Annotated in this window: 97 protein-coding genes and 1 tRNA gene (2 of these 98 only partly in view); 48 read left to right on the plus strand and 50 right to left on the minus strand. The window is 40.3% G+C overall.

All coding sequences use genetic code 11. The features are described 5' to 3' along the window. On the plus strand, positions 1–988 hold the 3' portion of the coding sequence (locus tag CMT41_RS02965; protein ID WP_058026306.1) for a DNA alkylation repair protein. Its footprint begins 137 nt before the window's first position; the window shows 988 of its 1125 coding nt (coding positions 138–1125); the start codon falls outside the window, past its left edge; it ends in the stop codon at positions 986–988. A gap of 319 nt (positions 989–1307) precedes the next feature. Then, positions 1308–1392: transfer RNA gene (locus CMT41_RS02970), tRNA-Leu, on the plus strand. A gap of 595 nt (positions 1393–1987) precedes the next feature. Here CMT41_RS02970 and CMT41_RS02975 read toward each other — a convergent pair. After that, on the minus strand, positions 1988–2908 hold the full coding sequence (locus CMT41_RS02975; protein WP_058026307.1) for a hypothetical protein: 921 nt from the start codon (positions 2906–2908) through the stop codon (positions 1988–1990). A gap of 214 nt (positions 2909–3122) precedes the next feature. On the opposite strand from CMT41_RS02975, the gene tnpA reads away from it, so the two are divergent. From tnpA to CMT41_RS02985, 3 genes are all read left to right on the plus strand, one after another. Next, a complete protein-coding gene (tnpA, locus tag CMT41_RS19865) occupies positions 3123–3224 on the plus strand; it encodes an IS66 family insertion sequence element accessory protein TnpA (RefSeq protein WP_442855065.1) in 102 nt (33 codons plus the stop codon). Between the two features lie 123 nt (positions 3225–3347). Further along, on the plus strand, positions 3348–4322 hold the full coding sequence (locus tag CMT41_RS02980) for a transposase (protein ID WP_058026308.1): 975 nt from the start codon (positions 3348–3350) through the stop codon (positions 4320–4322). 437 nt (positions 4323–4759) lie between these two features. Then, complete coding sequence (locus CMT41_RS02985) at positions 4760–5734, plus strand: transposase (protein WP_058026309.1); 975 nt, start codon at positions 4760–4762, stop codon at positions 5732–5734. A 542-nt stretch (positions 5735–6276) separates the two neighbouring features. On the opposite strand, the gene CMT41_RS02990 is transcribed toward CMT41_RS02985, so the two are convergent. Both CMT41_RS02990 and CMT41_RS02995 read right to left on the minus strand, forming a co-directional pair. Continuing rightward, entirely contained in the window at positions 6277–7218 is a 942-nt protein-coding gene (locus CMT41_RS02990; RefSeq protein ID WP_058026310.1) for a 2-hydroxyacid dehydrogenase, read from the minus strand. Positions 7219–7271: 53 nt separating this feature from the next. Further along, positions 7272–7853 (minus strand): TetR/AcrR family transcriptional regulator, encoded by a 582-nt coding sequence (locus CMT41_RS02995; protein WP_058026311.1) that lies wholly within the window; start codon positions 7851–7853, stop codon positions 7272–7274. A gap of 126 nt (positions 7854–7979) precedes the next feature. Here CMT41_RS02995 and CMT41_RS03000 point away from each other — a divergent pair, with 126 nt between their 5' ends. Beyond that, the gene (locus tag CMT41_RS03000) at positions 7980–9035 is read left to right on the plus strand and encodes an alkene reductase (RefSeq protein ID WP_058026312.1); all 1056 of its coding nucleotides are present in this window, start codon (positions 7980–7982) and stop codon (positions 9033–9035) included. Positions 9036–9201: 166 nt separating this feature from the next. Here CMT41_RS03000 and CMT41_RS03005 read toward each other — a convergent pair whose 3' ends face one another. After that, positions 9202–10479, minus strand: coding sequence for a bifunctional O-acetylhomoserine aminocarboxypropyltransferase/cysteine synthase (locus CMT41_RS03005; protein WP_057179710.1), 1278 nt, complete (start codon positions 10477–10479; stop codon positions 9202–9204). 282 nt (positions 10480–10761) lie between these two features. Here CMT41_RS03005 and selD point away from each other — a divergent pair, with 282 nt between their 5' ends. Further along, the gene (selD, locus tag CMT41_RS03010) at positions 10762–11796 is read left to right on the plus strand and encodes a selenide, water dikinase SelD (protein WP_157466262.1); all 1035 of its coding nucleotides are present in this window, start codon (positions 10762–10764) and stop codon (positions 11794–11796) included. Beyond that, the gene (mnmH, locus tag CMT41_RS03015) at positions 11796–12917 is read left to right on the plus strand and encodes a tRNA 2-selenouridine(34) synthase MnmH (protein WP_058026314.1); all 1122 of its coding nucleotides are present in this window, start codon (positions 11796–11798) and stop codon (positions 12915–12917) included. The genes selD and mnmH overlap by 1 nt, the downstream gene beginning before the upstream one ends. A 34-nt stretch (positions 12918–12951) precedes the next feature. On the opposite strand, the gene CMT41_RS03020 is transcribed toward mnmH, so the two are convergent. Further along, positions 12952–13236 carry a hypothetical protein gene (locus CMT41_RS03020; RefSeq protein ID WP_058026315.1) on the minus strand — a complete coding sequence of 95 codons (285 nt, stop codon included), beginning with the start codon at positions 13234–13236 and terminating at the stop codon, positions 12952–12954. 67 nt (positions 13237–13303) lie between these two features. On the opposite strand from CMT41_RS03020, the gene CMT41_RS19450 reads away from it, so the two are divergent. Continuing rightward, positions 13304–13540: a hypothetical protein gene (locus CMT41_RS19450; RefSeq protein WP_232300004.1), complete on the plus strand. Its 237-nt coding sequence runs from the start codon at positions 13304–13306 to the stop codon at positions 13538–13540. Between the two features lie 245 nt (positions 13541–13785). Here the strand turns inward: CMT41_RS19450 and CMT41_RS03025 are convergent, their stop codons facing one another. The 3 genes from CMT41_RS03025 to CMT41_RS03035 form a co-directional block, all read right to left on the minus strand. After that, positions 13786–15129: a D-serine ammonia-lyase gene (locus tag CMT41_RS03025; RefSeq protein WP_058026316.1), complete on the minus strand. Its 1344-nt coding sequence runs from the start codon at positions 15127–15129 to the stop codon at positions 13786–13788. A 312-nt stretch (positions 15130–15441) separates the two neighbouring features. Continuing rightward, the gene (locus tag CMT41_RS03030) at positions 15442–16527 is read right to left on the minus strand and encodes a cysteine synthase A (protein ID WP_058026317.1); all 1086 of its coding nucleotides are present in this window, start codon (positions 16525–16527) and stop codon (positions 15442–15444) included. Positions 16528–16769: 242 nt separating this feature from the next. Beyond that, positions 16770–17414 (minus strand): cupin domain-containing protein, encoded by a 645-nt coding sequence (locus CMT41_RS03035; protein ID WP_058026318.1) that lies wholly within the window; start codon positions 17412–17414, stop codon positions 16770–16772. A gap of 114 nt (positions 17415–17528) precedes the next feature. Here CMT41_RS03035 and CMT41_RS03040 point away from each other — a divergent pair, with 114 nt between their 5' ends. The 3 genes from CMT41_RS03040 (at position 17529) to CMT41_RS03050 (ending at position 20180) form a co-directional block, all read left to right on the plus strand. Beyond that, positions 17529–17873 (plus strand): winged helix-turn-helix transcriptional regulator, encoded by a 345-nt coding sequence (locus tag CMT41_RS03040; protein ID WP_057179717.1) that lies wholly within the window; start codon positions 17529–17531, stop codon positions 17871–17873. 145 nt (positions 17874–18018) lie between these two features. Continuing rightward, positions 18019–18630, plus strand: a complete 612-nt coding sequence (locus CMT41_RS03045) for a 3'-5' exonuclease (protein ID WP_058026319.1) — start codon at positions 18019–18021, stop codon at positions 18628–18630. Positions 18631–18983: 353 nt separating this feature from the next. Next, positions 18984–20180 carry an IS4 family transposase gene (locus CMT41_RS03050; RefSeq protein WP_083494194.1) on the plus strand — a complete coding sequence of 399 codons (1197 nt, stop codon included), beginning with the start codon at positions 18984–18986 and terminating at the stop codon, positions 20178–20180. 211 nt (positions 20181–20391) lie between these two features. Here CMT41_RS03050 and CMT41_RS03055 read toward each other — a convergent pair whose 3' ends face one another. After that, positions 20392–21306 carry a LysR family transcriptional regulator gene (locus CMT41_RS03055; RefSeq protein ID WP_058026320.1) on the minus strand — a complete coding sequence of 305 codons (915 nt, stop codon included), beginning with the start codon at positions 21304–21306 and terminating at the stop codon, positions 20392–20394. 212 nt (positions 21307–21518) lie between these two features. Between CMT41_RS03055 and CMT41_RS03060 the strand changes: the two genes are divergently transcribed. The 7 genes from CMT41_RS03060 to CMT41_RS03090 all read left to right on the plus strand — a co-directional run bounded on the left by CMT41_RS03060 (position 21519) and on the right by CMT41_RS03090 (position 36088). After that, positions 21519–22205, plus strand: a complete 687-nt coding sequence (locus CMT41_RS03060) for a type 1 glutamine amidotransferase domain-containing protein (protein ID WP_057179720.1) — start codon at positions 21519–21521, stop codon at positions 22203–22205. A 96-nt stretch (positions 22206–22301) separates the two neighbouring features. After that, a complete protein-coding gene (locus tag CMT41_RS03065) occupies positions 22302–23531 on the plus strand; it encodes an iron-containing alcohol dehydrogenase (RefSeq protein ID WP_058026321.1) in 1230 nt (409 codons plus the stop codon). 15 nt (positions 23532–23546) lie between these two features. Beyond that, entirely contained in the window at positions 23547–24590 is a 1044-nt protein-coding gene (locus CMT41_RS03070; protein ID WP_058026322.1) for an NADP-dependent oxidoreductase, read from the plus strand. Positions 24591–24699: 109 nt separating this feature from the next. Beyond that, positions 24700–25797, plus strand: coding sequence for a site-2 protease family protein (locus tag CMT41_RS03075; protein ID WP_057179723.1), 1098 nt, complete (start codon positions 24700–24702; stop codon positions 25795–25797). A gap of 328 nt (positions 25798–26125) precedes the next feature. Beyond that, entirely contained in the window at positions 26126–29152 is a 3027-nt protein-coding gene (locus tag CMT41_RS03080; RefSeq protein WP_058026323.1) for an ATP-binding protein, read from the plus strand. A gap of 817 nt (positions 29153–29969) precedes the next feature. Then, entirely contained in the window at positions 29970–34577 is a 4608-nt protein-coding gene (gene gltB / locus CMT41_RS03085) for a glutamate synthase large subunit (RefSeq protein WP_058026324.1), read from the plus strand. Between the two features lie 20 nt (positions 34578–34597). Then, on the plus strand, positions 34598–36088 hold the full coding sequence (locus CMT41_RS03090; RefSeq protein ID WP_058026325.1) for a glutamate synthase subunit beta: 1491 nt from the start codon (positions 34598–34600) through the stop codon (positions 36086–36088). A 273-nt stretch (positions 36089–36361) separates the two neighbouring features. Here CMT41_RS03090 and CMT41_RS03095 read toward each other — a convergent pair whose 3' ends face one another. From CMT41_RS03095 to CMT41_RS03105, 3 genes are all read right to left on the minus strand, one after another. Beyond that, a complete protein-coding gene (locus CMT41_RS03095) occupies positions 36362–39535 on the minus strand; it encodes a ligand-binding sensor domain-containing protein (RefSeq protein ID WP_058026326.1) in 3174 nt (1057 codons plus the stop codon). 98 nt (positions 39536–39633) lie between these two features. After that, positions 39634–41349 (minus strand): S8 family peptidase, encoded by a 1716-nt coding sequence (locus CMT41_RS03100; RefSeq protein WP_058026327.1) that lies wholly within the window; start codon positions 41347–41349, stop codon positions 39634–39636. 288 nt (positions 41350–41637) lie between these two features. Next, a complete protein-coding gene (locus CMT41_RS03105; RefSeq protein ID WP_057179729.1) occupies positions 41638–43470 on the minus strand; it encodes a S8 family serine peptidase in 1833 nt (610 codons plus the stop codon). 810 nt (positions 43471–44280) lie between these two features. On the opposite strand from CMT41_RS03105, the gene CMT41_RS03110 reads away from it, so the two are divergent. Next, positions 44281–46317 (plus strand): S8 family serine peptidase, encoded by a 2037-nt coding sequence (locus CMT41_RS03110; protein WP_232300005.1) that lies wholly within the window; start codon positions 44281–44283, stop codon positions 46315–46317. Between the two features lie 185 nt (positions 46318–46502). On the opposite strand, the gene CMT41_RS03115 is transcribed toward CMT41_RS03110, so the two are convergent. Together CMT41_RS03115 and CMT41_RS03120 are read right to left on the minus strand one after the other, a co-directional pair. Further along, positions 46503–49073, minus strand: coding sequence for an LruC domain-containing protein (locus CMT41_RS03115; protein WP_058026329.1), 2571 nt, complete (start codon positions 49071–49073; stop codon positions 46503–46505). Positions 49074–49078: 5 nt separating this feature from the next. Further along, positions 49079–49564, minus strand: a complete 486-nt coding sequence (locus CMT41_RS03120; RefSeq protein ID WP_057179732.1) for a hypothetical protein — start codon at positions 49562–49564, stop codon at positions 49079–49081. Between the two features lie 502 nt (positions 49565–50066). Here CMT41_RS03120 and CMT41_RS03125 point away from each other — a divergent pair. Both CMT41_RS03125 and CMT41_RS03130 read left to right on the plus strand, forming a co-directional pair. Further along, a complete protein-coding gene (locus CMT41_RS03125; RefSeq protein ID WP_058026330.1) occupies positions 50067–51119 on the plus strand; it encodes a hypothetical protein in 1053 nt (350 codons plus the stop codon). A gap of 77 nt (positions 51120–51196) precedes the next feature. Then, positions 51197–52249: a hypothetical protein gene (locus tag CMT41_RS03130; protein WP_058026331.1), complete on the plus strand. Its 1053-nt coding sequence runs from the start codon at positions 51197–51199 to the stop codon at positions 52247–52249. Between the two features lie 180 nt (positions 52250–52429). On the opposite strand, the gene CMT41_RS03135 is transcribed toward CMT41_RS03130, so the two are convergent. Then, positions 52430–54754, minus strand: a complete 2325-nt coding sequence (locus CMT41_RS03135; RefSeq protein WP_058026332.1) for an aminotransferase class V-fold PLP-dependent enzyme — start codon at positions 54752–54754, stop codon at positions 52430–52432. A 407-nt stretch (positions 54755–55161) separates the two neighbouring features. On the opposite strand from CMT41_RS03135, the gene CMT41_RS03140 reads away from it, so the two are divergent. Further along, positions 55162–55728: a YSC84-related protein gene (locus CMT41_RS03140; protein WP_058026333.1), complete on the plus strand. Its 567-nt coding sequence runs from the start codon at positions 55162–55164 to the stop codon at positions 55726–55728. Positions 55729–56080: 352 nt separating this feature from the next. On the opposite strand, the gene CMT41_RS03145 is transcribed toward CMT41_RS03140, so the two are convergent. From CMT41_RS03145 to CMT41_RS03160, 4 genes are all read right to left on the minus strand, one after another. Continuing rightward, positions 56081–56470: an adenylyltransferase/cytidyltransferase family protein gene (locus CMT41_RS03145; RefSeq protein ID WP_057179737.1), complete on the minus strand. Its 390-nt coding sequence runs from the start codon at positions 56468–56470 to the stop codon at positions 56081–56083. A 269-nt stretch (positions 56471–56739) separates the two neighbouring features. Next, entirely contained in the window at positions 56740–57393 is a 654-nt protein-coding gene (locus CMT41_RS03150) for a CDP-alcohol phosphatidyltransferase family protein (protein WP_057179738.1), read from the minus strand. A gap of 547 nt (positions 57394–57940) precedes the next feature. Then, positions 57941–58636 (minus strand): LrgB family protein, encoded by a 696-nt coding sequence (locus CMT41_RS03155; protein WP_058026334.1) that lies wholly within the window; start codon positions 58634–58636, stop codon positions 57941–57943. Then, positions 58636–59061, minus strand: coding sequence for a CidA/LrgA family protein (locus CMT41_RS03160; protein WP_057179740.1), 426 nt, complete (start codon positions 59059–59061; stop codon positions 58636–58638). Before CMT41_RS03160 ends, CMT41_RS03155 begins: the two co-directional genes overlap by 1 nt. A 184-nt stretch (positions 59062–59245) precedes the next feature. Here CMT41_RS03160 and CMT41_RS18485 point away from each other — a divergent pair, with 184 nt between their 5' ends. From CMT41_RS18485 to CMT41_RS03170, 4 genes are all read left to right on the plus strand, one after another. Beyond that, complete coding sequence (locus CMT41_RS18485; RefSeq protein ID WP_157466264.1) at positions 59246–59362, plus strand: CHASE3 domain-containing protein; 117 nt, start codon at positions 59246–59248, stop codon at positions 59360–59362. A gap of 266 nt (positions 59363–59628) precedes the next feature. After that, positions 59629–59748 (plus strand): CHASE3 domain-containing protein, encoded by a 120-nt coding sequence (locus CMT41_RS19870; protein ID WP_442855078.1) that lies wholly within the window; start codon positions 59629–59631, stop codon positions 59746–59748. Positions 59749–60013: 265 nt separating this feature from the next. After that, the gene (locus CMT41_RS03165) at positions 60014–60238 is read left to right on the plus strand and encodes a hypothetical protein (protein WP_057179742.1); all 225 of its coding nucleotides are present in this window, start codon (positions 60014–60016) and stop codon (positions 60236–60238) included. Between the two features lie 13 nt (positions 60239–60251). Beyond that, a complete protein-coding gene (locus tag CMT41_RS03170) occupies positions 60252–60644 on the plus strand; it encodes a VOC family protein (protein ID WP_057179743.1) in 393 nt (130 codons plus the stop codon). Positions 60645–61282: 638 nt separating this feature from the next. Here the strand turns inward: CMT41_RS03170 and CMT41_RS03175 are convergent. Then, on the minus strand, positions 61283–61501 hold the full coding sequence (locus CMT41_RS03175; protein WP_057179744.1) for a hypothetical protein: 219 nt from the start codon (positions 61499–61501) through the stop codon (positions 61283–61285). 138 nt (positions 61502–61639) lie between these two features. On the opposite strand from CMT41_RS03175, the gene CMT41_RS03180 reads away from it, so the two are divergent. After that, a complete protein-coding gene (locus tag CMT41_RS03180) occupies positions 61640–61852 on the plus strand; it encodes a hypothetical protein (RefSeq protein ID WP_057179745.1) in 213 nt (70 codons plus the stop codon). Between the two features lie 107 nt (positions 61853–61959). Here the strand turns inward: CMT41_RS03180 and ppa are convergent, their stop codons facing one another. The 4 genes from ppa to CMT41_RS03200 all read right to left on the minus strand — a co-directional run bounded on the left by ppa (position 61960) and on the right by CMT41_RS03200 (position 65742). Further along, positions 61960–62490 carry an inorganic diphosphatase gene (ppa, locus tag CMT41_RS03185; protein ID WP_057179746.1) on the minus strand — a complete coding sequence of 177 codons (531 nt, stop codon included), beginning with the start codon at positions 62488–62490 and terminating at the stop codon, positions 61960–61962. A gap of 366 nt (positions 62491–62856) precedes the next feature. Next, the gene (gene hmpA / locus CMT41_RS03190) at positions 62857–64110 is read right to left on the minus strand and encodes an NO-inducible flavohemoprotein (protein ID WP_335338156.1); all 1254 of its coding nucleotides are present in this window, start codon (positions 64108–64110) and stop codon (positions 62857–62859) included. Between the two features lie 56 nt (positions 64111–64166). Continuing rightward, complete coding sequence (locus CMT41_RS03195; RefSeq protein ID WP_058026336.1) at positions 64167–65468, minus strand: NnrS family protein; 1302 nt, start codon at positions 65466–65468, stop codon at positions 64167–64169. Between the two features lies 1 nt (position 65469). Then, on the minus strand, positions 65470–65742 hold the full coding sequence (locus CMT41_RS03200; RefSeq protein ID WP_058026337.1) for a hypothetical protein: 273 nt from the start codon (positions 65740–65742) through the stop codon (positions 65470–65472). A gap of 222 nt (positions 65743–65964) precedes the next feature. On the opposite strand from CMT41_RS03200, the gene norR reads away from it, so the two are divergent. Beyond that, a complete protein-coding gene (gene norR / locus CMT41_RS03205; protein WP_058026338.1) occupies positions 65965–67548 on the plus strand; it encodes a nitric oxide reductase transcriptional regulator NorR in 1584 nt (527 codons plus the stop codon). A 70-nt stretch (positions 67549–67618) separates the two neighbouring features. Here the strand turns inward: norR and CMT41_RS03210 are convergent, their stop codons facing one another. From CMT41_RS03210 to CMT41_RS03275, 14 genes are all read right to left on the minus strand, one after another. Then, entirely contained in the window at positions 67619–68947 is a 1329-nt protein-coding gene (locus CMT41_RS03210) for an amidohydrolase (RefSeq protein WP_058026339.1), read from the minus strand. 481 nt (positions 68948–69428) lie between these two features. Continuing rightward, entirely contained in the window at positions 69429–69680 is a 252-nt protein-coding gene (gene rpsQ, locus CMT41_RS03215) for a 30S ribosomal protein S17 (RefSeq protein WP_057179752.1), read from the minus strand. Next, complete coding sequence (gene rpmC / locus CMT41_RS03220; protein WP_057179753.1) at positions 69680–69871, minus strand: 50S ribosomal protein L29; 192 nt, start codon at positions 69869–69871, stop codon at positions 69680–69682. Before rpmC ends, rpsQ begins: the two co-directional genes overlap by 1 nt. Beyond that, a complete protein-coding gene (rplP, locus tag CMT41_RS03225; RefSeq protein ID WP_057179754.1) occupies positions 69871–70284 on the minus strand; it encodes a 50S ribosomal protein L16 in 414 nt (137 codons plus the stop codon). The genes rpmC and rplP overlap by 1 nt, the downstream gene beginning before the upstream one ends. A gap of 12 nt (positions 70285–70296) precedes the next feature. Beyond that, positions 70297–70992 (minus strand): 30S ribosomal protein S3, encoded by a 696-nt coding sequence (rpsC, locus tag CMT41_RS03230; protein WP_057179755.1) that lies wholly within the window; start codon positions 70990–70992, stop codon positions 70297–70299. 11 nt (positions 70993–71003) lie between these two features. Then, positions 71004–71336: a 50S ribosomal protein L22 gene (gene rplV, locus CMT41_RS03235; protein ID WP_057179756.1), complete on the minus strand. Its 333-nt coding sequence runs from the start codon at positions 71334–71336 to the stop codon at positions 71004–71006. A gap of 10 nt (positions 71337–71346) precedes the next feature. Next, on the minus strand, positions 71347–71622 hold the full coding sequence (rpsS, locus tag CMT41_RS03240) for a 30S ribosomal protein S19 (RefSeq protein WP_057179757.1): 276 nt from the start codon (positions 71620–71622) through the stop codon (positions 71347–71349). 82 nt (positions 71623–71704) lie between these two features. After that, positions 71705–72529, minus strand: coding sequence for a 50S ribosomal protein L2 (gene rplB / locus CMT41_RS03245; protein WP_057179758.1), 825 nt, complete (start codon positions 72527–72529; stop codon positions 71705–71707). 12 nt (positions 72530–72541) lie between these two features. Continuing rightward, positions 72542–72844, minus strand: coding sequence for a 50S ribosomal protein L23 (gene rplW, locus CMT41_RS03250; protein ID WP_057179759.1), 303 nt, complete (start codon positions 72842–72844; stop codon positions 72542–72544). Further along, entirely contained in the window at positions 72841–73446 is a 606-nt protein-coding gene (rplD, locus tag CMT41_RS03255) for a 50S ribosomal protein L4 (protein WP_057179760.1), read from the minus strand. Before rplD ends, rplW begins: the two co-directional genes overlap by 4 nt. Positions 73447–73462: 16 nt before the next feature. Next, a complete protein-coding gene (gene rplC, locus CMT41_RS03260; protein ID WP_057179761.1) occupies positions 73463–74101 on the minus strand; it encodes a 50S ribosomal protein L3 in 639 nt (212 codons plus the stop codon). A 13-nt stretch (positions 74102–74114) separates the two neighbouring features. Next, a complete protein-coding gene (gene rpsJ, locus CMT41_RS03265; protein WP_057179762.1) occupies positions 74115–74426 on the minus strand; it encodes a 30S ribosomal protein S10 in 312 nt (103 codons plus the stop codon). A 431-nt stretch (positions 74427–74857) separates the two neighbouring features. Beyond that, positions 74858–76333, minus strand: a complete 1476-nt coding sequence (locus CMT41_RS03270; protein WP_058026340.1) for a carbon starvation CstA family protein — start codon at positions 76331–76333, stop codon at positions 74858–74860. Between the two features lie 170 nt (positions 76334–76503). Continuing rightward, positions 76504–76800 carry a hypothetical protein gene (locus CMT41_RS03275; RefSeq protein WP_058026341.1) on the minus strand — a complete coding sequence of 99 codons (297 nt, stop codon included), beginning with the start codon at positions 76798–76800 and terminating at the stop codon, positions 76504–76506. A gap of 397 nt (positions 76801–77197) precedes the next feature. Between CMT41_RS03275 and fusA the strand changes: the two genes are divergently transcribed. Then, positions 77198–79300 carry an elongation factor G gene (gene fusA, locus CMT41_RS03280; RefSeq protein WP_057179764.1) on the plus strand — a complete coding sequence of 701 codons (2103 nt, stop codon included), beginning with the start codon at positions 77198–77200 and terminating at the stop codon, positions 79298–79300. A 101-nt stretch (positions 79301–79401) separates the two neighbouring features. Here fusA and CMT41_RS03285 read toward each other — a convergent pair whose 3' ends face one another. Then, a complete protein-coding gene (locus tag CMT41_RS03285) occupies positions 79402–80163 on the minus strand; it encodes a hypothetical protein (RefSeq protein ID WP_058026342.1) in 762 nt (253 codons plus the stop codon). 40 nt (positions 80164–80203) lie between these two features. Between CMT41_RS03285 and CMT41_RS03290 the strand changes: the two genes are divergently transcribed. The 5 genes from CMT41_RS03290 to dusC all read left to right on the plus strand — a co-directional run bounded on the left by CMT41_RS03290 (position 80204) and on the right by dusC (position 84013). Next, positions 80204–81166 (plus strand): bifunctional GNAT family N-acetyltransferase/hotdog fold thioesterase, encoded by a 963-nt coding sequence (locus CMT41_RS03290; protein ID WP_083494200.1) that lies wholly within the window; start codon positions 80204–80206, stop codon positions 81164–81166. A 14-nt stretch (positions 81167–81180) separates the two neighbouring features. After that, on the plus strand, positions 81181–81678 hold the full coding sequence (locus CMT41_RS03295) for a nuclear transport factor 2 family protein (protein WP_058026343.1): 498 nt from the start codon (positions 81181–81183) through the stop codon (positions 81676–81678). Between the two features lie 32 nt (positions 81679–81710). Beyond that, on the plus strand, positions 81711–82646 hold the full coding sequence (locus CMT41_RS03300) for an SDR family oxidoreductase (RefSeq protein WP_232300006.1): 936 nt from the start codon (positions 81711–81713) through the stop codon (positions 82644–82646). A 156-nt stretch (positions 82647–82802) separates the two neighbouring features. Continuing rightward, on the plus strand, positions 82803–83081 hold the full coding sequence (locus CMT41_RS03305) for a hypothetical protein (protein WP_058026344.1): 279 nt from the start codon (positions 82803–82805) through the stop codon (positions 83079–83081). Further along, on the plus strand, positions 83081–84013 hold the full coding sequence (dusC, locus tag CMT41_RS03310; protein WP_058026345.1) for a tRNA dihydrouridine(16) synthase DusC: 933 nt from the start codon (positions 83081–83083) through the stop codon (positions 84011–84013). The genes CMT41_RS03305 and dusC overlap by 1 nt, the downstream gene beginning before the upstream one ends. Here the strand turns inward: dusC and CMT41_RS03315 are convergent. Further along, positions 84010–84909, minus strand: a complete 900-nt coding sequence (locus CMT41_RS03315) for a LysR family transcriptional regulator (protein WP_057179769.1) — start codon at positions 84907–84909, stop codon at positions 84010–84012. The two genes, dusC and CMT41_RS03315, sit on opposite strands and share 4 nt — an antisense overlap. A 407-nt stretch (positions 84910–85316) precedes the next feature. On the opposite strand from CMT41_RS03315, the gene hutH reads away from it, so the two are divergent. Further along, positions 85317–86834: a histidine ammonia-lyase gene (gene hutH / locus CMT41_RS03320; RefSeq protein WP_058026346.1), complete on the plus strand. Its 1518-nt coding sequence runs from the start codon at positions 85317–85319 to the stop codon at positions 86832–86834. Between the two features lie 16 nt (positions 86835–86850). Further along, complete coding sequence (locus tag CMT41_RS03325; protein ID WP_057179771.1) at positions 86851–88881, plus strand: urocanate hydratase; 2031 nt, start codon at positions 86851–86853, stop codon at positions 88879–88881. 77 nt (positions 88882–88958) lie between these two features. Here the strand turns inward: CMT41_RS03325 and hutC are convergent, their stop codons facing one another. Then, the gene (hutC, locus tag CMT41_RS03330; RefSeq protein WP_083494201.1) at positions 88959–89732 is read right to left on the minus strand and encodes a histidine utilization repressor; all 774 of its coding nucleotides are present in this window, start codon (positions 89730–89732) and stop codon (positions 88959–88961) included. A 158-nt stretch (positions 89733–89890) separates the two neighbouring features. On the opposite strand from hutC, the gene hutI reads away from it, so the two are divergent. Then, positions 89891–91150, plus strand: a complete 1260-nt coding sequence (gene hutI, locus CMT41_RS03335) for an imidazolonepropionase (RefSeq protein ID WP_057179772.1) — start codon at positions 89891–89893, stop codon at positions 91148–91150. Positions 91151–91384: 234 nt separating this feature from the next. Here the strand turns inward: hutI and CMT41_RS03340 are convergent, their stop codons facing one another. Next, the gene (locus CMT41_RS03340; RefSeq protein WP_058026347.1) at positions 91385–92095 is read right to left on the minus strand and encodes a glycerophosphodiester phosphodiesterase; all 711 of its coding nucleotides are present in this window, start codon (positions 92093–92095) and stop codon (positions 91385–91387) included. Between the two features lie 170 nt (positions 92096–92265). Between CMT41_RS03340 and CMT41_RS03345 the strand changes: the two genes are divergently transcribed. Further along, entirely contained in the window at positions 92266–93153 is an 888-nt protein-coding gene (locus CMT41_RS03345) for a pseudouridine synthase (protein WP_058028125.1), read from the plus strand. Positions 93154–93643: 490 nt separating this feature from the next. After that, positions 93644–95299: a methyl-accepting chemotaxis protein gene (locus tag CMT41_RS03350; RefSeq protein WP_058026348.1), complete on the plus strand. Its 1656-nt coding sequence runs from the start codon at positions 93644–93646 to the stop codon at positions 95297–95299. Positions 95300–95359: 60 nt separating this feature from the next. Here CMT41_RS03350 and CMT41_RS03355 read toward each other — a convergent pair whose 3' ends face one another. Together CMT41_RS03355 and uvrA are read right to left on the minus strand one after the other, a co-directional pair. Then, positions 95360–95902, minus strand: a complete 543-nt coding sequence (locus tag CMT41_RS03355) for a GNAT family N-acetyltransferase (RefSeq protein ID WP_058026349.1) — start codon at positions 95900–95902, stop codon at positions 95360–95362. A gap of 67 nt (positions 95903–95969) precedes the next feature. Further along, the gene (gene uvrA / locus CMT41_RS03360; protein WP_058026350.1) at positions 95970–98801 is read right to left on the minus strand and encodes an excinuclease ABC subunit UvrA; all 2832 of its coding nucleotides are present in this window, start codon (positions 98799–98801) and stop codon (positions 95970–95972) included. Between the two features lie 185 nt (positions 98802–98986). Here uvrA and CMT41_RS03365 point away from each other — a divergent pair, with 185 nt between their 5' ends. Next, on the plus strand, positions 98987–100351 hold the full coding sequence (locus tag CMT41_RS03365) for an MFS transporter (protein ID WP_058028126.1): 1365 nt from the start codon (positions 98987–98989) through the stop codon (positions 100349–100351). 158 nt (positions 100352–100509) lie between these two features. Then, on the plus strand, positions 100510–100725 hold the full coding sequence (locus CMT41_RS03370) for a dodecin (protein ID WP_057179777.1): 216 nt from the start codon (positions 100510–100512) through the stop codon (positions 100723–100725). 62 nt (positions 100726–100787) lie between these two features. On the opposite strand, the gene CMT41_RS03375 is transcribed toward CMT41_RS03370, so the two are convergent. Next, positions 100788–101273, minus strand: a complete 486-nt coding sequence (locus CMT41_RS03375; RefSeq protein ID WP_058026351.1) for a GreA/GreB family elongation factor — start codon at positions 101271–101273, stop codon at positions 100788–100790. 388 nt (positions 101274–101661) lie between these two features. Here CMT41_RS03375 and CMT41_RS03380 point away from each other — a divergent pair, with 388 nt between their 5' ends. Then, the gene (locus tag CMT41_RS03380) at positions 101662–103704 is read left to right on the plus strand and encodes an oxidoreductase (RefSeq protein WP_058026352.1); all 2043 of its coding nucleotides are present in this window, start codon (positions 101662–101664) and stop codon (positions 103702–103704) included. Between the two features lie 116 nt (positions 103705–103820). Continuing rightward, positions 103821–105149, plus strand: coding sequence for a CDP-diacylglycerol--serine O-phosphatidyltransferase (gene pssA / locus CMT41_RS03385; protein ID WP_058026353.1), 1329 nt, complete (start codon positions 103821–103823; stop codon positions 105147–105149). 77 nt (positions 105150–105226) lie between these two features. On the opposite strand, the gene CMT41_RS03390 is transcribed toward pssA, so the two are convergent. Both CMT41_RS03390 and CMT41_RS03395 read right to left on the minus strand, forming a co-directional pair. Then, complete coding sequence (locus CMT41_RS03390; RefSeq protein ID WP_058026354.1) at positions 105227–107077, minus strand: hypothetical protein; 1851 nt, start codon at positions 107075–107077, stop codon at positions 105227–105229. Positions 107078–107171: 94 nt separating this feature from the next. Then, on the minus strand, positions 107172–108788 hold the full coding sequence (locus CMT41_RS03395; RefSeq protein ID WP_058026355.1) for an amidohydrolase family protein: 1617 nt from the start codon (positions 108786–108788) through the stop codon (positions 107172–107174). 140 nt (positions 108789–108928) lie between these two features. Between CMT41_RS03395 and CMT41_RS03400 the strand changes: the two genes are divergently transcribed. The 3 genes from CMT41_RS03400 (at position 108929) to CMT41_RS03410 (ending at position 111817) form a co-directional block, all read left to right on the plus strand. Continuing rightward, positions 108929–109333: an acyl-CoA thioesterase gene (locus tag CMT41_RS03400; RefSeq protein ID WP_058026356.1), complete on the plus strand. Its 405-nt coding sequence runs from the start codon at positions 108929–108931 to the stop codon at positions 109331–109333. Between the two features lie 309 nt (positions 109334–109642). After that, the gene (gene ssb, locus CMT41_RS03405; protein WP_058026357.1) at positions 109643–110326 is read left to right on the plus strand and encodes a single-stranded DNA-binding protein; all 684 of its coding nucleotides are present in this window, start codon (positions 109643–109645) and stop codon (positions 110324–110326) included. A gap of 483 nt (positions 110327–110809) precedes the next feature. Further along, a complete protein-coding gene (locus CMT41_RS03410) occupies positions 110810–111817 on the plus strand; it encodes an adenosine deaminase (RefSeq protein WP_058026358.1) in 1008 nt (335 codons plus the stop codon). 166 nt (positions 111818–111983) lie between these two features. On the opposite strand, the gene CMT41_RS03415 is transcribed toward CMT41_RS03410, so the two are convergent. Next, entirely contained in the window at positions 111984–112709 is a 726-nt protein-coding gene (locus CMT41_RS03415) for a transporter substrate-binding domain-containing protein (protein ID WP_058026359.1), read from the minus strand. Positions 112710–112962: 253 nt separating this feature from the next. Continuing rightward, complete coding sequence (locus CMT41_RS03420; RefSeq protein WP_058026360.1) at positions 112963–113946, minus strand: DUF4382 domain-containing protein; 984 nt, start codon at positions 113944–113946, stop codon at positions 112963–112965. Between the two features lie 258 nt (positions 113947–114204). Here CMT41_RS03420 and CMT41_RS03425 point away from each other — a divergent pair, with 258 nt between their 5' ends. Further along, positions 114205–114816: a hypothetical protein gene (locus tag CMT41_RS03425; protein WP_058026361.1), complete on the plus strand. Its 612-nt coding sequence runs from the start codon at positions 114205–114207 to the stop codon at positions 114814–114816. Positions 114817–114940: 124 nt separating this feature from the next. Here CMT41_RS03425 and CMT41_RS03430 read toward each other — a convergent pair whose 3' ends face one another. Then, on the minus strand, positions 114941–115343 hold the 3' portion of the coding sequence (locus CMT41_RS03430) for a DNA-J related domain-containing protein (protein WP_058026362.1). The gene runs 173 nt beyond the window's last position; the window shows 403 of its 576 coding nt (coding positions 174–576); the start codon falls outside the window, past its right edge; its stop codon occupies positions 114941–114943.

Here is a 115343-nt window from a genome sequence, read left to right on the forward strand (position 1 = left end):
AGAATTAAAGCAGCGGGTAAACCATTTTATTGCGGTATTAGCCAAGCACTTGCCGCAAGACTTTATCGCCTGCCATAAAATTTTAACTCAACTTAAACCCCATTGGGATCACGGCGACCCTGATGATGCCCTACGTTCATTTGCCGCTTGGCCAGTAACCGACTTTGTCGCCAAATATGGCCTAGACTTTCCCGAGCTGGCATTTGACTGTTTACATTATCTAACCAGCTTATTTTCGGCTGAATTTGCCATAAGGCCGCTGATTGAAAAGTACCCTGATTTATCGGCTAAATATTTACGCCAGTGGGTAACAGATGATGATTACCATGTCAGGCGCTTAGCCTCTGAAGGAACACGACCTCGTTTACCTTGGGGCATAAGGTTACAGCGTTTTTGTCAGGATCCCAGCCCCAATTTATGGTTATTAGAGCAATTAAAAGATGATGACAGTGAATATGTGCGCCGCTCGGTCGCCAACCACTTAAACGATATTGCCAAAGATAACCCTGATATTGTTATTGATATGTGTAAACGTTGGCAACAAGACGCCTCCACTAAGACCCAATGGGTAATTAAACACGCTTGTCGCAGCTTAATTAAATCAGGCAACCCCGAGGTATTTCCATTGCTTGGCTTTACTGAGTTTCCTAACGTTATTCTAGAAAAGTTTTCTCTAATAAATACAGAGCTAACACTGGGTGATGTTTTATCTTTTAGTGTACAGCTAACTTCAAGCTCAAACAGTAGCCAAAAACTGGCCATTGATTTTGTTATTTACCATATGAAAGCGAATGGTAAATTATCAGCCAAAGTATTTAAATTGAAAGAAATAACACTAAATAGCAAAGAGAGCATTAGCTTAACCAAACATCACACCATTAAGGCCATCACCACACGCAAGTATTATTCGGGTGCTCATAAAATTGCCATTCAGGTCAATGGTCGAGAAGAAGTCATAAAAGACTTTAAACTTACTGTTCCTGACTAGTCATGGCCGAACAATGGCTAGTAACATCCGCATTGATGTTACGCCAGGCAATCGGTGCAATTGGCTTTATGTTAGGGCATAACCTCATGAATTGCTGAGCTGTTGAGCTAAGTAAATGTCTAAATAGCATAAATAAACAACAGTCAGTGATAATGCTGAGAAAACTAGTTGCTTACTGAACTCATTTTCGTATAATGCCAGCCTCTTTAGCCGCAATGTTAAAGTTACTGTGTCGCCGGAGTTATAGAATGGGTAGATACGGAGGGAATTCAAAATCCTTTGCTTGCAAGCATCAATTTTGAAGTTATAGAAAAGAAATGCCAGCGTGATGAAATTGGTATACATGGGGGATTCAAAATCCCCTGTCGCAAGACGTGTCGGTTCGAGTCCGACCGCTGGTACCACTCTCCCTTGTTCTCCAAGGGCTATAACGAAACAAGCCGACTTCTAACGTCGGTTTTTTTGTGCCTGTATTTTTATTACCTATTTACCACCTCAATTATAGTTAAATTCTGCCTAATGTTAGTCAATAGCGTTGGTTATCTTTATGGTAATATTTGTTAGTAATTATGAGTGGGTGTCTGGTCTTTTTGTTGCCTGCATGGAAATTGAGGTGATCATAAAAGTCCTTTTAAATTTTTATTTGACTGTTTTTTGCATATTTAATTAACTATATCGAATATAGGGCCTATTGAGTGTCCTATATAAATTTATATTTACGGATCCAAAGCCAAGTTATACTATTGACTAAAGAATATCATATGATACTTTAATCACTGAGTAGCCTAATTTTACTTAAATGATTCAAGTTGTTTTGTGACATCTCAGCCTATAATATTGACTTTGATACCCACACTTGCTTTTAGTTAATGGTACAAACTAATTGTTAAGTGCTATAATTAGTTTGTACGAGGATTATCTTTTTGATAAGATAGTTGTCAATTAATCATCGCTTTTACTTTGGAGGATTTATGAGACCTGGCGTTATTGGTGAATAAATTAACCGTAAATATGATCGTAATCAGTCTTTAATTCAGCCTTTCTTTCATCACTGAAGAAGGCTGATGCTTCATCTAAATATCCTTTTATAATAGTTGGTCTTCTTAACTCAAATCTATCTAGAGCCAAGCATAAACAATCTACCTTCTCAGCCCATTTTTCATCTCTTTTATTTTCAGGTGTTCCAATTAGTTCTTTTTCTACGTATTCGAATACATCTTTCACTATAGGTTTTCTGTCATTCAAAAGACCTTTGTCTTTAGTATCCGCTAAATAAAACAATGAGTTGATTAAAAATTGACTTAAATATTTATGTTTTGGATGACTTTTAGGTACTTCCTTGACAATTTTTAAGGTCATCTCTGAAATTGTTGTTATAGATCTTTGAAATATATCGCCATCTTTATTTGGTTGTTGGTAGTATAGCCACCAGTGATGCATAGACTGTCCCGATACTGCTGCCAATAATGCAATATGTTCTTGATTCATTTCTTGTGCATGTTTTTTTAATATCTCTTTAGAGTTATTTTTAATATGTAAAACTAAAAGGCCTTTTAATGAATACCACATACCAAAACCAGAAATAAATAATGTGCCAAATAAGTAGAGTAATGCATCCTTTACTGAGCCATTCCAGATAGCACTAATTTTTTCTGTAATTAATATATCTGAACTATTTTTGTACTCTTTAATATCGTCCAAATGGTGTTGATTGTTTTTAGTGAGATTTGTACTGTTTTCAGTAGTTTTCTTTTTTTCTTCGTTAAGTTCTTTGCGAAGGGCGGCAACTTCTTTGGCTAACTTTTCAACTATTTCGGTAATATTTGTTTTTTTATTTTGGCTCTCAGCCCCTTTAGCACTGTTCGAAAATGAAAATATTAAGAAAATACTAAGCGTGATTAAAAAGGACGTAGGTTTCATAGAAGTCTGGCTCTATTCGCATTAAAAACAATATAATAGAACATATATTGTCTAATTGATATTTCGTATCTTTATATGCATCCACGTTTTTTATATTCTGCATTCCACTCATTCATCCATTTAACCGTATCTTTGTAAGCGTATAGCTAACGGCACCTGCCTCTAGCGCTTGATCTCATCTAAATTATATCCTCACTTAATTTAGGAGATAAGCATGAGAATTTCACGTAGCCAAGAACAATGGCAAACCATCATTGAAGATCAACAAACCAGCGGCTTAACCATTATTGATTATTGCCAACAGCAGCAATTATGATTATATAACTATATAACAGACACCCACTCAAATAACTATATAACAGACACCCACTCAAATGGAAATAATGAGTGACTCGACTATGCTTAAATAATAATCAATAAATTTCCATTGAGAGTTATTATGGCCACGGCAAGAAAACAACAAATAAGCTTAGTTGACACGCCTTATTATCATTGTGTATCTCGTTGTGTTCGGCGGGCATATCTGTGTGGTGAAGATAAGCATACAGGACAAAGCTATGAACATAGACGTGCTTGGGTCGCCGATAAACTACAGACATTAAGTGAGGTGTTTGCGATTGATGTCTGTGCTTATGCGGTCATGAGTAATCATACCCATTTGGTATTATTTATTGATGAGCAGCAAGCGAAGTCATGGTCAATGCATGAAGTGATTAGCCGTTGGCATCGGTTATTTAAAGGTACCTTGCTAACCCAGCAATATTTACGTGGTGAGCAACTTATTGACACCTTACAACAGGTTGTAGACGAAACCGCCAAGGTTTATCGTCAGCGCCTGATGGATATCAGTTGGTTTATGCGTATTTTAAATGAAACCATTGCTAAACAAGCCAATCTTGAAGATGGGTGTACTGGCAGGTTTTGGGAAGGACGTTTTAAATCTCAAGCCTTGCTTGATGAAGCCGCGTTAATAGCTTGTATGGCTTATGTTGATTTAAACCCAATTAGAGCTTATGTAGCTAAAACCCCAGAAACATCAAACTACACCAGCATTCAACGACGGATAAAAGCAGCGGTTAAAGGAAAGCAAGCCCAACAACTACTGCCTTTTATCGGTAACCCAAGAAAGAACATGCCAACAGGTTTACCGTTTGAATTAAGTGACTATATACAATTACTTGATGTAACAGGTCGCTGTATTCGAGCCGATAAACGCGGTTATATTGACAAAGCCCAACCTGAAATATTAACCCGCTTAGGTATAAGTCACGAAAACTGGTTGGTGTTAACTACACAATTTAGGCAGTGCTTCCATGGTGCAGTGGGTAGAGCGCAAGCGCTCACGGATTTTTGTGAACATCAGCACTTAAAAAAACGAGCAACAGTGTCAATTTGCCAAAAGTTGCTTGCTTAATAATCCATATAACTCATCTAGATACATTACTCATTTAGGGCTAGTTGTGCCTTGAATTCCTGTTTTGTACATATCTGATTCATATTCTATTCGACACCATAAAAATCAAAGTAAAATTCGGCCCAATGTAAATCAGTAACGCAGATTTATTGAACTTATGTATTAATTATTTTGAGTGGGTGTCTGGTCTTTTTGTTTATAAAAATAAAAGTAAAACTCTGCACAATGTAAATCAGTAACTCAGATTTATTGAACTTAGGTATTAATTATTTTGAGTGGGTGTCTGGTCTTTTTTCTTAAGTAAATATGCCAGCTACTGTTCCATGACATAAAAGATATAGACCAAAAGTATATAGCAGACACCCACCTAAATAGAAATAATGAGCGCCATCAACTATGCTTGAATAATCATCAATAAATTCCCATTGAGAGTTATTATGGCCACGGCAAGAAAACAACAAATAAGCTTAGTTGACACGCCTTATTATCATTGTGTATCTCGTTGTGTTCGGCGGGCATATCTGTGTGGTGAAGATAAGCATACAGGACAAAGCTATGAGCATAGACGAGCCTGGGTCGCCGATAAACTGCAGGCATTAAGTGAGGTGTTTGCGATTGATGTCTGTGCGTATGCGGTCATGAGTAATCATACCCATTTGGTATTATTTATTGATGAGCAGCAAGCTAAGTCATGGTCAATGCATGAAGTGATTAGCCGTTGGCATCGGTTATTTAAAGGGACCTTGCTAACGCAACAATATTTACGCGGTGAGCCACTTATTGAGACCTTACAACAGGTTGTAAACGAAACCGCCAAGGTTTATCGTCAGCGCCTGATGGATATCAGTTGGTTTATGCGTATTTTAAATGAAACTATCGCTAAACAAGCCAATCTTGAAGATGGGTGTACTGGCAGGTTTTGGGAAGGACGTTTTAAATCTCAAGCCTTGCTTGATGAAGCCGCGTTAATAGCCTGTATGGCTTATGTTGATTTAAATCCAATTAGAGCTAAGAGTGCTAAAACCCCAGAAACATCGAACTACACCAGTATTCAGCGACGGATACAAGCAGCGGTTAAAGGAAAGCAAGCCCAACAACTACTGCCCTTTATTGGCAATCCAAGAAAGAACATGCCTACAGGTTTACCGTTTGAATTAAGTGACTATATACAATTGCTTGATTTAACCGGCCGCTGTATTCGAGCCGATAAACGCGGTTATATTGAAAAATCCCAACCTGAAATATTAACCCGCTTAGGTATAAGTCACGAAAACTGGTTGGTGTTAACTACACAATTTAGGCAGTGTTTCCATGGTGCAGTGGGTAGAGCGCAAGCACTCACGGATTTTTGTGAACATCAGCACTTAAAAAAACGAGCAACGGTGTCAATTTGCCAAAAGTTGCTTGCTTAATAATCCATATAACTCATCTAGATACATTACTCACTTAAGGCTAGTTGTGCCTTAAAATGGATGAAAACTCTGTTTTTGTGCATTTGTTTGCATACCCTCTTCGACACAATAAAAATCAAAGAAAACTCTGCTCAATGTAAATCAGAAACGTTGATTTTTGATATTATGTATTAATTATTTTGAGTGGGTGTCTGGTGTTTTAGGTGTCTGGTGTTTTAGTCGCTTAAAAAAACGAGCAACGGTGTCAATTTGCCAAAAGTTGCTTGCTAAATTAATTTGAATTCCCTCTTCGTTACCATAATACTCAAAGTTAAATTCGGCCTAATGTAAATCAGAAACGTTGATTTATTGAACTTATGTATTAATTATTTTGAGTGGGTGTCTGGTGTTTTAACTAATGTTCGGTATCTCGTTGAATATGGCAAAAAGAATAAAGGCCAGACAGCTAGAATAGAATTATTGCTGCACTCATGCAGACGTAGAGTCAAAGCTGGCTTACCTTTGTCCTGCATATGTAGGGCATTTAGCCATACTGGCCTTGACTAATATCCTCGCTGAACATCTACAGCATGGGGCATGATGTTGTTTTCACGATAGCTTATTATATTCTTAGCAATAACCTTTGCTGCCGAGTGCATATTGGTTGGTGCTGAAATATGGGGTAAGACAGTGATATTTGGGTTACTCCACATGGCATCGTTTGGTGTTAAAGGTTCATGTTCAAAGACATCGAGCACGGCATGAGCTATATGGCCAATTTCTAATAGTTTCAACAATGCTTCGCTATCAATAACCGCGCCTCGAGAGAAGTTTATCAGCTTTGCTCCTTGAGGAAGTTTACTTAATAATGCCTTATCAAGCAGGTGATAAGTCTCTGGAGTCAGCGGTAATAGATTTATTAAAATATCAGTTTTACTCAGCATTTTTTGTAAACCAGCATAGCCTAGGTAATTTTTAATACCCTTAAGCTGCTTTGGCGTTCTGCTCCAACAACTCAGGTGGTAATCTAAGTTTTTAAGGCTAGCTAAAGCGGCAATGCCAAGTGCGCCGGCCCCTAAGACACTAACTCTCAGTTCTGCGGAGGTTATACAAGGCAACTGCTGCCACTGTTTACTCACTTGCTGTTGAGCATAGTCGGCCATGTTTTTTTGCAAATATAAGGTCCAGGCCAGTACAGATTCAGCCATTGTTTTTGCCAATTGTGGGTCGTCTAACTTTACCAGCTTTATTGGCTTGTCAATGACGGCAGCGATTAACTTTTCTACCCCAGCCCATAAGCTTTGTATCCAAACTAGATTTGGGTATCTGGCCAAGTCTTTTGTATCTGGGTTGGCCACAATGGCAATGTCTATATCTTTAGCTTGAGAGTCACTGAGCTGTTCAGGTAAAAGTATGCTTTCATTGACTAATTCTTGTTTGAGTATTGCTAGCCATTGAGACTGAATATCGGCTGTAGCATCGCTGATAAAGACGATATTTTTCATAAGTTTAAAATCTCATTAAGGGCTAGGATTATCAAAATAAGGTATGACTAAAACTACTGAGAAACATCATGATAAAGCTGCTCAGCCAGTTGTTCTAATATTTTCGGCTCAGGATGAGTATGGGCAAACGTTCTTAAACCATAGATACCCATTAAAAAGTACCGTGCTAGATGATCGCAATCTTTGTCCGTGCTAATACTCTTTTCGGCTTTCGCTTGGGCAAACTTTTCCGCCAGCGCTTGTTGTAACCTAGCTAAATTAGCCGTAATTACCTGTTGAATTTCACTGTCTTGTTCTGCTATCTCATTCAAAGCCTTGGTTAATAAACAAGCCTGAGCACTATCACAGCTAATACATTCAATAACGACATTATCAAGGTATGATTTTAAATTAAGCAGAGTTAAGTTTGAGTTAGCAAAGAACTGCTCAAATTCTGTCGCTCGGTCGACACGGTATTGTTCAAGTGAAGCCAGCAATAAACCACGCTTATTTTCAAAAGCACAGTAAATAGAGCCAGGGTGTAAACCGGTGGCTTTTTTAAGCTCTTGCATACTGGTATTGGCATAACCTTTATGCATAAAAGCTTTCATGGCTGCTCTTAGTACTTTTTCTCTATCAAACTCAGCATTGCGCATTAATTTATTGTCTTCATTTTGTCGATGCCATGATTATACCTAATTTTGAACAAGCATTCAAAATAGTAGTTGAATGTTCGTTCAAATAAAGATATCTTGAATGCACATTCAAGATAGAGAAAAATCATGACCGAAAATTTATTCCAACCCTACGCGTTAAATAACAGCATTAGTTTAAACAATAAAATATTAATGGCGCCATTAACACGCTGTATGGCTGATGATAATTTAGTACCTACGCAAGCAATGGCTGACTATTACGGCCGTAGAGCCGAGGCTGGATTAATTATTTCAGAAGCGGTAATTATTCGCCCCGACGGTCAAGGTTATCCCAATACGCCAGGTTTATTTACCCAAGCGCAAATTGACGGCTGGCAAACAGTCACCACCGCAGTGCACAAAAACGGCGGTAAAATATTTGCCCAGCTTTGGCATACCGGTCGTGTGGCCCATCCGTATTTTTATGGCAAAGGCAACGATGATGCGCCAGTATTAGCGCCATCTGCCATTGGTGTCGAAGGTAGCGTACCGAGAATGCGCGAACTAAACTATAAAACGCCAAAAGCAGTGAGCCTTGATGAGATAAAATCACTGGTGCATGATTATGCGCAAGCCGCAGAAAATGCGATTAAAGCCGGATTTGATGGTGTTGAAATTCATGGTGCTAATGGCTATCTAATCGATCAATTTTTACATCATGATAGTAATCAACGCAATGATGAATACGGCGGCAGCAGTGAAAACATGATACGTTTTGCCCTAGAAGTTGTTGATGGTATTATCGCAAAAATAGGTAATGACAGAACCGCTTTAAGAGTATCACCCGGCGCCTACTTTAATATGGCGGGCGATAGTCGCGATCGTCAAGTCTTTGATCAACTGCTACCAGAGCTTGAAAAACGTGATTTGGCCTTTTTACATATTGGTATCTTTGACGATAGTATGGAGTTTGATTATTTAGGCGGCAAAGCCTCAAGTTATGTTCGAGCAAACTACAGTAAAACCTTAGTTGGTGTGGGTAGTTACACCGCAGAAACGGCGAGTGAGGCAATCAATGCTAATAAGTTTGATCTTATTGCCATTGGCAGACCCTTCATCGCCAATCCTGATTATGTTGCTAAAATCCGTAATAAGCAGCCATTAGTCAGTTATTCGGAGGAGATGTTAACCAGTTTAGTTTGATTGAATTGAACTGACTTCAATCCCGTTGAGGCTAACTTGGCCTAACTTAACTTAACCTAACTTAACTTAACTTAGCTTAAATACATTGAAAACTCGCCACTAGTGGCGAGTTTTATTGTTTAAGCTAAAAGCTATCTCAGCGCTTAGTTACGACAAGAATTAAAGACTACTTTTGGCTTAGAGTTAATGCCTGTTCAACGTCTGCAAGAATATCTTCAATATGTTCAATACCAATAGACAAGCGCACCATTTCCTTACTTACGCCGGCCTTAGCCAATTCTTCTGCGTTCAATTGTCTATGGGTTGTTGAGGCTGGGTGACAAGCTAGCGACTTAGCATCACCAATGTTAACCAGACGCACAATAAGCTGTAGAGCATCAATAAATTTAGCGCCTGCTTGTTCGCCACCTTTAATGCCAAAGCTTAAAATTCCGCTGCTGCCTTCTGGCATATATTTTTGCGCCAATTGATAATCAGGTGAGGTCTCTAAGCCAGCATAATTTACCCAGTTAACTGCACTATGCGCTGATAAATATTGTGCAACACGAAGGCAGTTAAAACAATGACGCTCCATACGCAGAGGTAAAGTTTCTAAACCTTGTAAAATAAAAAAGACATTCATCGGAGAAATGGCTGCGCCCATGCTTCTCAGCGGTACCACACGCGCTCTAGCAATAAAGGCGGCATTGCCAAAGGTTTCTGTGTAACTAACACCATGGTAAGAAGGATCTGGCTGATTCAATAGGGCAAAACGTTGCTTATGCTCATGCCAAGGAAAATTCCCTGAGTCGACAATAATACCGCCGATAGAAGTACCATGGCCACCAATGTATTTCGTTAAAGAATGCACCACAATATCGGCGCCATGTTCAAACGGGCGACACAATGCGGGGCTGGCGACGGTATTATCGACCACCAGCGGCACGCCATGTTTATGAGCGATAGCGGCCATTTTTTCTATATCGGCAATATTGCCGGAAGGGTTGCCTATGGTTTCACAAAAGACGGCTTTAGTATTTTCATCAATTAAACTTTCTAAGGCGACAAAGTCATCATGACTGGCAAAGCGCACTTCAATGCCCTGTTGTGGCAAAGTATGGGCAAACAAATTATAGGTGCCACCATATAATTTATTGATGCTGACAATATTGTCGCCTACTTTTGCCAAGGTTTGAATAGTCGCGGTAATTGCTGCCATACCTGACGCTAAAGCTAAGCTGGCAATGCCGCCTTCAAGTTCAGCAACTCTTTTCTCTAAGACCGCTTGAGTAGGATTACCAATGCGAGTATAAATATTGCCTTCAACTTTTAAATCAAATAAATCTGCACCGTGTTGGGTGTTATCAAAGGCATAACTTGTCGTTTGATAGATAGGCACAGCAACGGCCTTACTGCTTTGCTCTGGAGTATATCCAGCGTGAATAGCTATAGTTTCTTTACGCATATTTATTCCTAAGTTACTAGTTAATATAATGATTTTATTCATCATATCGAATAGCGTGTAACGAAGATAAGACCGTAATGTGATTAAGATAGTTTTTTTAGTTATAAAACTATCAATATTAGTTAAACAATATCCTATGCTTTTGAGTGGCTTGATTTAACGCTTATGCACTTGCCACTGAAGTCCGCACTTTGCATAGTAACGAAGATAAATATTAATCCACAGGTGTAACCGCGCAGTTATTACTGTAAATTAGTCTCCTGTTTCTTCATTATACCAACTATCATGACAAAAATTCGTTTGACCCAATACTCACACGGCGCAGGCTGTGGCTGTAAAATTTCACCGTCGGTACTTGATGTGATGCTAAAGTCATCACTGGTTTTGCCCGAGAATAAAGCACTTTTAGTGGGCAATAGCACCAAAGATGACGCGGCTGTTTTTGATATTGGTAATGATCAAGCAGTGATCTCAACCACTGATTTTTTTATGCCCATTGTTGATGATCCTACTGACTTTGGTAAAATTGCCGCCTGTAATGCCATTAGCGATATTTATGCTATGGGTGGAAAGCCGCTAATGGCGATAGCTATTTTGGGCTGGCCGGTAAAACTTTTAGCACCAGAAATAGCCCAACAAGTGCTTGATGGAGCACGAATTATCTGTGCTGAGGCAGGGATCCCGTTAGCGGGTGGGCATTCCATTGATGCGCCTGAGCCTATTTTTGGCTTAGCAGTTACGGGTCTGATCAATAATGCGCACATTAAGCGCAACAATACCGCAGGGGTTGGCGATCTTTTGTATTTAACTAAGCCGTTAGGTATTGGCATTATGACCACGGCTGAAAAACAAGGGAAATTGTTACCTGAGCACACACAACTAGCACCGAAACTGATGAAAACCTTAAATACTATTGGGCAAAAGTTTGCAGAACTGGATGTTGTTACGGCTATGACTGATGTCACTGGCTTTGCACTTTTAGGACACCTATTGGAAATGTGTCAAGGCAGTGATGTTGCTGCTGTTATTGATTTTGAGCAAGTACCCTGTATGGATTTCGTCAATGATTACATTGATCAAGGCTGCATACCTGGTGGCTGTGAGCGAAATTTTGACAGTTATGGCGAGCACGTTGGGCCGTTAAGCGCCAAGCAAAGAACAATTTTGTGCGATCCTCAAACCAGTGGCGGTTTACTTGTGGCAGTACAACCTCACGGCAAGGAAGAATTTGAAGCGCTATGTCGAGATAATGGCCTTAATCTACAACCTATTGGTGAGCTAGTGGCGGCAACTTCACCCACCGTGAGCTTGTTGTAATGACCATCAATATTTCAACAATAGCGCGAGCCAACAGCGCAGACTTTCGCGCTATTATCCGTAATAAAATTCCTTTAATGGATGTACGGGCGCCAATTGAATTTGAAAAGGGCGCTTTTAATCAGTCGATTAATTACCCTCTGATGACTGATGATGAACGAGCGGAAGTGGGCCTTTGTTATAAGAATAATGGCCAAGCGGCTGCTATCATTTTAGGCCATAGCTTAGTTTCAGGACAGACTAAAGCGAGTCGGCTGGCACAATGGCAAGACTTTGCTCGGGAAAACCCACAGGGCTATTTATATTGTTTTCGCGGCGGTTTACGTTCACAAACGGTACAGCGCTGGTTAAAGGAATCAGGTGTTAACTATCCACTGCTTATCGGTGGCTATAAAGCCCTGCGTCAGTTTTTACTGGACGAACTGGACAAATTAGCATTACAGCCATTGATGATTTTAGCCGGTAATACCGGCTGTGGCAAAACGCCTTTCCTAAGCCATTGTGTTAACAGTTTAGATTTGGAAGGTGCAGCGGGTCATCGAGGTTCGAGTTTTGGCGGCTTCGCTACCAGACAATCAAATCAAATAAATTTTGAAAATAAGCTAGTTGAACAATACATCACGGGTAACCATAACTCAGGGCAAACCTTGCTCTTAGAAGATGAGGGCAGGGCAATTGGCAGCATTCATTTACCGGATAGCTTAAGAAAAGCCATGGTATTAGCGCCAATAGTGGTGCTTGAAGAAAGCTTAGATTATCGACTTGAGCATATTTATCAAGAATACATCATAAAAATGACAGCCCAATACCAAGCTAAATATGGTGTTGAACAAGGCTTTGTCGCCTTTAGTCAGTATTTAGAGCAAGGCCTGTTCAAAGTACGAAAGCGCCTTGGTACCGAGCGTTACGGCCAATTAAAGGCAATACAGAGTACAGCCTTAACGCAACAGAACAATGGTCAACTGCACTATCATCTTGATTGGTTAAAACCTTTGCTCAGCGAATATTATGATCCCATGTATCAATACCAATTAGGACTCAAGGCCGAAAGAATAATTTTTCGTGGCAATAATGCCCAATGTTTATCTTTTTTGCAAAATGAACTCGTTTCGGCTCGTTAGTGCTATTTATTTTACTTCGCTTCGCTCACTGTAATCAGCGCACTGTAATCACTGCACTACTCGGCTCTGCTTGATAACGTTCAAACATGCTGGCGAGGTTTTCATATTCAGTACTAAGCTGCTTTTCTTTTAAAAATTCGGCATTATAAAGTTTACTATAAGAGCGCTCGGCCAAGTCACAGCAAAAGGTGACAATAGTTTTCCCCTGACCCATTTTTGCGGCGGCGTATAAGGCACCAGCAACATTGAGGGCGGAACTACTGCCGAGTAAGATACCGTCACGTTGGCTGAGCTCTCGGGCAACTATTAGGCCACCCATAATAACTTGAGCATATTTTCATCAATTAAGTAGACTTAATTTACCTTGATTAAGTCTAAAGATTGATGTGCCTAAGCCTCGTTCGCAACAAATTAGTTTATTGGATACGCCCTTTTACCACATTTGCAGTCGCACGGTACGAAAGGCATTTTTGTGTGGGGTAGATAAAGAGTCAGGTGTTAGTTTTGAGCATAGGCGCGTTTGGATTGAGAAACGACTATTCCAGTTATCTCAAGTGTTTGCTATCGATATCTGTGCGCATGCCGTGATGATAAACGTGGTGAAATTAACCATAAAACGGTAAATATTCTGACAAGGTTACCCATCAGTGAAGAAAATTGGTTAAAGCTCACTACAGAGTTTGAAAGTATATTTACAGGAGCCGTAGGCACAGCAGAGCATTTATGTGAATTTAGTGAACATATTGGTTTACAGCGCACACATGGTATATGCCAATGCTCAGGCTTGTTTGAATAGCGCATAGCCTTTTATGAACTATCAGCAGCGTGATGTTACAATGGGTGGCATAGTTAATGTGGTTAATGTGATTTACGACTTCACTCCTTTCTGATAATACTGCTGATATTCCTCATCAGGCACCATGCGTCCACCCGTTGCCCACGCAATATGATTAGAATTGGCCATAGCCTGGAGAGAAATTTTTTGCTGTTTAACATACTCTAAAAATTCTTGAGAGTTCTGCAAGGCAACTATACCCGCATTCGACGCCAATGCCGACGGTTCTAATTTAAGGCCTTCACTATCTTGTAACACTGTTAATAGATCATAAAGCCGCTGGTCGGCTACTGTATAGATGCCACTTAACAGCGGCTCAATAAATTTACCTACAAAACCAGATGCTCGGCCAACCGCTAAACCATCTGCACAGGTTAAACCATCGAGACCAATATCTTGAACACATACCTCATCGTGCAAGCCAGTGTGCATACCTAACAACATACAAGGTGCTGCCGTCGGCTCGGCAAAAAAGCAATGCACGTGATTACCAAACAACTGCTTTATGCCGAAGGTAATCCCACCCGGTGCACCGCCCACACCGCAAGGTAAATACACAAACAAAGGGTGTTCGGCATCCACTAAAATATTATTTTCAATCAGTTGCTTTTGCAAATGTAAGGCCGCTATGCTGTAACCCAAAAATAATTGTTGAGAATTTTCATCATCAACAAAATGACATTTTTCAGTAGCCAGTGCTTGCTTTCGGCCATGCTCAACCGCCTTACCGTAATCGCCTTCATGCTCGATCACATTGACCCCATTGCTGCGTAGAACGTCTTTTTTCCACTGTCGCGCATCCGCCGACATATGCACGCTGACCTTAAACCCTAACTTGGCGCTCATAATGCCAATACTTAAACCAAGATTCCCAGTCGAGCCGACAACAATACTGTGCTGTGCAAAAAAATCCTGAAAATCTTCGTTGGCCAAAATATTATAATCATCTTCGATTTTTAGTTTACCAGCTGCCAAGGCGATTTTTTCAGCATGAAATAAAATTTCATAAATCCCGCCGCGGGCTTTAATAGAGCCTGCAATCGGTAAATGGCTATCGCATTTTTGCCAAAGACTGCCTTGTAGCATTGCATCACTATTTTTCTGGACTGCATTTTTGAAGTCAGCTATTGCTACCAATGGGGATTCAATGATGCCACCTTGCTCGGCTGTTTCTGGAAACACCTGAGCGATGTACGGCGCAAACCTTTGTAAACGCGCAGCAGCTTGTTCGATATCGGCACGCTGTAAAGTTAATTTTTCATTACCAGACGGAGACAACAAAGGATTAATCCAAGTTAGTTCTCGCTGCCGATTTAGTTTTTCCAATAATGGGAAATTTTTAATTAATTCGGTTTTCGAAAACGCGGGACTATTCATAAACTACCTTTAAAAATTCAATTATCAATTTAGCCAATTTAGCCAATTTAGCAGATAGCTACTAAAATGGAAATAATCACAGTCTCTTTTTTATTGATGATTATGAGTGGCTGTTTGCTATTTTGTGCTTGATGCTTAAGTGAAAATAACGGCTTATGGTTATCAAGAACAAAATTCACCAGATTAAGTAGCTATATACCCTATTAATGTTTCAATTTATCCGATTATCCGTGTTTAAACGCGGATAATCGGATAAAGGGGAATAGTGAGTAAGTGCTACTTATCCAGAGTTCAGGTTATATTACTAAGCTGTCATTTATTGATATCAACCACTGCGCTAGCTGGCTCTGCTTGATAACGTTCAAACATGCTGGCGAGGTTTTCATGATTGGTACTAATCTGCTTTTCTTTTAAAAAATCGGCATTATAAAGTTTACTATAAGAGCGCTCGGCCAAGTCACAGCAAAAGGTGACAATAGTTTTCCCCTGACCCATTTTTGCGGCGGCGTATAAGGCACCAGCAACATTGAGGGCTGAGCTACTGCCGAGTAAGATACCGTCAAGTTGGCTGATCTCTCGGGAAATGGTCACCAAGTCTTGATCCGGTAACCGTATGGCCTTAGTTATCTTGGCCTGACGGAAATTTTCGACAGTACGCATAATGCCAATGCCTTCGGTAAAGGAACTACCGCTGGCTTGATACTGGCCGGTTTTTAAATAGTGGTAGATGCCTGAGCCGTGGGGATCAACCAGCCATGTTTGTAATTGCGGGTTCTGCTCTGATAAATACCTTGAGTTACCCGCTATGGTGCCGCCAGTACCAACTACCGAAACCAGGGCATCAATATGGCCTTGGGTTTGTTGCCAAATTTCTGGCCCGGTATTGAGATAATGGGCTTTACAATTACTGGTATTCTCAAACTGATCGGCCCACCAATAATCACCATGCTGTTCACCAAGGCGTTTGGCAGTATGATAAAAATGTTTTGGATCGGCAAAGGGGCAGGCATCAACGAGTAATAATGTTGCGTTATATAGCGCGATCATTTGTTCTTTTTCTTTAGCTTGTCCTCTAGGCATTACCGCTAACATGTTAAAACCATAGGCATTGGCCACGAGTGCTAAGCCAATACCGGTATTGCCGGCGGTGCCCTCGACTATGGTCATACCGTTTTTCAATTGACCACTTTCTATGGCGTCTTTTACTAACTGCAAGGCAGCTCGGTCTTTAATAGAGCCTCCTGGGTTTTGCTGCTCACACTTTAATAAAATCTCACAACCAGTTAACTCGCTCAGGCTATTGATGCGTAATAAATCGGTATTACCGATCAATTCAGTGATGTTATGGGCAATATTTTTAGTCCTATTAGCGGCAGCGGTACGGGAAAATATAGTCATAGTCGCTACAAAGTTACTCGGTGGTTATAAAAGCGTAGACCTAGCTAAGGCTAAGTCAAGCTGCTGTTATTTATAAATTTGCTCTAATATTTTAATAGTCACGACTAAAGTGTCAACAAAACTTTAAATTGATGTAAATCTATAATTGTCACTTAAAACTCGAGTACGCACGTCTCAAGAATGTACATGTTTTACTTTGAAACTACCTGCACTCAATACTATGTCCTAGTTGCACCTTAAGTTTACAGGTGACCCACCTTAACCAATATAATTGTCTCTTGTTCTACATAAGGAAAATGCTCACTTAAATGCGGACTACGAATCCAAGTGCCTGCGGGATAGCGGCCATACTCATCCATGAACTCGCCACTAATAACAAATATCTCTTCGCCGCCGAAGTGTTTGTGTGGTTGAAATCGCTCACCTTTGGGCCACTTAACCAGCGCGGTAGATTCACCTTGGAAGTTGTGCAGTGGCATAACCATTAAATTACCCATACCCGGTGACCAGCTTGTTTTAGTGGTATCAATGATTAGATGTTCATTATCACCTGATTGAAATTGGTGCAGCTTCACCAATAAGATACAACCGTCTTTACTAAATGGCGCATGACGAAAGCCATCAGGATTTCTAAAATAACTTCCCGCATGATAGTCACCGGTGTGATCAGAAAAACTGCCTGATAACACAAAGATTTCCTCACCTAGCGGATGATCATGTTCATTAAAGCTAGCGCCAGGCTCAAACTTAACTAAGCTGGTGGCATGACCTCTTTCTGCATCTTCTCTGGCTAAAGGTTTACGCCATACACCGGCGTGCGGACTAGCTAGCCAAGGTTGCTCTTGAGTATTAATAACGACTTTTTCAGTGAAGTTCATATTGAGCATGATTTTTCCTCTAATACCCATTAATTAAATAATCTACTTGGTATAATATCCTCTACTCAATACTATACCAAGTACGCACAATAGGGTTTGCTAAGCACTTTTAGGTACATCTTTATGAATAGTGAGACAATTAAATTTTCAAGAAAATCAGCACCTGAAAAGACTGCGCGTATGGTTGAAAGTATTGTTGGCTGTAAATGGTCGCTCACCGTTTATAATTTACTGAAGAATGATATTCGTCGGCCAGGCGAAATGGTAAAAAGCGTCGAAGGCTTAACCACTAAAGTGTTAAATGCTTGTTTAAAGCGCAATATAGAGTTTGCTATTGTTGAACGGGAAAGTTTTAATGAAATTCCACCTAGGGTAGAATATAGAGTAACGGCGTTAGGCGATAAATTTATCCATATACTGACTGAATTAGAAAAGCTGCAAACAGAAATAGATGACGGTAATTTGTAAGCTTTTTGATGTGCTCTTTAACTAAATAAGCTGAATTATGGTTAATAAATTTTTATCTAACTAATGATATTATTGCGCTTAGAAGAAATAAGCCGCAAAATGAAGCTCTGCACCGAACAGCCACCCTAAGTAGAAACTAATTTATATGAATGCTAATTCGCTAATAATTCTCGATTTTGAAACAACGGGTCTTTCACCCAATAATGGTGATAGAGCCATTGAAATAGGTGCGGTAAAACTTGAGAATGGTGTGGTCACCGAGCGCTTTCAAGAGCTGATGAATCCAGGACGACCAGTGAGTTATTTTATCGAAGACTATACCGGCATCACCAATGAAATGTTGAGTGATGCTGCGCCCTGTCATGAGGTAATGGCACGCTTTGCTGATTTTATTCAAGGGCAAAACCTTGTCGCCCATAATGCCTCTTTTGATAAACGTTTTTTAGACAGTGAGCTAAAACGTATATCGTCAAACTATGATGGTCAGTTCGGCTGTTCGTTATTGGTCTCGCGCCGATTATATCAAACCGCGCCTAATCATAAGTTAGGTACCTTGATTAATTATAAAGGCATAGCCTCAAAGGGCAGTTTTCATAGGGCATTATACGACGCTGAAATGACGGCCAAACTGTGGTTAGCCATGCTTGATGACATTCAACAGCAAACGAATGTTGATGAGGTACCGTTTTCTTTAGTGCAAAAATTGGCAAAAACCACTAAAGCCAATGTGGCTAAGTTATTCGCTAACTATAAATAATCGGCTGTGTTGTAGTTTAGTACTGCTGAGTAAACAAACGAGACGCGTACACGCTCTTTGACATCCTGTCACCGCGATATACCGTTCGTCCTGAACATAATCCCATCCATGGCTGACGAATCCCCATAACTTTTTAATCTTAGTTGGGTTTAATTCCCCAGCGCTGACGGTGAAAAAAGATGAGATAAACTAACTAAAGATACCCTCTCTTTTCGCAGAAAATTTCGCCTAAGCGAAACCCTTGGGCCGGGAGACTCATTAAAAAAAGCATAAAAATAGTTAAATAAGGTTAGGTGTACCCATGAATATCGGCGATTATTAAATTCTCTAAAACCCAATTGACGTCAATATTCATGAATACATCCACTATGTTACACACCTTTTTCAAAATGTCTTCTTTTAATGCTATTAATGATAAACGGAGGATCAAAGCTGTTTTAGATTGTACTGACTCACTTGCAATGGATGAAACGCTTACCCTTACAGGTTTAGGCAGAGGTATCATCAATACTAAAGCAAAAGTTAAAAACTCCATTAAACGTGTCTGTCGGCTATTAGGCAATGAAAATTTACACCAAGAGCGGATAGGTGTTTATGCTGCGATTGCTAAAGTCAGCCTCAAGAATATCAAATATCCTTTGATTATTATTGATTGGTCACCTGTAAATAGGCTAGATAAACAAATATTGCGCGCGGTGATCCCTATAGGGGGCAGAGCATTTACTCTTTATGAAGAAGTTTATCCAGAAAAACAACTTGGCACGGTTACCGCTCATAAAGATTTTTTGAATAAATTAGCGTTAGTTCTTCCTAAAAATATAACCCCAATAATTTCAACCGATGCTGGTTATAGGGTTCCGTGGTTTAAAGAAGTAGAAGCACAAGGATGGTTTTGGCTTGGCCGTTTACGAGGTAGAGTGAGTCTTCAAGTTGAAGAGCAATGGCAGAGTGTTTATGAATTATTTTCACAAGTAAAAGTCAATGAAAAAAAGCACTTAGGGACATGTTTGTTGGGAAAGACGCAAAAGCACACTTGCACAGCCGTCCTTTATAAAAAAGCCTCCAAAGGAAGGAGTACGAAAACATTAGACGGTAAAAAAAGTAGAAGAAGCGTAAGCTTAGAGTATGCTAAAGGCGGTAGAGAGCCTTGGTTGTTAGTGAGCAACATGCCTGAATTAGAGTGGCCTGCAGAGCGGATTGTCAACTTATACAATCAACGAATGCAGATAGAAGAAGGCTTTAGAGATACAAAAAATGAACGTTACGGCCTAGCACTAAATTTTTGCCGAAGTTCAAGTTTAGAACGAGTAAATATTTTACTCATGATAGCAATGCTTACCCAATTTTCATTGATATTGGTAGGAAAAATGGCTTACATAAAAGGCTACTATAAAGACTTCCAAGCTAACACGGTTAAATCTAGACGAGTACTATCTTATTTTCGATTGGGAAAGGAGTTAATCAGACGAGAACAATATCAGTTTAATGTTGCTGACATTGCTCTAGCACTAGGAGGGTTAAAGGCATGCGCGGATGCACAATTCAGATAAAGAAATGGGGATCCCTCAGCATCCATGGGGCTCTACACAAGCATCAGGACAATGTGCATCCTGCATTGTCTAATAAGGTATATCCATATACCGTCTTGCTTGTGTAGCTCGCTTTTATTACTTCTGCAATACTCTCCATAAAATCATATAGTTACAATGTAGGTACCAGTGCTATGGAAGATAGGCAATTCCCCCAGAATAGCCTATAGCTTTAGTAAGGCTTTTTGGTAGTTATTTGGCTGGTAAAATACTCTTTTAAAAAATTAAGCAATAACCTCAGTTTTTTAGAGTTAGCCGTGCCTGGCGGGAAAACCCCATAAACATTGATATCGCTTAAACTGTAATCATCAAGCACCGTTTCTAAGGTACCAGCCTTGATTTTTGGCCAAGCATCATAAGTTGGAATACGAGCTAAACCATGTCCCGCTTCAACAAATGCGGTACGCGCCGCGGCATTATTGGTACTAATAGTTCCTTTGGTGTTTACGCTGAACGAACGACTGCCTTTAGTTAGGGTTATTACCCCTGAGGTTAATTTGTAGATCACCCATTGATGATTAGTTAAATCTGCTGGCTTCGTTGGCCGCCCATATTGAAGAAAGTACTCAGGTGCAGCACAAAGACACGTTTTTAGGGTGGCGAGTTTACTTGCTTGTAAACCTGAGTCAGGCAAAGGCGCACCACGAATGGCCAAGTCGATGCCTTCTTTCATGATATTAACCACTTCATCAGTCAACATGACATCAAGCTCAATTTTTGGATAAATCTTCTTAAATTCATTGAGTGCTGGCACCACAGTCTGCAAGCCAATATTTACCGGGCAGGTAATTTTAAGTAAACCGATGGGCTCATTTTTGAAATTTTCAATTTGCTGATTGGCGGCACTGGCTTGCTCGGCAATAATGCGACAGCGTTCATAGTAGGCTTGGCCGGCTTCAGTAAGCTTGATTGAACGTGTTGAACGATTAAGCAGTTTTACTTCCAGCTGTGCTTCAAGCTTTTTTAAATGATAACTAACTACGGCTCGAGATAGCCCTAAATGTTTAGCGGCGGCGCTTAAGCTGCCTTGATCAATGACTTGAGCAAAAACGACCATACTCTTCAGTCGTTCAAATGAAACATCCATAACACTACCTAGCACTCATAAAATAACGGACAATACGATTAATTAGCTATTGTATCAATTATTAATACAATGTTGTCAGTTTTATCTGCATTGTTCATCTATGGCGGTAGTTCTATACTAGCTGCATCTCAACGAAGAAATATTCCTTATGGTTAGCTAAATAGCTAACTTAAATAGCTAACTTATATAATTAAATAGATGGATGAATGAACATGACTAAAAAAATATTGATGGTACTTACTTCACATGATGAGCTTGGTAACACGGGCAAAAAAACTGGTTTTTGGGTGGAGGAGTTTGCCGCCCCTTATTACGCTTTTATCGATGCAGGTGTTGAAGTAACACTGGCGACACCAAAAGGCGGGCAAGCACCTATTGACCCAACAAGTACCTTAGCAGATTTCCAAACATCAGCCACTGAACGTTATGATGGCGATGAGGTAGCACAAGCTAAAATTGCTAACACAGTGCAGTTATCTTCCCTTAGTGAAAGTGATTTTGATGGCGTATTTTATCCAGGTGGTCATGGTCCATTATGGGATCTTACCGATAATAAAGACTCAATCGCCTTGATTGAAAGCTTTCTTAACGCAGGTAAAGCTGTTGCGGCAGTTTGTCATGCCAGTGCCGCCTTATTAAATGTAAAACAAGCGTCGGGTGAATTTGCCATTAAAGGCAAAGCAGTAACCGGTTTTACCAACAGCGAAGAAGAAGCCGTGCAATTAACCGAAGTTGTGCCTTTTTTACTTGAGGATGAACTGATTAAGCGTGGCGGCGAATACCAAAAAGCGCAAGATTGGCATGCCTTTGTCGTACAAGATGGCCTTATTATTACCGGTCAAAATCCAGCGAGTTCGGCCTTAGCGGCAGAAAAATTACTGACTCAGCTTTCAGCTTAACTTACTTGTTTAGGTAATCAGCTAGGTAATCAGTTTAGCTACCTAGCTAAGGTAAGCCGTTTTGCTAATAGCTTAGCGATACATATAGGAATATAGATGTTAAATTTTAATTTTCAAAACCCAACGCATATTCATTTTGGCGAAGGGACAATTTCAGTCATTGCAACAGAAATCCCTCTAAACGCTAGAGTATTAGTGGTTTATGGCGGCGGATCTATTAAAACCAATGGTGTTTATCAACAAGTGATTGATGCCCTTGCTAAACATACTTGGTTTGAATTTTCGGGTATAGAGCCCAATCCAACTTATGATACCTTGATGAAAGCGCAAGAAATCATTAAACGCGAGAATATTGATTACTTACTGGCCGTTGGTGGAGGCTCTGTCATTGATGGCGCTAAATTCATTGCCGCTGCGGCCTTCTTTGAAGGTAATGCTGAAGGTAATAGTGAAGGTAATGCTGAAGGAAATAGTGAAGGTAATAGCGAAGGGGATAGTGAGGTTAACGACCCTTGGGATATTCTGGCTAAACAGCAAGCGGTAACAAAAGCATTACCTATTGGCGCGGTATTAACCTTACCGGCAACAGGCTCTGAAAGTAATGGTAACTCTGTAGTTACACGCGACGGTAATAAATTACCTTTCTCTAGTCCTTTGGTTAGACCACTCTTTGCTGTATTAGACCCAAGTGTGACCTTGTCATTATCGGATCGTCAAATCAGCAATGGTGTCGTGGATGCCTTTGTACATACCATTGAGCAGTACCTAACTTACAGTGTCAATGGCAAAGTGCAAGACCGCTTCAGTGAAGGATTATTGCAAACCTTGATTGAAGAAGGACCAAAAGCTTTATTACCAGCCACTAAAGAAAACTTGGAGGTTAGAGCTAATATCATGTGGTCGGCAACCATGGCGTTAAATGGCCTTATTGGTGCGGGTGTACCACAAGATTGGTCAACACATATGATAGGTCATGAATTAACAGGTGCTTTTGGTATTGACCATGCACGTACTTTATCGATTATATTACCTGCGGTAATGAAAGTGCGCCGTGAGCAAAAGCGTGAAAAATTACTACAATATGCATCACGCGTTTGGCAGATAAATGAAGGTGATGATGATGCACGTATCGACCAAGCTATTCTTTTAACCGAACAGTTTTTCCAACAGATGCAAGTACCAATACGTTTATCTGAGGTAGATCTTGGCAGCAAGGACATTGATCTGTTGATTAATAGACTAGAGCAACACGGTATGACCGCATTGGGTGAACATGATGATATCACTTTAGCAATAAGCCGTGAAATCTTAACAAAAGCATTGTAAGCACAAGGAAATAACATGACTCAAACAACTAAGATAAATCGCCAAATGGTTTTGGCTTCACGTCCCTTTGGTGCGCCAACAGCGGACAACTTTAATCTTGTACAAAGCGAAAAACCGACGCCTAAAGCGGGTGAGGTATTACTTCGCACTGTCTTCCTGTCACTCGACCCTTATATGCGCGGGCGCATGAATGATGCTAAATCGTATGCCGACCCTGTTGCCTTAAATGAGGTAATGGTTGGTGGCAGCGTCTGTCGAGTAGAACAGTCAAATCATGATGACTATAAGATAGGTGACTGGGTCGTTGCTTTTGGTGGTTGGCAAGATTATAGCGTTATCAATGGCAGTGAATTACTTAAATTAGATAGCAACATGGTCAAGCCATCACATGCCCTAGGTGTCTTAGGTATGCCAGGGCTAACGGCTTACATGGGTTTACTTGATATTGGTCAACCAAAAGCAGGGGATACGGTAGTTGTTGCTGCGGCAACGGGTGCTGTTGGTAGCCTAGTGGGCCAAATAGCCAAATTAAAAGGCTGTAAAGTGGTGGGTATTGCCGGTGGCGAGACCAAGTGTAAATACGCGGTGGAAACACTAGGTTTTGATCATTGCCTTGATCATAAAAGTGAAAATTTAGCCGAGCAATTAGCGGAAGTTTGTTCATCAGGCATAGATGTTTATTTTGAAAATGTTGGTGGTAAAGTTTTTGACGCCGTTATGCCATTACTTAATAGCTGTGCCCGTATTCCTTTATGTGGCCTTATTTCTCAATATAACGCGACTGAATTACCCAGTGGGCCGGACAGATTGTCGTTATTAATGGGCACACTATTGGTTAAGCGCATCAAAATGCAGGGCTTTATCGTCTTTGATGATTATGGTCATCGTTATAACGAATTTAGTGAGCAAATGGTGAAATGGTTAATGGCTGGCGAAATCAAGTACAAAGAGCACATGATTGATGGGCTTGAGAACTCGGTAAGTGCTTTTATTGGTTTATTAAAAGGCGAAAACTTCGGTAAGTTAGTGGTACGTGTTGGGCCAGATGACCTAGCATAACTACCATCAACAGAACTTAATTAATAATTATCTTCAATAAACCTTGCCGCATCGCTAAATATAGTGATAATCGGGCAAGGTTTTTTTGTTGAGCTAGTGAGTTAATTAAGTGCAGTTATTAGAAATAGAGTGTTTGGGTAAAACACTAAGATTAGAAGGTTCAATGGCCGGGTGGCAACAGCTTTTTTGGGACGGAAAATGTGTCTCACAAATTAATGCCAATGCCGACAATGAGTCATTTACCCATCAATTTTCTTTAAAAACCGATGGTGGTGAAGAAAGTGAGCCGGGCGAGTTGCATGTCGAATTGAAGGGTTCATTGAAGTGGCAGCCCTTTGGCTTGCAGTTTAAGCTATTAGTCAATGATGAGTTGTTGCACGAAAATAGTCTTAATGAAAAAGATATCGAGCAAAGAAAAATAGGCGAACACAAAAAACAGCCGATGAAATTCAGCTTCATTGGTATGGCGGGTCTTGGCTTAAAGTTATTGAAAAGCGCCAAGGTTATAAAAGTTTTGTTTGCTGCTGGTAGTTTAGCGGCTTATAGCTGGTTATTTTCTATTGAGTTTGCCATTGCGCTGATCCTTTGTTTAGTTTTCCATGAGTATGGTCATATTAAGGCGATGAAGTATTTTGGCTTAAAAACCAAAGGTATTTATCTTATTCCCTTTGTTGGCGGCTTAGCCCTTAGCGACGATAAAATTAATACCCGCTGGCAAGATATTGTTATCTCCATTATGGGCCCTTTCTTTGGCTTGATATTATCCATAGTCTGTTTAATTGGCTATTGGCTTACCGATATAGAAATATTGGCCGGACTTGCGGTATTTAATGCGCTGCTCAATTTATTTAACTTGTTACCGGTATTGCCGTTAGATGGCGGCCACATCATTAAAAGTATCGCTTTCTCCATAAACTCTAAAATTGGTTTAGTGGCTTGTGTGTTAGGGGCCGTGCTTGGTGTCTACATTAGTTATCATTTTGGTTTAGCGCTGTTAGGTTTTTTACTGGCCATTGGCAGTATTGAAATAGTCTTTGAATATAAACGCCGACATTTAAGTGAGTTACTACCGCTGAATCGTTATGCGCAAATTGTTTCAGTCTTGTGGTATATCCTTACCCTTGGTGGCTTAAGTGCCATTATTTGGTTTGTTGGCCAAACGGGCAATGGCGCCTTGTCATTACCCCTTAAAATATTAGCTAGCTAGGCTAATAGGTAATAACTCGAGATGACAGGGTTCAATAAATATTTTCTCTAGCATCCTTACCATGGATAATGACTAGTTTATTCAAAAGCTTACAATTGATGTTGTAAGCTTTTTTTATTTTATCTTTAAAAAATAATTTGTCTCTGTATGGTAAAGGCTACGTATAAGCCAAAAGCAAGGCGCTTTAATAGGCTCTAGATAGACATAGCAACTTGATGTTAATAGAGTGTTATTATAGATTATGTTAAGCGGTTATTTAAAAGGATAGGATAGCTTAAGAGTTAAATTAGCATAAGAATAAAGCATGAACACTAAGTAGGAATAACCATTGCCCAGACCTATTAGACTATTAATATTAGCCCTCGCTGGCTTGGTTAGCTTTTTTCCTTATCATTTTATAGCTAACTGGCTAGCAATTATCCCTGAAAGCAGTTCAAGCTTTGCCTTAACCATGTTGCAAATTTTCAGCGGCATATTTTTATATTTTTGTGTTAAAAAAAACAGCTCACGTTCATTTAAACTGTTTTGGCAATACTTACTGCTAGCGATACTCGCGGTTATCGCTAGTAAATTTTTAAATGGCACACCAACAAGTATTAGCCAGCAGTTATATCAAGACTTTGCTTCACTGTTTATTTATTTCTTTATTTTATTGGCTATAGAGACCAACCCACATTTAAGTGATGTACCACTTAATAAATATATCAGTGGCCGAGTGCCAGCTATATTTTTTACCCTGATTTGTTTTTGCTATTTTATTCTTTTACCGGCTGAATTTTCAACTCTAATATACCAAACAGCCAAGCCCTCACTGTTATTTCATCTGCTCATAAATATTCTGATCATTGCTAGATTAATACAGTGTTTAGTGAATGCTAAAGATAACTTCTGGCGTTACACCTTTACCTTACTCTCTTGCAGTGCTGTATTTTTATTTATAGGCAATCTAAGCGCTTTTCTTCCTCACGGTTTCCCGTTAATTAGCACCAACAGCTACACTGTTCAGCTTATTGCTTTACTGCCTTATTTTTTCTTGATAGTTACGGCAAATATCAGCTTAAAAGCCACCAAGCTACCTGCGGCTATAGCAAAAGAAGGTAGTCCAGAATTCTATATTTTACTGCTTATGCTCATACCCACAGCAATGCATTTATATGGCTATGAGCAAAAGCTATTTTATAGTGTCGATTCCAATCTTCAATCGATTACTCTGCTTTTTTGGTTAGTTGTTGCGGCGCTATTGCTAGCAAATATCGCCAACAGTCGCCGTAGTCAAACTAAAAAGCTAAAACAAACTCTATTCGCACAGCAAGCTCAGCATCAACAACTCACCAGCCTAAATAATGACTTAACCGATGCGCTGATTAATAGTGAAGATAAAGCGATAGTTAACGCGTCAAATAATGCCATCTTAACTACCTCTACTACCGGTGAGATATTATCCGCTAACCCTGCTGCCGTGCAGATGTTTCAACGTCTTGAGCAAGAATTAAAAGGCATCTCAGTTAGTCGCTTATTTGCAGAAAAAGACGAAATGCACTTCTTTTTTGACTTCCAAAGTAATATCTATTCATTACAGCGCAAAGGTGAGGGTATTTCGGTGGAGTGTGTGTCGCTGCGTTCAGATGGCACTGAATTTCCGGCACAAGCAGAGTTACAGTGGGCTGAGCGGGCTAAACAACCTCTTATTGTTATTACTTTTATTAATTTATCAGCAAGAAAACATGCGGAAAAACAAGCCTTAGAATTAAAAGATAAATTCATCGCCAATATTTCTCATGAATTTAGAACACCACTAACCATAATTAACGGCATCATAGATAGATATATAGAAAAAACCACAGATGAACTAGAAAGTGAAGATCTAATAACGGCTAAGCGTAATGGTTTACGCTTAGTACGTATGGTAGAACAACTGTTAGAGCTTTCACGTTTAAGTGACAACCCACAACTGTCGCTGAGTACATACCGCTTAAAAACCCTTATGCTGATGCCTGTTGATTCCTTTTCTCGCTTGGCATCACAAAGTCATTTAAATTTTACTAGTAATATCCCGGACAATTTGTGGCTTGATTGTGATGGCCAAGCCTTTGAAAAAATCATCTTCAATTTACTTGCTAACGCGATAAAATACACCCCCAAAGGTGGTAGTGTGCAAGTGAATGCCTATGCAGAACAAGACACCATTATTATAGATATTATCGATTCAGGCATAGGTATCAGTAAAGACTGCCAAGAGAAAGTTTTTGAACGCTTTCAACGAGCGGATGATGTGAAAAACCAAGCAACCTTTGGTGTTGGCATTGGCTTATCATTAGTCAATGAACTGGTTAAAGCGCACGATTGGCGCATAAGTTTAGTGAGTGAACATGGTCATGGTAGTAAATTTAGCCTGTCAATACCGCTAGCTTCAGCCAATGATGTTGAGCCTGAAATATCGCTGAGTGTCTCAGAAAGTGAGGTTGCCTCATTACTAATAGAACAGCGCAGCGTAATAAGTCATCAAAGTAATCATTCACAGCAAGTGGTTTTAGTTATTGAAGATAACCTTGATATGCAAAGTCATATAAAGCAAGTTATTGAGCAAGAACATCATTGCATTCTTGCCGGTAGTGGCGAACTTGGCCTGCAATTAGCGCAAGAATACCTGCCTGATCTTATTGTTTGTGATCTCATGTTAACGGGTATTGATGGTTTTGAAGTCTTAACACAGTTGAAACAAGACGACATGACCGCACATATTCCGGTGATATTACTGACAGCAAGATCTGATCTTGAAAGTAGATTACAAGGCCTTAAGTTAAATGCGGATGAATACTTAAGTAAACCTTTCAACCAACATGAGCTATTAACTCGAATTCAAAACTTAATCGCCAACAGACAGCGGTTACAGCAGCGCTATTTACAAAAATTTAACGACCAACAAAAAGCCGAGCAAAGAGCGGAAAGAAAAATTATTAGCCAGAATAATGCGGTAAAACTCACTGAAGAGATAGTGACAGAAGGCAGTCTAGAGGATAAGTTTTTACATAAACTCGAAAAGTTAATCGCTAAACATTACACCGAACCTGAGTTAGATATCTCATTACTGGCAAAAGAACTCGCCATGAGTGATAGGCAATTGCAGCGAAAAATTAAAGTTATACTCGGCACTACGCCTAATAACTTTATCAAAGACTTTCGTTTGAAAAAAGCACAAACATTACTTATCAGTGGTGCACAAATAGGGCGTATTGCTTTAGATGTTGGCTTTTCATCACAAACCTACTTTGGCCGTTGCTTTAAGGAAAGCTTTAACTGCACACCAAAACAATACCAACAACAAATGGCACAACAAGATTCAACTAATGATTAATTAGGTACAGAAAGTACCACAATATAGTCTTTTACACCTGATTCAGACCATACTATCTAACGGCAACTGTTCGAGCAAACAGGCCTAGAGTAGATAATAAAGTTGCCTCAAGTTTCCATCGTCAAACTTGAAAAATCAATATGCAAACTTGATTAAAAGCACCGAAAGCGGACATTCGTTTTGCATGACTTCTGTGTAGTAAATCTTTAATGGCTCTATGGCTCTAAGGTGCTTTCGGGCACAAAGCACCATAGGTTTTATCTAGTATATCTGTCTTAATATAAATTATTTGCTTTGGATCTAGAGCCCTACTTTAATTTTCTCTTTGCTAAGCTGCTGAACTTAAAAGTTACACAACTAGCATAAATAAATTGCGAGCTGTTACCCGGTGATATATTTATACGGAATAATGAATATTCCGTATGAAAATGTAATTATTATTATGTAGTGTTATGTGCTTAAAATAGAGTTAAAAGTGTCGCTAATGTATTTTTTAGGGTAAATATTAATGTTTTAAGAATAATTTGTTGCTGTATATATTCAAGTGGTATGCATATATATTCATAAAAAGATTGACTCAGTCCCCTTTTACGGGTAATTTTTCCGACCGCTTTACATAATAATTTTCATTAATGGCAGTTCGTCTCATAAAGACTCAGTAGAAGTCTGGCGTGCAATGCTCAAGAAATTCTAAATATTATTCTGAAGGATCAATAGCGCACATTTTGAGTATTAACAATATAGGTCTTAATTAGCAAGCAGCTTAATGAGCCAGAAAAACAGCGAATAGAAATAGTTAGATGAATAGGAATAAGCAATGAATGATATGAGCAAAAAAAACCAAGGCCTTTATCGTGCCGAGTTTGAGCATGACAGCTGCGGTATTGGTTTTGTCGCCAACCTAAAGGGTAAAAAATCGCACGATATTATCGAAAATGCACTCACCATGTTGAGTTGTATGGAACATCGTGGTGGTACTGGTTTCGACGTCAAAAGTGGTGACGGTGCCGGTATTCTTATTCAAATTCCCCACGATTTTTTCAGTCAAGAAACTGCAAAATTAGGCTTTAGCTTACCCGATGCCGGAAACTACGGCGTTGGCATGATTTTCTTTCCCCGCGAGCAAGAACAACGCGAAGCGTGCCGAGATATTTTAAACCAAAACATTACTCAATTGGATTTAACCTTAATCGGTTATCGTAATGTGCCAGGTGATAATTCTATGTTAGGTGCGGCTTCACTTGAAACCGAACCGAATATTGAACAGGTATTTATTGCTAAACCAGCAGCATTAACGGCCCAAGAATTTGAACGCAAGTTATTTGTTTTGCGTAAATACACCTCGCATAAAATAAATGCCAGCATTGCCAAAGAACGTGACGAGTTTTATGTCACTTCGATGTCATCAACCAAAATTGTCTATAAAGGTCAATTTACTACTGCGCAAGTTCGTCAATATTATCTTGATCTTCAAGACGAGCGTACCATCTCTGGGTTGGCGATGTTCCATTCTCGTTTTTCAACCAATACTTTTCCTGCTTGGCGACGCGCACAACCCTTTCGTTATATCGCCCACAACGGTGAAATCAACACCGTTCGCGGGAATATTAACTGGATGAATGCCCGTGAAGCATTGTTCAGTTCAGTGAATTTTACTGATGCTGAATTGAAAATGTTGAATCCGGTTTGTAATAATGACAACTCTGATTCTGCCAACCTTGATATGGCCATTGAATTATTGGTGCTAAGTGGCCGTTCGCTCGCCCAAGTCATGATGATGATGGTGCCTGAAGCTTGGCAAACTCAAGATGATATGGATCCAAGCAAACGGGCATTCTATGAGTATTACGCTTGTATAATGGAGCCGTGGGATGGCCCTGCGTCGTTATCCTTTACCGATGGTAATATTATCGGCGCGACCCTGGATCGTAACGGTTTACGTCCTTCTCGTTACTTGTTAACCGAAGATGGTACCTTGATTATGGGCTCTGAAACAGGTGCCTTGTGTGTTGATCAGTCAACTGTTGTTGAGAAAGGTCGTCTTCAGCCCGGTAAAATATTCATTGCTGATTTAAAGCAAGGTCGCATTATCAGTGATGACGAAGTAAAAGAAACCGTTAGTTCGGCGCAGCCTTATGGTCAGTGGTTAGCAAAAAACAAAATTGAGTTAAACCAGTTACCGGTATCAACGGCTTCTATTGCCCAACCGCCATTGGCGGAACTGCGAAAAATGCAAAAAGCCTTTGGTTATACTAGCGAAGATCTTAACTTAGTGCTTGCTGGCATGGTTGGTACGTCGAAAGAGCCATTAGGTGCTATGGGCACAGATACACCATTAGCCGTGCTTTCAGATCGTCCACAACATCTATCACATTATTTTAAGCAGTTGTTTGCTCAGGTGACCAACCCACCAATCGATCCCATTCGTGAAGAGTTGGTGATGTCATTGCGTGGTTACATTGGTAAGTCACTTAACTTACTTGAGGAAACAGCAGCGCATTGTCATAAAGTTGAAATTGAACAACCGGTGTTAACCAACGAGCAATTACGTAAGTTACAGCATATTGATAACGACCACTTACAAGCAAAAACCATTAGCATCACCTTTAAAGCCAATGGTGAAGCTGGCGCACTTAAAACAGCACTCGATCGTGTTTGTTTGTACGCAAAAAATGCGATTGAAGATGGTTATGCCATTTTAATATTAAGTGATCGGACCGTTGACAGCGACCATGTTGCTATTCCATCGGTATTAGCAACCGCAGCGGTTCATCATTATTTAATTCGTGAGAAATGTCGTTCTTACGCCGATATTATTCTGGAATCTGCTGATATTCGTGAAACTCACCATTTTGCTACCGTTATTGGTTATGGCGCAGCCGCGGTAAATCCATACTTAGCACTAGAAAGTATCTATGGTTTGCGTGATGAAGGAGTACTGGATAGCAAATTATCAAATGAGCAAATCACGGCGAAATACACCGCAGCGGTAGGCAGTGGTTTATTGAAAATATTCTCTAAGATGGGTATTTGTACCTTACAGTCTTATTTAGGTGCGCAAATTTTTGAAGCTTTGGGTATTAACTCAGAGGTGGTCGAGCAGTACTTTACCGGTACTGTCAGTAGAATCGAGGGTTTGAGTTTAGACCAAATTGCTCAAGAAGCACTATTACGCCATCGTGAAGGTTTCCCTGAAGCAAGCCGCATTGCCATTGAAAACTTATTACCAACGGGTGGTGAGTACTCATGGCGTCATGATGGTGAACGTCATCTATTTAGCCCAACGGTTATTCGTTTACTGCAGCATTCAACCGCAAGTAACGATACTGAGCAATTTAAGCAGTACACAAAAACAGTTGATGATCAAAGTAAAGAGGCCTTTACCCTACGTGGTTTACTGGAGCTAAGTAGCGATCGTCCTGCTATTCCATTGAGTGAAGTTGAGCCGATTGAAAATATTTTCAAACGCTTTGCTTCCGGTGCCATGTCATTTGGTTCAATCTCGTGGGAAGCACACACCACGTTAGCGATTGCCATGAACCGTATTGGCGGTAAGAGTAACAGCGGTGAGGGTGGTGAAGATCCTATTCGTTTCACCCCACTAGAAAATGGCGATTCAATGAACTCGCGTATTAAGCAAGTTGCTTCTGGTCGTTTTGGTGTTACCAGTCATTACTTGACCAATGCCGACGAACTACAAATTAAGATGGCACAGGGGGCAAAACCGGGCGAGGGTGGTCAATTACCCGGCGACAAAGTGGATGCTTGGATTGGCAAAACTCGTGGTTCTACGCCAGGTGTAGGTTTGATTTCACCGCCACCACATCATGATATTTATTCGATTGAAGATTTATCTCAGCTTATTTTTGATCTTAAAAACGCCAACCGCGATGCCCGTATTAACGTTAAGTTAGTCTCAGAAGCCGGTGTTGGTACTATCGCCTCGGGTGTCTGTAAAGCGTATGCTGATGTGGTGCTGATTGCTGGACATGATGGTGGTACTGGTGCTTCACCCTTAAGTTCAATTAAACACACGGGTTTACCGTGGGAACTTGGTTTGGCTGAAACTCATCAAACATTGGTCCGTAATAAACTGCGTAGCCGAATTACCGTACAAACCGATGGACAACTTAAAACACCACGCGATCTAGCCATTGCCACCTTACTTGGCGCGGAAGAATATGGCATGGCAACCACGGCTTTAGTGGTTGAGGGTTGTATCATGATGCGTAAGTGTCATTTAAATACTTGTCCTGTTGGCATTGCTACACAAGATAAAGGTTTACGCGAACGCTTTACCGGTCGTGCTGATATTTTAGTGAACTTCTTTACCATGATGGCTGAAGGTTTACGTGAAATCATGGCTGAACTAGGTTTTAAATGCATCGAAGAGATGGTTGGTCAGACTCAATGTCTTAAACAACGTACCGACGTTGAGCATTGGAAATATAAGGGTGTTGATTTAACCCCGCTACTTTACAAAGAAGAGTGCGGTGAGAACGAGACGCTTTATAAGTCAATTGATCAGAAACACCTGATTGACGATATCATCGACCGTAAGATGATCAAAGATGCGCAAGTGGCGCTAGATACTCAGCAAAGTGTTGCCCTGGAATACGATGTGAGCAATACCGATAGAACCATTGGTGCGATGATTTCCAATGAAATCTCGAAGAAGTACCAAGCCGAAGGCTTACCAGAAAATACTATCAGGGTTAAGTTTAACGGCTCCGCTGGTCAAAGTTTTGGTTGTTTCTCCGCCAAAGGCCTGCGCTTTGAACTTGAAGGTGATGCCAATGATTACTTTGGTAAAGGGCTTTCAGGTGCAAACCTGGTGGTATACCCAAGTAAACAAGCTAAGTTCGTCGCCAGTGAAAATATTATCATTGGTAATGTTGCCTTATTTGGCGCAACGTCAGGCAGCGCCTTTATCGGTGGTGTTGCCGGCGAGCGTTTCTGTGTTCGTAACTCAGGTGCTACAGCGGTTGTTGAAGGCATTGGTGATCACGGTTGTGAATATATGACCGGTGGTATAACGGTTATCTTAGGCGCTACGGGTCGTAACTTTGCGGCGGGTATGTCTGGTGGTGTCGCTTATGTACTTGATAACAACAATGACTTCGCCCCTAAATGCAATATGGAAATGGTGTCACTGGAAACAGTGGATACCGATGCTGAAAGTCTTGAACTAAAAGCATTAATTACCCAGCATTTAAACGCTACTGGCTCAGCTGTCGCTAGTGATTTACTCAATGATTGGGACAACAGCGTGAAGCGCTTCGTTAAAGTTATGCCAGTTGATTACAAACGCATGCAAGGTTACATGACTGACGTGCGCAATAGCGGAAAATTTGACTCAGAATATGACATTGCCGTTGAAGCTTTCGATATCCATTTAAACAACATAGCTAGCGCTAAAGCTTAAGCTGACAAGGAGAATATATTATGGGAAATCCAACCGGATTTATCAACCTAGGTCGTGCCTTGCCAACTGAACGCCATGCAGGTGAGCGCTTAATTGACTGGCTTGAAGTCTATGATGACATGCCAAAAGCACAGGTCGAGCAACAAGCTTCTCGATGTATGGATTGTGGTGTACCATTTTGTCAATCGGCGAAATCAGAGTTTGCTCCGGTCGTTGCCGGTTGTCCGGTGAACAATGTTATTCCTGAATGGAATGACTTGATTTACCGAGGTCGTTGGCAAGACGCAGTAGAGTTACTGCATAAAACCAATAACTTCCCGGAATTTACTGGCCGTGTATGTCCAGCACCTTGTGAAGGCGCTTGTGTACTAGGTATCAATGCAGATCCCGTAGCCATTAAGCTTCATGAAAAAGAAATTATTGACCATGCCTTTGCTGAGGGTTGGGTCACTGCTCAAGTTCCATCTGCTCGTACCGGTAAAAACGTCGCGGTAATTGGTTCGGGTCCGGCAGGGCTTGCTACTGCTGCACAGCTCAATAAAGCCGGTCATATGGTTACTGTCTATGAACGCGCCGATCGTATCGGTGGTTTGTTGATGTACGGCATTCCCAACATGAAATTACAAAAAGAACTAGTGCAACGCCGCGTGGATATTTTAGCGGAAGAGGGCATTGTTTTTGTCACCAATACTGAAGTGGGTAAAGACATTAGTGCTGAACAGCTTGAAAGCGATTTTGATGCGGTAGTGTTATGTATTGGCGCAACTGTACCACGCGACCTACAGGTTGAAGGCCGTGAACTTAATGGCGTTCATTTTGCCATGGAATTCCTTAGTGCAAATACCAAAAGCTTACTTGATAGCGAGCATAAAGATGGTAAGTTCATTAATGCCCAAGGCAAAAATGTTGTGGTCATCGGTGGTGGTGATACCGGTACCGATTGTATTGGTACCTCATTACGTCACCAGTGTAAAAGTACGGTGCAACTAGAAATCATGCCGCGTCCGCCAGAGAAACGTGAAGAGAAAAATAACCCTTGGCCACAATGGCCAAAACGTTTGTTGGTTGATTACGGTCAAAAGGAAGCAATTGAAATCCAAGGCCAAGATCCACGTCAATATTTAGTGATGACTAAGAAAATTGAAAGTGATGAGCACGGTAATGTGAAGGCGGTTCATACCGTTGATATTACTTGGCAGCGTAACGACAAAGGTCAAATGATGCCACAAGAAGTTGCCGGTAGTGAAAAAGTACTTGCTGCTGATATTGTCCTTATCGCCATGGGCTTTATCGGGCCTGAAGGTGGCTTAATTGAGCAGTTTGGTCTTGAGCAAGATAATCGCTCTAACATAGTGGCAGAATACGATAAGTTTACTACCAGCAAAGAAGGCGTGTTCGCTGCGGGTGATGGTCGTCGTGGTCAAAGCTTAATTGTTTGGGCCATTGATGAAGGTCGACGCTGCGCGCGTGAAGTAGACAGTTATTTAATGGGTAGCAGTTACCTGCCATAAGCAATTTTTTTGTAAATCACTCTATATTTAAACAATAAGCCTCTCCATGTTGCTGATGGAGGGCTTAATTGATAAAAATTGCCAACTCCCGCCGACCAAAAAATACCGAAGTGGCAGCTATTAATTCTTGATAAGGGTTATAAAATACTTGGCTACAAGTTTGATGAGCAAAAATAGTGAGGTATCATTGCTTTGCTCTTAAGACTCATCATTATTAAAATAATATATTGTCTTTCTAATGCTCGGTACGTTATTTTATAGTTTCCACCTCGCTTAGTGGGTGCTATCGCCCTGCTTTAATTTAACTAACTTGCTTAGCTCGCCAATATCTTGTTGTTGAATGACATCCAAGTAGTTGAAGGGTTGCACCTTAGGCGCATAAAACCCTAACCAGCTTAATTTGTTATTGTGAGCAACTTTTAGGGCATGTTCGGTAAGAACACTGACTTGATCCCACGACAGTGCCATAGGTTGTTCAAAGTTAAAAGGGTAAAAGGCATACGCCATGCCTGCTTTGATATTGTTACCTAATACTTGTTCAAATTGACTGGTTAAGCGAGTTACTAGGTCACGGGTGTTATTATCTTTCTCATAACCAATAATCATAAAGGTATCATCAGCCCATCGAATAACTAAATCATCACTATTGCGGCTATAAAGTAAGATGTCAGTAAGATTAACCAATTGGCTATTACTTACTTGTTTTATGTTTTCTAACTTTATCATCACCAGAGATAAACGTGGCAATAGGCTGCGTTGCACGGGCAGAATATTTTCATGAATTTGAGACATCAAGCGGCTGGCTTGCTCGATATAAATATCTAAATAACGACGGCTTTTAACACCCGTCACTTTATCCACAGTTGCGGCATCTTCTAACTGCTGATTAGCCTGCTCAAGTTCAATGTTTTTCAAATGAAACTCTTGTGTTTTCTCTTGAATTTGTTGTTCTAAATATTCTTTTTGTTGCTGTTCTACTAGTAGTTTTCGGTTTAAAAAACGCGAATAAGCCAGTAATAACAGCGCAATCAATGCCGCATAAAGTACATACGCCCACCAAGTATGCCATGGCGCGGGTTGTACAACTATATTAAGTGACAGACCAGGCTCACTCCAAATGTTATCGCTATTACTGGCAATGATTTGCAGCTGATAACTACCTGAAGGTAAGTTGGTATAAGTGGCGCGTCGTGACTTACCGGCATCAATCCACTCTTCATCAAAGCCTTTTAAGCGATATTTATAACGCGTTGACTCAGGAGCGGTATAGTTTAAACCGACATATTCGAATGAAATTATTTGATCGGTATATGCCAGCGTCAACTCAGTTAAATCTGATAACGTTGTGCCTAAAGCCATAGGTTCGTTAAGCTTTAAAATATTGGTCAAACGGACCTGTGGTGCATTGAAGTGACTATTTACTTTTTCAGGAGCTATACTGTTAAAACCTTTGCCAGCACCAAAATATAGGGTGTTATTCATTGAGCGAAACACAGACGAATGGGTGTATTCTAAATCTACTAGGCCATGGCTAAGATTGAAATGCTTAAAGGTTTTTTCACTCATAGAATAACGAGAGATTCCTTTATTAGTACTAAACCAAATATCTCCATAAGCATCTTGAGTAATACCATAGATGGTCATGCTTTTCATCCCCTCTTTAGCACCAAGATGAGTAAATGAAAAGTTGTTACTATGACGATTTTCTCGGCTTAATATACTTAATCCGGCATCTTGAGTACCAAACCACAGGTTTTTTTCATTGTCTAGAAACATGATCCAGGAAAAGTCATCGGAAATACCGTTAGGGTTATTTTCTTCATGACGAAGATGAGTGAATTTTTCTTGCTCAGGGTCAAAACGACTAAGACCACCACCAAAAGTCGCCAACCAAATAAAACCTTGATCGTCCTCCAGCAACTGTAAAATATTATTACTGCTGGGGCCTTTGTCACTGTTTGACTTATTCTTGATAAAACGTTTAAAAGTGCCATTTTTATTAAGGCGGTTTAGTCCTTGATGGAAAGTAGCAACCCAAATATTACCGTGGCGATCTTTAATTATATCGGTAACACTATTGGCTGAAAGAGAGTTGTTATTTTCAGTGTCATGTCTATATTCAGTAACGTTATTCGTTGTTAAATTTACTGAATATAAGCCTGAACCTCGCGTTCCTACCCATAAAGTGTTGCCATCAGCAAACAGAGTCATAATTCTATACTCTGAAAATGAATGATTAAAATCAACAGGTGAAATTGAATTGTCATCTTCTGACAACTGATAAATTTCACCACTATAGGTGCTAAAAAACAAACTTCCTTGCTCAAATTGGGCAAAACTAGTGATATTACTACTTTTTAAGGCCGGATTTGTTTGGGTACTATATTGTCTAAATATTGCCATATTGGCATCCCAACGATTTACCCCCGAAAAAGTACCTATCCACATCATGTTATTATTGTCTTCAAAAAAGGTAAGAACATAATCATGACTGATACTATAAGGGTTATTAGGAGAGTATTTGTAGCGATTAAAATCGTTGCTTTTATAATTATAAATAGATAAACCATTGTCCGTAGCAATCCAAATATTTTCTTCAGAATCTTGATAAATATTTTTTATGGCATTACTGCTAATCGTTGATTGATCATCAACATTAAACTGATGGTGAATAAACTGTTCCGTGCTAGGGGAATACTTTAATAAACCACTATCAACGGTTCCTATCCAAACATCGCCATTGATATCTATATATAAGCTACTGACAAACTTATTAATGTAGGTCGCACTATTATCATCTCCGTATTTTATCGATTTAATAAAGTTTCCTTGTAGATCAAATACCGAAATACCACCGCCATTTGTTCCTACCCAAACTTGTTGATTATCGGTTTCAATAATTGCGAGTACAGCATTGTGGGTAAGACTATTCGGGTTACCTAACTCTTGAAAAATTTGTTGGGTTGACCATTTTTTTTCATGGTAACTGATAACGTTTAAGCCATTTTCAGTACCTACCCAAATCTTGCCTTCACTGTCTTCAAATAAGGCATTAACGGTATCATTACTTAGCGCTGTATTTTTTGTTTTAGTAGTAAAGTGCAAGAAGTCCTGACTAACTGCTTTATATAGATTCAAGCCACCACCGAAAGTTCCTACCCAGAATCTTTGTTGGTTATCAATAAGAATACGACTGATTACATTAGAGCTGAGTGAGTTAGGTTGAGAGCTATCATGGTGAAAGTTTAGCGTCTTGTGACCATCAAAACGGTCTAAACCTTCCGACGAACCAAACCATATAAAGCCTTCTTTGTCTTGAGCAATAGTTCTAACAAAGTTGTATGACATTGGGTTATCAATGCCGAAGTTTTTAAACAGTTTAACTTCTTGCGCAAGAGCACTGAAATTTAGGGTAATTAATAATAAAAAGAGAAGTATATTTTTCACAAAACAGCTCTGATAAAGTGTTGATTTATAGAAGTTTCCAGTATGGAATAACGGTAATAAAAAAGCCACTGTAGTAACAGTGGCTTAGAATTAATGAACTATTGTTGTTCAACCCAATTATTAACATTAATATTGGTAGCGCTATTGGCTACACTCATTCGCCAAAGCAATGTGTCTGACTCAAGACTCATCCGCCAAAGTAATGTATCTGTTTCGATATTCATTCGCCAAAGGAGGGTATCCGTAGAAGCAATGTTTCTCCAGCCTTGAGCATTTTCAGCAAAATTCATGCGCCAAAGTAAAGTATCACCATCTAGGTTATTTTCATCTAATTGCCAAACATATTCATCGCCTAGGCCTTCAATATAAAAGTTGCCATCACTATTAATGTTAGCCGGCCCAAAGAAGTGTTCATCGCCGTCTAAATCTTGAGCAATATCTAAGGCTTGATTGGCACATGCTGAAGCAGTACTCGCTAATGCACCAGCAGCATTAACCAGCCCTGAGCCCTGTTGGAAAACACTATAAGCAAGTTCACCATTATCATTAAATGCGGCATGGGCACTATCCATTAAACGACATTTTACTTCATCAGGGGTAAGAGAGGGGTCTTGTGTTAACATCAGAGCAACGACGCCGGAAACAACGGCAGCAGCTTGAGAGGTGCCTGACATTTCAAAGTAACGGCCACCATCATGAAATTCAGGGTGTTCTTGAACTATTTGACTATCAAAAGCCATCAAGCCCGATAAATGCCCTCCTGGAGCGACAATCTCTGGTTTAACAAAACCTGCAAAAGTAGGTCCTGCCGCACTAAAAGTGGCTAGCTTGTCATCGCTTGAGTCAGATTCGGTATAGTTATCTGTCATTGCACCAACCGTTATAATATAGGGGACATTACCCGGTACACCAATAGTCATGGGGTCGGGGCCATTATTGCCAGCAGATGCCACCACAACAATGCCTGCTTGCCACGCTTTCATGACTGCCTGGTTTAACGGGTCTTCCCAATAATACGAACGTGCAGGTCCACTAAAAGACATATTAAGCACTCTAAGATTTATTTGATCTTTTACTTGCAGTGCCCAATCAATACCACGAATAACGTCAGCATAAGTAGCCTTGCCCTCAGCATCAAAGGCTTTAATACCTACGAGTGCAGCATTTGGCGCAATACCATAAACTTTTCCGTACACGTCATAGTCGGCATTGCCGGCAATACTGGCAACATGGGTACCATGGCCACTTCCGTCATTACTATAGTTACTTAGCACGTTATTTATCGCATCATAAGTTCCCCAGAACTTATCTCGGCCATACAAATCCGTCGATAAGCCTAAGCCTTTAGATGTGCCTTGTAATTGCTCTAAGCCAGTATCTAAAAAGCCAATGGTTACGCCATCGCCAAAATTGCGCATTGCATGAGCAGAGTCAGCTTCAATATACAGTGGCACGGTAGCTTTAGGTTGCCATTTACGCTTTCCCCAAGCACGACCCCCAGACAATGTTACTTTATGGTTTTTAGTGATAGTAAAATTAAGCTCTTGCTGTAATTGAGCTAACTGAGCTTGATTTAAATCAACCGCGACCGCATTAATAATGGCCAGTTCATGGGAAGGAACTAGGTGCAGCGCTTTGATTTTTTCTTTTAGTAATGGGTAATCGGCTGAGCTGATTATATAAGATTCAGTAAAAGACTGAGTGTGACTATTACTTGTGCTGTTTACTGAAATACTGAGAAGCCAGGCTGACAAACTAATAAAGCCTAACAATGAGAGTGGTCTGATTATTCGTTTTACCGAGTTGTTCAACATTTTATTCCCCTATGTCCAATACATCTTTAAAAAATTCATCTACATTTCTTAAAACATTAGGGTGTTTCTGCTTACATCTTGTCGCGTCCATTCCTACTTAAATTACAGTAATTACAATTGTAAAAAAGAAGTTACAAAAAACACATCGCTACAAAACATAGACTAAACACGCCCTAACCACAATCATTTTTATTGCTAGAGTTATCAAAAGTAAAAGTTAAAGTGGCTTAAACGAAAATATCCAGCCGATAAAACAAGCTGGATATCAATAGCTTAACTCAGTTCAAGTTAGAAGTTTACCGTTACTTCAGTTGAACAATTATCGCTACCTTGGTCACATACTTTATAGGTAAACGAACCGTAAGTTCTGAAGCTATCAGTATAAGCACCATCGTTTGAGGTCGTTGTTCTTAAAGAGCCATTACGGTAAATGTCTACACTTGCAGAAACAGCACCTGACCACGTTAGGTCAACTTTATTTCTACCTTTAGCACGGTATGCTGAGGCATCTGCGGTAATATCGCCAGCTACTGGAGGAGGAGTAACACCACCACCACAACCGTTGGCTGTTAGGTAATCGCTGGCCGCTTTTGCTTTTACGATACCGTAACCGAAGTAGTCATCGTGACCTACAGCGCCGTTATCTTCTGCTGTCGCTTTTAATGCTTCACGAATTTCTGTACCAGTACAGCCGTTATGGTTAGACCAAACTAGAGCCGCCATACCTGATACCGCAGGAGTCGCCATTGACGTACCGCTCATGAAACCATAATCGCTAGTACCAATGGTCACATCAGCAGTAGTAGCAGCTAATAGCGCCGCTCTGTCTGCAAACGTTGCACCCACAGCAGGGATAGATGTTGCGTTGCTATCACCTAATGTGCCGTATAACATACCGGCTTCATTGTTAATGATAATTGCACCAATACCGCCTGAATTTTCACAGTTTTGCACTTTATCGTGGAAAGATATATTACCACGGTCAATCATACAGATATTACCGTTTGCGCCAGAGTCTGTTGCTTCGGCTGTGCCCATGTAATAAGTATTGCCTGCAGCATTACCGGCGTTCTCCATTGAAGAAGAAAGAAATGCTACGCCATCAGCAGTCATTGCAGCACTAGTCGCCATGCCTGCAGGATATGTAGATAGTGTATCAACACCACCAGCAGTTACTTCTACACAGATAGCGTCATTGGTCGTTGTAGTACGTTTCTTACCACGGCCTGTAGTTTCATCACAGCTTGGGAATTGTGAGAAGTCGGCAATGTTATTATTATTGTCGTTTGCGCCAATCATCATTACTGATGGATAACCAGCAGGGAATGAACGCACATCGTTACCATCGTTACCTGCAGCAGCTAAAACTAAGCCACCATTATCAGTAAAGGCTTGAAAGGCATTTTCTTCAGTGCTGTTGGCACCACCACCACCAAGACTCATGCTAATAATGTTAGCGCCAGCTTCTGCACATTTTTCAGCAGCATAAGCTAAATCAGAAGAGTAACCCCAACCATCAGTATTGAATACTTTAACAATGTGCATAGCAACACCAGGAGCCATACCAACAACACCAACGTTATTGTCTGCAGCACCAATAGTACCTGCAACGTGGGTACCGTGAGGACCACCATTTTCATCCCAGTTACCTGTGCCAGAGTCATTATCACCAGTGATATTGTTCCAAACGAAATCTTGGTTAGAGCGATCTAAACCAGAATCAATAATACAAACTTTCATGCCAGCATCAGCATTGAAGCTAACTTGGTCTGCTTGAGATTGTACAACCGCATAAGGCGTTAACTGTTCAGTCATAGCATTACCAACATCATCACTATAGATAGATAGCGGCATACGACGCTGATCTTCTTCAATCATTTGAATATGTGGGTTATTCAGTAAACCTTTTACTTCGCTTAAGCTTTTCCCTGAAAATGATGCCGCAAAAAAACCATTACCATCAACTTTTAAATCAGCACCAAGTTTTTTCGCTAAGGCTTTTACTATGCCTTTTTTGCTTTCATCTACTTTAATAATGTATCTATCATCAGCTGCTTGGGCTGAGAATGCTGCGGTTACTGCTAAGGCTAGAACTGAGGTGGTAAATTTAGAAACTTTCATAGGTATTTCACTCTCTCTTTGATGTTAAGTCGTCTTATTCTTATTATTAATGACGCTAGTTTTATTGTTTATATTAACGGTTTAGATGAACTGTCTGTTCTGCTTTTATATGTTGCTCTTGCTATATATATTTGCTTAACTCGGCTCCCTGCCTCTTGCATCAATCGATAGTAACAGCTAGTCAAACTGCCCCTAGTAAAATTACGACAGCTTTTCGTACAAAAACGACATACCAATAACATGTTGTTAATTTTCAATATATTATCTAGATTAAATAAAAGTAACTGGTCGGTTTTTTATTAATATCTGTCGATAATTTGCTAGTTAAAAAACCGATAAAGACGCAATCTGATAAGTGTTGGTTTTATGTTAACTATTAACGCAACCCATAAAAATAATGCGCAAGGCATTAGTCAAATCGACTTTTGTCTTAAGCGTAAAATAACAATGATGGAGTTAATGTCAGATGAAAAAAAATAGAAAAATTGCCCTAAGTGCTATCGCCTTATCGGTTTTACCGCAACCAGTATTGCCAGTAATGCAGCCCCTCAGGCTAAACTTAATAAAGTAAAAGCAGTTGCCACGGTAACTCAATCGGCAACGCTTAGTTTTGCCGAGTGGCAAGCACAGCAAAAGCTTAAACGTAATGATTATACCGATCGTTTAATTATTACCTTTAGGGATAAGCACCAAGGTAAAGTTATTCCTCCTGGTCTCGCTAAAAAAATAGGCTTAAATTTAAAACATGTAAAAATATTAAAAAATAATAGCCATGTAATAGCGCTTGATGACATGCATTCGCTGAAAGATGTGGAAAAATTCATAGAAAAATTACGTAAACATCCAGCTATTGAATCTATTGAGCCTGATTATCAACGTTTTTTATTTTCACAAAGCCAACCTTGGGGTATAGCTAAGACACAAGCAGATCAATTAGCAGACACAGATGCAGCTAACATGACCGTTTGTATTATTGATTCAGGTTATGAGCAAGCTAACCCTGATTTGAATGCCAATAATGCTTCTGGCACTAATAACTCAGGTACGGGTAACTGGTATCAGCACGGTGGTTCGCACGGCACCCATGTAGCAGGTACTATTGCCGGGGTAAATAACAGTGAAGGTGTCGTGGGTATTTTACCTAGCACTAACGTGAACCTGCATATTGTCAAAGTCTTTAACGAAAGTGGTTGGGGTTACTCTGGCGATTTATCTGACGCAGTAGATACTTGTGTAAATAATGGCGCTAAAGTTATCAATATGAGTCTAGGTGGCTCTGGCTCATCAAATGCAGAAAAAAATGCCCTACAAGCTGCGGCTGATGCAGGGGTATTGTTAATTGCCGCTTCTGGTAACGATGGTAACTCAACCTTGTCTTACCCGGCATCTTACGACGTGGTCATGGCTGTCGGCGCGTTAGATAATAACAACCAACATGCTGAATTTTCTCAATATACCAGTCAAGTTGAAATATCTGCGCCAGGCGAAGCTATATTATCAACCGTTGCTGGTGATGGCCGTTTAGGTTTTATCACTGTTGGCTCAACCACTTATGGTAATGACAGTGTGGTACCGCAAACACATTACATTCAAAGTGGCGGTAACTATGTGGTTAGCAATGTTGATGGCAGTGCTAACGGTGTCTTAGCCAGCTGTACCATTTCTGCTAGCAGTTATAGCTGTAGTAATGTTAATGGTAACATTTGTTTAGCCGAGCGTAATGATAACCAAAAGGGCAGTAACTATCCTGAAATAAACCCAGCCAAAGCGTGTGCTGATGCCGGTGCCTCTGCGGTTATTGTTTATAGTGACAGTACGCGCCCGGGGTTACAAAATCCTTTCCTTGTTGATGCCAACACTGACGTAACTGTGCCGACAGTGTCTGTTAGTCGTATTTTAGGCCTGCAACTCATGTCTCAATTAGGCACTAACGCTAGCTTAACGGTCAATGGCTCACAAGATTATGCCTATTACAATGGTACTTCAATGGCTACACCACATGTTACCGGTGTTGCCGCATTGGTGTGGAGCAATAACCCCAATTGTAGTGCCGATGATGTCCGCAGTGCCTTGAAAAATACCGCGATTGACCTAGATGTAGCAGGTCGTGATGACAAAACAGGTTTTGGTTTAGTGCAAGCCAAAGCTGCCTCAGATGCCTTGGCAGCTAGCTGTGGTGGTGGCACTACACCGCCGCCAACACCACCTACCCCGGGTAAAGTCCTTGAAAATGGTGTTGCTACAGCTAACCTTAGCTCAAGTACTGAGCTGAGCTTTACTATGGAAGTTCCTGCTGGTGCCACTGAGTTAAACTTCGATATGAGTGGCGGCACGGGTGATGCTGATCTGTATGTTAAATTCGGCTCAGCACCAACCAGTAGCAGTTATGATTGTCGTCCATACAAGGGTGGTAACAGTGAAAGTTGTGCTATCGCTAGCGTTCAAGCGGGTAGCTACTTTGTTAAAGTCGTCGCTTACTCGACCTTTAGTGGTGTTAGCTTAACGGGTAGCTTTACCGAGCCTAGTACTGGTAGCGGTGCTATCGGCGGTAGTGCCTCAGTGACAGACATTAGCGTTGCTCGTCGTGCTTGGACCTATTACACCATTGATGTGCCTGTAGGCATGGCTACCTTAGACTTTGTCATGAGTGGTGGCAGTGGTGATGCGGATATGTATATTAGACGAGGCTCTCAACCGACTTCTGCTACTTATGACTGTCGTCCATATAAGAGTGGCAACAATGAAGCTTGTGCCTTTACCAATCCGGCCGCGGATACTTGGCACATTGGTGTGTATGGTTATTCGGCCGCAAGCGGTGTTCGCTTAGACGTAACGTATAACCCCTAGGTAAAGTGATTGCTAGGTAAAAAAGTGCCTAGATTAGTAAAACCTCAATACCCGATGCAAGTAATTTGCATCGGGTATCTTTATTTCAATTAGGGGGCACTCTTTGGCATATTACTAGCCACTGCTGGATTGCATATAAAGGCTGGCATTTTAGTGAGTTACGGTCTTAGTGGTAATCCCTGCTATCAAATGTCATTAACGGCTTCAAAAACAAATTTTGCATTACGTTTACTTTTATACCAATTTTTTTTACTTTTTCCTTTGCTGGCCGCCCATTGCAAAATATCAGGGTAGCCATTAGATAGATCTACACGCTCTTTTGTGTGATGCCACTTGGCTGGAATAAGCATAGCCCAAGGTAAATTCCCCTCCGTTTGATAATACCTATCTTGGCTTTTATCTGAGTCATCTTGTCCTTGGCCAAACTTTCTTTTAGAAGCCTTTGTTGAGGGAAAATGGCCAGGAAAGTGTACTTCGATCTGCTCGCCAGTATCGAGTACTCTCGAAATGAAACTGTTATATGGTGCCGTGCCTAGCGTTTGAGATGATATAGGGTAATTGAAGTTAATGGTTAAGGTATAAAGATTGCCATTAACCTTAGGGCTACCGGAAAAGGTATTAGACATCTTATATCCTGGAGGCGGTGGTAAGGCATCTGCTATTTTATCTATAATGATAAATAGGGATTGATTGCCGTCTGCTATCGGACTTAGCTCGGTTGTTACGCCTTTTAACTGCATGCTCACTTGACCAATATTAGTAATGGGCGTGTTAATGAGTAATCGTAAGGAGTTTTCATAAATGGCACCGCGAGCTACAGGTAGTATTTTAAGAACAATGCGATGAACAAGGCCATTGACCTTATTTTCTTCAACGTTGTAATCAAATACGGCATCGTTAAAATCGTAGTCCCCTGTTAATGGCCACTCATCTTCAAATGCCATGGTGCCAAATTGGCTGTTTGCCGGAGAATATGAGGTGCTGGTGGTTGATATAGTGGGTGTATCATTACTATCCAAGGGTGAGGTTTCATAAAAGTTTACTTCGTTGCCATCACTAAAGCCGTCATTGTCACTATCAGGATTATTGGGGTCGGTATTAAATAAATTAAGCTCTTCATTATCGGTTAAACCGTCGCCGTCACTATCCGCAAGCGTTGGGTCGGTATTGGTTTCCAGTAGCTCTTGCTGATCGGTTAAGCCATCATGGTCTGAGTCAATTAAAGAGGGATCTGTTTTAGTAACCATTACCTCCTCATAATCACTGGCACCATCGCCATCGGTATCAACCATGGTAGGATCTGAATTATAAATAACTACTTCGTCGAAGTCCGATAAACCATCTTCGTCACTATCCGCCATCAGTGGATTTGATTGATAAATGGTCACTTCTTCTTTATCCGTTAAGCCATCACCATCGCTATCACTGAGGTTTGGGTCAGTACCTAAAATATTAATTTCATCCCAATCATTCAAACCATCATTGTCACTATCTATTGCCTCTGAGTCATAAGCTAGTTGAGTTTGCATTTCGGTGAGTGCCTGCTCTCTTGCTGATGGGCTAGTGTCACGATTCAGGTAATAAAGGTAACTAACACCTTGAGTGCTGCTGGTGACAATTTTGTTATGTGCACCAATAACTATATAGTCCTGTGCAATAGTGACAGCATGGCCAAAATTATCTTGTTGCTTAGCATCATCCGGCTCAAAGTTAAATACTTCAGTCCAAACTTCGTTTATATTTTGAAATAGGTAAGTTGAGCCTCTAGCGCTATTTTTATTTTCGGCGCCGATAATTAGGTAATCCCCTGAGATAGCAACACTAGAGCCAAAATTATCTCCTTGCGCAGCATCACTTGCTATCAGTTTTGCTTGATTACTCCATAACTGCCCCGTTCTTTTATAAACATAGACAGCGCCACTTTTTTTATTCTTTTTAATTAAAGGGTCATTTTCTGATTTTGCCCCTAAAACAGCATGATTGTTCGAAATTGCTACGCTGGTGGCAAAACTGGCGCTTTTAGTGATATCGCCACCTTTTAAACTAGCCTGGAGACTCCAAATACCGTCTTCTCGTCGGTAAATATAGGCACTACCTTCATGGGTACGACCATGATCATCATCCCCTATGATGAGGTATTCACCGGATAAACTCAGTGCCGAGCCAAAATGAGCACTTTTAAATGATGAAACGGGCGTGAACACGATATCTTCAACCCAGCCGGAATCCGTACTTTTAAAAATATAAACAGTACCCTCATGGCTCGCAGAAGCACCGGGTGCACCAATCGCTATATAGCTTTGTGAAATACTCAGTGCGCTGGCGAACTTATCATTAGCGGCTGAATTTGGACTGATTAATTCAGCTTCTAGTATCCATGAGTCACCTTGGCGTTGATAAATATAGGCAATACCCTTGGTACCATTTTGTTTTTTTTCTGCGCCGATAACTAGCTGTTCCCCAGAGAGTGCAACAGTTTTACCAAACTGTTGCACTACTAAGCTGTCAGTATTAGGGCTAAGGCAACTTAATAGGCTCCAGCTTTCACCTGAACGTTGATAGAGGCAAGCTTGCCCTATATCGTCACTTGCGCCAGGAGCACCTATAACGGCAATATCACCAAAAATAGCGACGGATGAACCAAGTTTTTTATACTCCGCTGGGGTTAAATCTATAGTTATAGCCTGCAGTACCGGGTCAGCATTGGCCGCAAATATGGATAAGCAAGTTAGTATGCTAAGGAACACTATTTTCATCTTAATTACTCCTGAAAAGTATGAGTAAGTAGGTCATGGTTATTGATTTTAACCGTCACTAAGGTTGAAAAGTCATCATTTCTAACCACAATTAAAGCGTTTATTGCTGTGGCCACGGTCAACATGCTTTTATAGCTATTTGATTGATTGATTGTGCCTTGCTCTAGTAAATTTACTGGGGTAAGTGCACTGGTATCTATGGTTGAATAAATTGAAATTTTTTCTTGGAACTGCATGGTTGAAAAATGCAAATCAATACTTACCATTCTTTGGCTGGCGAAGGCAAAGTTGCCTGCTATGGTGATACTACTAAGTGAATTTGTTGCTTCTTGCTCTATTTTATTTTGCTCTGCTATGTTGTTTTGCATAGTGTTTTCTGGTGGGGCAGCTTGGATTTTTGCAACTTCTTGCTCTTCTTCATCACCGCAGGCATAAAGTAGCGGAACTAAAATAAGAAGAAACAATACCCATTTATATTGAGATAAAGTCATATTTACTCCTTAAATAAAACTTAGTTTATTATCGTGATAAAGGTTTAAGTTAATAGAATAACTGTAACTTTAACTAACAGAGCAAAGCGCATGCCACAAAATAAAAATAATATTTTTTACTTTAATAACAGAGTATTAGCTTGTTGTGGCTAACATATTAATATTTTATGAGCACGGCATATTGTCGGTTTTTCAATATGGTTTGCATTTTACGATTGATATTTATCCATGCCAGTTAATAACGAAGCTAGCTTATATTTACTTCACTCCAATAATATTCAGTAATTCGAATTAATCACTCAGAGTAATCTATTGTCCTTTTTTTAGTGATGACTATAACTATTGTTTATTCTGATTATTTCCATTATAAATAATTCGCATCTGGATAAAAAACGAGCGATATTCTATTGTCAATGCAACTGGTCCAACGTCCGATCAGTTTAAATGATAATAATAAAAACATGATGAAATAAAAAAAATTATAAAAAAATATGGGGATAATATGAATATAATCAAGATCTCAGCTGCTTTTGTAGCTCTCTGTTTCGCGCTCTACTCAACAGCCGCATACAGCAAAGAATATAAAATAGTGCTTATCCATGGCTTGCAACCACAACAATTAATATCCGACGGTAATGTCAGTGAAAGTGGCCAAAACTATTGGCAAGGTTATTGGGCCGATTTAAGTGATGCCCGTATTGACTGGCCTTCATATGAGCGAATAGAAGAAAAAATCGCTACTGATTATCTTTGGCCAAAGTTAAAAAGTTTTTCTGAAAGTAACTTTTGCTCACCTGGCTGTATCTTTGTCACGCACTCTGCCGGTGATTTAGTGGCTCGCTATATTATTGATAACCAAGCGACTTGGTTAGAAAATGCTGGCTTAGCACCACTTAATATCGTTGCTACTTTTGATATTGCCGGTGCTGGCGGTGGCAGTGAACTTGCCGATTTAGCGGTCAGTGTTGCTCAAGCTACCGAAAGCTGGACCTTTATTATAGAGGCTGCTTTAGAAGCCTGGCTGGGTGGTCAACTTAGTGATGAAATGGGGGTACTCCATGACCTAAAAGTCAATAATGCTAGACATTTGTCACCATTACCCGATGCAAGAATACCTCGTTTACGCTTTGTTGGTGATGCAAGTGAATACTTAGGTGTTACTAGCCTATTCATTCAAGGTCATGATGACGGTGTTGTTGGCAGCCATTCCTCATGTGGTGGTAATCGCCAAGGACATTTTGGTAGTTGTAGTACACAAGTAGCCTTTAACGGTAAAATATCAAATCAAAGCAATGCTGTTTCAGGCTTTATGCCGTATCATTACCCTATGCTTATGGGAGAAGATTATAGCCATGGTTCACTACTTGAGCCAAAGCAGCAAGGTAAAGTTACACCAGCAAGTAACCAGCAAAATATGTTATCGGGTGAGGCTATTCATTTTGATACCTACACTCAAACCAGTGGCTGGTGGCTTTGGCAAAGCAATTATCTTTATGTGCAAAATTCCAAAAATGACAGCATGTCAACGCTGATTTATGACGCGATCCCTAACTAAAAAATATGCATAGCTGTTCATCGTTGCTACTAATATTGGCAAAGGTTAACAGCTGATAAATCAGGAAAAAATGAGTTATGAAAAATACCCAGTTCTTAAAGCGAATGGTGGTGATGAGTATTGTTGTTGTCACTGTTTGGCTTTTTTGGCCATCAATGCCACAACAACAAATAATGGTGAATGACGCTCTGATAAAAAGACTGCCAATAGAAGCCATAAATCTGCCAGCAGCCGCCGTTCAGAAAAAAACTACGCTTGCGCTAACGCCAGAAAAAATAACCTTAAGCGATTCGGCAACATTAGTCGCTAAAGTGTATGCCGCGACATTAAAATTTCCAATATACTCTCAACCGCTGACCGATAAAGATTTTGACCGTTTGCAACCAAACCATTTCAATCCACAATCGATTCCTGTTGATGATGCTGGCAGTCAAGTCACTGCTGCCTTATCACAATATCGTTACACCTATCCTGAGCCTGTTTTCGCGACCCTTACCGGCGAAAATATCGATAATGCCGAGCTTCAGCTCGTTGACATAGCTACTGGCAAGGTGTTGTTAACCAGTACGTTTGAACAGGATGAAGATAACTGGTATGCACAATTTGAAGGTAGGCGAAACTTGCCAAGGCAACTGCAAGTTACCATAACAGCATTGATTAATGGTAAGTATATTACTATTGCTCTGGCACTCAAGTATGTTGATTCAATCGCCACACTCGAAGGGTTCAATGCACCATTTCATCAAGATGCAGATATGGTGCTGTCAGCCAACTTAACCACAAGAGAGCAAGGTCTTTATAGAATACGCGCAAACTTATTTGATGCCAACAATCAACCTATCGCCCACTTAGTTGCTAAAGAAAAGCTTAGTAAAGGCAGTAGTCATATAAACCTAAAAGTTCATCAATCAGTATTAAAAGGCCAACAAGCGCCATTCTATTTAGCTACTTTCTCAATCGAGTTAATGTCGCCAGCAGCCGGTAAACCGACAAAATATGGCAACAGCGCGATTAAGAAATATGAAATTAAAGATTTTGCCATATCTAGCTTAAGTGATATTCCTTATCAACCTTCTGCTCAGGAAAAACAACGATTGCAGCTATTGCAGAATATGGCGGCGGGGAGGTAAATAAATGCAATTTGGTGATATTAATGAAAACTAAGTTTGCTCAATTTACTCAAACTTAGTTTGCCATATATTTAAAGGGGGCTAAGGCAGCCAAACATTGCTGTTTTAGTCAATACAGCTTGCTCGGCAAGGCTCAAGTTACTTGCATTGTCATGGTAACAATGGTCTTTGCATGAGCTACTAATATTGATGAAAAGCGTAACCACCGGTTAAATGCCCAACTTGTTCAAAGCCCAGACGCCCTAATGCTTGCGCGGCCAAATGAGAGCGACTACCACTGCGACAAATCAGTACCAAGGGTACTTGTTTATCATCTTGGTGCTCTTGCACAAACTGCACTAGTCGAGTTAAAGGCACGTTGTAGGTGAACTTTTCATCGTGCTGTAGTGCGTATTCATGTGCCTCTCTGATATCAATTAATTTAATCGTGCTCGATTTTTTCATTGCCTCAGTTAAGCTGGCACTATCATATTCACGCACAGCAACTTTATCGCCAGCACAGATTAAAGCGCCACACATAATTTCACTGCCAGATTCATCAATAATACCTTTGTCCATAGTGTACTTTTGTATTGAAAAAAAATTGGAATTGATTTCATCGTTGATCACTTTATGGAGTAGTGAATTACGTGATATTTCAGCGCCAATGCTGGTGGTAAACTCGTTGTTATAATCATGACTAGGACAAATAAGACTCTCTGTACCGATAAGGGTATTTAACAATTGTAAACTGGTAAACATAGCCGGCGCACTACTCGTGTCGAAGTTTGTGCGGCCAAGGCTGTTCATTAAAATTAAGTCACCGCAAAAGGCATAGAGCACAACTAATTTATCGCTTGAATCAGTGACGGGCTCGCATAGTAATAAGCTAATACTGTCCTCGGTATGCCCAGGTGTGGCAACTTTAAGCAACCACTTATCGCCCAGCGTTAGGTACTGGTATTCATTACCATTAATGTTTGTTGTTGGTGTATTGTCTGGCCAGCCTAGTGCATCAGTTTTCTGCTCAGCTAAGCACGTTTTGGCGATACTGGCACGACAAGAGACATGATCGGCATGGCCATGGCTATCAATAACTGCGACTAACTTAAGGCCATGACATGTCAGCATGGTTTGCAAGCGTTCGGCTACTTCCGGTAAGGGATCGATAACGAATGCCGACTTGGTTTTGTGATCGACATATAGCCAACTACAGCTACCACCTACTTTAAATTGTACTAAACCCTCTAATGCCTTGTTATCGGTTATTACCTTGCTATCCATGGCATTGGTGTCAATAGTCAGACAACTTTGTCGCAATGCTTGCGCCGCAGAGACAATTCGCTCACAGGTCTGGTCAACTAGCTCTTGCGTCATGGCGGGTCCAAACGACATTCTAATTGCCGACTCACTTTGCCAGGAGGGTAGCCCCATTGCATCTAAGACAAAACTGCGCGTTACTTTAGAACTACAAGCTGATCCTGAACTTACTCGGACATTGGCTGCGTCGAATAAATCCATCATTTCTTTCGAGCTAAAGCCAGGGATAGCGAAATTAATGGTGGTTGGCACTGAGTTTTCAAAACTATGATTAAAAACGATATTAGGGAATGCTTGAATCAATGTTGCCACTATCTGTTGATGGAATAAGTGCAGCGATTTCACTGGCGTAAAGCTATGTTCACTTTCTCCCATTAGCATATCAAATATAACGCTTAAGGCCGCTAACCCAGGTAAATTTTCCGTGCCCGAGCGTAAGCCGCCTTCTTGGCCACCACCAGCAATAACGGGCGTGAATGGCGCGTTGTCTTTAATATAGATAAAACCTATGCCTTTAGGGGCATATAGTTTGTGGCCACTAAAGGGCGCATAATCAATACTTGTTTGCGCTAAGTTCAAGTCTTGTTTACCTAAAGCTTGCACACAATCTACCATCCAAGCAATATTGGCATTATTGGCACGTATGGTTTTGTCTAATAGATTAAGGTCTTGATAGACACCAGTTTCGTTGTTAACAGCCATGGTACAAATCATCAGGGCGTTAGGGACTTGCTTGGCGATAAAATCCATATCAAGGCGACCCATTTTATCTACCGGGATTGCTGTTACTTCGGCGTTAATATCAAGAATTTCATTCCAATGCTTGAGTGACTCTGGCACCGCTTTATGTTCGGTGGCACCGTATAAAAGACAATATTTTTTACTTGTTATAGCGGTTATATCAAGGGTCTTTTTGGCCGCAATCAATGCTGATAAAATTGCTGTTTGAATGCCTTCGGTAGCGCCACTGGTAAATATAATTTCACCTTCGCCAGCACCAACAATCTGTTTAGCTTGTCGCCTTGTTTTGGCCATTATCTGCTGCGCTTGCAGGCCGGTAATATGGCTACTACTTGGATTGCCAAAAAAAGTTTCCATGGTGGCTAAAGCTGCCGCCGCTGCTTGCGGTAAAACTTGCGTGGTCGCATTGGCATCAAGATAAATTAAGCTCAGTGGTTGTTTTACATCGGTAGGTAAATTAGTCATAAAATTCTCTGGAGTTATGCAGTTAGCTGTCACTGCTTACTAGTCGACTTAACAGTGGCGTTGATAGAGAAATTATTTCACGAATTGCTTGGTATATTTTTGCTTACTGAGCCTTAATAGAGTGATAGTTTGGTGTTCTATTTTGATTTATATCAATAAACCGGAAAATTATTCCTGAAGACCTTGAGTTGAAGAATAGTCAGTCTAACTACCGGCTTGTTTAGGAAATTTAATTCCCAAAGCGAATTATGTTATAGCTACTTTAGCCGTAACAAATTTATAAACAATTTAGCGTGTTTATTATGTGGGTAAATGATAAAAACAGTCATGTAATGGCTATAACATTTGTTCGTTTTTTAGTGACCTAGTAACGGGCTTTTATAAAATTTCAATACTATGGAGAAAATATGAAAAAATTACTTTTATCGTTAATCACTGTGTTCGTTTTAGTGGCGGGCTTTACTGTGCAAGCAGATGACTACAGTCAAACTATTGATAATTTCAAATCATCACCAGCGACTAAAGACTTTTTTAACCAGGCTTATGGCTATGCGGTTTATCCCACTATAGCGAAGGCTGGGGTAGGAATTGGTGCTGCTCATGGCAAGGGTCTGGTTTATTTGCATAATAAAAAGGTCGGGAAAAGTAGCATGACGCAACTATCCATTGGTTTTCAATTAGGTGGTCAGGTATATAGTCAAATAATTTTCTTCCAAGATAAACGTTCATTTGATGAGTTTACTTCCGGAAATTTTGAATTTTCTGCCAGTGCTTCAGCGGTCGCCTTAACAGCGGCAGTTCAAGCGCAAGTAGGCTCTTCAGGGATAAGCTCAAGCAAAGGTGCTGATTCGAGTTCAACTAAACAAAACAAAGCTATCTATCACAAAGGCATGGCGGTGATGACTTTAACAAAAGGCGGCTTGATGTATGAAGCGGTATTAGCAGGGCAAAAATATAGTTATATAGCGCTGTAATTTCTATCTTTAATAGTCATGCCAACGGCTAAAAGCTGATGTATGCACTTTGTTTCTGGCTCAAGAGGTATTATTTATCAAGCCACCGGCAGTACCTTGTAACAACTCAATGGCAGCGGCTCAACTTTACCCTGAGCCATTGTGGTCATAACGTTGGCCTAAGCGAGAAATTAATTAGCTTAGCAAGCACGACATTATTGATTTTTTGATATAAAAAAACAGTCCATAAGGGACTGTTTTTAGGCAGACTGTGCATAAAGGGAGTAAAAACTCCGCTTACTGCGTATATACCCGTTACCATTCAAAGTGCTCAAGCACTCTGAAACATGCATCTTGAATGGTTATAAAGGGATTAAACTTTAAGTTTTTTTATGATTGATGATGAATCAATTAGAGGGTTTCTCGGTACATAGCGCATAATACCCATTTTGTGCGGTAACTTGTACATATGTTCCATGTTATCACCGGCAACATGAATGTCAATCTTATGTTTTTGGTAAAAACTTGCATCATTATTCGGGGTAAGTGGGGCAACAATTACCTCATCAACACCCTTAATGTTTCGAATGATTTCACAGCGTTGTTCACAAGAAATAATAGGTGAACGCTTATAAGATTTAACGTCTTCGTCTGAATGTACGCCAACAATAAGGTAGTCGCCAAACTCTTTTGCTTTTTGTATAACCGATAAATGCCCTACGTGAAACAAATCAAATACGCCACTGGTGTATACTCTTTTCATCTTTATTACTCCTATACATATCGAACATATAAAAAATACTTTTGCTATATGCGCTATTCAAATCGTCCTCGCTGCAAACTCACTCTGTGGTGAAAATGTCGGGAATAGCGAACAGTTCGCTGTTAAAGATCGATCTCAGTACCTAAACCGTGTTTACTAACTACGGTAACTAAGGGTACTTATTTTATTGAATAGCTATGGCTTTAGGCGCCATGCATCATTATCGTTGCCTGAATGACAGTTAAAAATATCACTCAGGTGTAAATATTCTAGACTAGCAACCAGCCATAAGCCACAGTGATAAATAAAGTGTATAGAGCAAGGACATAATACCAACTACCACTGAGTTTTGGTGTTCTTATCGAGGCTACATTGAGAGCTGCTATTACCAGGATGGTAATATAAAGAACGATAGTGAATGCCGAAGTCGAGATAAAACGCTCTAACAGAAAAACAAAAACAAGAATGATGGCATTATTATCAGAGGCAAGACCTTGATAGGTGGATTTTCCATCTAAGCCATAAACATTAAAATAACTTAGTCGTAAGACGCAAGCGGCAACAATAATAAAAGCACCGGGGAAGAATATAGGATCGTAATTGCCATAGCTCAATAAGATAACGGCCGGGCAGATGCCAAAGCTGACAAGATCGATGAGTGAATCTACTTGTCCACCCACTTGACCTTGCTTAGCCGTTCGGTTTTTCATTTTACGAGCAATTTTGCCATCATTCCAATCAAAAAATACTGCCCAAATTAATCCTATCATCGCGGCAGGGTATATGCCGATCAAGGCAAAGTATAGTGCTAATAATGCTGAAAAAAGACCAACCAAAGAACAAATGTTTGGTAAGTCAAAGGCAAGTGATATTATCGAAGGAGGTGTTGTCGACGGATTACTATCTGTTTTTACTGATGGCATGAATCACTCTCATTGTGAATTAATTATATTTTTTGGATATTAATCTAAAGAGTGAACAACTAGAGGGTATTGTTATCGATACGAGTTTTTTAATGTAGTTAATTTTCTTACGGGAAGTCTTATAACATTAAATTACTTTGTCTATAAAATATTTGTCATCAATAGATAATTTGGCATGAATATAGCATATTTTTCATACTCAATCTTATTTATTTCTACTTATCTTTATATTAGCTAAGATAAAAAGGTAGCTATTATTCTAATTTCTCGACTAATTATTCCTTAAGCGGTTGTTTATATTATTTTTTATTTGTAAATGGAAAGTTACAAGTAACCATGAACGCTATAAGATGTATTACTGAACATTGGCCATCACAGCTTGATGAGTATATTTTAGTATATTCGGGCGACATGAGATAAAGCCTGCTTTGACTCAAAGGTAATATTTATGGCAAATATTCTGCACTAAAGTCTTCACTACGCACTAGAGCAATTGAGCCACTGGCTACTCGAGCCTTGTATTGTTGTTTTGATGGTAATAGGCTAATTAAATCATTGAAAATAAAACAATAACGACAGTTGTTAATAAGCCGTTTAAGCACATCGCTAATACTGAAAAGGCGGCACATTGCTCACTAATTTGTACCGCAGAGGATGTTCCTATAGCGTGTGAGGCAATACCCAGTGATAAGCCCTTACTTATATCGTGTTTTATTGCCAGCAAGGAAAATAGTGGCGTTGCTAATGCGGCGCCAATAATGCCACTGATAATGACAAAAATGACCGCGATAGCCGGAATGCCACCAACGAGTTTAGTAATATTAATAGCAATGGGCGAGGTGATTGATTTACTGATCATGCTCAAAAGTAATGAGCCATCAACCTTGAATAACCAAAGTAACAATAGCGCCGAGCAGGGCGATATTATCGCACCCAGCAATAAAGGGAAAAATATAGCGCTTTTGTATTTTGCTAATACCGCTAAGTTTTTATAGAGCGGCACGCCTAATGCTACGGTTGCTGGGGCTAGCATCATCATAATCACTTGGCTATTTTGTTGATAAGCTTCAATAGAAATATCAAAGGTATGCAATAAAGCGACCAGTACCACGCCACTGAGTATTAACGGGTGCGCTAAAGGGAATTGTTTACAGTAGTGATATAATTTGCTTGATAACTGAAAAACGGTCCACGTTATTAACAGATTAGCTGCCAGCAGAAGTAACATAGTTGAGTTTTGCATTACTTGTCAGTATCCATTGTTGACGCATTTACTGAGTGTTTCACTGATACTTTTGTCGCAGCTTCAATCAGTTTATCACTGAGCAGACTAGTAACCGCTAGGGTAACTAAGGTGCTGATAAAAAGTGCCAGCAAACAGGCAAGCCAATAATCTGCTAACGCTGGCCAAAATAAGGTGATTGTTACCACATAGGGGATGAAAAATATCGCCATGTTTTTTAGCAAAAATCTACTGGCGATATCAAGTGATTCTGGTACTTGCTTTAATAATATACAAGCTGCGCAGCAAGCTATTAGGCCAATGATTGCTGCTGGTAACGGGATTAAAGCACTCAATAATTCACCCATAAGCAAATAAATAAATATTTGGCAAAAGCCTAAGACCGTTAAATGAAGTTTTTTTAGCTTTGCTATTTTATTTTTCATACACCTAATCACACCTCTTTACCGTTAATGCTTAGCGAAGTATTAACGGCTTGCTCTGATAACTACCTTGCCACCGGCCATAGGGACCTTCAATGCCAGGTGCGCCTGAAAAGATAATACCCTTTAACTTATTGTTAAGTAATAAATATTAATTTATTGAACTGTTGGTAAAGAACTTGAAAAATTGATGATAGCTATGGAAACCGGTGCACGAGGTTTTTTGATCACAGGTAAAGATAGTTTTCTTGAACCCTTTAATAAAGCTCAACAGGTTTGGCAAGAAAAAAATAAAGCGTTGTAAGAGCTTGTTTCGGACAATGATAAGCAGGTCGCTAGGTTGAAGTTAATTGATAAACTGGAAGGACAATGGTTGCAACAATCGGCAGAAGTCGAAATCAGTACCCGAAGAAATGTAAAGAGCAAAGAGATAAGTCTTGAATATATGCAAAACACCTTGCGAGCAGGGCATGGTAAAAAATATTAGAGCAACTTAGCACTTCACTGGATGAATTAACTACTATTTTTGTCCAGTCAAATACCTTAATTGGTGAAAATATTATTTTAGCCATTGGCAAGGCTTTAGTAGACCAAGAGACGGGACAAAGAGGATTTTTAATTACCGGTAGAGCTGAGTTTTTACAGCCATATGAAAATGCAAAAAACGCCATAGCACCTCTATTTAAATAGCTGCGCGAACAGGTAGAGAATAACTATAAATCTACGGTTGTTTTACCACACCTTGAGAATATTCAAAAGTTGTCTAGTCGTTGGTTGCATGAAGCAGCCATTCCTGAAATTTCAACTCGTCGAAAAATAAATAAAACGGGTTTATCGACGTTTTAACGCAGAGCATTGGATAAATGGGGTGTTGAGCAAGTACCACTTATCCATGTTCAGGTTATCTAGCTATACTAAGGTTAGTCGTTAATGAATTGCTAAATAGGATGCTACTATGCATGTACAACTTCTAGTAACACAAACCGATTTTTGTTTGCCTAACCTTATGCGAGAGCTTGAAGATGTTGGCATAAGTTATAGTGTTGAATATATTGAAGATAATCCAGAATTAGTTGCCAGTCATCAAATACGACACTCACCCAATATACTGATTAATGGCAGTTTGATATTTAGATCTCAGCCGAGCATAGGAGAGCTGCGCACATTCTTTTTGGGTTAACGGTGTAATTATTATGGCTTGTTTAACTCATATTGCTTTGCATGTTAAAGATGTAGCTAGTTGTGTCACTTTCTACCAAGATTATGCCGGCATGCAGTTAGTACGCGATCGACACGTTAATGGTAAACACATTATTTGGTTAGCTGAGCCAGGTAAAGCCGCGCAATTTATTTTTGTCATCTTACCTGATGGACCAGGACATCAACAATCATCAATGGACTTTTCTCATTTTGGTTTTGCCTTGGCAAGTCAGCAACAAGTGGATGCGATAGCTCAGAAAGCTGAAAAAGAGGGCCGACTATTGTGGCCGGTAAGACAAGAACCATATCCTGTTGGCTATTATTGCGGTGTGTTAGATCCTGATGGCAATAGAGTAGAGTTTAGTTATGGTCAGCCATTAGGATAGCCTTGCTTCATTTGGTTAAGCCAAGCATTAAATCCTGTCGGCGTTATATTTCTGTGGTGTGTTATACCCTGATGCCAGTAGAGTAGAGTAGAGTAGAGTAGAGTAGAGTAGAGTTTAGTTATGGTCAGCCATTAGGATAGCCTTGCTTCATTTGGTTAAGCCAAGCATTAAATCCTGTCGGCGTTATATTTCTGTGGTGTGTTAGATCCTGATGGCAATAGAGTAGAGTAGAGTAGAATTTAGTGATGGTCAGCCATTAGGATAGCCTTGCTTCATTTTGTTAAGCCAAGCATTAAATCCTGTCGGCGGTATATTTCTGTGGTGTGTTAGACCCTGATGCCAGTAGAGTAGAGTTTAGTGATGGTCAGCCATTAGGATAGCCTTGCTTCATTTTGTTAAGCCAAGCGTTAAATCCTGTCGGCGGTATATTTCTGCGCTGTGTTAGACCCTGATGCCAGTAGAGTAGAGTTTAGTGATGGTCAGCCATTAGGATAGCCTTGCTTCATTTGGTTAAGCAAAGCGTTAAATCCTGTCGGCGGTATATTTCTGCGTGTGTTAGATCCTGATGGCAGTAGAGTTTTTTTATGGTCAGCCATTAGGATAGCCTTGCTTCATTTTGTTAAGTAAAGCGTTAAATTCTACAGGGTGTAAACCTCTGAGTCTGAACGTTTATGCATTTCGCCTCGATTGAGCAAGCCATCTACAGCCGTTTGAACTTGGGCAATATTGTGGAGATATTTTTCATTGCTAAGCCATTGATTACATATCCCTTGTACCGATGCTGAAGCATTAGGGTGGGCTGAAAGGTAATTGATAATACCCGTTTGAATTTCACTGTGAATGTCTTTCATTTTCATCTGAGTGCCCTTAATGTGTCGTGTTTCATATACAAGCTTAGTGTATTATGGGCTTTTTTTCCTGCCATCTCTTAGTTAAAATATACACTCTTGTTATTGGTTTTTCACTTAAGCGACTATTATTAAATGGGGGGCTCTATGAAATATGACCGAAATAAAATAGAGATTGGCCATTATTTGTCTAAGACCAATATTCATTTACGTGATGACAATGTGAAAATAGCTTTTGGTGATGAGTTTGATATAACCGATGTGTTAAAAAACAATCAAGTTGAAATTTTATATCATCATAAAAACTACACCTTTGATAAGGATATTTTAGAGAACGCTATTATTGCCTTAAGTCACTAGCTGCTTTAAACCACTAGCTGCTTGAAGTCACTGGCGAGTTGATAATTTTCGAGGCTAACTAGCTCCATGGCTGGTTATGGCTAAATTTCATCAAGGTTTTTAGCGTTTTATTTAGCTAATGCTCGGTCGTAACTCGTGAGTATTTCCTTGCGCGCATGTTCAACGTCTTGCCAACCTTCTATTTTTACCCACTTATTTTGCTCAAGATCTTTATAGTGTTCGAAAAACATAGTGATTTGTGCCGTCAATAGTGTAGGTAAGTCGCTGACATCGCATATATTTTCATATTCACCATTAAGGCTATTATGGGGCACGGCAATTATCTTGGCATCTTCACCCGATTCATCCGTCATTTTTAATACCGCTACTGGGCGGCAACGAATCACACAACCTGGCTGTAAAGGGTAGGGCGTTGGTACTAAGACATCCAGAGGGTCGCCATCGAGTGACAGAGTGTGATTTATATAACCATAGTTACACGGGTTATACATAGGTGCAGACATAAAGCGGTCGACAAACAAGACGCCGGTATCTTGGTCAACTTCATATTTTATCGGTAAGGCATTGGCAGGTATTTCAATAATGACATTAATATCATCAGGCAACTTCCTCCCTGCTGGCACAGTATTTAAACTCATATTACTCACCTAAAAACAAAGCTAATAATTAAAAGCATAGCCTACAATTGGCCGCTGTATAGTCAGGTCTCACGAGTAAAGGAACTCGACTAAAACTATGTGGTTTGTGACCTGCTAACGGGGCGGTCCATTTACCACTATAGAGCTATATTGCCGATTTTGTTAATGTTTTATTTGCAGTGCAAAATGATGCTTACAACGTACAGGTTAGGTTTTATAAGCTCGCGCTTGAATAATCTTGCTTTGATCGGATTTGAAAGCTATTTACCAAGATCACTTCAATCAAAAATGCCAGTCAGTTTATCACTGACTGGCATTCATTTTTTTATTGCCTTGCATGGTCAAGCTTGAAGCGTTTAACTTTTGCTATAGCTCTGCATGTGGACCAAATATTTCATAATGAATATTTGTCGCTACTACCCCTAAGTTTAGTAATTGCTGTTTAACAAATTGCATAAAAGCAATAGGGCCACAAAGGTAAAAGTTACCTAGTTCAATCGGTAAATTTACCTTAGTTAAATCCATCATGCCGTGGTGAATATGAGCTTGCTCAACCTCCTCATTACGATACCAAATATTCTGCTGCCAATTATTTTCATTAATAAGCTCGGTGGTTCTGGCTGCGAAAGAATGTTGTTCGCTATTTTCACAGGCATGTAAATAATGCACTGACTTGTTATAACCTTGTTGGGCTAGTGTCTCTAACATGGCTTGCATGGGGGTTATACCTACTCCAGCAGAGAGTAGCACTACAGGCGCTTGACGGTCAGTAAAGAAAAAATCTCCTGCTGGCGCGTACAAATTAATTTCATCACCAATATGTATTTTATCATGTAAATAATTAGAGACTATGCCAGTGGTAATTGTGCCGGCAACTTCAGCAGTTTCTCGCTTTACTGAAATTCGATAAGTCTTATGATTAGCTTTATCAGATAAAGAATATTGACGTATTTCTTTAAACTGCCAGTTTGTATCGGTCAGTTCAATACCTAAGTACTGGCCGGGTTGATAGCCAATCACTGATTTTTTATCTAGGGGGGCAAAAATAAAGCTGGTGACCAATTCCGATTCAACTTTCTTTTCTATGACAGTGAATGCTCTAGCGTCGCGCCAACCGCCCAAAGTATCGGCGCGTGCTTGGTATAACTCAGCTTCTCTATCAATAAAAATTTGCGCTAAAAATTGATAGGCTGCTGTCCACGCTTCTTCAACATCAGTAGTGAATGCTGCACCGGTTAACTCACGTAGGGTCTCAATCAGGTGGTGGCCAACAATGGCGTATTGCGGTGCTTTAATATTAAAGCTAGTATGTTTTTGGGCAATTCGCTCTATCGCCGTTGTTAACGCCGCTAAATTGTCGATGTTTTTAGCATAGGCGGCTATGGCTTCAAATAAAGCCACTTGCTGCCTACCTGAGCGTTGATTGGCCATATTGAAGATATCTTGCAGCTCTGGGTTATGGCTGAACAGACGTTTATAGAAGTGCTCCGTTAAAGCGGGGCCAGCATTCTCTAGCAGGGGAACGGTACTTTTTATAATGTCGATATGTTTATCAGTTAACATAATTACTCCTAAGGTAAACTGAAATGAAAAATGAGTCCTAGGAAAATGACCTAGGATGTTTTAAATGCCTTTGTATTACTTGGTGTTTCGAGGGGCCAGTTTTTAGTTATTTTCTAGCCGTCTTTATCTTGTGGTGTTATTTTAGGCAACTTTTTAGTGGTCAAAATAGCTAGGTAAACTTTTAAGAACAAAATCCCAGCGATTAACCAAGCTAAGGCACTAATATTCCAAGCAACTAGTGTCTGATTCACTAATATTGGTAAAAATGACAGTGATGGCAGAATCACTCGCGCCAGTGCTGAAATCATAATAAGAAAAAATATCCAAGAGACTAACTTACTCGGTGTTAATGCTCTGCCGGTGTGGCCAAGAGATACTCGGCTCATCATGGCAAAGATCATTAAGCCCATTGCCGCTATGGTGATCATATGTAGCGCATCGCCAAAGGGTATTGCTAGCTGAATAAAGCCAGTACCACCTGCAGGCAGGTAGCTCATGCCCATTAATATCAGCCCTAAGCCAAGAGAAAAATAGGATAAGTGTAAGGACCACAATAAAGCGATATTTCTGGTGGCAAAGCTACGCCAGTAACATTGTCTAATAAGGTGCAGTAGTCCGGCCGTTATCATTAAGCCAGCCGGACTAAAGGGCAAATCAATAAATGCCGAACTAAAAAATACCAGTACAGCTAAAATTGCAGTGATAGTGAGTAAAGTTGTCAGCCAACGGGGAGATTTGATCGGTGCTAGCTTAGCGCCAGAGACGGTAAAAAAGGGAATAACTCGGCCTGCTAAAATGCCCATCAACAAGCAAAACATTAAAACACTGGTGCTAGCAATATGACGGGTTAACTGGTGTTCTCCGTAAAAGTCCAACAGCAAGAGGGCGATATTGAGTAACATTAAAACTGCTAGCAGCGGAATAAATAGGTAATTACGGCGGTTGCTGCTTTTCACCACTAAACCAGTAAAGACAAATATTGCCCCCAGCCACCAAAAGCTTTGTAATACCATGGCGATGATAATGGTGCTAGGTAAGTTAATGACTAAGGCGACTCGTACCAGCAACCATAAGGTAAAAAAGGCCAATACCGGCAAACCTTTTATACTGGGCTGGCCGGTCCAAGTTTGCGCGGCAGTGAGAATAAAACCAACGGCTACTGTGGCGCCAAAACCAAAAATCATCTCATGAATATGCCAAGCTAGCGGCGAAATACCATTACCGACAAAAGTGAAATAGCCATTAAAATACCCAGCCCATATTCCTAAGGAAAACATTGAACAAGCAACCGCGAGTAAAAAGAAGCTTCTAAAAGGTAAGTCTAAGAGTGGATGTTGTACTAAATATGTTAACGCACTAGGCTCTTGTTGTTCATAAGTTAATTGCGATCTTGGTGAATCTTGGTTCTGTAGCATGTTAAAAGTTCCTGTTACCAAAACCATGTAAAGCAATACAGCGTAAGACATAGCCAATTTTGACGAATGCAGCAAAAATAATAGTGGCAATATGGGCCGAAATTTGCGCTGCAATGGTAAAGTGTTGATCATAAACAAAGGTGATAGTGACACTTGCCGCTACAATCAGAAAAGACATCAACATAAGGTAGTTACCTATGACTAAACATTTTTGCCAGCCTAATGCGTTTTCTACATCAGGCAGTTGACGGGCGATGGTAAAGTGCGAATACATGCTGGTCTCTGTTTGGATTTGATTGATTTACTTACCTTCTACATAGCAAAGTAAGTGCCAACTATTTTTATTATTAATATACAATGACTTGTGATTTAATCTGTTGTTATGAAGTCTTAATGACTCTTAATGGGCGTAGTCATTTAGACTCGTAAGTGTTATTCTAACTACTTATATGGGGCTAACCCCTGCAGCGAAAATACGTCATCATCAGGTGCTAGCATGAAACAAATATCATCCACAGCAATTATTGAGCTAGCACTGAACCTTGCGACTAGCTTAAATAGCAAAGATAGGTTTGATCGGTTATTAGATACGGTCAGAAAAACGATTACTTGTGATGCGGTGGCATTACTCTCCTATCATGGCGATGTACTGAAACCCATCGCGCTACAAGGCTTAAGTCGAGACACCTTAGGGCGACGTTTTCATATTGCAGAGCACCCAAGATTTCTCGCTATTTGTCAGTCAAAATCGCCCATTCGTTTTGCCGCTGACTCACCGTTACCCGATCCCTATGATGGCCTATTGATAGACCGCGCTGGCGATTTGCCGGTGCATTCATGCATGGGCTTGCCATTATATTATGATGATAAGTTGTTGGGTTTATTAACCATAGATAGCTTGACGCCACATGACTTTGAAGATATTGAAGTGCGTACCCTTGAGGTCATATCGGCCATGGCAGCAGCAACGCTTCATACCGCATTGCTACTGGAGCAACTTGAAAGTAGAGCTGATCATTCACAACGTGTGGTCGCAGAGTTAACCGAAGGAGCGTGGAAACGAGATGGTGGGGAACTCATAGGTGATAGTCCCGTCATGGCTCAGCTCAAACAGGAAGTAGATATAGTTGCCGGCTCTGATTTTAATATCTTAATCTATGGTGACACTGGCGTAGGTAAAGAGTTAGTTGCCCGCACCTTACACCAAAAGTCACTACGTCAACATGGCCCAATGGTTTATGTAAATTGTGCCGCCTTACCGGAGAACTTGATTGAAAGTGAGCTATTTGGTCATGTAAAAGGTGCTTTTACTGGTGCTGATAAAAACCGTGCCGGTAAATTTTCACTCGCTGACGGAGGCACTTTATTTTTAGATGAAATTGGCGAGTTGCCCCTAGCCGCCCAGAGCAAGATATTAAGAGCTATACAAAGTAATGAAATTCAGCCCGTCGGCCAAGACAATGTTGAAGAAGTGAATGTTCGTATTATTGCTGCCACCAATAGAGATTTAAAAGAAGAAGTGGCGCAAGGGCGTTTTCGTGCCGACTTGTATCATAGGTTAAGTGTCTACCCCATTAGGGTACCAAGTCTTTATGAAAGAGTTGGCGATGTGCAATTGTTGGCAGGATATTTTATCGAACAAACACGACGCAAGCTCGGAATTACTCAGTTAAAAATTACCGAACCAGCGATTGCGCATTTAACACAATATGACTGGCCAGGTAACGTCCGTGAATTAGAGCATGTTGTTAGTCGGGCAACGCTAAAGGCGCGTGCCCGTCAGCGTGGTAAGGCAATAATCGTAATCGAGCCAGCGGATTGTGGTGCACTTATTTGTACTGAGACTGAATCGACTATTGAGCTTGTTGCTGATAATGGCGTGTCATTGTCAGCAGATAAGCAGACTAATTTACCGTTAAAAGTGGAAACAGAAAACTTTCAACGACAATTGATTAGTCGAGTACTTAAAGAAGAAGAGGGTAATTGGGCCGCAGCGGCACGGCGTTTATCAACTGATAGAGCTAACTTAAATCGCATCGCTAAGCGTTTACATATTAAAGTGCTGAAGTCAGTTGTTTAGGTTATAAACTAAGAAGTACTAGCGACTAACTGTGCGTACTAGTCGCTTATTTTGCTTGTAGCTATTACTTTTAGTTAGCCAAAATAGTTAACACCGCACTATTCATTGCTCGGATGGCCGTGGAGATAACTTTTTTCGCATCGGGTGCCCAAAAGGGGCTATGTAGGGAGGGTAAAGCTTCGCCAGTTTCTTGGGCTGCTTGCCACTTATCGTGTGGTACTCCGCCGACCCAAAATATCATGCTTTTGATGCGAGTATCTGCGCGATAATAACGGCCAAAATCTTCACCCGCCATTACCGCTGGAACTTCAATAACGCGCTCTTTACCTAGCTCGGCAGTAAATAAAGCGGCCATTTTTTTTGTGAACTCAGGTTCATTATAAGTCGCTGGGGTAAATTCATCTTTAACCGTCACTACTGGCAATAATTTGTCCGGTAAACCCATGGCGATGCCTTCCCCTTTAGCTATTCTTTTGATGCCATCAAGCAAGGTCTGACGTGTTGCATCTGAGTAGCTACGCACAGTTAATAATAACAACGCCTGATCTGAAATAATGTTGTGCTTAGTACCTGATTGAAAGCTACCGACGGTGACTACCGCAGGGTCTTGTGGATTTAATTCACGGCTAACTAAGGTTTGCAATGCGCCCACAATGCGTGCGCCTAAGACAATAGGGTCTTTCGTTAGATGTGGATAAGCACCATGACCACCAATACCTTTGATATCAATATTGACACTATCGACATTAGCAAAGGTAAAACCCGGGGTATAACCAATAACACCGGCTTTTAAGCTGGCTGAATTATGAAAGGCTAGGGCATAATCAGGCTTGGGAAAACGTTTATATAAACCGTCCGCTAACATGGCTTTTGCGCCGCGGCCACGTTCTTCCGCTGGCTGTAAAATCATCACTAAAGTACCGGACCAATTTTCTTTGTTTTCACTGAGTAACTTTGCGGTACCAAGCCAGCTGGTCATATGGGTATCGTGGCCACAGGCATGCATAACATGAGCTGATAAGCCCTCCTCAGTAATAGTGATAACCTGGGAAGCAAAGGCTAAACCAGTTTGCTCTTTTATCGGCAGTGCATCCATATCCGCGCGAATTAATACCGTCGGGCCTTTACCATTTTTTAATACGGCAACAACACCGGTACCACCGACATTTTCCGTGACGGCAAAGCCTAACTCACGGGCTTTTATGGCAAGCTTTTTTGCGGTGTTAAATTCGACACTAGAGAGTTCAGGGCTTTGATGTAAATCTTTATATAGCATCATCAACTCAGGCATGGCAGCTTGCACTAACTTAGCATTGGTACTAGCAGTATTCGTGGCAGCATAAGCTAATGAGCTGCTGGCAAGGCATAAAACAGAGGTTATAAATGCTATATACTTCATGGTATTACTCAGTGATATATTAAAAAATCATCTTAGCTGAATAGAAAGAAGGCTTCAATGGCTATATTTTACTGCCTATATTTGCCAGTTAAACTGGTGTTGTTAAGTTGTTCGATGAATATTGCATCATAGCTAATTAGCTCAACTAACTAGCATTAATCTTTATTAGCAAACTTGAAATTATTAAAATGTATTAGTTGTTTTTCACAGAATATAGCGCATAAAAAAAGACCTTAGCAAATAAATGCTAAGGTCTTTTGGTAACTATTTAAAGTTAATTAAGTACGAATACTAATTTAGCTTTAGTAATTACGTCAACTAATTTCCACGTCCTTCTCTTTAAAGGTAAGGGCAGCAGACTTAGAAATGGTGCCAATTTCACTTACTTTAAATTAAAGTACAGCACATAAAAAAAGACCTTAGCAAATAAATGCTAAGGTCTTTTGGTAACTATTTAAGGTTAATTAAGTACGAATACTAATTAAGCTTTAGTAATTATGTCAACTAATTTCCAGTTTTTAGACTTAGAAATTGGCGCAACTTCAGTAATCGTTACGATATCACCTTCGTTACATACGTTAGTTTCATCATGAGCTTTCAACTTAGTTGAACGCGTGATGTATTTACCGTACATAGGGTGCTTAACGCGACGTTCGATCATTACAACGATAGACTTATCCATCTTGTTACTGATAACAACGCCTTGTACTGTGCGGATTTTAACTTCGCTCATTACTTACCTGCCTTTTCAGTGATGATAGTCTTAACACGTGCAATATTGCGACGTACGATTTTTATCAAATGAGTTTGTGCTAATTGACCAGTGCTTGCTTGCATGCGGTAGTTAAACTGCTCACGAAGAAGCTCTAGTAATTCAGCGTTAAGCTCTTCAATGCTTTTTGCTTTAAGTTCGCTTGCTTTCATTACAATGCCGTCCTAGTTACGAAGGTAGTTTTGAACGGAAGTTTAGCAGCGGCTAAAGCAAAAGCTTCACGTGCTAATTCTTCAGAAACACCTTCCATTTCATAAAGAACACGACCAGGAAGAACTTGGCAAACCCAATATTCTACTGAACCCTTACCTTTACCCATACGAACCTCAAGAGGTTTTTTAGTAATTGGCTTATCAGGGAATACGCGTATCCAGATTTTACCTTGACGTTTAACATGACGAGTCATGGCACGACGAGCGGCTTCAATTTGGCGCGCAGTCATACGACCACGTTCAAGTGATTTTAAACCGAAAGTACCGAAGCTAACTGAACTACCGACGTGTGCAAGACCACGGTTGCGCATTTTAAATTGCTTACGGAATTTAGTACGTTTTGGTTGTAACATTACTTATTCCTCTTACTTCGCTTTGCGGTTGTTTTTTCTTTTAGGTTTAGCAGCTGGTTGCTCTGCTTGCAATGGCATTGGGCCAATGATTTCACCTTTAAAGATCCAAACTTTCACACCAATTACACCATAAGTCGTGTTGCCACGCGCAATCGCGTAGTCGATATCAGCACGTAATGTATGTAAAGGTACACGACCTTCACGATACCATTCTGCACGTGCAATATCAGCGCCGCCTAAACGACCACTAACTTGAACTTTGATGCCTTTAGCGCCAAGACGCATAGCGTTTTGAACGGCACGCTTCATGGCGCGACGGAACATAACACGACGTTCTAATTGACTAGCAATGCTGTCTGCAACAAGCTGCGCATCCATTTCTGGCTTACGTACTTCAGCAATGTTGATTTGAGCAGGAACACCAGCAATTTTAGTAATCGCTAAACGTAGTTTCTCTACATCTTCGCCTTTCTTACCGATAACAACACCTGGACGAGCCGTGTGAATTGTTACGCGGATAGATTTAGCTGGACGTTCGATAACTACTTTTGATAGTGAAGCGCGCTTAAGCTTTTCTTTTAAATATTCGCGAACCTTGTGGTCGCCGTCTAAGTTACTAGCAAAATCTTTGCTGGTAGCAAACCAAGTAGACGCGAAAGGTTTCGTGATCCCTAGGCGTATACCGGTAGGATGTACTTTTTGACCCATACTAATATCTCCTAAGAATCAGACACAATCACAGTAATGTGACTAGTGCGCTTAATGATGCGATCGGCACGGCCTTTCGCACGAGGTCTAATACGCTTCATTGTTGGACCATCGTCAACCAATATGATTTTAACGAATAATTCATCAATATCTGCACCTTCGTTATGCTCGGCATTTGCGATAGCTGAGTTAAGTACTTTTTTAACTAATTCAGCAGCTTTCTTGTTGCTGTAAGTTAAAATTTCAAGTGCTTTCTCAACATTTACGCCACGGATTTGATCCGCAACTAAACGCGCTTTTTGAGCAGAACCACGGGCAAATTTATGTATAGCTATTGCTTGCATTTAATTTCCCCTATTTCTTCGCTTTCTTATCAGCGACATGACCGCGAAAAGTACGAGTTGGTGCAAATTCTCCTAATTTGTGACCGATCATTTCTTCGGTTACAAATACAGGGACGTGTTGACGGCCATTATGGACAGCGATGGTCAATCCGATCATTGTAGGAATGATCATTGAACGACGGGACCAAGTTTTAATTGGCTTTTTATTCCCGCTTTCCACCGCTTTCTCTACCTTCGTCAACAAGTGTAGGTCAATAAATGGACCTTTCTTGAGGGAACGTGGCATGGTGAATCCTTATATATTCAATTCTTCATGTTGAACTTAGCAAGCTAAGCCCAGCAATCAGAATATTAATTTAATGTACTAATTACTTAGTACGACGACGTACGATAAATTTATCAGTACGTTTGTTCGAACGAGTCTTGTAACCCTTAGTTGGTACACCCCAAGGTGATACCGGGTGACGACCGCCAGATGTTTTACCTTCACCACCACCGTGTGGGTGATCAACTGGGTTCATGGCAACACCACGAACAGTTGGGCGAACACCGCGCCAGCGTGAAGCACCAGCTTTACCAAGTTGGCGAAGCATGTGTTCAGCGTTGCCGATCTCACCTAAAGTAGCACGACAATCTGCTTCTACTTTACGCATTTCGCCAGAGCGAAGACGTAAAGTAACGTAAGCACCTTCTTTCGCCACTAATTGTGCGTAAGTACCAGCAGCACGTGCGATTTGCGCACCTTTACCTGGTTTAAGTTCGATTGCGTGAATAACACTACCTAACGGTAGGTTACGCAACGGCATAGTGTTACCAGCTTTGATAGGAGCATCTACACCTGACAGGATAGTATCTCCAGCACTTAAGCCTTTAGGGGCTAAGATGTAACGACGTTCACCATCTGCATATAAAACTAATGCGATGTTAGCGCTTCGGTTTGGATCGTATTCTAAACGTTCTATTTTGGCTGGAATGCCATCTTTATTACGTTTAAAGTCAATAATACGATAATGTTGCTTATGACCACCACCAATGTGACGAACCGTAATGCGACCATTATTGTTACGACCACCAGTCTTAGACTTAGTGTCTAATAATGGTGCATAAGGCTTACCTGTATGAAGCTCTTTGTTTACCACTTTAACTAGGTGACGACGACCCGGAGAAGTAGGTTTACATTTTACTATAGCCATTTTAACTGCTCCTTATGATTCCGCGCCAACGAAGTCGATGTCACTACCTTCTGCAAGAGTAACGTAGGCTTTTTTCCAGTCGTTACGACGACCAAAACGAGATCCAGTACGTTTTACTTTACCCTTTACATTAAGTGTGCGAACACCTTCAACAGAAACTTCGAAAAGTTTCTCTACGGCCGCTTTGATTTCAGCTTTAGTCGCATCTGTCGCTACTTTGAAAACAACAGTGTTGTTTTTTTCAGCAGCGGTAGTTGCTTTTTCAGAAATATTTGGTGCTAAAAGCACTTTTAACAAACGTTCTTCGTTTATCATGCTAAAATCCCCTCAATTTCTTTAACTGCATCAGCAGTCATTAAAACTTTTGCGAAACCAACCAAGCTTACTGGGTCGATTGCTGCAACGTCACGAACGTCAACTTTATATAAGTTACGTGCTGATAAGAACAAGTTCTCGTCAACGTCTTTCGTTACAATCAATACGTCTTTAAGCTCTAAACCTTTTAACTTGGCAACAAGTTCTTTAGTTTTAGGCGTTTCTACCGAAAAATCGTTAACTACTATCAAACGGTCTTGACGAACTAGTTCAGATAGGATGCTAGCGATAGCACCACGATACATTTTACGGTTAACTTTTTGGCTGTGATCTTGAGGTTTAGCAGCGAATGTTACGCCACCAGAACGCCAGATTGGACCACGAGTAGTACCGGCACGAGCACGGCCTGTACCTTTTTGACGCCATGGTTTTGCGCCACCGCCACTAACTTCTGAGCGAGTTTTCTGAGCACGAGTACCTTGACGAGCACCAGCTGCATAAGCAACTACTACTTGGTGTACTAACGCTTCATTAAACTCACGTCCAAAAGTTGCTTCGGATACTTCAAGAGTACCTGATGCGTCTTTTAATGATAATTCCATCACAAAATCTCCTGGACTAAGCTTTAACAGCTGGTTTGATGATTACATTGCCATTGATAGCACCCGGAACTGCACCTTTAACAAGTAGCAAGTTACGTTCTATATCAACGCGAACCAATTCAAGGTTTTGTGTAGTAACGCGCACAGCACCCATATGACCAGACATTTTTTTGCCTTTGAAAACGCGACCTGGTGTTTGACATTGACCTAACGAACCGTTAGATCTATGTGCTAACGAAACACCATGCGTTGCATGTTGCATAGTAAAGTTCCAGCGTTTAATACCGCCTTGGAAACCTTTACCTTTCGATGTACCAGTTACGTCTACTAATTTAATGTCATTGAAAATCTCAACAGTGATTTCACTGCCGGCTTTAATGTCGCTACCTTCATTTTCGTCTAAGCGGAATTCCCACAAGCCGCGGCCTGCTTCGATACCTGCTTTCGCGAAATGACCAGCTGCTGGTTTTGTTACACGGCTTGCTCTACGCTTGCCAGTAGTAACTTGAAGCGCTGAATAACCATCGTTTGCTACAGTTTTAACCTGAGCAACACGGTTCGCTTCAACTTCTAGAACGGTTACAGGTACTGATACGCCATCTTCAGTGAAGATGCGAGTCATACCTACTTTACGTCCAACTAGACCTATAGTCATGTTAAAACTCCTCTTAGCCCAAGCTGATTTGAACATCAACGCCAGCTGCAAGATCTAAACGCATTAATGCGTCTACAGTCTTTTCAGTTGGCTCAACGATATCAATCAAACGCTTGTGAGTACGAATTTCGTATTGATCACGAGCATCTTTGTTAACGTGTGGAGAAATCAAGATAGTGAAACGTTCTTTGCGAGTAGGAAGTGGAATTGGACCACGAACCTGTGCGCCAGTACGTTTTGCAGTATCAACGATTTCTGCTGTAGATTGATCAATCAAACGATGATCGAACGCTTTCAAACGAATGCGAATTCTTTGATTTGACATTAAGACAAATCCCCTTTTTAAAGAACAAAAAAATACGACCCTCTACTTCCTTATGTGCCGGAAGGGGGTGTATTAACTAAAAAACATTCAACTCAAAATTAGAGCTGCTGTGAAATAAACAAGAATCTAGTTCTTCTTTATTTGGTGCTATAAGCTATTACTATGAGTAAAAGTCTTTAGCACAGCGCACTCAATTTGGCTGAATGCGAGCGCGAATTATACAAGAAATATTACTATGAGCAAGCTATTTGTCGTTTATTATTGCCTAGGGTTTTCTGGCAGGGGATAAACACGGGCTGACTTTCGCGGTGAGTGAATGGCACGCCATTATTAATACTAGGTAAACATGACGGTTTTCAGTTTTGCTATTTTTGTTCTTCCTCTAGCAGCCATCTGTTTAGAGGTTATTCTAACAGATGGCTTCATCCTAGTTAAATGCTAGCCGGTACCTTAGACTGTCGTTTAATATGTAAAAAGCTTAAGGTTGTTAACAGTAATATTGCCACGCCAATACCTATATATTGGCTATAGTTGGCGGGCAAATTAAAACCAATGGCCGTAGTCATGATATACGATACCGTAATACTGGTACCAATGACTGCTGGGATACTGACTATCCAATGAAAGGTGCCACGGTCAAATAAGTACTTAGTCGCCAGCCAGAGTACGCTGGTTGAAAGTAACATATTTGAAAAAGCAAAGTAGCGCCAAATGAGTGAGAAATCTATTTTAGTCATAAAGTAAGCAATCACTAAAATAGGTACCGCTAACAACAGTCTGTTACGCATGTTTTGTGGGATGTCAAAAGCATCAACAATGGTTAAGCGTAATGCTCTAAAAGCTGTATCACCTGAGGTTATAGGGAACACCGCAACAGCAATAATGGCCATAATACCACCTAAAGCACCGAGGTAACTGGTGGCAATATGATTAACGACTAGGCCTGGCCCACCTTGATCTAACATGGCTTTAAGTTCAGTGTAGCCATCAGGGAAAGCGGCAATACCAGCAAGTGCCCAAACACAACCCACTATACCTTCACACATCATAGCGCCATAATAAACAGGGCGAACATACTTTTCATTGGTTAAACAGCGCGCCATAATAGGCGCTTGAGTCGAGTGAAAGCCACTAATAGCTCCACAAGTGATGGTAACAAAGAGTAACGGCCACACGGGTAAACCATCAGGATTTGGCTCTAAGAAATCATGACTAAAGTGATCATGATTAAAGTAACCGAGAAAATCACCCATAACAGGTAAATTCGGCGCGTTGAATAATAATGACACTGCAATTAGCGTCGTCATTACTATCATGAGTGCGCCAAAAAACGGATAGAGCTTAGTAATTATTTTATCAATAGGCAGTAGTGTCGCGAGGAAGTAATAACCTAATATAACCAGTACCCAAAAAGTGTTGCCAGCAAGAAATGTTCCTTCAAAATAGCTTAGACTACTCAGTAAACCTGCGGGACTCATAATAAAAACAACGCCAACAAAAAATAGCAACATGGCGGTAAAAATTAGCATGATGCCTTTGAAGAATATATTAAAATACTTCCCCGCTATTTCAGGCAGGCTCTTACCGTCTTCTTTGATACTCATGACACCAGAGAAATAATCATGGACGGCGCCGCCAAGAATATTACCCACTACAATCCAAACTAGGGCAATAGGGCCATACATAGCACCAAGAATTGGCCCAAAAATAGGCCCAACCCCAGCAATATTTAAAAATTGGATGAGAAAGGCTTTCACCGGGTGTATGGCAACATAATCTACGCCTTCTTCAAAGCGTACTTGTGGGGTTTTTACGTTAGGATCTATACCTGCTTGCTTTTCAACAAAGGGACTGTAAAATTTATATCCTAAAATTAACAGCGTTATACATATAAAAAAAATAATCATCTCAAGTTGTCCTGATGTAAGGTTGAATTACTACTTTATTGGTAGCGAAACATAGTTTTCCGATGGTATGGTAAGCATTATGGATTACTGAAAACAATACAATTTGAAGATTAAATAATGCTATAGCTGATTATGAAACTCTAAAAGGTGTTTCGCTATTAGACCTTTAGCTAAACTAGGGGGTGTCGATCTTTAGAGATTGCTTTTACCGCGACTTGTTCGGTATATACCAGGTAGAGCCTTGGTAATGTCTTCCACATAAAAGGCGATAACGCAGTGGCGGCAATGCCATAGTTAGTACCATTGGCCATAGCAATAACCTCACTTTTATTCGCTTTTTTTGCTGAGCAAAGGGCAAGGACATTTGGTGCACTATATATAGCAAGAGTAACTTCTTTTTCTCCTGCCTCGAAGACTTGCGCAATGACCGAATTTGAGGGGGCTTGCTTACTGGAATTTTTTTTCATTTAACTGCCAAATGCCATTGATGAAACTAGGGGTATGTAACAAACCTTTATCAGTTAACTTATCCATAGACGGACTTTATCACTGCCGGTGATTTACATTTATCTTTATAAAAGACTTTTGTTTGAGCATTCACTTGCTATATATATATAAGCAGAAGTTTTGAAGGGGGGAATATTCAGACTGAAAAACAATCGGCAAGGTCGAGTATCCTAAGATTAGATAATAATAAATTCAACCGCTTTAATAATTTTTTTATCAATCTTCTATGGGTTTTCTATTGTTAATGGTATACTCGCGCGCAAATTTTCAACAGTTCTGCTTTCTTATATTTATTCTTTTATAGCACTATATAAGTATAAGAAAGCAGAATAGACATTAACTAACTAGAGTAAAGTAATGGCAGATTTATCCAAATACAGAAACATTGGTATCTTCGCTCACGTTGATGCGGGTAAAACCACAACAACTGAACGTATCCTTAAATTAACCGGTCAAATTCATAAAACTGGTGAAGTACATGACGGCGAGTCAACAACTGACTTCATGGTACAAGAAGCTGAGCGCGGTATTACTATCCAGTCTGCTGCTGTAACTTGTTTCTGGAAAGATCACCGCTTGAACGTTATCGATACTCCTGGTCACGTTGATTTCACTGTGGAAGTTTACCGTTCATTAAAAGTTCTTGATGGCGGCATTGGCGTTTTCTGTGGTAGCGGTGGTGTTGAGCCACAATCAGAAACTAACTGGCGTTACGCGAACGACTCAAAAGTTGCTCGTATTATCATGGTAAACAAGTTAGACCGTTTAGGCGCTGATTTCTACCGTGTTTGTAAGCAAGTTAAAGACGTATTGGGTGCTAACCCTTTAATAATGACCTTGCCAATTGGTGAAGAAGATGATTTCGTTGGTTTAGTTGATTTACTCTCTGAAAAAGCTTACATCTGGGATGATTCTGGCGAGCCAGAAAACTATGAAATCACTGATATCCCAGCAGATATGGTAGAAAAAACTGCTGAATACCGTGAGCTATTAATCGAAACTGCTTTAGATCAAGACGATGACTTACTTGAAGCTTACATGGAAGGCAAAATGCCAACTATTGAGCAAATCAAAAAGTGTATCCGTAGCGGTACTCGTACTATGGATTTCTTCCCAACTTACGGTGCATCGGCATTTAAAAACAAAGGTATTCAATTAATTCTTGATGCTGTTATTGATTACTTACCTTCACCTACAGATGTTGATCCACAACCACTTACTGATGAAGCCGGTGAGCCTAATGGTGAGTTTGCAATCGTTTCTGTAGATGAAACCTTCAAAGCGTTAGCATTCAAAATCACTGATGACCGTTTTGGTACATTAACTTTCGTCCGTATCTATTCAGGTACATTGAAGAAAGGCGATACCATCCTTAACTCGTTTACAGGAAAATCTGAGCGTGTTGGCCGTATGTGTGAAATGCAAGCCGATGAACGTACTGAACTTAGTTCAGCACAAGCTGGTGATATCATCGCAATTGTTGGTATGAAAGGTAACGTTCAGACAGGTCACACATTATGTGATCCTAAAAACCCAATCATCCTAGAAGCTATGGTATTCCCTAAGCCGGTAATTTCAATTTCTGTAACACCAAAAGATAAAGGTTCAACGGAGAAAATGGGCATTGCTATCGGTAAAATGGTTGCAGAAGATCCTACCTTTAAAGTTGAAACTGACCAAGATTCAGGTGAAACGATTTTATCTGGTATGGGTGAACTTCACCTAGATATCAAAGTAGATATTCTAAAACGTACCTACGGTGTTGAATTAGAAGTTGGTAAGCCACAAGTTGCTTACCGTGAAACAATCACCAAAGAAATTGATGATTCTTATACCCATAAGAAACAATCTGGTGGTTCTGGTCAGTTCGGTAAAATTGATTACATCATTAAGCCCGGTGAACCTGGTTCTGGTTTCGTATTCACCTCAAAAGTTGTTGGTGGTAATGTACCTAAAGAATTCTTCCCGGCAATCGAGAAAGGCTTCAAAGGCATGATGGAAACTGGTGTTCTTGCTGGTTTCCCTGTATTAGACGTTGAAATTGAATTATATGATGGTGGCTTCCATGCGGTCGATTCATCTGCTGTTGCCTTTGAACTTGCTGCTCGTGGTGCTTTCCGTCAGTCAATTCCAAAAGCTGGTGCCCAGTTAATCGAACCTATCATGAAAGTTGATGTGTTTACGCCTGATAATCACGTTGGTGATGTTATTGGTGATTTAAACCGTCGTCGTGGCATGATCAAAGATCAACTTGCTGGTGTTTCTGGTGTTCGTATTAAAGCTGACGTACCGCTTTCAGAAATGTTCGGTTACATCGGAACATTACGTACAATGACATCAGGTCGTGGTCAATTCTCTATGGAATTCTCTCACTACCTGCCTTGTCCTAACAACGTAGCTGAAGAAGTCATTGCTGAAGTTAAAGCAGCTAAAGTAATTAAAGATGCTGCTAGAAAGTAGAAAATAATTAACAGCTTTTAATTAAGATAACTGTTAATACAAAAAAGGATGCCTCGGCATCCTTTTTTATTGCCTGAATTAAAGTGGTTACTAGAACGTCGTTAATTGAGCTGTTGACCATGGCGCCAAAATTTTCGCCAGCGTTGTAATTTCACTTGAGGCAGGTAACTGTGTTTATTACGCTTGATCAACCGGTGTAATTGCCAATGTTTGGGCGTTAAATGAATCACAATATTTAGATAGTTTGGGATATTAAAGTAAGTTATATGGTGATCTGGTTGTAACTGCTGCAATATGGTTAGGCACAAGTTAATATCGCTATCGCTAAGGTCAGGTAAATTAATCGACAAACATGCTTGTGAGTCTAACTTGCTGGTTAGTGTCTCAAGTTGCTTGACGATAGTATCAAAGCCAAATTCTTGTGACTGGTAAACATCACAAATAATCCAATCCATTGTCTTTGCATCCTGCTGCGCTAACCATGACATGCCATCAGCACAAACTATGTCTAGTTCAGCATGTTCAGGGTTAAAATATTGCGCAAAACTGTCAATGACACCTTGACTATGATCTATGGTAGTCAACATGATATCGGGTGATAAATGCTGTAAAAACCGAGTGAGGTTACCACCACCTAAACCCAATTCAATGATGCGGGTTGGCCGAAAAAAAAGTAGCGGTAAAAGCAGGGCAATTTGGTGGGGCAGAGTTAATTGCCAAGGTTTACGTTTGTGCATCACACTTTGCACTACGTCACTAAATGCCATCCAACGATAATGGTCGTTTTCACTGACCGTTATTGCATCTTGTTGTTGGCTTAAATACACTAAGCGACCTTGGGCTAAATGTTTTGCTAACTGCATAAGCCATCCTAAATTTAATCAATAAGCGTAAGAATAGCCAATGAACGTCTGTAGGTCACCAAAAAGTTCTTTAGAGTTTGAGCAATATTATCAACTGCGTTGGCAAGTACTGCGCCAACCTTGGGGGCAAACCTTAGGCAGTGAACGAGATAAGCTAGAGCAAGAAAGTATTCATCGTATGGTTATCGATGAAAATAATAAGGTGCTAGCCGTTGGCCGGCTAGAAAAGTCTAGCCAGTTCAGTGGTCAAATTCGCTTTATGGCAGTAAGCCCAGCAGCGCAAGGACAAGGCTTAGGTAGGAAAATTATCAAAGCGCTAGAGCTGCAAGCGCAAAAACTCGGTATTACCAACTTGACTTTAAATGCTAGAGAAAATGCCTTGTTTTTTTATCAAAAACTGGGCTACCAGTCACACGGTTTTTCACACCTTTTGTTTGATGAAATTAAGCACTTTGCCATGAGTAAAACGTTAACCCCGGCTAATAAACATCAGCTAACATCTTCAATGGTACTGCAAGACATTTGGCATGATACTATTCCGCTCAGTAAAGCGATGAACATTCAAATTAGTTATTATGATGGTAAGCAACTGATTACTCATTGTGATAAAAGCTTTAATAAAAACTTACATAACACTATGTTTGCCGGCAGTATTTATACCTTGGCTACTTTATCGGGTTGGGGCTGGGTGTACCTGCAGTTACAGCAACTACAGCTTAAAGGTGACATTGTCCTAGCCAAGGCTAATATTGACTACCATGCCCCGATAACAGGGCTTGCTTATGCAAAAGTTTCTGCTGAGTCTGTCTCGGCTGGCTTCTCTCGATTAGATGAGGGGAAAAATGCTCGTATTCATTTAACGGTACATATTTATAGTGGCGAAAACGTTGCCGCGACCTTTACCGCTAGTTATGCTGTTTTAGCAGCTAAAATAAAGTCTGATCTTGAAACTAAAGTTGAGCTTAAACCTAAACCTAAACCAGAAACTGATTTTGAAAGTTAACAAGTGAGTAAATCATGAAAAAGTATTATTGCCTCGTTATAGCGCTATTTTGGGGCTTAACTTGTGGATTGTTGAGTGTTAACGCGTTTGCCGCCACTGATGAGCAAAGCATAGCTAAGGTATTAAATAACTTTCATCAAGCGGCAGCGAATGCCCAGGCCAAGCCCTATTTTAATCTATTGAGCCAAGATGCTGTTTTTCTGGGTACCGATGCGAGCGAGCGCTGGAGCAAAGAGCAGTTTAAGACTTTTGTCGTGCCCTATTTTTCCAAAGGGAAAGGCTGGCTCTATACACCCATAGAACGCAATATCACGGTTATAAAAGCCGGACAAGTCGCCTTTTTTGATGAGTTACTGTTTAGCGACAGTTATGGTACTTGTCGTGGCTCAGGGGTATTAATCAAAACAACGCAAGGTTGGAAAATATCTCAATATAATTTATCAATCCCAATGCCTAATGGTCTAGCCAAGGCACTGGTTAAACAAATAAAAGCTTTTGAGCAGCCTAAGTAGTCATAACCAGTACAGTAACGAGAATAGTAACGATGAATAAAGCAGTGAGCAATAAAGTAACTTCTTCAGCAGAAATTTCTGTCGGAAATTCTGTCGGCATAGTGGGTTGTGGTTGGTTGGGCAGCGCGTTAGCACAGCAACTGATAAAAAAAGCTGTAAAGGTACTTGCTACGCGTAGCAACACGGATAATGCCGAACAGTTAAATAGCCAAGGTATTGAAGCGCAAGTATTATCATTACCGGCAGAGCAAGCGCAGTTAAATAGCCATGCTATTTTTCGCCAGCACTGTTTAGTTATCGCCATTACGCCACAATTTAGACAAGGTCGTGTTGATTATGCTGAAAAAGTACAGCAGTTAGTTACAGCAGCTGAGGAAAGTAGTAGCGTTGAAAAAATCATTTTACTGAGCAGCAGCGCAATATATAACGGTTTATCAGGACCAGTTGATGAAAGTATCACCTTAGATTTATCCGCTGATAAAGTCGCGCTATTAAACCAAGCTGAGCAAGCGGTACTTAATTTTAATCAGACATATAGTAATGAGCACGGCTTTAATGATTCAAAGCCGCAAGCCGGTAAGAGTCGTGGCTATGTACTACGTTTATCAGGCTTAGTTGGACCAAACCGCCACCCAGGTAAGTTTTTGCTCAATGGTCGACTGTTGAAAAGTCCACAAGCCATTGTTAACTTGATTCATCAACAAGATGCCGTTGGTTTAATTCAAGCATTACTAGCAAGTGAGCTTGATGGCGGAATTTTTAATGGTGTTAGCCCAACACAGGTAACTAAACAGCAATATTATCAGGCCGCAGCAACAGCCCTACAATTACCCGCTCCGGTCTTTGAAGAAGAAGCGATATTATCAGGTGATAAGCCCAAGGTCGTTTCAGCTACAAAAACACAAGCAGCATTGAACTATCGCTTTGTTTATGCCGATTTACTTAGCTGGCTTACAGACGGTGAATAGTTTAGCTTTCCCTTAGTGGCATGATTGTTATAGCCAAGCGAAATATTTCCTTTTAAGTGATTTAAATAGCAACTTAATTAATTAGTCCCATTGCTATGATACGGTTAGCCGGTACTTTTGTTATACTAGCGCCGTTATTTATTAAAGAGCCTACTTTTGAATTTACTGCCAATAAACTTTATTACTCGCCATCAAGCTAAACTGCTGTTTATTGTAGTTTTGGGTCATGTCACTATTTTGGATCTTTTTTACGTTACCTATGCGGGGCCGATATTTTTTTGGCAAGAAAATTTCCAAGCCTTTACCATGCTTATTCATTTAACCGTCGCCTCGTTAACCTTAGTTTTTTATTTTTTGCTGATTAAACTAATGACTCGCTTTCGGGCAAGTAACAGCGCAAAGCAAATGCAATCTAGCAATAGCTCCCCCTACTAATGCGTGTCGTATTAGCGCCTATGGAAGGTGTACTGGATTACAGAATGCGTGACTTACTTACCCAAGTAGGTAGTTATGATCTTTGTGTCACTGAGTTTATTCGTGTGGTTGACCAAGTGCTTCCCGATCGTGTTTTTCATCGTTACTGCCCAGAGTTAATTGATGCTGATGTTTACGGCAGCCGCACTAAAGCAGGCACACCTGTTCGAGTACAGTTATTGGGACAATACCCTGAGTATATGGCTGAAAATGCCGCTAAAGTGATTGAACTTGGTTCCAGTGGCATTGATTTAAACTTTGGCTGCCCCTCTAAAACGGTGAATAAAAGTCGTGGCGGCTCTATTTTATTGAAAGATCCCGAAAATCTTTATCAAATAATAAAAGCCGTTAAAGACGCGGTACCTAGTGACACCATTGTCAGTGCTAAAATTCGTTTGGGTTATGAAGATAAGACCCTTGCCATAGAAAATGGTCAAGCGGTTGAGGCTGCTGGTGCCGATGAACTGACCGTGCATGCCCGTACTAAAGTAGAAGGTTACAAACCACCGGCACATTGGCACTGGATTGCTAAAATTAAAAATGCAATTAATATTCCCGTTATCGCCAATGGTGAGATTTGGAATTTAGCAGATGCCATTGAGTGTCGAGAAATTTCTGGCTGTACTGATATTATGGTTGGCCGTGGTGCGTTAACTATTCCTAATTTAGGGCAGGTCATTAAACAAGAAAGCAATATTATGCCGTGGTCCGAAGTACTGGCTATATTATCTGCCTATACAGAATTTGAAACTCACGGCGACAAGAGCAAGTATTACTGTAATCGTATCAAGCAGTGGCTGAAATATTTAAAAAATCATTATCAAGAAGCGGATGCCTTATTTGTCGAAATTCGACGGTTAAAAACGGCAGAAGAGATTAGAGCTGCGTTTTAGCCAAAAGAATGACAGCGCTTAATTTCTTCTATCAGCGCATTTGCCAGCGGTGAAACTATGTTGTTTTTTGTAGAAATCAACATTATTGGAATTTGGTAAGAGTATTTTTCCGGTAAAATTGACTTAAATAAGCCCTTATCAAGCCAATAGTTGGCATAGTGTTCGGGTAAATAACCGATAAACGCACCCGATAATATTAGATGAGCTATGCCTTCGTCATGGTAGGCAGTTGCACTGTTTTGATAATTTAAGCCATCGTTTCTTACTTCTTTATCACGCATATAGTTACTGGTGATCACTTCAGCTACTTCAAGGCGTTTATTTACTTCTGCCGGCTTACAGTCGAACAACGGGTGACCTTGCCCGCAATATAAATAGTTAGTTTCATTGTGTAAGGGGTAATAATCTAAGCCGCGTAGATGGTGACGACTAACCCCTAGGCCAACTAACGAACGACCATTAGCCACGGATGTTTCTACTTCACGTGCTTCACAGACATTAATATCAAATTGAATATTACCGCCTTTTGCCTTTAATGCCGCAATAACACGGGCGACACCACAACGAGGATCACTCACTAAAGTACCTATAGTGGCAATCGTTACCCGACCTGAAAGTTCATTTTTAGAGCTGGCAACAGTACTGGCAAAAGCTTCGCATTGTTGTAACAACTCTAGTGATGCTTGATAGGTCACGCGCCCAGACTCTGTTATCTCAAAACCACTCCGGCCGCGTTTACATAATTTAATGCCTAAACGAACTTCTAAGTCCGATAAATGGGAACTAATGGTAGAACGGCCTATATTTAAACGGGACTCTGCCGCGGACAAACCGCCACATTCAACAATAGCGACGAATATTCTCAGTAAACGTAAATCTACGTCATGAACCTGCATTTTTAGTTTTACCTTATAGTTTGATAAAATCGGAATGAATTACGATTATTATGTATTTATAAAACAATTTGAGCAAGTTAAAATATAGTTATTAATAGCTATTAAGCTACATAAAACAACTTAATACCAAACGGATTAATTAATTGGTCAGCTTAGAGTTACATTAGCGAGCTTAAAACAAGTAAAATGAGTTAAACATAGTTCGTCTATATTTCATTCATTTTGTGATGTTATCAGTTTGCTAATGAACTCCCGAAGGGCGAGCTTAAAAGGTCTATATGCGGCGTTATTGATTTTGACAAGGGGATAACCATTCTCTTCAATCAATGCCTTGCCTCTAAACCTTTTAATTCTCGCTAAGTGATTAATAAATTAGTCCGATTGGTATAACAATTAGGAGCATTAAGATGACCTTTAAATATGGTGTTGACCGCCTGAATCTTGATATTGTCAATGGTATTGCTGATGGCAGTATCAAAGCCGAGCTGTGCCAAGAAGCTGTAGATAAAATCAATATAAGTCGCCAAAGAGTAGAGAAAATGGCTGCTTCAGATAAAGCCGTATACGGCATCAATACCGGTTTTGGCCCGTTATGCGATACCCAAATTTCACCTGAAGATACTAATTTATTACAAAAGAATCTACTCATCACTCATGCCGTTGGTGTCGGTGAGCCAATCGCCAAATCTATTTCCAAGCTGATGTTGATCACTAAGGTACATGCGTTAAGTCAAGGTTTTTCGGGTATTCGCCTGGAAGTGATAGAACGCATGTTGACCTTTATCAAACTTGATTTGATCCCCGTGGTACCAGAGCAAGGCTCAGTAGGTGCATCGGGTGATTTAGCACCACTTGCTCACTTATTCTTACCATTACTTGATGAAGGTGAGTTTTGGCAAAGTAAAGAGGGGCAAGACGACAAAATTGTCGCGGCAGCACCGCTACTTCGCCAACATGGTTTAGATATTATGGAGCTGCAGGCAAAGGAAGGCTTGGCATTAATTAACGGCACACAATTTATATTATCTCATGGCATCACCGCGTTAACTAAAATGCGTTACTTGCTTGACCTAGCAGATATGACGGGTGCCATGAGTATCGAAGGCATGCAAGGCAGCCAATCGCCCTTTAGAGACGAGCTACATCAATTACGTGCCTTTAAAGGTAACCTTGTCGTTGCCGCACGCATGAGAAGACTCTTTAAAGATTCTGAAAACATGGCTGATCATGCAGAATGTGACCGTGTACAAGACCCTTATTCATTACGATGTATTCCACAAGTGCATGGCGCATCACGTAATGCCTATTATCACTTAGAAGAGTTGGTTGAAATTGAAATGAACTCTGTCACTGATAATCCCATTATTATCAGTAGCGAAGAAGCGATTTCTGGCGGTAATTTCCATGGTCAACCACTGGCTATGGTGCTTGATTATACTTCGATTGCCGCATCAGAATTGGGTAATATTTCCGATCGCCGTTGTTATCTATTATTAGAAGGTATACACGGTTTACCGAGATTATTGACCTCTGCCGGTGGCTTAAACTCAGGCATGATGATCCCGCAATATACCACTGCTTCTCTGGTCACAGAAAATAAATCTCTTTGTTTCCCACCTTCTGCTGATAGTGTACCTACCTCTATGGGTCAGGAAGACCATGTCTCTATGGGTAGTATTTCGGGTCGACAATTAAATCAAATCTTAGGTAATTTAGAAAAAATATTGGCTATCGAGTTAATGTATGCGGCACAAGCTATCGAATTTAGACGCCCTAATAAGTGCTCAGACATTATCGAACTTAACTTGAAAGTGATCAGAGCAAAAGTTGCTAAGCTGGAAGAAGATAGACTATTGAAACCTGACATCGATGCCATGATTACCATGGTTAAGACACAAGCGTTTACCGTAAGCTTTAACCATTAATAAAGGGGTCATTGCTATGACAACAACGATGAATGTTCAAGAGCTAACGCTGTTAAAAGAGACTATTAAGCAAGGCATCCCCAGCCAATTACCACCAGTAAGGGTTTACCCCGCGGATGCCAATCGTGCTCCTAAGCGTAAAGACATCCTCTGTGCGGATGAAAAACAATTGGCGGTTAGAAATGCACTGCGTTACTTCCCTAAAGAATGGCATCAAGAATTGGCGGGTGAGTTCGCTCAAGAACTAAAAGATCTTGGTCGTATCTATATGTACCGATTCAAGCCAAATTATGCTTTAAAAGCACGTCCACTTAGCGACTATCCAGCACAATGTACTCAGGCCGCGGCAATCATGTTAATGGTTGATAACAACCTAGATCCTGCCGTTGCTCAGCATCCACAAGAGCTAATTACTTATGGCGGCAATGGTGCGGTTTTTCAAAACTGGGCGCAATACTTGTTGGTAATGAAGTATTTAAGTGAAATGGAAAATGACCAAACGTTACATATTTATTCTGGTCACCCCATGGGGTTATTCCCGTCATCGCCAGACGCGCCTCGTGTTGTGGTAACCAATGGCATGATGATTCCTAATTACTCAAAACCAGATGACTGGGAAAAGTTCAATGCTTTAGGTGTCACGCAATACGGGCAAATGACGGCCGGTTCTTTCATGTATATTGGCCCACAAGGCATTGTACACGGAACCACGATTACGCTGATGAATGCCTTTCGTAAAGTATTAAAAAAAGGCGAAAGCGCTAAGGGTAAAGTATTCCTAACATCAGGCTTAGGTGGTATGAGTGGTGCGCAACCTAAAGCGGGTAATATTGCTAATTGTATTACTGTTTGTGCAGAAGTGAATGCAAATGCCGCCACTAAACGTCATCAACAAGGTTGGGTTGACGAGCTCATTGATAACATGGATGAACTTGTTACACGTGTCAAAGAAGCACAAAAAAATGAAGAAGTCGTCTCGATTGCCTACATAGGTAATATCGTTGATGTATGGGAAGGTTTCTATGAAAAAGACGTTTTCATTCAACTAGGCTCAGACCAAACGTCATTACATAACCCTTGGTCAGGCGGTTATTATCCAGTAGACATTAGCTATGAAGAATCGAATCGATTAATTCGAGAAGAGCCTGAAGTGTTCAAAGTTAAAGTACAGCAAACACTTAAACGCCATGTAGATGCGATAAATAAACATACCGCTAAAGGCACCTACTTCTTCGATTATGGCAACGCTTTCTTACTCGAAGCCTCACGCGCCGGTGGCGATGTTATGGCTGAAAATGGCATTGACTTTAAATACCCATCATACGTGCAAGACATCTTAGGGCCAATGTGTTTTGACTATGGTTTTGGACCATTTCGTTGGGTCTGTGCTTCTGGTAAATCTGAAGATCTAGATAAAACTGATGCTATTGCCGCAAGCGTGCTTGAAAAAATTATGCAAGAATCGCCGGAAGAAATTAAGCAACAAATGCAAGACAACATTACTTGGATTAAAGAGGCGAAACAAAACAACTTAGTGGTTGGCTCACAAGCTCGAATTCTTTATGCGGATGCCCAAGGCAGAATGGAAATTGCTAAAGCCTTTAATGATGCCATTAATCGTGGTGAAATTGGCCCTATAGTACTAGGTCGTGATCACCATGATGTCAGTGGTACAGATTCGCCTTACCGTGAAACCTCTAATATTTATGATGGTAGTCGTTTTACTGCCGATATGGCTATTCATAATGTTATTGGTGATAGCTTCCGTGGAGCCACTTGGGTTTCTATCCATAATGGTGGCGGGGTAGGCTGGGGTGAAGTAACCAACGGTGGTTTTGGTATGTTACTTGATGGAACTGATGATGCCGAACGCAAACTTAAATCTATGCTGTTATTTGATGTTAACAATGGTATTGCCCGTCGTAGTTGGGCACGAAATGAAGAAGCCAATTTTGCTATAAAACGCGAAATGGCCAGAACGCCTAAGCTTAAAGTTACCTTAGCTAACCGAGTTGATGACGATATTATAAATAACTTATCACTGTAACAGGCTAAATATCAGAGTTATTCCGTATTAAAGGAATAGCTCTACATTCCTTCCTACGCATTCTTGTAACCGCGCTTTTAAAATTTAAGATGGCTACCTAAACGGTACTTATCGCCTGGCGATGTTAAAATAGCGAAACTCACTACGCCTTGTTTTGACCAAGTACGACGTTTTACTTGTAAGCAGGGGATATTTGTTGCGATCGCTAATAGCTGACAAATTTCTGTGCTTGCTAATATCGCTTCTACTTCATGAGTTGCTTCTGTTAATGGTGCCACGGATGACAGGTACTCATGTGGGGTAATCATGGTGAAGTTTTGTAATAAATATTCAGGTACTAAACTGGCATTAACATAACGCTGCTCTAATTGAATAGCCTCATCATTTTCAAGATGTAAAATCTCCGAATAAAACACATGTTCGTTATTTTTCAAATTTAATAAAATGGCTAATTCTTCGGTAACGGCTATTGATTTGAGTAATAATTGTTTGGCTTTATGTTGGTGGCCACGTTCACTAATTTCATCACTAATATTACGAATTTCGAGTAACGATGATTGCGACTTAAATGTTGCGACAAAGGTGCCGGCGCCTTGTGAACGTACTAAGATGCCTTGCTCAGTTAAATCTTGTAAAGCACGTCTTGCGGTCATACGACTAACATTGAATTGTTGAGTTAATTCATTTTCAGAAGGTACCTTGGCATGCTGTGGCCATTCACCTGACTCAATATTTTCACGGATATATTGTTTAATAATAGTATACTTAGCAGGCTTATCTTTTTTGCTTGAGTTATTGTCAGTGCTGTTACTAGAATGAACAGTAAAAGGGGCAGTAGAATTGGCAGTCATGATTGTATTTAAGTGTGTTGAACTTCTTTACACCATCTCACATCTTTAACAAAAACGCAAGAGTTGTATATACAAGTTGCGTATTGGTTATTTTAAAGGTAAAATTTTTCTATCATAGTGGACATGTTCACTTTCATAATTTTTTATTAGGTCGCGGTATGATAAATTTTAAACACTGGCAAACCCTTTATATCAATGTAAATCTAGCCACCATGACAGATGGCAGTAAAAGCTACGGTGAAATTACGCAAGCAGCATTAGCCATCAGTGATGGTAAAATTGCTTGGTTAGGCAAAGAAAGTGACTTGCCTAACGCTTTATTAGCTAAAGATAGCAACAGCTCGAGTCAGGGCTCAGTTGATATTATTGATGGTAAGGGGCAATGGTTAACGCCAGGCTTAATCGATTGTCATACACACCTGGTTTATGGTGGTAACCGTGCCAACGAATTTGAAATGCGCTTGCAAGGCAAAAGCTATCAAGAAATAGCCAACGCTGGCGGTGGCATAGTCTCCACTGTGGCAGCTACGCGTAAGGCTAGTGAGCAAGAATTACTGGCCAGCGCTTTGCCGCGTTTAACCGCTTTGCATCAACAAGGTGTCACTACGGTTGAAATCAAATCAGGCTACGGTTTAGATACGGTTAACGAAATTAAAATGTTAAAAGTCGCTGGCCTGTTAGCGGCTGAACTGCCAGTGACCATCAAGCGTACTTTTCTTGGCGCCCATGCTTTGCCGACCGAGTATAAAGATAATGCCGATGGCTACCTTGATGTTGTTTGCAATGAAATGTTGCCGCAAATTGTTAAGGAAAACTTAGCCGACGCTGTTGATGTATTTTGTGAAGGCATAGGCTTTACTCTTGAGCAAACCAAGCGTGTTTTTGATGCCGCCCAAGCGCATAACTTACCGATTAAAGTTCATGCCGAGCAATTATCTAACCTCGGTGCTTCTGAGCTTGCGGCAAACTATGATGCCTTGTCTTCTGATCATATTGAGTTCTTAGATGAAGCCGGCATTATAGCGATGAAGCAAGCAGGCATGACCGCAGTATTATTACCCGGTGCTTTTTACTTCCTGCGTGAGACACAATTACCGCCAATCGACTTACTTCGTAAACATCAAGTACCTATGGCAATTGCCACCGATGCCAACCCAGGCACCTCACCCATTCATAATATTCACTTGATGCTTAACATGGCCTGTACCTTGTTTAGATTAACGCCGAGCGAGGCCTTAGCCGGTATTACTTGTTATGGTGCCAAGGCTTTAGGTTTAGCCGAAAGTAAAGGTCAGTTAGCCATTGGTTATGATGCGGATATTGCCTTATGGAATATCGCGCAACCGGCCGAGCTATGTTATCAATTTGGTGTCAACCCATTAGCCGCGTTATACCAAGCAGGAAAAAGAGTTATTTAGTTGCGTTTAGGAGGGCGGCTTTGAACCGGACCTCAATGTTAATCTACGATATTGAAGTTGCAATATGGAGTAATATCTAACAGCAATCGGCCGAGCTATGTTATCAATTTGGTGTTAATCCACTAACGGCTCTGTACCAAGCAGGAAAAAGAGTTATTTAGTTGCGCTAATTTCTTTGACGTTAAGCCACTAATCGCTTTGTAGCAAGCACAATGTACTAAGCTGAGTGGCGCGTTATTTAAAATTTATTTGCTGTAAATATTGCCTAGCTTGAGCGGGGTTGTTGGCAAAAATGCCATCTACCCCTAATGCTTTCATCTTTTTAATGTCAGGTAATTTATCAACAATATAAACATAAACCTGTAGCCCTCGTTGGTGAGCATCACTAACAAACTCAGCACTAACATAGTCGACCACAATATGGACGGAATAAGCCGCTAATTGCTCCGCAAATTTGGCATGTCCTAGTGGCAGGCCAGCGGTTAAGGCACCAAGATTAAACTCAGGCCTTTGGCGATAGATTGCTTGTAATAAGTGATGGTTAAATGAGGATAGTAGTATTTTATTAAAGTCTAATTTAAGCACAGCCCTAGCATCATCTAAGTATTGGAATAATAGTGAAAGATCTTCTATGGCAATACCTTTGAGCTCAATATTAATAATGCATTGCTGAGCAACTACCGCTAAAGCTTCGTCTAGGGTGGGAATTACCGCTCCGTTACCCGCATCAAGTTGGCGTAATTGGACAAAGTTATGCGCTATTAATAAACCACTTCCTGAGGTGGTGCGCTCAAGATAGCGATCATGTATAACCATTAACTTGCCATCTACCTGATGGATATCAAATTCAACTGCAACGGTATCAGCCGTACATGCGGCGTTCAATGCTGGTAGGGTGTTTTCTGGTTCAAGGGCACTGGCGCCGCGATGTGCAAAAATTAGCATAGTGTTTTGCAGATGATTAATACATTGGTGATACTTTTGAGTATAATAGTGATAATTAAAAATGCACCAAAACATAAGTAGCGATTACATTGACCACATCAATCTTCCCAAAACGTTTAAACAAATACATTAGTGATTCTGGTTTCTGTTCGCGCCGTAGTGCCGATAAAATGATAGAAGATAACCGTGTCACCATTAATGATAAAGTGCCAGAGCTAGGCACCAAGGTGTTAGAGGGTGATGTCGTTAAAGTAGATGGCTATAATATCGAGCCAATTAGTGATGATAAATCGGACCGTATCTATATAGCTTATAACAAGCCTACTGGTATTACCTGTACTACGGAAAAGCATGTCAGAGGCAATATTATCGATGCTATTGGTCATAAAAAACGCATATTTCCTATTGGTCGTTTAGATAAACCCTCTGAAGGTTTGATCTTTCTCACCAGTGATGGTGATATTGTTAATAAGATATTAAGGGCAGAAAATGCCCACGATAAAGAATATATAGTGACAGTGGATAAACCCATCAGCGAACGCTTTATTTTGCGTATGTCTCGTGGTGTACCTATTCTAGGCACCATTACTAAACCTTGTATTGTGCGGGTGGAAAGTCGTTTTGTTTTCACTATTGTATTAACTCAGGGGTTAAATCGTCAAATTCGCCGCATGTGTGAATACCTTGATTATGAAGTGCTAAAACTTAAGCGTTCACGTATTATGAACGTTGAACTGGGCAATTTAAGTCCAGGGCAGTGGCGAGATTTAACGAAGGAAGAAATGGCAGAAATTAATGCTGCGGTGCAGCACTCTAGTAAAACCGCGATTGATACCGCTCAGCCTAAAGCCCCATTAGATATGGATCAACTTACCAAAAAAATAGACGAAGACCTTAATATAAGTAAGTCGACTCCGTACCTGTATACCCCTAAAAAAAGCACAGCAACTAAGCAAGATACAGCTAAAAAATTGAGCCCTAGTGATATTTGGCCGACCACGGATAGTAAATCTGCTCAGCGAGATAAACTTAAATTAGCTACCAAGAAGCCGGATTAGCCTGTTTTTCCATGGAATTTACCTCAATATATTTAATACTGCCATTGCTATCAATTGATCGCTTAGCTAATCGCCCTTAATATTCAATAACGTTGCTGATAACTCGGTTATTACTTGGCTATCTTCAATAGTTGATGGAATTTTAATTTTTTCACCATCAATCATTTGCCTAAGGGTTTTTCGTAAAATTTTACCTGAGCGCGTCTTTGGTAACCTATCAATAATAAATAAACATGCCTGTGCACTTGGCTCAGGATCGTCATCCCCGTGGTGTTTTAATCGGGGATCCAGTGTATAAAGAGCAATGGATCTTCAATCAGAGACTTCGAAGATGACGTATACAAAAAGTTCCTGAGTAAACTACATAGGCTTGTAAATCAATGTTTTTACCGATAAAAAATAAATAGTTGTCTACAATTATTTATTAATCATTTGGTGACATTTATTGCTTTAAATGAAAAATATCCCTTACCAGTTTGGAGAAAAATTAATGGCTTTTTTAAGTAATATTTCAGTAAAGATGAAGATAAGTTTGTTAACTGGGGTTTTGCTATTAGCACTTATTTCAGTAGCTAGCTTTTCTATTATGCAACTTTTATCAATTAAGAGTGCTTTTAACCAATTCAGTCAAAGTGCCGTTGTATTAGAAACAACCATTCTAGAAGTAAATCGGGATCTGAATTATGTCTCGCGTTTAACGCGTAGCATTATGCTAGGAGATAATTATCAAAAAAACCACAATAAGCTTGAGCAGAGAATCAATGATATTTCTGGGCACTTTGATAAATTAGTTCATACCATAAAAACTGTTAGTGATGAACAAGTTAAATCTCAGTTGGCTTCTTTAACATCAAAGTCGAAGCAGTCGACAATGAAATTCTTAAACGAAAGCTTACGTTTAATGAATACGCTGTCGGAAACAAGTAGCACATCAGATCAGCAAGCAGCGTGGAAAAAGTATAAAAAGGAGTTCAGTCCGCTAGCGAACAGTTCTAGAAAGGACTTTTCCTTATTAAGGACCTTGGTTGCTAACAATAAAGTCTTTATTTATCAGTCTTCAGCAGAGGACGTCGAATCATCTTTGTCCGCAACAATAATCATTTCAATTACTGCTATTTTAGTATCAGTGCTACTTGGTTTTTTTATCATGAAAAGTATTATTACCCCACTTGAGAAGCTTAAACGTGCCTTTGAAGAAATTGAGTCTAGCTCTAACTTAACTATTCGTACTAAAGTTGAGTCGGGTGATGAGCTTGGCGCAGTAAGTAGGGCTTTTGATTCATTATTACAAAAATTTCATCATACCCTAACTGAGGTGGTTAGTATTGTTAATCGCTTGAATCATGCCTCAAATCAATTGGCCAAATCTAGTGAAACCACCAGCTCACATATACGAAGTCAACGTCTGGAAACGGATATGGTTGCTACAGCTATGAATGAAATGGTAATGACAGCACAAGAAGTTGCACAAAATGCCGCTAATACGGCTACAGGTGCAGAAGATGCTAACCAACAGGCGCGGCACGGATATGAGATAGTTTCAAATACAGTTAAGGGTATCTCTGCTTTAGCATCAGGCATTCAAACGGCCTCAGAATCAATTGATAAAGTATCTAATGATAGCCAAGAGATAGGTCGGGTTTTAGATGTAATTAAAGGTATTGCTAAGCAAACTAACTTACTCGCATTAAATGCTGCTATTGAAGCTGCAAGGGCAGGAGAACAGGGGCGTGGTTTTGCTGTAGTTGCTGATGAAGTTAGATCATTAGCATCTCGCACAGAAACTTCTACGCAAGAGATTCAACAAATGATTGAGCGCTTACAACAAGGCTCTGAACATGCAGTAACACTGATGAAAAAGAGTAATCAACAAGCGGAGAAGTCTGTTGAGCAAGCTAGTTCAGCGGGTGATGCACTGCAGAAGATTACAGAATCTGTTGCCTCAATAAATGATATGGCGGCGCAAATTGCTACTGCTGCAGAAGAGCAGACGAGTGTGAACGAGGAGATTAATCGTAATATTACTAACATTTCAACTATATCAGATAGTACTTCTGTTGAAGCTGAAAATACTCACCACTCAAGTAAGGACTTGGCAGAGCTGGCGAATAATTTGCATTTATTAGTGTCGGAATTCAAAGTATAAAGACTTTGTTTAATTAGCGTATGAGTACCTTAACATACGCTATTATTAGCAAGGATTAGCTTATTTGTTCACCGACATCTGATAATGCACCGCATCAAAATCACCGATAGCATCTTTGTGTAAATAAGCTCTGACAAAGCTCATGCCCATTTTTTTCATCACGCCAATTGAGCCGGCATTATCGGCAACGGCCAGCGCCGAGACATGGCTAATATCCGTATTCGCGACCACGGCGTTTTTAACGGCTATTGCGGCTTCTGTGGCGTAACCCTTGCCCCAAGTGCTTTGGAAAAAACGCCAGCCTAATTCCAAGTCTTTATCATTGGCTGCGTCAGTAAAAAATGCCATAGGGCGGATTAATACCCAGCCTAAATACTCATCGGTTAATTTATCGGATACTTGCCAAATTCCCCAGCCTAACTTGTCATCACGGTATTGCTCCATCCGTGGGATAAAAACATTGTTAACCTGCGCCATGCTAGTGGGTTTACCACCGTTAAGATATTTCATCACTTGTGGGTCTTGATCTATCTGCCACAAGGCTTGGGCATCTTGAGCGTCCATTAGCCTAAATTTAAGGCGTTCACTATTCTTGATATGCATAATAAACCTGTTGAGAACTGATAAGAAAGCAAGCATAACGGAGAACGTCCGTTATGCTTGGCTGGTATTAGGATTTTTGCAGTAAGGGTTTTAAAAATCTCGCCGTATGTGAGGTTTTATGATCAGCTACCTGCTCGGGTGTGCCAGCCACTAATATTTCACCACCACCGGCACCACCTTCTGGGCCTAAATCAATGATCCAGTCGGCAGTTTTTATCACATCTAAGTTATGCTCAATCACCACTACGGTATTACCATGGTCACGTAATCGATGAATAACATGCAGTAATTGTTTGATATCGTGAAAATGTAAACCCGTGGTCGGCTCATCTAAAATATATAAGGTTTTGCCAGTATCTCGTTTAGATAACTCTTTTGATAGTTTAATGCGCTGGGCTTCACCACCAGAGAGGGTCACTGCCGATTGGCCCAATTTTATATAACTTAAACCAACATCCATTAAGGTTTGCAACTTGCGCTTTATCGACGGGATGGCCTGGTAAAATTCAAAGGCATCTTCAATGGTCATATCCAATACTTGATGGATATTTTTACCCTTGTACAATACTTCTAAGGTCTCACGGTTATAGCGCTTACACTTACAGACATCACAGGGCACGTAAACATCAGGTAAAAAGTGCATTTCAACCTTGATCATGCCATCACCTTGGCAAGCTTCACAGCGACCGCCTTTAACATTAAAGCTAAAACGTCCTGACTTATAACCCCGTGAACGTGATTCTTGTGTGGCGGCAAAGATGTCACGTACCGCGGTAAATATGCCGGTATAAGTGGCCGGGTTTGAACGTGGCGTTCTACCAATCGGGCTTTGATCAATGTCGATAACTTTATCTAAATGCTCTAAACCGTGAATGCTTTTATAGGGGGCAGGTTCATCAATGGTGGCACCATTTAGCTCAATATGAGCGAGTTTGTACAAGGTGTCGTTGATGAGTGTTGATTTTCCTGAGCCTGAAACCCCGGTAATACAGGTCATCAAACCGGTTGGAATCACTAAATTAACATGCTTTAAGTTGTTGCCGCTGGCACCTTTTAGCTCTATCACGGCTTTTTTATTAAAGGCATGACGCTTTTTTGGTATTTCAATTCTTTCTACGCCAGAAAGGTATCTACCCGTGAGTGACTCTTTACAGGCTAAAATATCCTCTACTGTGCCTTGGACGATAATTTCACCGCCATGTACTCCAGCCCCAGGGCCTATATCAATGATGTGATCAGCCGCGCGAATGGCCTCTTCATCATGCTCAACCACAATAACGGTATTACCTAAATCACGCAGGTGTATTAAGGTGCTAAGCAAGCGTTCATTATCTCGTTGATGTAAGCCAATAGAGGGCTCATCTAGTACATACATAACGCCAACTAAGCCTGCGCCAATTTGGCTTGCAAGGCGTATGCGTTGTGCTTCACCCCCCGATAGGGTGTTAGCACCGCGTGATAAATTTAGGTAATTAAGGCCAACATTAACCAGAAAGCCTAAACGTTGGTTTATTTCTTTTAATATCTTCTCGGCTACTTGGCCTTTTTGACCGGTGAGGGTCAAACCTTGGAAAAAAGTGAGGGCATCACTGATGGATAATTCAGCGATAACCGGTAACGGCGTATCATCAATAAAGACATTACGGGCCTCTAACCGTAAGCGACTACCATTACAGTCAGGACAATGATGTGAATTAAGATATTTGCCTAGCTCTTCACGCACCGAGTTGGACTCGGTTTCTTTATAGCGGCGCTGCATATTATTGATGATGCCTTCAAAGGGATGTTTACGCATCACCACATCACCACGGTCGTTCATATATTTAAATTCAATTTCTTGTTTACCACTACCATAAAGAACAACTTTTTGCGCTTCCGCGGATAAGCGGTTAAAAGGTTTATCCACTTTAAAGTTATAATGTTCGGCCAACGCTTGTAGCATTTGAAAGTAATAAAAATTACGTTTGTCCCAGCCACGGACAGCACCGTCAGCAAGGCTTAATTTTTCGTTGGCGATAACGCGACTACTATCGAAAAATTGTTCAATACCTAAACCGTCACAGGTTTGACAAGCGCCGGCGGGATTATTAAAGGAGAATAAGCGCGGTTCTAATTCTTCCATGCTGTAACCACAATGTGAACAGGCAAAATTAGCCGAGAACAGTAACTCTTCTCGGTCTGGCTCATCCATAAAAGCGACTTTGGCGGTACCTGAGGTTAGCGCTAAGGTTGTTTCAAAAGACTCAGAAAGGCGTAACTGAATCTCATCACGCACTTTTAAACGATCAACGACAACTTCTATGGTGTGTTTTTTCTGTAATTCTAATGGCGGAGGATCGGATAAGTCACAAATTTCACCATCAATGCGGACACGAATAAAACCCTGTGCGGCTAAGTTATCAAGCAGCTTTACATGTTCGCCTTTACGGTCTTGGACAATAGGAGCAAGTAGCATCACTTTTGTGCCTTTTTCAAGGGCTAAAACCTTATCAACCATTTGTGAAACCGTTTGTGCTGCGAGTGCTTGACCATGCTCGGGGCAACGCGGCTCACCAACTCGGGCATAAAGTAAACGCAAGTAATCGTAAATCTCAGTGGTGGTTCCTACGGTTGAACGTGGATTATGAGAGGTTGATTTTTGTTCAATAGAAATAGCCGGCGATAAACCTTCAATATGATCAACATCAGGCTTTTCCATTAACGATAAAAATTGACGAGCATAAGCTGAAAGCGACTCGACATAACGGCGTTGCCCTTCAGCGTAAAGCGTATCAAAGGCAAGAGAAGATTTTCCTGAGCCAGAAAGACCGGTAATAACCACGAGTTTATCTCGAGGTATTGTTAAACTAATGTCTTTGAGGTTGTGTGTGCGCGCCCCTCTGACTTCAATACTTTTCATGCGTTTTTTAACTCAATTATCGATAAAATAGAGCCGACAAGTATGCCATAAATACAGCACTATAAAAACTAGTGCCAAAGGATAACGGCTTGTTTTCATTGTTGGGATTATGTTGTGCTTCTTTGCATGGTAAACTAATGGCAATTTTTCCGACGTCTTTATTTATTTTAGGTTTTAGCAACGTTATGAGTGTTTCAGGTTTAAACCGTATTGAGAAAATAGCCGCCATCACCTTAGCCAGTGTCTTTGGTGTGCGCATGTTAGGCTTATTCATGATATTGCCCGTTTTTGCCATTTATGGTGAGCAGCTTACGGGATATAGTCCTATGTGGTTAGGGTTAGCAATTGGCGCTTATGGCTTAACACAAGCGTTATTGCAGATACCTATGGGGATTCTTTCCGATAAATTTGGCCGGAAACCCGTTATTCTTGCCGGTTTAGTGGTTTTTCTTATTGGTAGTATTGTTGCGGCAATGTCCGAGACTATATATGGTGTCGTGCTCGGGCGAGCAATTCAAGGTATGGGCGCTATTGCTAGCGCAGTACTCGCCTTAGCGGCCGATTTAACTCGTGAAGAGCAGCGACCTAAAGTGATGGCAACCATTGGCATGTTTATCGGTTTATCCTTCACCCTTGCCATGATTTTAGGACCAATAGTAGCTGATGTTGTCGGGTTAAGTGGTTTATTTTGGTTTACTGGTCTGTTGACCATTTTTGCCATGGCTATGATCCAATTTATGGTACCTAACTCGGTGAATAAAGCTCCGCGTGGTGATCATGTCGCCTTGCCAGCACAAATAAGCCGTTTAATACGTCATCCACAGTTATCTCGATTAAATTGGGGCGTTTTCATTTTACATATGGCCTTAACCGCTTGTTTTGTTACCTTGCCGAAGCAGTTTGTTGCCAGTGGCTTGGCGCTGGAAAACCATTGGCAAATATACTTGCCGGCCTTACTAGGCTCTTTCTTTTTAATGGTGCCTTTTATGATTTTTGCCATTAAGAAACAAAAAGAAAAACCTATGTTTAGCGCTGCTATTGCGTTGTTAGCTTTTGCGCTATTTTTACTTTGGTTATTGCCCAGTGGCTTCTGGAGTCTAATACTGTCAGTGGTGTTGTTTTTTACCGCCTTTAACTATTTAGAAGCGACTATGCCGTCTATTTTATCCCGTATAGCGCCTGCTGGTGTTAAAGGAAGTGTTATGGGGGTTTATTCAAGTAGCCAGTTTCTAGGCGCGTTTGTTGGTGGTATTGTCGGTGGTTTTATTGCCAGTCAGTATGGTGAGCAAACTATTTTCTTAGTGATGGCTGTGGTCACTGTGATTTGGTTGTTATTAAGTTTTGGCATGCAGCCATTAAAAAAATCAAAAAGTTTTAGCTTTGCCACCAATATTACTGGTGAAGAAGAAGCCAAGAAAATGGCTGAACTATTAATTAATATGCCTGGCGTTATCGAAGCAACACTCGTTCATACTGAAGCAGTTGCTTATTTAAAAGTTGATGATAAAAAGGTTGATTTAATCGCGATTAAAGCCTTGCTACAAAGCTAGGTCAGCGAGAGAGTTTTTCCTTGCCTAAAGGCATTTTAACGGCCACTGAAATCCTTCATTTTGATTGGTAACGGCTATAGTCTAATCTCACCGAGCAAACTAGTAAAAGCACGCTAAACTAAGGTTTACCTTGTCCCTTAATTTAGCGAGTGACTATCATGTCTGATCATCACACTTACAAAAAAATTGAAATGGTTGGTTCATCTACAACCAGTATCGAAGATGCTATAGAAAATGCCTTGGCTGAGTGCCATAAAACAGTTAGCAATATGGATTGGTTTGAGGTCACAGAAACAAGAGGTCATATTGTCAATGGCGCGGTCGGCCATTATCAAGTCACATTAAAAATCGGTTTTAAAATAGTGTCTAGTTAACATAAGCCAAGCCAGTTTTATTTAACTTTGCTTTTCTCCGCTGAAGGAGGGATTTATTGAGCCTATTTGAGCGCAGCAATATAATCTTTTTTCTTATTAGCGCCGAGCGTAACTTCTATATCATCATCTTGTTGCTTACCCAGTAGTGCCATGCCCATAGGGGATTGTGCTGTTATGACGGTAATATTTTGTTGAGCTAGTTTACAGCGGAAGCCACCTGCGGCAGGACCGATAAAGAACCAGTGGTTCATTGCCGTATCTGCAGATAATTGTACTAAAGCGCCTAAGGCGATATAGCTATTGTGGTTGAATGCCTTGGTATCTAGTGCTTTATAAGCATCGATATCCTGTTGTAAGTCAATTACTCGCTTAGATTGCCCCTCAGCTAAGTAGCTAGCCTCTATCGCTAGGGTATCATATTGTGTTTCCGCGACACTTTGATCATTAACCGCAGCGGCATGTGCTACATTGGCGGCACCAATGGCTTGTTGAAGGTCTTGTGTTAATGCAGTAAGCACTAGGTCAATTAATTGTTTTTTATTGGGCATAAAATTTTATTCTATCGCTATTTTAATTGTTTTACTCAGTAGCTGTGTTACTACTTAAGCTGAACTATGGCTAATGGCTGTTTGATATTTAAGTAAAATAAACAGGTTATATTTTATGGAAAAATTAACAAGCAACTAAAATCATTAACTAGCCAATCAATGGCTCAATTTATTCGATTAGCAAGACCAAACGATTATCAATAGCGGGTTATTTATCGACGCTTTAACGCACAGAATCGAATAAAGGCGGTGTGCTTACCCAGAGCTCAGCTTGCTTATTATAAGTGAATGTTATCTCCGTGATGTTATCATAACTTGTGTTTTTGTCTAAATGTCAGTAAATTAATGACTATACATCAACTGGTACGACCAATAGCAGAGCATAATTATGACAACAACTGCCTACCCACATTTATTAGCGCCACTAGACCTTGGCTTTACCCAATTAGCTAACCGTGTTCTGATGGGCTCCATGCACACCGGCCTAGAAGAAGAACGCGGCGGTTTTGCTAAATTAGCAGCCTTTTATCAAGCTAGGGCAAAAGGTGGCGTCGGTTTGATCGTTACCGGTGGCGTTAGCCCTAACTTACGCGGCCGAATAGCGCCTTTTGGCAGTGAGTTATGCCACTTTTGGCAAGTAAAAAAACACCTGCAAGTTACTGAAGCAGTTCATAAATACCCCACTAAAATTTGTTTGCAATTATTACATACCGGACGATACGCTTATCATCCTTTTGGTGTTGCGCCGAGCAAAATTAAATCACCCATTTCACCTTTCACTCCTAAAGCGATGTCGGTTAGGCAAATTAAATCTACCATTAAAGATTTTGCTTATGCCGCCAAGTTGGCCGCTAAAGCGGGCTACGATGGCGTTGAAATTATGGGCTCTGAAGGTTATTTAATTAACCAGTTTTCTTGTCTTAGAACCAATAAACGTGATGATGATTGGGGCGGCAGCATTGAAAACAGAATGCGCCTAGGCATTGAAACCATTAAAGCGGTGCGCGCCAAAGTGGGTGAAAACTTTATTATTATCTTTCGTTTATCTATGTTGGATTTAGTTGAAGGCGGTAATAGTTGGGCAGAAGTTGTTACTATGGCAAAAGCCGTTGAAAAAGCTGGCGCGACACTGATTAATACCGGTATCGGTTGGCATGAATCGCGTGTACCTACCATAGTAACCTCAGTACCTAGAGCAGCATTTACTTGGATTACTGAAAAAATGAAGCAGGAAGTTTCTATTCCGCTTATTACCACGAACCGAATTAATACGCCTGATGTTGCCGAGCGAGTGTTAGCGACAGGGCAGGCAGATATGGTCTCAATGGCGAGACCTTTCCTTGCTGATGCCGATTTTGTTAATAAAGCGGCAGCGAATAAAGCCGATGAAATTAATACCTGTATTGGTTGTAACCAAGCGTGTTTAGATCATGTTTTTGCCCAAAAACGTGCTTCTTGTCTGGTAAATCCTATGGCGTGTTATGAAACGGAGCTTGTTATTGAAAAAGCGTCGCAAGTAAAAAAATTAGCCGTGATAGGTGCCGGGCCAGCAGGTTTAGCTTTTAGTGTTTATGCGGCTCAACGAGGTCATCAAGTTGAACTATTTGATAAAATGAATGAAATTGGTGGCCAGTTCAATGTTGCTAAGCAAATTCCCGGTAAAGAAGAGTTCTTTGAGACCCTACGCTATTTTAACAAACAACTGAGTTTACACGGCGTTAAAGTACACCTTAATAGTGAGCAAAGTGCGGAAAATTTGCTAGCTGCAGGTTTTGATGAAGTGATACTGGCAACGGGTATTAAGCCACGAAAGCTCGACATAGAAGGTTTAACAGCTGGTTTTGCCAGCAAGAAAGTGCTTACCTATTTACAAGTACTACGTGATAAAATTGACGTTGGTAATAATGTCGCCATTATCGGCGCCGGTGGTATCGGCTTTGATGTGGCCACTTACTTGTCGGAAAAATCATTGACCAATGAACCGGATGCCTGGCTTAAAAATTGGGGGGTTGATAAAAGTTATCAACAAGGCGGAGCCTTATTAGACAAGAAGGATGTACCTAAACATACCCCAGAAAGGAAAATCACCCTGTTACAGCGTAAAACGACTAAAGTGGGTAAAGGCTTAGGTAAAACCTCAGGCTGGGTACATAGAGCCCATTTAGTTAAACAGGGTGTTACTATGGTTGCTGGCGCAAGTTATAAAGCCATTACCGATGAGGGCTTAGTGATTGAAGTTGATGGTAAGGAACAGTTATTGGCAGTTGATCATATAATTATCTGTGCCGGGCAGGAGTCGAATCGAGACTTGCAACAAGCACTTGTTGATGGTGGCATAACTGTGCACCTGATTGGCGGTGCTAATGTCGCTGTTGAGCTTGATGCAAAACGTGCGATACGCCAAGCTGCCGAATTAGCGGTGAAAATTTAACAACATTCCACACTTATCTACCGATGTCCTAGCGGTTAACCGAAGAAAAAGTCTATATTTCTTCGGTTTATTATTGATATACTGTCGCGAATTAATTCTTTTTTAGATAGAGCACAGTGCAAGAAATAATTGTCGATGGCGGTGATATTAAGTTTTTTACCAGCCCTAAAGAATATAAGCAGCAGTTGTTATTATTAATTACAGCTGCGCGTCAGCGTATTTTTATTACTGCTTTGTATTTACAAGATGATGACGCAGGTCGGGAAATCCTCCATGCGTTATACCAAGCGAAAGCAAACTTTCCCGAGCTAGAGATTAATATCTTTGTCGACTTTAACCGCGGTCAACGTGGCTTAATTGGTGAAAAAGCGAGCTTAGGTAATCGTGCCCTGTATTTGCAGTTAGCGCATGACTACCCACAAACGATCAACATCTATGGTGTGGCGGTAAAGCGCAAAGAAATCTTTGGCGTTTTACACCTTAAAGGCATGGTCTTCGATGATCAGCTTTTTTATACCGGCGCAAGTATTAATGATATTTATTTGCACCAGGGCGAGCGATATCGTTTAGACCGCTACTGTACAATTAATAGTGTTGCATTAGCCGATAGTTTTTGTCATTACTTGAGCGCTACCTTTATTGATTCAAGCTTGGCGCCACTGCTTAATCAAGCATACTTACCTGATGCCCCCGAGCAAAAGAAAAATCTTGCAAAATTAAAGGTACTGTTAAGAAAGTCTCATTACATTGTTGCTCAGCAGCAAAATAATAGTCAGTCAAAACTTGTCAGTGATAAAACGTTTATTACGCCGTTAGTGGGCTTTGGTCGCCGTAAAAATCAGCTTAACCAAGCTACCCGTCATCTAGTACAAAACGCTCACGATAACATAGTACTTTACACACCTTATTTTAATCTACCGCATGCACTTGCCCGAGATGTTATCAAAGCATTAAAACGTGGTGTTAAAATCACTGTGGTAGTAGGGGATAAAACCGCCAATGATTTTTTTATCAGAAATGCGGACGACTTTAGCACTATCGGTATTATTCCTTATGTTTATGAAATGTTATTAAAACGTTTTGTTAAGCGCTACCAAAATTTTATTGATAAAGGTTTATTGAATATTCATTTGTGGAAAGATAAAGATAATAGTTTCCACCTTAAAGGTTTACGTGTTGATGATCGCTACCATTTAATTACCGGCAGTAATTTAAATCCGCGTGCATGGGCACTGGATTTAGAAAATGGCTTACTTATTGATGATGCCGGTCAGCAGCTTTTAGCAACTACTAATGATGAATTACTCGGTATTTTAGCAAATACCACTAAAATAGTGCATCATGCTGATATTGAATCCGTTGATGACTACCCGGATAAACCACAAAAACTGTTGAAAAAAATACGCATTGCCCAAATTGATAGGATTTTGAAGCGATTTTTGTAGAGCACCTCTTAGTTACTGTGAAACAAACGCCGTAAAAATACTTGCCGGAAAAGTCGTTTTTAAGGCTGAATAATCGCTTAAAACGATTTTTTTGCCTGCACCCTAATTTCAAAACTATTAATATTGGGGTTGTCACTTTGTGGCAAGGCAAAGTCGATATGGATAATGGGATGGTTACCGCCAGAATGTGGGGAATGCAAGCGCAGACCCAAGCCAACGGAGCCTAGCCAACCCTCCTCGATGTTTTTCACCGTTGACTCCCCGTACGTTCGACCGGTATCGACAAAAGCAACAGCGGCTAAATCAAAGAGTTTAAAGAGATTGATTTGTGGATAGTACCTAATTTCTGCCGTGGCTTTAATGCTACTTTTTCCATGTTGATATTGTAAAGGGAAACCACGTAAACCGGTATTACCGCCCATAGTCACTGGCTTATCTAAGTATTGATTTTTACTGGCTACATTGGTATTGCTTAAATAAAATCCCCAACGTTTATTGAGCTGATAAAAATACTCCGCTGTTAGCTTTACCAATAAACGACTATCCCTATGTTGATAAATATCATTTGCTAGTGCGAAGTCAAGTAATAGCAAAGCATTGTTATGTAGGTTAAAGCCTTTTTTTACCCGCATTTTCCAGACCGTCCATGCGGTGTTTTCTTTATTGCCATTACCTATACCTAGGCGAGAGTTAAGTTGCCAGCCATGGTTAAAGTCTTCTATTTGCGTGATCAAATGGACGTTGGTCAGTTTTCTAAAATCTTTTTCTATATATTCAAAAGCAAACCATGGGTAGAGTAAATCTCTATCTTCAGGTCGAACATTAGTGAGGGGCGGGACAGTTAAATCATTATGGTGCTCATTTGTTAGCGCTGAAAAAGTGTTTTTATCTTGTGTTATGCCGACACGGTATCGTAGTAAACGACTGTCACTGTTAAAGTTTAACCAGGCATAGTTGCCTACTTTAAAACTAATGTCATGGCGATAAATACTTTGGTCTTGGCCATTTTGAAAGAGGGTATCGTTACGCGACTCTTCATTAAAGCCTAAGTTATAAGCGGTTTTGGTATGAAAACCGGCAAACATTTTATGCAGAAATATACTATGTTGTTGACCATCATCATTATCGGCAAACCATAACTTAACCTCGGTGTTTTGTTTTTGAAAAAGAGGGATGCTAGCTGATAACTTGTAGCCTGAGCGCTGAGTATTGCGGTACGCTTCTATTTCAGTGTCTATACCTAGGCCGAGCAGATTACTTTCTTTAATGCCAAAACTGTAGGTGTTTACGCCACCTTTACGGCCAAAACTTACCGTTGGCATTAGTGACCAGTTATCCCAAGTAGTAATGGTGATATTTTCTATACCATCATCACTGCTAACGTTGGCATCTCTGAGGTATCTTCTACTGCGTAAATGGCGTTCAAGCTCTGCCATATCAGCAACGGTTTTTATGCATTTATTGATAAAAAAGGAGGCTTCGTTTTCTAGGGTGACAATTTTGGTATCAATGTGAATAGCATTGGCCCAGCGATGTAAAAAAGTAATGTCATCTTCGTTTTCATCAAAGATTGTTTGTGGTTTGAACCTTATTTTCGGCTGATTGCTATTGCAGAGGATAGTTTCGTTTACGGCCTCTATCGCTGATTTTTCGGCGGCCTGTTTACGGACTGAATTATCATGGGTGAGATTGGCCGAGCTTGAATTGAGCTTTACTTGTGTAGCAGTTTGTTTAGCTGCTTGCTCACCTACTTGCTCGGCGGCAGAGACCGCACCACACAAAGCAGCAGTCAGTAAGCCGGCCACGAATAATGACGGTAGGCTAGTTATTACATTATCTCGCCAAACACATGAAAGTTTTTCTACGGGGGCTGGCGATATGACATGAGGTTTTTTTATTTTTGTTATAGCTGCTAATAAAAACTGCATCGCGTACCTGAGTTAAGGCTAGAGTTAAATGAGTGATATTTAAAACTATTACTTATTTAACTATAGCCTTAACTAGTCAATTAACCGTTTTTATTTAGTGTTTTGCTCGTTTAATACTATCAATTTTCTTGATTTTAGCGTCGTTAACCATTGCTCTTACTTGCTCTAATAGTAACTTGGCATCATAAACAATACCGTCTTTTATGGTGTAATTTATACCACCCGCGCGGATTGGCTTATTATTTTCATCTAGACGAAAATGTCCGGTGCCATAAAGAACTTTAAAATTACGCAATGGGTTTTCGGCTACTATCACCAAATCTGCTTTTTTACCAACACGGATAGAGCCAATTTCATCCGCCATACCAAGTGCTTCTGCGCCATTGATAGTGGCAGCTTGAATAACTTCTAAGGCATTAAAACCGGCTTCTCTAAGTAGCTCTAATTCTCGAATATAACTAAAGCCATAAATTTTAAAGATATAGCCTGAGTCTGAGCCTACGGTTACTCGACCACCATGGTTTTTATAATCGTTAACAAAACTCATCCATAGTTGGTAGTTTTTCTTCCACGCTATTTCATCATCAGTGGTCCAATCAAACCAATACGAGCCATGAGCATTACGGTTAGGTTGGAAAAATTCCCATAAGGTTGGCAGAGTATATTCTTTATGCCAGTCGGCATTCATATCCCGCATTAAATCGCGATTGGCTTCATAAATGGTAAAGGTGGGGTTTAAGGTGAAATCTAAACTGAGTAATTCATCACGCACGCTTAACCATTTTTCGCTATTTTGTTTTGCTGCCTGTTGCCATAACCGACCAGCCTCAGCAAACCTATGTTGTTCATTATTATAATTGTAATCTGGCGAGTAATTTTGAATTTGCTGATGTTCAAATAATGCTTCCGGAAGACCGTACCAATGCTCCATTGATGTCAACCCTAAGCGGGCTGAATCAAGTACATTCATATTGGTGACGTCAAGTTGCGCATGATGCATCATGCTGGCTAAACCCTGTTTTTTCGCTTCGCTAAGTGCTGCTGTCATTATCTCGGGTGTTGCGCCAAAGAACTTAATTCCTTTAGCGCCTTTTTTAGCAATAGACTTAACCCATTGCTGCGCTTGTTTTACTGTCGTTATAGTTTCATCTAAACCTAAGCCAAAGCCAAAGTAGGGCATAATACGTGGCGCAGCTATAGTGTTTTCTTCACTGCGCTTGACATGATCCATAACCCACTCAATACCATTAAAACTGCCTGGCTCTCGTACTGTGGTAATACCGTGAGCTAGCCATAACTTAAAGACATACTCAGCCGGAATATTATCGGCACTACCACCAATATGGCCATGCATGTCAATAAAACCAGGCAGTACATATTGACCCTCAATATTAAGTTCTATATCACCTGGACGAGCTATGGGGCGACGTGTTGGCGCAATGGGCATACCTGGGTTGCCAACATTGACTATTTTTACAATGCGATCATTTTCAATGACAATATCCATGGGGCCACGCGCGGGTGCACCTTCGCCATTAATAATAATGCCGCCCCGAAGAATAAGTCGTTTATAAGGACCTTTACCTGTGGTTCGTTCAGGGGCTTTGGCATCAGCAGATGCTAAGACTGGCGTAGCAGTGGTTATATTTACTATTAATGTAAACGCTAGGTAAGCACAAAAATAGCTAAGTAAGGCTAACGACTTATTCATGTATTTATCTCTAATATTGATGAATTTGCTAATGATAGTTAAGATACTTTATCTTATAAAATATAGTATCTTATAAGATAAAGTAATATAGCTGTAGGTAAATGACTTGCAGCTAAGCTAAAAATGATAAAAGGTTAAGTATGTTCAGTGAAAAAATGATGCCACACTTTAGTGATACCGATGCTTTAGGCCATATAAATAATACTAAACCACCCGTTTGGTTTGAAGGCGCACGAGCGGCTATTTTTAAGTTTTTTACCCCCGATTTGGATCCAAAAAAATGGCAACTTATCATTGCTAAAATTGAAGTGTCTTATCATGGTCAGTTATTTTATGGTCAAGAAATTGAGATAAAAACTTACATTAGCCGCATTGGTGGTGCCTCATTTGATGTTTATCAAGAGCTATGGCAACACGGTGAAAAATGCGTCTCGGGTACTGCTACTATGATACATTATGATTATAAAGCGCAACGTTCGAAAAAAATCACCGATGACATTCGAGCACAACTGGCCGAACACTTCATTGAAAATAAGGCAGCTTGAGCGAAAATTTTTTAGCTTGTTAGGGGCAATCTTGCATGCTTTGCTATTAATTCTTTGCGATAACAATTAATTAGTGTTGAAAATCATCGTTGTTATTATAGGTGACTGCTGCTAAGCAATAGTCTTGAATATTTCTATAGCGAATTTAAATTAAATAAATGTGCTTTTTAACAAAAAGCACTCGAATTTGATCGCCGCTCACTATAGAATTACTCCCCTTAAACTAAATCTCAAAGACAAACTTTCTTTCTATTTAAATAGGTAAAGAAACAGCGACTGTCTTAATAGCTCAATCAATAGGATATTTTCATGGCGGGTGTAAATAAAGTAATCATAGTAGGTAACTTAGGTAAAGATCCTGAGGTCCGTTTTATGCCAAATGGCAGCGCAGTAGCAAATATTACTGTAGCAACGTCAGACTCATGGAAAGATAAACAAACTGGTGAGCAGAAAGAAAAAACTGAATGGCATCGTGTTGTTATTTTTGGCAAACTAGCTGAAATTGCCGGTGAGTACCTTAAAAAAGGTTCAAAAGTATACCTTGAAGGTTCATTACAAACACGTAAATGGACCAATCAACAAGGTCAAGAGCAATATACCACTGAAATCGTCCTACAAGGCTTTAACGGGGTAATGCAAATGTTAGATGGTAAATCGTCTCAAGGGCAGAGCGGTGGTTTCTCTAATCAAGGGCAGCAGCAACAAGCACCACAACAAGATGGTTTCTCTAATCAAGAGCAGCAAGCACCAGCACAACAAGGTGGTTTCGCTAATCAAGGCCAGCAGCAACAAGCACCAGCACAACAAGGTGGCTTCGCTAATCAAGGCCAGCAACAACAAGCCCCAGCACAGCAAGGTGGCTTCTCTAACCAAGGTCAGCAACAAAAAGCGCCTGCTCAACAAGGTGGCTTTGCTAAGCAAGAGCAGCAGCAAGCTCCGAAAGTGAATCCACAAGAACCATCAATTGATTTTGATGACGATATTCCGTTCTAATTGCTGATACAAAATATTTTTGTTACGTTAGTATGGTAAATACATCATAATTTATCCTTATTAATTAATACTATAAGTAAAATATAAAGCCTCTATTTAATGTTAAGTTAATAGAGGCTTTTTTGTGTCTATATTTTTGTGCTTATAATATGTATAGGAAGATAAAACATTGTTGCTAGCATCTTTTTGTTGCACAAATAAAGTTTTAATACGGAATAGCCGTGCTTAACTCACCATATGCAAGTTATCTAGTCACGAGCCTACTAAAAACTTGGATAAAAAAATGAGGCAGTATCGAATCACGCTAGTCATTATGTTAGAGGTAATAACTAGCTGCCCTTCGTATAACGCCAGGGGGGTCTCTACCAGGAAATAAGTCCTGATTACGAAGAGTGTAGAGCTTTAGTGCTTTACTCTTTGTCTGAATAATTTTTATTCAAAAAAAGTACTGAATGAACTTTTTAAATTATTGGGAACTAAGTCATGAAAGAATTTATCCAGTCCTTACCTAAGGTTGAACTCCATCTTCATATTGAAGGCACCCTTGAGCCTGAACTTATGCTTGCGCTTGCCAAGCGTAATAATATTGATATTCCGTTCAATTCAATTGCTGAGGTGAGAGATGCCTATAATTTTCACAACCTACAATCCTTTTTAGACATTTACTTCCAAGGAGCCGATGTACTTATCAAGGAGCAAGATTTTTTTGAGCTAACCTGGGCCTACTTACTGCGCTGCCAAGCAGATAATGTTGTCCATACCGAAATATTCTTTGATCCACAAGCACATACGCAGCGTGGTATTTGTTTTGACACTGTGGTTAACGGTATTCATCGAGCACTGATAAAAGGCACTACTGAGCTAGGTATTAGTAGCAAATTAATTATGTGTTTCTTACGGCATTTGGATGAAGAGTCAGCATTTAAAACCTTAGCACAAGCACAAGATCATCAAGATAAAATCATAGCTGTCGGTTTGGATTCAACTGAGTTGGGTCACCCAGCAGCTAAATTTGAGCGAGTATTTAAACAAGCCATTAAGCAAGGTTTTTTAACGGTCGCCCATGCGGGAGAGGAAGGTCCGGCAAGTAATATCCATGAGGCATTGCGCTTATTACATATTACTCGCATTGACCATGGTGTTCGCTGCACTGACGATGAAGAGCTAGTGCAGCAGTTGGTTAGTGAGCGCATTCCACTTACCGTTTGTCCACTCTCTAATATTAAGCTAAAAGTATTTGAGCGTATGGAACAACACAATATCGTTGCGCTGTTGCGCAAGGGCGTTTGTGTAACGATTAATTCTGACGATCCAGCCTATTTTGGTGGTTATATGACGGATAATTTTTTGGCAGTAAACCAAGCACTGCCGATGAATAAAACTGAAATTGCTCAATTTACCTTTAATGCCATCGCAGCGAGCTTTATCTCGAAAAGCGAAAAACAGCAATTAACAATAGTGACACAAAGCTATGTTGATTTGCATCAATAACCCTTGATTCACTCGCCGCTATGACTTGCTCTTTGTTAGTATCACCGCCTCCGCTAACTTTGAACCGTTAGAAAACTCTCAGCAGTTAACCGACTTTCAATAACTAACACACCGTGGTGATAAGCCCTATGAGTTAACTGCAAGTTCCTTATCGCCACTTTAAATTTTATTTTATTAAGCTACAAGGCGGGATGTTTGCATTGAATAAAGTGATAAAATTTGGGTGTTGATCTAAAAATATTTTACTAAAATATACGCCCATGTTTTTTTTACCCACTTCGACACTTAAATATTCATCCATAGATCTGTTTTGGTTTTTGACCATAAGGGCAAAAACCAACGAATTCTCTAATACCGCATCCATTCGACCCGCATCGAGCATTCTCATTAATACGGTTTCACTGAGATGCTCTGCACCAATATTATAGTTATTTATTTTTAAATAATTCATCGCATTAGAGCTAAACCTCGCACCAACGGTAAAACTTTCCTTTATATAGTCAATGGAATATAGCTGCAATTGTGCTGGGAAGTATTTTTTTAAAAAATAGAACTTACGTATTTGCGGGATAAAGACCGATGAGATCTCGGCATAGCGGTCTCTTTTATCACTTTGAGAGGCTGAGAAAAAACCATCTAAGGCGCCAGACTTAGTTAACGCTTGCGCGCGAGACCAAGGCAGTTTGTTTATTTCATAGGGCTGTTTAATGCGTGCCATCACACAGTCCAAAGCTTCAACCGCAATGCCTGCAGCCCCCGATTTTAAGTCAAGGTGATATGGCGGCCATGCCACCTTGGTGCCTAGCTTCACGGTATAAGATGAATCAGCCGGAACAGCAGGGCAAATGAGAAAATAGAGCAATAATAAAAATAAAATTTTTAAATATGCCACGGGCAAAAACCCCTCAACTAACTGTCATGATCATATTAAAGTTTACTGCCTAATCTGTGTTTAGCAAGGTAACTGAACTCAGTTCGGTTAAGATGTTTTGACTAGCAGACTATGACAATTGTTTAGCATTTTAAAGTTAAGCCGTGGTGGAAATTCATGGCTATAGGCGGTCTGCTAAAGCTAGCACTGAATAATCGATAAATAAAAAGGCCAAGCGAGTGCTTGGCCTTATAAGTTCTGAGAGTGTCTACCGTTAAAAATCTACAATACTGGGGCTGTTAGCTGAAACATTAACTGTTTGTAAGTTGTCTTCAACTGGTTGTAAGTTAATGTCAACTGAGGGAATCGTTAATTGCTCATATTGAATGTTATCATCAGTTTCACTATTACATCGTAATGCTAGGGTATAAGCACCGGCGGGCACAAAACCTATGCTGTAAGTACCTTTAACATCAACAGTACCACTAACATCTACATTAGTTGCTGCAAGTGGTGGCGTTGCGGTAGGAATTTCGCCAATGAATGTTTCATAACTACTATCAAAAAGATCGGCTAAGTCTGCTGACTCTGTTAGTGTGCCATCATACAAATAAACCATACAAGCACCTAAATTAGTGTTAACAGCAGAAACTGTACCTGAAATATCACCATATAAACTGACGATGCGTACGCCATGGGGCTTAATGATATAGCCATTTTTCGCTGGATCATTACCGCGTAAAACTAAAGATTGGGTCAGGTCGAATTCGATAGTATAAGCCGGTTTATCATCAACTTGTACGGCATCACTATGAACAGTAAATTCACCCAGTCTTAAACGAGAGCTAGGGATTTTAATATCATATTTTTCGCCATTGCTTTTTAATACCACATAAGAGCCAGCATCATCCACGTTTAATTCCATGGTATAAACACCATTTTTTAAACTTATGCCTTGCGCCTCATCAATAATTTTAATTTGCCGTGTACCAGTAAAATCGAGTAAATTTACCTGAATGCTATCAACCGACACACCTTTATAGGTAAATTCTTCTATCAATATTTCTTGTTTACCATTACTTTCATCTGTATTGATTACTTTAATACTATCTATTTTAATCATGACTATTTCAGCGTCATCTACGGGCGCATCGCTAAGCCCTAAAGAAAACTTTGCTTGTTCTTTATTATCTGAATTACAAGCAGTTAAAAATAGAGATAAGCAGGCAAGTATGGCAATCGCGAGTTTATTTAACATATTAAGGGCCCTAAAATTTTTATCGTTAAACGACCTTCCATTACAGTTAAGTCATTTAGTCTATTTGTCCAATAATAGCACTTGTCTATTAAAGTGCGCGCATGATGGTATAAAGAGTATTTTAAAGCAAGAGGAGTGTGATTTATTCGTAGCAGCGAAGCCAACAATGAGTGTTGATTTTCTTTTGTCCAGTATTGACTATGCTCTCAGCAAAGCATCTAATATGTCGCAGTGAAATAACATTAAAAAAGGTGTCGTATGGCTATTAACAATATCACTGATAGCGCATTACTAGTAAAGAAGTCACGAAGAACAATTCAGCGATACATAGCTAACGGCAAGCTAATAATGGTACGTGACACGTTAGGTAAACCACAAATTGATACTACTGAGTTAATACGTGTTTTTGGTGCGTTATCAAAGGTGTCGCAGAAAAAAATAGCTAAAAAGTCTCAGCATGTCGCAGCGAAATGGTCTAAAAAAAATAACAGCATTAATTTAACAGCGGATGAACTTGAAGATATCATTACTCGCGCGGTAGAAAAAGCACTGAGTAAAGCGATACCGCTATTGATTGAGCATAAGAAAACAGCACCAATACCCGAGCCAATTACACCAATTACACCAATGGCACCAGTAGCTGATAAAAAAAGGCAACCTATACGACCAATAAATAGGCCTTTCACGGCTAAAAAGAAAGAACGTAAAAATGGTTATGCTGCTGCTTTTGGCCTTCCTAATGTTATTACCGAGGTTATTCATTTACAGATAATGAAGTTACATGGTGAGGGCTTAACATTACGAGAGATTGAAAAAGAGGTCAGTGTTAGTCAAACATCAATACAACGGACGATTACCGTTAGTGCCTAACGAAATTAGTGAATCCGATAGCGTAAATTTCTGGGTCATGCCCATAGAATAGACGGTCGTTAGTGGCAAGGTAGCATCACATCACCTAACGCTCACTTTGAGATAAATAAAGACAAAATTAGCGTCAAGTTCGATGATAACTGAATCTTAAAATTTCATAGGCTGCTCGGGTTTCGATAAAGTCATCGGCACAGCCGCCTTTATCGGGGTGACTAATGATAATTTTCTTTTGGTAAGCCTGACGTATCTCAAACCAATCCACCTCATGATCGATCCCTAGGATAGCCAGAGCAGCATCAATCTTATCTACCGCACTATATCTTTGCCAAAAACTAGAAAAGAGTGTCTCAACCTCTTCAACAGTGATGTTATTCAAATTAGACCAGTCCAAATAGTAGCGGGCCAGGTCAGTGTCGCGCGTGGTCAGTGTATCTTTAGCTCCAGAGCGATTCGGCATCATACAGATTTCTAATGGAAAAATTGTAAGTGAAAATCCCTCTGCTTGAATATCACGTTGAATTTGATAA

It is taken from the genome of Colwellia sp. MT41 (assembly GCF_001444365.1).
In the GTDB taxonomy this organism is placed as follows: Bacteria; Pseudomonadota; Gammaproteobacteria; order Enterobacterales; family Alteromonadaceae; genus Colwellia; species Colwellia marinimaniae.

What these genes read in the sequence shown, in the direction of transcription:
- rpmC (WP_057179753.1), bottom strand. Translation starts at nt 69,871, where the DNA reads ATGAAAGCAAGCGAACTTAAAGCAAAAAGCATTGAAGAGCTTAACGCT.
- uvrA (WP_058026350.1), bottom strand. Translation starts at nt 98,801, where the DNA reads ATGAAAAGTATTGAAGTCAGAGGGGCGCGCACACACAACCTCAAAGAC.
- CMT41_RS03290 (WP_083494200.1), top strand. Translation starts at nt 80,204, where the DNA reads ATGAACGTCTGTAGGTCACCAAAAAGTTCTTTAGAGTTTGAGCAATAT.
- ssb (WP_058026357.1), top strand. Translation starts at nt 109,643, where the DNA reads ATGGCGGGTGTAAATAAAGTAATCATAGTAGGTAACTTAGGTAAAGAT.
- CMT41_RS02980 (WP_058026308.1), top strand. Translation starts at nt 3,348, where the DNA reads ATGGCCACGGCAAGAAAACAACAAATAAGCTTAGTTGACACGCCTTAT.
- dusC (WP_058026345.1), top strand. Translation starts at nt 83,081, where the DNA reads ATGCGTGTCGTATTAGCGCCTATGGAAGGTGTACTGGATTACAGAATG.
- CMT41_RS03390 (WP_058026354.1), bottom strand. Translation starts at nt 107,077, where the DNA reads ATGCAGTTTTTATTAGCAGCTATAACAAAAATAAAAAAACCTCATGTC.
- CMT41_RS03065 (WP_058026321.1), top strand. Translation starts at nt 22,302, where the DNA reads ATGTTAAATTTTAATTTTCAAAACCCAACGCATATTCATTTTGGCGAA.
- CMT41_RS03180 (WP_057179745.1), top strand. Translation starts at nt 61,640, where the DNA reads ATGAAATATGACCGAAATAAAATAGAGATTGGCCATTATTTGTCTAAG.
- rplP (WP_057179754.1), bottom strand. Translation starts at nt 70,284, where the DNA reads ATGTTACAACCAAAACGTACTAAATTCCGTAAGCAATTTAAAATGCGC.
- CMT41_RS03270 (WP_058026340.1), bottom strand. Translation starts at nt 76,333, where the DNA reads ATGATTATTTTTTTTATATGTATAACGCTGTTAATTTTAGGATATAAA.
- rpsS (WP_057179757.1), bottom strand. Translation starts at nt 71,622, where the DNA reads ATGCCACGTTCCCTCAAGAAAGGTCCATTTATTGACCTACACTTGTTG.
- CMT41_RS03100 (WP_058026327.1), bottom strand. Translation starts at nt 41,349, where the DNA reads ATGTTGAACAACTCGGTAAAACGAATAATCAGACCACTCTCATTGTTA.
- rplD (WP_057179760.1), bottom strand. Translation starts at nt 73,446, where the DNA reads ATGGAATTATCATTAAAAGACGCATCAGGTACTCTTGAAGTATCCGAA.
- CMT41_RS03275 (WP_058026341.1), bottom strand. Translation starts at nt 76,800, where the DNA reads ATGAAAAAAAATTCCAGTAAGCAAGCCCCCTCAAATTCGGTCATTGCG.
- ppa (WP_057179746.1), bottom strand. Translation starts at nt 62,490, where the DNA reads ATGAGTTTAAATACTGTGCCAGCAGGGAGGAAGTTGCCTGATGATATT.
- CMT41_RS03165 (WP_057179742.1), top strand. Translation starts at nt 60,014, where the DNA reads ATGCATGTACAACTTCTAGTAACACAAACCGATTTTTGTTTGCCTAAC.
- CMT41_RS03000 (WP_058026312.1), top strand. Translation starts at nt 7,980, where the DNA reads ATGACCGAAAATTTATTCCAACCCTACGCGTTAAATAACAGCATTAGT.
- rplW (WP_057179759.1), bottom strand. Translation starts at nt 72,844, where the DNA reads ATGATAAACGAAGAACGTTTGTTAAAAGTGCTTTTAGCACCAAATATT.
- CMT41_RS03420 (WP_058026360.1), bottom strand. Translation starts at nt 113,946, where the DNA reads ATGTTAAATAAACTCGCGATTGCCATACTTGCCTGCTTATCTCTATTT.
- CMT41_RS03370 (WP_057179777.1), top strand. Translation starts at nt 100,510, where the DNA reads ATGTCTGATCATCACACTTACAAAAAAATTGAAATGGTTGGTTCATCT.
- CMT41_RS03045 (WP_058026319.1), top strand. Translation starts at nt 18,019, where the DNA reads ATGAATGCTAATTCGCTAATAATTCTCGATTTTGAAACAACGGGTCTT.
- CMT41_RS03380 (WP_058026352.1), top strand. Translation starts at nt 101,662, where the DNA reads ATGACAACAACTGCCTACCCACATTTATTAGCGCCACTAGACCTTGGC.
- CMT41_RS02985 (WP_058026309.1), top strand. Translation starts at nt 4,760, where the DNA reads ATGGCCACGGCAAGAAAACAACAAATAAGCTTAGTTGACACGCCTTAT.
- CMT41_RS03295 (WP_058026343.1), top strand. Translation starts at nt 81,181, where the DNA reads ATGAAAAAGTATTATTGCCTCGTTATAGCGCTATTTTGGGGCTTAACT.
- CMT41_RS03195 (WP_058026336.1), bottom strand. Translation starts at nt 65,468, where the DNA reads ATGCTACAGAACCAAGATTCACCAAGATCGCAATTAACTTATGAACAA.
- hutC (WP_083494201.1), bottom strand. Translation starts at nt 89,732, where the DNA reads ATGACTGCCAATTCTACTGCCCCTTTTACTGTTCATTCTAGTAACAGC.
- CMT41_RS03115 (WP_058026329.1), bottom strand. Translation starts at nt 49,073, where the DNA reads ATGAAAATAGTGTTCCTTAGCATACTAACTTGCTTATCCATATTTGCG.
- CMT41_RS03120 (WP_057179732.1), bottom strand. Translation starts at nt 49,564, where the DNA reads ATGACTTTATCTCAATATAAATGGGTATTGTTTCTTCTTATTTTAGTT.
- CMT41_RS03210 (WP_058026339.1), bottom strand. Translation starts at nt 68,947, where the DNA reads ATGAAGTATATAGCATTTATAACCTCTGTTTTATGCCTTGCCAGCAGC.
- CMT41_RS02990 (WP_058026310.1), bottom strand. Translation starts at nt 7,218, where the DNA reads ATGAAAAATATCGTCTTTATCAGCGATGCTACAGCCGATATTCAGTCT.
- CMT41_RS03175 (WP_057179744.1), bottom strand. Translation starts at nt 61,501, where the DNA reads ATGAAAATGAAAGACATTCACAGTGAAATTCAAACGGGTATTATCAAT.
- CMT41_RS03340 (WP_058026347.1), bottom strand. Translation starts at nt 92,095, where the DNA reads ATGCTAATTTTTGCACATCGCGGCGCCAGTGCCCTTGAACCAGAAAAC.
- CMT41_RS03375 (WP_058026351.1), bottom strand. Translation starts at nt 101,273, where the DNA reads ATGCCCAATAAAAAACAATTAATTGACCTAGTGCTTACTGCATTAACA.
- CMT41_RS03055 (WP_058026320.1), bottom strand. Translation starts at nt 21,306, where the DNA reads ATGGATGTTTCATTTGAACGACTGAAGAGTATGGTCGTTTTTGCTCAA.
- CMT41_RS03160 (WP_057179740.1), bottom strand. Translation starts at nt 59,061, where the DNA reads ATGAAAAATAAAATAGCAAAGCTAAAAAAACTTCATTTAACGGTCTTA.
- CMT41_RS03315 (WP_057179769.1), bottom strand. Translation starts at nt 84,909, where the DNA reads ATGCAGGTTCATGACGTAGATTTACGTTTACTGAGAATATTCGTCGCT.
- norR (WP_058026338.1), top strand. Translation starts at nt 65,965, where the DNA reads ATGAAACAAATATCATCCACAGCAATTATTGAGCTAGCACTGAACCTT.
- CMT41_RS03145 (WP_057179737.1), bottom strand. Translation starts at nt 56,470, where the DNA reads ATGAAAAGAGTATACACCAGTGGCGTATTTGATTTGTTTCACGTAGGG.
- CMT41_RS03030 (WP_058026317.1), bottom strand. Translation starts at nt 16,527, where the DNA reads ATGACTATATTTTCCCGTACCGCTGCCGCTAATAGGACTAAAAATATT.
- rpsJ (WP_057179762.1), bottom strand. Translation starts at nt 74,426, where the DNA reads ATGTCAAATCAAAGAATTCGCATTCGTTTGAAAGCGTTCGATCATCGT.
- CMT41_RS03105 (WP_057179729.1), bottom strand. Translation starts at nt 43,470, where the DNA reads ATGAAAGTTTCTAAATTTACCACCTCAGTTCTAGCCTTAGCAGTAACC.
- CMT41_RS03285 (WP_058026342.1), bottom strand. Translation starts at nt 80,163, where the DNA reads ATGCAGTTAGCAAAACATTTAGCCCAAGGTCGCTTAGTGTATTTAAGC.
- tnpA (WP_442855065.1), top strand. Translation starts at nt 3,123, where the DNA reads ATGAGAATTTCACGTAGCCAAGAACAATGGCAAACCATCATTGAAGAT.
- CMT41_RS03070 (WP_058026322.1), top strand. Translation starts at nt 23,547, where the DNA reads ATGACTCAAACAACTAAGATAAATCGCCAAATGGTTTTGGCTTCACGT.
- CMT41_RS03135 (WP_058026332.1), bottom strand. Translation starts at nt 54,754, where the DNA reads ATGACTAATTTACCTACCGATGTAAAACAACCACTGAGCTTAATTTAT.
- CMT41_RS03125 (WP_058026330.1), top strand. Translation starts at nt 50,067, where the DNA reads ATGAATATAATCAAGATCTCAGCTGCTTTTGTAGCTCTCTGTTTCGCG.
- CMT41_RS03130 (WP_058026331.1), top strand. Translation starts at nt 51,197, where the DNA reads ATGAAAAATACCCAGTTCTTAAAGCGAATGGTGGTGATGAGTATTGTT.
- CMT41_RS03005 (WP_057179710.1), bottom strand. Translation starts at nt 10,479, where the DNA reads ATGCGTAAAGAAACTATAGCTATTCACGCTGGATATACTCCAGAGCAA.
- fusA (WP_057179764.1), top strand. Translation starts at nt 77,198, where the DNA reads ATGGCAGATTTATCCAAATACAGAAACATTGGTATCTTCGCTCACGTT.
- CMT41_RS03200 (WP_058026337.1), bottom strand. Translation starts at nt 65,742, where the DNA reads ATGTATTCGCACTTTACCATCGCCCGTCAACTGCCTGATGTAGAAAAC.
- CMT41_RS03060 (WP_057179720.1), top strand. Translation starts at nt 21,519, where the DNA reads ATGACTAAAAAAATATTGATGGTACTTACTTCACATGATGAGCTTGGT.
- CMT41_RS03035 (WP_058026318.1), bottom strand. Translation starts at nt 17,414, where the DNA reads ATGCTCAATATGAACTTCACTGAAAAAGTCGTTATTAATACTCAAGAG.
- CMT41_RS03345 (WP_058028125.1), top strand. Translation starts at nt 92,266, where the DNA reads ATGATAGAAGATAACCGTGTCACCATTAATGATAAAGTGCCAGAGCTA.
- CMT41_RS02975 (WP_058026307.1), bottom strand. Translation starts at nt 2,908, where the DNA reads ATGAAACCTACGTCCTTTTTAATCACGCTTAGTATTTTCTTAATATTT.
- CMT41_RS03155 (WP_058026334.1), bottom strand. Translation starts at nt 58,636, where the DNA reads ATGCAAAACTCAACTATGTTACTTCTGCTGGCAGCTAATCTGTTAATA.
- CMT41_RS03150 (WP_057179738.1), bottom strand. Translation starts at nt 57,393, where the DNA reads ATGCCATCAGTAAAAACAGATAGTAATCCGTCGACAACACCTCCTTCG.
- CMT41_RS03040 (WP_057179717.1), top strand. Translation starts at nt 17,529, where the DNA reads ATGAATAGTGAGACAATTAAATTTTCAAGAAAATCAGCACCTGAAAAG.
- rpsC (WP_057179755.1), bottom strand. Translation starts at nt 70,992, where the DNA reads ATGGGTCAAAAAGTACATCCTACCGGTATACGCCTAGGGATCACGAAA.
- CMT41_RS03350 (WP_058026348.1), top strand. Translation starts at nt 93,644, where the DNA reads ATGGCTTTTTTAAGTAATATTTCAGTAAAGATGAAGATAAGTTTGTTA.
- CMT41_RS03025 (WP_058026316.1), bottom strand. Translation starts at nt 15,129, where the DNA reads ATGAATAGTCCCGCGTTTTCGAAAACCGAATTAATTAAAAATTTCCCA.
- rplV (WP_057179756.1), bottom strand. Translation starts at nt 71,336, where the DNA reads ATGCAAGCAATAGCTATACATAAATTTGCCCGTGGTTCTGCTCAAAAA.
- CMT41_RS03020 (WP_058026315.1), bottom strand. Translation starts at nt 13,236, where the DNA reads ATGGGTGGCCTAATAGTTGCCCGAGAGCTCAGCCAACGTGACGGTATC.
- CMT41_RS03400 (WP_058026356.1), top strand. Translation starts at nt 108,929, where the DNA reads ATGTTCAGTGAAAAAATGATGCCACACTTTAGTGATACCGATGCTTTA.
- hutH (WP_058026346.1), top strand. Translation starts at nt 85,317, where the DNA reads ATGACCTTTAAATATGGTGTTGACCGCCTGAATCTTGATATTGTCAAT.
- CMT41_RS02995 (WP_058026311.1), bottom strand. Translation starts at nt 7,853, where the DNA reads ATGCGCAATGCTGAGTTTGATAGAGAAAAAGTACTAAGAGCAGCCATG.
- CMT41_RS03425 (WP_058026361.1), top strand. Translation starts at nt 114,205, where the DNA reads ATGGCTATTAACAATATCACTGATAGCGCATTACTAGTAAAGAAGTCA.
- CMT41_RS03355 (WP_058026349.1), bottom strand. Translation starts at nt 95,902, where the DNA reads ATGCATATCAAGAATAGTGAACGCCTTAAATTTAGGCTAATGGACGCT.
- hutI (WP_057179772.1), top strand. Translation starts at nt 89,891, where the DNA reads ATGATAAATTTTAAACACTGGCAAACCCTTTATATCAATGTAAATCTA.
- CMT41_RS03170 (WP_057179743.1), top strand. Translation starts at nt 60,252, where the DNA reads ATGGCTTGTTTAACTCATATTGCTTTGCATGTTAAAGATGTAGCTAGT.
- CMT41_RS03140 (WP_058026333.1), top strand. Translation starts at nt 55,162, where the DNA reads ATGAAAAAATTACTTTTATCGTTAATCACTGTGTTCGTTTTAGTGGCG.
- gltB (WP_058026324.1), top strand. Translation starts at nt 29,970, where the DNA reads ATGAATGATATGAGCAAAAAAAACCAAGGCCTTTATCGTGCCGAGTTT.
- CMT41_RS03050 (WP_083494194.1), top strand. Translation starts at nt 18,984, where the DNA reads ATGAATACATCCACTATGTTACACACCTTTTTCAAAATGTCTTCTTTT.
- CMT41_RS03365 (WP_058028126.1), top strand. Translation starts at nt 98,987, where the DNA reads ATGAGTGTTTCAGGTTTAAACCGTATTGAGAAAATAGCCGCCATCACC.
- CMT41_RS03395 (WP_058026355.1), bottom strand. Translation starts at nt 108,788, where the DNA reads ATGAATAAGTCGTTAGCCTTACTTAGCTATTTTTGTGCTTACCTAGCG.
- rplB (WP_057179758.1), bottom strand. Translation starts at nt 72,529, where the DNA reads ATGGCTATAGTAAAATGTAAACCTACTTCTCCGGGTCGTCGTCACCTA.
- rplC (WP_057179761.1), bottom strand. Translation starts at nt 74,101, where the DNA reads ATGACTATAGGTCTAGTTGGACGTAAAGTAGGTATGACTCGCATCTTC.
- CMT41_RS03410 (WP_058026358.1), top strand. Translation starts at nt 110,810, where the DNA reads ATGAAAGAATTTATCCAGTCCTTACCTAAGGTTGAACTCCATCTTCAT.
- mnmH (WP_058026314.1), top strand. Translation starts at nt 11,796, where the DNA reads ATGACCATCAATATTTCAACAATAGCGCGAGCCAACAGCGCAGACTTT.
- CMT41_RS03300 (WP_232300006.1), top strand. Translation starts at nt 81,711, where the DNA reads ATGAATAAAGCAGTGAGCAATAAAGTAACTTCTTCAGCAGAAATTTCT.
- CMT41_RS03090 (WP_058026325.1), top strand. Translation starts at nt 34,598, where the DNA reads ATGGGAAATCCAACCGGATTTATCAACCTAGGTCGTGCCTTGCCAACT.
- rpsQ (WP_057179752.1), bottom strand. Translation starts at nt 69,680, where the DNA reads ATGAGCGAAGTTAAAATCCGCACAGTACAAGGCGTTGTTATCAGTAAC.
- CMT41_RS03325 (WP_057179771.1), top strand. Translation starts at nt 86,851, where the DNA reads ATGACAACAACGATGAATGTTCAAGAGCTAACGCTGTTAAAAGAGACT.